The sequence below is a fragment of the Paraburkholderia sp. RL17-347-BIC-D genome, from assembly GCF_046027915.1.
Classification (GTDB): Bacteria; Pseudomonadota; Gammaproteobacteria; order Burkholderiales; family Burkholderiaceae; genus Paraburkholderia.
Genome location: NZ_JARESS010000014.1, coordinates 1 through 115343, shown reverse-complemented (window position 1 = coordinate 115343; position 115343 = coordinate 1). Strand labels below are relative to the sequence as shown.

Below are 115343 nucleotides of genomic sequence, written 5' to 3'. Positions count from 1 at the left end.
TGCGTAGCCCGATGCGACCAGCGACGCGAATGCGAGGTGCTCGCCCATGCCCCAGTCGAGCTTGGCTTCGCCACGGCCCATTGCGCGACGGTCGTTGATGACGCGCTCGACCAGCGGGTGAACCTTGAAGTTTTCCGGGACCGTGGTGATGCGTTCCGCGAGGCGCTTCAGTTCCGCGAGCGGCACGGCCGTGTCGGCTGCGTCGGTCCACTTGCGGTTCAGGAACGGCACCCAATCCACCGCGTACTTGCTCTTGTAGTTCGAGAGCACCGGGTCGACCGTGTGATGGCCTTCGTCCATCGCCTTGCGGTAAGCCTTGACGAATTCGTCGCCTTCTTCCGCGGTGATCACACCTTGCTGCACCAGCTTTTCAGCGTACAGTGCGCGCGTGCCCGGGTGCTTGGCGATCGTCTTGTACATCAGCGGCTGCGTGACGGCCGGCGTGTCCTGCTCGTTGTGGCCCAGCTTGCGGAAGCAGACGATGTCGACGACGACGTCCTTGTGGAACTGCATCCGGAAGTCGATTGCCAACTGCGTAGCCAGCACGACCGCTTCAGGATCGTCACCGTTCACGTGCAGCACCGGCGCTTCGATCATCTTGACGACGTCCGAGCAGTACAACGTGGAGCGCGAGTCGCGCGGGTCCGACGTCGTGAAGCCGATCTGGTTGTTGATGACGATGTGCAGCGTGCCGTGCGTGCCGTAACCGCGCGTTTGCGCGAGGTTCAGCGTTTCCATCACGACGCCCTGGCCCGCGAAGGCCGCGTCGCCGTGGATTTGCACCGGCAGCACTTGCAGGCCGCTGTCGTCGCCGCGACGGTCCATACGGGCCTTCGCCGAACCTTCGACCACCGGGTTGACGATTTCGAGGTGCGACGGGTTGAACGCGAGCGACAGGTGAACCGGGCCGCCTTCGGTCGAGACGTCCGACGAGAAACCCTTGTGGTACTTCACGTCGCCGGCCGGCAGGTCGTCGTGGTGCTTGCCTTCGAATTCGGCGAACAGGTCAGCCGGCATCTTGCCGAGCGTATTGACCAGCACGTTCAGACGGCCACGGTGAGCCATGCCGATGACGATTTCCTGGACGCCATTGGCGCCGCCGTGACGCACGACTTCGTCCATCGACGCGATGAAGCTTTCGCCGCCTTCGAGCGAGAAGCGTTTCTGGCCGACGTACTTGGTGTGCAGGAAGCGCTCGAGGCCTTCAGCGGCCGTCAGGCGATTCAGGATGTGCTTTTTCTTTTCGTTCGAGAAGTTCGGCGTCGAACGGATCGATTCGAGCTTCTCTTTCCACCAGCGCTTCTGTTCCGGATCGCTGATGTACATGTACTCGGCGCCGATCGTGCCGCAGTACGTGTCGCGCAACGCCTTGACGATCTCACGCAGCGACGCGCGCTCGAATCCGAAATACAGATTCGTTGCGCTGAACTCCTGGTCCATGTCGGCTTCGGTGAAGTCGTAGAACGCGGGTTCGAGTTCGGGGATCGCGGGACGTTCGCGGCGCTTCAGGGGATCGAGATTGGCCCATTGCGAGCCGAGGAAGCGATATGCGCCGATGAGGGACTGCACATAGACTTGCTTGCGAGCGGTAGCGAGATCTTCGCCACCAGCTGCCGTGCGTGGGATGAAGGCATTAGCCTTGGCCCGTTGAGCAAACGATTCGACGATCGGGCCATGGGCCACGTCGTTGGCATTGCTGCCATCCGATGCAGGGACGTTCTGCAACGCGTCGAAATAGCTGCGCCAGTTCTCGGGCACTGACGCCGGATTATCGAGATACGCTTCGTACATTTCTTCTACGTACGGAGCATTGCCGCCGAACAGATAAGAGTTCGACTGGAATTGCTTCATCATTTTTACGCTCACCTTTCTTCGAGTTTCTCGAGAAATAGCGGGTTACAGAACCTTCCGCGACACGGCCTGACCGTTTAGCGGATTGCGCGAATCAAGTCTTGCTTGGAAGGACCTAAAACTTTGCACCCGGGGAGCATATCACAGAACGGATAGTGCAGATAGCAGACGGATTGCCGCTTAAGCCCGTCGCGACGGGCTTTCGGGCCACTTTCACGGTCCGCAACAATCTTCTGCAGGAAACAGGGACAAACGAGCGGCGAAGCACGTTCAACGGCGCATAAAGTCGCTGAAGTCCAGAAACGGCAAAAGCCACCCGGAGGTGGCTTTTGCTTGACTGCGATGGCGCCGCACCAGCCGGAGCCGATGCCCGCGCGCTTAGTCCACCGCGCCCTTGCGGCTCGCGCTGCGACGCTCGTGTTCCTTCAGGTAACGCTTGCGCAGACGGATCGATTGCGGCGTGACTTCGACCAGTTCGTCGTCGTCGATGAATTCGACTGCGTATTCCAGCGACATCTGGATCGGCGGCACGAGACGCACCGCTTCGTCCGTACCGGACGAACGCACGTTGGTCAGCTGCTTGCCCTTGATCGGGTTCACGACCAGGTCGTTGTCACGGCTGTGAATGCCGATGATCATGCCTTCGTACAGCGGCTCGCCCGGCGACACGAACATACGGCCGCGATCCTGCAGCTTCCACAGTGCGTATGCGACTGCCGCGCCGTCGTCCTGCGAGATCAGCACGCCGTTGCGACGCTCGCCGACCGCGCCTTCGCGGACCGGTTGATACGAGTCGAACGTGTGGCTCATCAGGCCCGTGCCGCGCGTGAGCGTCAGGAATTCCGACTGGAAGCCAATCAAGCCACGCGCCGAGATACGGTACTCGAGACGCGTACGGCCGCGACCGTCCGACGCCATGTCGAGCATTTCGCCCTTGCGGCGGCCCAGCTCTTCCATCACGCCGCCCTGGTGGCTGTCTTCCATGTCGACGGTCAGGTTTTCGTACGGCTCGTGCTTCACGCCGTCGACTTCCGTCATCACCACGCGCGGACGCGACACGGCCAGCTCATAGCCTTCGCGGCGCATGTTTTCCACGAGAATGGTCAGGTGCAGTTCACCGCGGCCCGCCACTTCGAACGTGGTTTCGTCGCCGGTTTCCTTCACGCGCAGCGCGACGTTGTGATTCAGTTCCTTCATCAGGCGGTCACGGATCTGACGGCTCGTGACGAACTTGCCTTCGCGGCCGGCCAGCGGCGACGAATTGACGAGGAAGTTCATGGTCAGCGTCGGCTCGTCGACGGTGATCATGGGCAGCGCTTCCGGCTGTTCCGGTGCGCAGATGGTCACGCCGATGCCGATTTCTTCGATGCCGTTGATCAGCACGATGTCGCCGGCTTCAGCCGAGTCGACCTGCACGCGCTCCAGGCCCTTGAACGACAGCACCTGATTGATCTTGCGGTTCAGAATCGCGCCATCGGGACCCGAACGCACGGCCACCGACATGCCCGGCTTGATCGTGCCGCGCGTGATGCGGCCCACGCCGATACGGCCAACATACGACGAGTAGTCCAGCGACGTGATCTGCAATTGCAGCGGAGCCGACGGATCCGCCGGGCGAACCGGCACGTGTTCCAGCACGGCTTCGAACAGCGGACGCATGTCGCCTTCGCGCACATCCTGCGTCAGGCCGGCGTAGCCATTCAGACCCGATGCGTACACGATCGGGAAGTCGAGCTGTTCGTCGGTTGCGCCCAGCTTGTCGAACAGGTCGAACGTCTGGTTGATCACCCAGTCGATCCGCGCGCCCGGCCGGTCCACCTTGTTGATCACGACGATCGGCTTCAGACCGAGCGCCAGTGCCTTCTTGGTAACGAAGCGCGTTTGCGGCATCGGGCCTTCGACCGCGTCGACCAGCAGCAGCACCGAGTCGACCATCGACAGCACGCGCTCCACTTCGCCGCCGAAGTCGGCGTGGCCCGGCGTGTCGACGATGTTGATGTGCGTACCTTCGTACTCGACCGCGCAGTTCTTCGAAAGAATCGTGATGCCACGTTCTTTTTCGATGTCGTTCGAGTCCATCACGCGCTCGGCGATCTGCTGATTGTCACGGAACGTGGCGGTCTGGCGGAGGAGCTGGTCGACGAGCGTGGTCTTGCCGTGGTCGACGTGAGCAATGATGGCGATGTTGCGTAGGGCGCGAGTCATAGGAACCTGGAGACAGTTGAGTGCGCCACCAGCAGCATTGTGTACGAAGCCAACAAAGCCCAAAGCGCACTTTTGGGAACCCAATATTGTAGCACGCGCAAATGAAGCTTTCTGGTATTCCCTGATAGGCCCGCTGTCGTCCACGCAGCGGACCGTCAGAAACGAAACGTAAGCACGTGGGCGAAACCCTACGCAAAATCACGCGGATTATGACTTGAGCGGGGAAAGTTCCTTGCCTAAGCTGTAATAACACTTGCCGCGTCAATCAACCGGCCTCTATAATCCTGCCTAGTCAACCATTGCATTCGCACGAGAATCATGACGGAGCCGTCCTCTACCCCTACGCCGGACCTCAGCGAATATCAGCTAGGCGAAAGCGTCGGCTATCTGATCTCGCGAGTGAAATCGACCCTGTCGAACCTGGTCACCCAGCGCAGCATGGCCGAACTGGGCATTACCAGCCAGCAAGGCAGCATCCTGTTCATGGTGGCCAGCGGCAAGTGCCTGCTGGCGGCCGAACTGGCCCGTGAATACGGCATCGACGCGAGCGCCGTCACGCGTCTGATCGACCGGCTGGAAAAACGCGGCCTGCTGACGCGGGTGCGCAGCAACGAGGATCGCCGGGTCGTGCGCCTCGCGCTGACGCCTGAAGGCCATGCCATCGCCGCCAAAATGCCGGCTATTTTCACCGGCGTGCTGGACAGTCTGCTGGGCGGCTTCACCCCGGAAGAAGTGGGTTTTCTGAAGAGCATGCTGCGTCGCGTGCTCATCAATTCCGGCGAACAAACGGGACTAACCCGTGATGCAGCAAGCAATTTTGACAGCAAATCGTAAGAAATTGCTTGCAGTGTCCATCATTACATTCCACTCAAAGAGTCGAGCGATGAAATCCCTTTCCCTGTCCGCGCCCGCACTTTCGAGTCGGGCCGCTGTCGCCGCCGCGGTGACGGCGCTCGCCCTCACGGGGTGCGCGAACTACTTCGGTATGAAAAGCGACAAGCAGATGTCGTCGCCCGCTCAGTACGAGTCCGCCCAGAGCCTCGCCGGCCAGGGCGGCCAGTGGCCCTCGCTCGACTGGGCCAATCAGTTCGGCGACCCGCAACTGCCCAAGCTGATCGCCGAAGCGCTGGAAGGCAGCCCGTCGATCGCGCAGGCGCAGGCGCGTCTCGCCAAGGCCTCGTCGTATATCGAGAGTTCGCGCTCGGCGCTGTACCCGAAGGTCAACGGCAGCTATTCGTGGACCCGCGAAATATTCTCGGAAAACTCGATCTACCCGCCGCCCTTCGGCGGCACCTGGTACAACGAGAACAACGTGCTTGCGAGCGCGTCCTGGGATCTGGACCTATGGGGCAAGAATCGTCAGCGTCTGGGCCAGGCCGTATCGCAGGAAAAGGCCGCTGAGGCCGACATGCAACAGGCACGCGTGACGCTCGCGGCCTCCGTGGCCAGCACGTATAACCAGCTCGCCCAGCTGTACGCGTTCCGTGACATCGCCGCGCGCGAAATCGCCAATCGCCAGGATATCGGCCGCATCACCAACGGCCGCGTGACGGCCGGCCTCGACACCAATGTCGAGCGGCAAACCGCGAACGGCAACATCGCGACCAGCCAGTCCAATTTGACCGACCTCGACGGCCAGATCACCGTCGTGCGCTACCAGCTGGGCGCGCTGCTCGGCAAGGGTCCGGATCGCGGCCTGCAAATCGCCCAGCCCGCGCTGAACAAGGGCGACATCGTGGCGCTGCCGAACAACCTGCCGGCGGACCTCGTCGCGCGCCGCGCGGATATCGTCGCCGCGCGCTGGCAAGTCGAAGCCGCGATGCACGACGTGAAGGAAGCGAAGGCCGAATTCTTCCCGGACGTGAATCTCGCGGCCGGCTTCGGTTTCGACGCGTTCGGCTGGGGCCGCTTCCTCACCGCGGGCAGCCGCCAGATCCAGTTCGGCCCGGCCATCCACCTGCCGATTTTCGACGCCGGCGCGCTGCGCTCGCAACTGAAGGGCCGCTACGCCGACTTCGATCTGGACGTGGCGAACTACAACCAGACACTGATCAGCGCTCTCTCGGACGTCGCGACGCAGGTGTCGTCGATCCGTTCGATCGACCAGCAACAAGGCGACGCACAACGCGCGCTCGACGCATCGACCAAGGCGTATCAGCTGGCTGTGATCCGCTACAAGGCCGGCTTGTCGCCGCAGTTGCAGGTGCTGACCGCCGACCAGAACCGCCTCGCCGCCGAACAGACGGTGACCAGCCTGAAGATGCGCCGCCGCGACATGCAGATCGGCCTCATCAAGGCGCTCGGCGGCGGTTTCGACGCGACGCAAACCGGCCTCGTGGTGCCGACCGATGCTCCGGCATCGGCCACCGCCGCGACCGCCGCTGCGAACTGAGCGCTCAAGCCACAGGCAGATCGAACACACGCACGAACATCCGAATAAACGACGACGTCTGAAAGAACCCGGAGCACATCAATGAGCACCACCCAACAGCCCGCGGCTACTACACAGCCGACTCAGTCGGCCCCGCAGCCGACGCAACCGGCACAACCACCGGCACAACCACCGACGAACAACAGCAGACGCAAGCGCATGATGACGCTGCTCGTCATCGTGATCCTGATCGCCGCGATCGCTTACGGCCTTTACTACTTCCTCGTCGCCCGCTTCCATGAAGACACCGACGACGCGTATGTGAACGGCAACGTCGTGCAGATCACGCCGCAAGTCACCGGCACGGTCGTCGCCGTGAACGCGGACGACACTCAAACGGTGAAGGCCGGCGACCCGCTCGTCGTGCTCGATCCGGCCGACGCCCGTGTCGCGCTCGAACAGGCCGAGGCGAATCTCGCGCAGACGGTGCGCCAGGTGCGCGGCCTGTTCGCCGACGACAACCAATACCAGGCGCAAGTGGCCCAGCGCCAGTCCGATCTGTCGCGCGCCCAGGACGACCTGAAGCGCCGTATGACGGTCGCGCAAACCGGCGCCGTGTCGCAGGAAGAAATCTCGCACGCCCGCGACGCCGTGAAGAGCGCGCAAGCCGCCGTCGACGCCGCCCAGCAGCAACTGGCGTCGAACCGCGCGTTGACCGCCAACACCACGATCGCGAATCACCCGAACGTGCAGGCCGCCGCCGCGAAGGTCCGCGACGCGTACCTGAACAACGCGCGTAACAACCTGCCGGCGCCGGTCACCGGCTACGTCGCGAAGCGCTCGGTGCAGGTCGGCCAGCGCGTCTCGCCGGGCACCCCGTTGATGGCGATCGTGCCGCTCGGCGGCGTGTGGGTCGACGCGAACTTCAAGGAAGTGCAGCTCAAGCACATGCGCATCGGCCAGCCGGTCGAACTGACGGCCGACGTGTACGGCTCGTCGGTGGTGTACCACGGCAAGGTGGTGGGCTTCTCGGCGGGCACGGGTTCGGCGTTCTCGCTGCTGCCCGCGCAGAATGCGACCGGCAACTGGATCAAGGTGGTGCAGCGTCTGCCGGTGCGGATCGCGCTCGATCCGAAGGAACTCGAACAGCATCCGCTGCGTATCGGCCTGTCCATGCAAGCCGACGTCAGCATCAAGGACGACAACGGCGGCCAGCTCGGCCAGGCGCCGAACACGGTCTATCAGACCAATGTGTTCGAGAAGTACGGCGACCAGGCTGACGCGGAAATCGCTCGCATCATTTCGGAAAACGCAGGTCCGAACGGCGGCTCGCAAAAGTCGGCCCAGGCCGGCGGCGCGAAGCCGGTCGCAGCGAAGCTGATGTAAGCCTCGCGACGATTCAGACAAGGCTTCTTTAATGGCTCAGGCTCAGGCGCAAGTCCCTCATCCGCCGCTCGAGGGCGCGCAACTGGTGATCGGCACCATCGCGGTGTCGCTCGCCGTTTTCATGAACGTGCTCGACACGTCGATCGCCAACGTGTCGATTCCGTCGATTTCGGGCGACCTCGGCGTGTCGTCCGACCAGGGCACCTGGGTGATCACCTCGTTCGCGGTCGCCAACGCGATCTCCGTGCCGCTCACCGGCTGGCTGACCGAGCGCGTCGGCCAGGTACGCCTTTTCATGGCGTCGATCATTCTGTTCGTGATCTCGTCGTGGATGTGCGGCCTCGCGCCGACGCTGCCGTTCCTGCTCGCTTCGCGCGTGTTGCAAGGCGCGGTGGCCGGCCCGATGATTCCGCTGTCGCAAACGCTGCTGCTCGCGAGCTATCCCCGCGCCAAGGCGCCCATGGCGCTATCCATGTGGGCGATGACCACGCTGATCGCGCCGGTGGCCGGCCCGATTCTCGGCGGCTGGATCTCGGACAACATCTCGTGGCCGTGGATTTTCTACGTCAACATTCCGGTCGGCGCGATTGCCGCTGTGGCGACGTGGATGATCTTCCGCAATCGCGATTCCGTCATCAGAAAAGCACCGATCGACGGCGTCGGTCTCGGTTTGCTGATCGTCTGGGTCGGCTCGCTGCAAGTCATGCTCGACAAGGGCAAGGATCTCGACTGGTTTTCGTCGACGACCGTCGTCGTGCTGGCGCTCGTCGCGGTGATCGCGCTCGCGTTCTTTATCGTGTGGGAATTGACGGCCGAGCATCCGGTGGTCGATTTGTCGCTGTTCAGCGGGCGTAATTTCACGGGCGGTACGGTCGCGCTGTCGATCGGTTACGGACTCTACTTCGGTAATCTGGTGTTGCTGCCGCTGTGGCTGCAAACCGATATCGGCTACACCGCGACCGAAGCCGGCCTCGTGATGGCGCCGGTCGGCCTGTTCGCCGTGCTGCTGTCGCCGATCACCGGCAAGGTTTTACCGCGCACCGATCCGCGCTATATCGCGACCCTGTCGTTTCTCGTGTTCGCACTGTGCTTCTGGATGCGCTCGCGTTATACGACCGGCGTCGATACCTACTCGCTGCTGGTGCCCACCTTGATTCAAGGGATCGGCATGGCGGGGTTCTTCATCCCGCTGGTGTCGATCACCTTGTCCGGGCTGCCGGGCAACCGGATTCCGGCGGCGTCGGGCCTGTCGAATTTCGTGCGGATCATGTGCGGCGGCATCGGCACGTCGATCTTCCAGACCGCGTGGGATCACCGCACGATCATGCACCACGCGCAACTGGCCGAGCAGGCTAACGCGTACAACCCGGTGTTCGACCAGTCGATCCGGCAGATGGGCGCGGCGGGCTTCAGTCAACCGCAGGCGTATGGTCTGTTCAACACGATGGCGACGCAGCAGGCCGCGCAACTCGGTGTGAATGATCTGTTCTTCGTGTCCGCCGGCATTTTTATCGCGCTGATCGCGCTGATCTGGATCACCAAGCCGGAACGCGCAGGCGGTGATGCGGGTGCGGCGGCGGCGGCGGCGCACTGAGTTTTCGGCGCTGCTCCGATCCGGCAGACGATATGAAAAAAGGCGGGACCGCTTGGTAGCGGTTCCGCCTTTTCTTTGCAGCGCCTTTGTCGCGCTCCGCCGTCTGTGCGGCTTTCAGCTCGCCGTCGTGACAACCAGCCGTTCCGGCGCCAGCACGCCCTCACCTTGCTTCGCGACGCCAAGCAGACGCCCTTCCGGTGCGTACACCCGGACGCGCGGCGCATTCACGGCTTCGTCCGTGATCGTCAACTCGGACAGCTTCAATCGCTGACCATGAAGAAAGCGGCGCGTCGCGTCTTCGTTCAACTGCACGAGCGGGAACGTCGACAGCAATGCGTCCACCGGCTGCAGCCACGCATCGCGTTCGCCTTCAGTCGCGTCGGATAACGCGTCGAGCGTCACCGAATTGTCGAGCGTCAGCGCGCCGACGCCGGTGCGCCGCAGCGCCACCAGATGCGCGCCGCAACCCAACGCTTCGCCGATATCCTCGGCCAGCGTGCGCACATACGTGCCCTTGCTGCACGTCACGCGAAACGTCACGTCCGGCAACGCGCAGGCGAGCATCTCGAGCTTGAGGATCGTCACCTCACGCCCTTCCCGCTCCACCGTCTGACCGGCGCGCGCGTATTCGTACAACGGCTTGCCGTCACGTTTGAGCGCCGAATACATCGGCGGAACCTGCGTGATCTCGCCGAGGAATGCCGGCAGAACCGCCTGGACCGCCGCCTCGTCGCACGTCACTTCGCGCGTGTCGATCGCTTCGCCTTCGGCGTCGCCAGTGGTCGTGCGAATGCCGAGGCGCATGGTGGCCTCGTACGTCTTGTCGGCTTCGAGCAGGTCTTGCGAAAACTTGGTGGCTTCGCCGAAACAGAGCGGCAACAAGCCGGTTGCCAGTGGATCGAGCGTGCCGGTGTGGCCCGCCTTTTTCGCCAGATAGAGACGCTTCGCGCGAATCAGCGCGTCGTTGCTCGACAGGCCGAGCGGCTTGTCGAGCAACAGCACGCCGTCGAGCGCGCGACGCGGCACGCGGGGGCGTTGAGGTGCGGTCATGTCAGAAAGACGAAAGTCTTCGATGGATACGGAAAACAGCACTGAGCGCAGGGCGACTCAGGCATGGCAGCGAGCGCCGCGGCGAACAGCGCGCTCAGTCTTCTTTCGCGCGATTGGCGTTCGCTTCGTCGATCAGACGCGACATCTCGACGGCGCGCTCGATCGTCTTGTCGTAATGGAAATGCAGCGTCGGCACGGTGTGAATGTGCAGGCGCTTGAAAAGCTGATTGTGCAGATGGCCGGCCGCGTGCGTGAGCGCTTCGAGCGTCTGCTGCGGATCGCCGGTGAGCGTCGTGAAATAGACCTTGGCGTGTGCATAGTCCGGCGTCAGCTCGACGCTTTGAACCGTGACGATGCCGATGCGCGGATCCTTGACCTCGCGCAGCAGCTCGGACAAATCACGCTGGATCTGATCGGCGATCTGCACATTGCGATTGGGAGAAGAACGTTTTTTAGGCATGGTGTTATGTGATCCGTTCTAACGGATGCAGAAAAGTGGTTCGCGCCGCCGCGCTGCGGGCTTTTTTGTCGAGGCGGCATTCAGGCGGCCCAGAACAGGAGAAACTCGACCGCGGACGCGGTGCGCGACGGACACGGACAAACGCGTGGCCCCAAAAACAACGGGCGGAGCGGGCGTTAAAGCCCGCTCCGCCCCTTGAGCCGTGTCGCGTGAATTACAGCGAACGCGCGACTTCGGTGACCTCGAAGACTTCGAACTGATCGCCTTCGACGATGTCGTTGAAGTTCTTGATCGACATACCGCACTCGAAGCCCTGACGGACTTCCTTGACGTCGTCCTTAAAGCGCTTGAGCGAATCGAGCTCGCCCGTGAAGATGACGACGTTGTTGCGCAGCACGCGCACCGACGACGAGCGCTTGACGAAACCGTCCGTGACCATACAGCCGGCCACCGCGCCGATCTTCGGTACCTTGAAGACCTGACGCACTTCGACCGTACCCGTCACGACTTCGCGCTTCTCCGGTGCCAGCATGCCCGACATCGCAGCCTTCACGTCATCCACTGCGTCATAGATGATGTTGTAGTAGCGAATATCGACGCCGTTGGTTTCCGCCAGCTTGCGCGCCTGGGCATCCGCACGGGTGTTGAAGCCGATGATAACCGCCTTCGAAGCCGTAGCCAGGTTGACGTCCGACTCGCTGATGCCACCCACGGCGCCGTGCACGATCTGCACGCGGACTTCGTCGGTCGACAGCTTGAGCAGCGACTGCACCAACGCTTCCTGCGAACCTTGCACGTCGGCCTTGACGATGAGCGGCATGTACGCCACTTCGCCTTCGCCCATCTGTTCCAGCATGTTCTCGAGCTTCGCGGCCTGTTGCTTGGCCAGCTTGACATCGCGGAACTTGCCTTGACGGAACAATGCGACTTCACGCGCCTTGCGGTCGTCCGGCATGACGATGACTTCTTCGCCCGCTTGCGGCACTTCCGAGAGACCTTGAATCTCAACCGGGATCGACGGGCCTGCCGACTTGGTCGGCTTACCGGTTTCGTCGAGCATGGCTCGCACGCGACCGTAAGCGCTACCTGCCAGCACCACGTCGCCGCGGTTCAGCGTACCCGATTGGACCAGGATCGTTGCGACCGGACCCTTACCCTTATCGAGCTTCGCTTCAATGACGAGACCCTTGGCCGGCGCTTCGACCGGTGCTTTCAGTTCCAGCACTTCGGCTTGCAGCAACACGTTTTCCAGCAAGTCGTCGATGCCAGCGCCGGTTTTGGCCGACACCGACACGAACGGCGAATCGCCACCGTATTCTTCCGGCACGACGCCTTCCGCGACGAGTTCCTGCTTCACGCGCTCCGGATTCGCATCCGGCTTGTCGATCTTGTTGATCGCAACGACGAGCGGCACGCCGCCGGCCTTCGCGTGGGCGATCGCTTCCTTCGTTTGCGGCATCACGCCGTCGTCGGCTGCGACCACCAGAATCACGATGTCGGTTGCCTTCGCACCGCGGGCACGCATGGCCGTAAAGGCTTCGTGACCCGGCGTGTCGAGGAACGTGATGACGCCACGCGGCGTTTCGACGTGGTAAGCGCCGATGTGCTGCGTAATCCCGCCCGCTTCGCCCGCTGCGACCTTGGCGCGGCGGATGTAGTCGAGCAGCGACGTCTTGCCGTGGTCGACGTGACCCATGACCGTGACGACCGGCGGACGCGGCAGTGCTTCCGCATCGGACACTTCGCCTTCGACCAGCATGGCTTCCGGATCGTCCAGCTTGGCCGCCACCGCGTGGTGGCCCAGTTCCTCGACGATGATCATCGCCGTTTCCTGGTCCAGCATCTGGTTGATCGTGACCATCTGGCCGAGCTTCATCATCGACTTGATGACTTCCGACGCCTTCACCGCCATCTTGTGCGCCAGATCGGCGACCGTGATGGTTTCCGGCACGTGCACTTCGCGCACGATCGGTTCGGTCGGTGCCTGGAACGTGGTGTTCTGATCCTGATGCTTGCCGCGACCCTTCGGGCCACCGCGCCAGCCGCGATCGACACCGCCGCTCGTGTCGCCGCGCGTCTTGATGCCGCGGCGCTTCGCTGCGTCGTCTTGCCAGCCGCCCTTGCCGCCGCCCGGCTTCTTCTTGTCGCCGGCGGAAGGCGTGGTCGTGGCAGCCGGAGCCGCAGCAGCCGGCTTCTTGGCTGCCGGACGCGCCGGTGCTTCACCCGCCGGACGCGCCGGCTTGTGCAGCGTGCCCTTGGCTTCCACGGCCTTGGCCGGCTCAGCCGGCTTCGGTGCCGGTTCCGGCGCCTTGACCTGTGCCTTGCGCGGCGTGTTCATCATTTCGCGAATCGCGCGCGCTTCGGCTTCAGCCGCCGCGCGGCGCTTGGCGATTTCTTCCTGCTCAGCACGCGCTTTCTCGGCAGCCTGACGCGCTGCGTCTTCTGCCTTCTTCGCGGCTTCGCGTTGCGCGGCGCGTTCTGCGGCGGCGCGCTCGTCGTCCTGCTCGCTTTGCTTGGCGACCGCCGGCTCCGCTGCCTTGGCAGCCACCGGTTCAGCCTTCGCGACCGCCGGCTGCGCGGCTTGCGCCGGCTTGGCGGTCTGCGCCTGCTCGCGAGCTGCCGCCTCGGCCGCAGCCGCTGCACGCTTCTTCGCCGCTTCTTCTTCCGCGCGGCGACGCTCGGCTTCAGCAGCCTGCTCGCGCGCCTGACGTTCAGCTTCTTCGCGCTCGAGTTGTTCCTGACGCGCCTTCAACTCCTGAGCCTGCTTTTCGAGCAGCTCGGCTTCGTGACGAGCTTCCTCTTCACGACGCTGGAGTTCGAGATCGTCGACGTCGGCCTCGGCCACATGATTCGATGCATCCCCGTTTTCAGCGGAGGTTTCGTCGCGGCGGACGAAAGTGCGCTTCTTACGCACCTCGACCTGAATGGTGCGAGCTTTGCCCGTCGCATCGGATTGCTTGATTTCCGACGTATGCCGTTTCGTCAGCGTGATCTTGCGCTTGTCAGCATCAGTCGAGCCGTGAGACTTGCGCAAGTGGTCGAGCAGACGCGCCTTGTCCGTTTCGGACAAGCTATCGTCTTCGCTCGCTTTTGTGACGCCCGCCGCCTGCAGCTGCTCAAGCAGCACGCCTGCAGGCATTTTCAGTTCCGCGGCAAATTGGGCTACGTTGTTACTCGCCATTCATTCCTCTTAATGCAAGGACCGATTCCTTGCGGTTAGCATCGGGTCATGCGGCCTGACGGCCGCTTCAATTTAGTGCGCCATGGTCATTTCTCACTGGAACCAGTGTTCACGTGCTTTCATGATCAACGCCTTAGCGGCATCCTCTTCCATTCCGGTCATCTCGACCAGTTCATCCACAGCCAGCTCGGCGAGTTCGTCGCGCGTCTGGATCTGATGTTCGGCCAGCTTGGCGAGCAGGTCGGCGTCCATGCCGTCCAGGCTCTTCAGGTCGAGCGCTACGTTTTCGACCTTTTCTTCATTCGCGATCGCCAGCGTCAACAGCGCGTCGCGCGAGCGATTACGCAGTTCGTGAACGGTGTCTTCGTCGAATGCCTCGATCTCGAGCATTTCGTTGAGCGGCACATAAGCGATCTCTTCGAGGCTGGTAAAGCCTTCGTCGATCAGGATGTCGGCGACTTCTTCGTCGACATCGAGACGCGCCATGAACAGGTCACGCAGTACACCACGTTCCTGATTCTGCTTTTGCGCAGATTCGTCCGGCGTCATGATGTTGATCTGCCAGCCGGTGAGTTCGCTGGCGAGACGCACGTTCTGGCCGCTGCGGCCGATCGCGACCGCCAGTTCGTTTTCGTCGACGACGACGTCCATCGAATGTTTTTCTTCATCGACGACGATCGACTGGACGGCTGCCGGCGCGAGCGCGCCGATCACAAACTGTGCGGGATCTTCCGACCATAGCACGATGTCGACGTTTTCGCCACCGAGCTCGTTACGCACCGCCTGCACGCGCGAACCGCGAATGCCGACGCACGTGCCGATCGGATCGATGCGCTTGTCGTACGCGACCACGCCGATCTTGGCGCGCACGCCTGGATCGCGCGCGGCCGCCTTGATTTCCAGCAGGCCTTGCTCGATTTCCGGCACTTCCATCTCGAACAGTTTCATCAGGAATTCGGGCGCCGTACGCGACAGTTCGATCTGCGGACCGCGCGCGGTGCGATCGACCTTCGCGATGTAGGCGCGCACGCGGTCGCCCACGCGCAGGTTTTCCTTCGGAATCAGCTGGTCGCGGCGCAGCAGCGCTTCGACACGGCCGGTTTCGACGATGAAGTTGCCCTTGTCGAGACGCTTCACCGAGCCGGTCATGATGTGCTCGCCGCGCTCGAGGAAGTCGTTCAGGATCTGTTCGCGTTCAGCGTCGCGCACCTTCTGCAGGATCACCTGCTTGGCGGCCTGCGCGCCGATACGGCCGAATTCGATCGACGGCACCGGTTCTTCGATGAACTCGTCGAGTTGAATCTCGGGCTTCTGCTCGCGTGCTTCGAACAGCAGGATTTCCTGATCCGGTTCCTGCAAACCGGCTTCGTCCGGCACCACTTTCCAGCGGCGAAACGTTTCGTGCTCGCCGCTTTCACGGTCGATATGGACGCGGATATCCGCATCTTCTTCGAAGAGTTTCTTGGAGGCCGAAGCGAGAGCCGCTTCGAGCGCGGCAAATACCACGTCTTTGTCGACATTCTTCTCGCGTGCCAGCGCATCCACCAGCATCAACACTTCGCGACTCATTGTTTGCGGCTCCTAAAGTCAACTTTCGGAACGAGGCGTGCTTTGTCCATGTCCGCGAGCGTGAAATCGAGCATCGCGGCGCCTTCCTTCCCTTCAAATTCCAGACCGATCGTCTCGCCTTGCGGAGCATGCAGGATGCCCCGGTACGATTTCCGTCCGTCCAATGGCTTTTTCAATGTGATTACCACTTCGCTGCCTGCGAAGCGTTCGAAATCCGCCAATTTTTTCAGCGGGCGGTCGAGCCCCGGCGACGATACTTCAAGCCGCTCGTAATCGATGTTTTCGACCGTCAAAACGTGCTGGAGCTGACGCGTGACTTTCTCGCAGTCTTCGATCGCGATGCCGGCCGGCTGGTCGATATAGATACACAACATGCCGCGCCCGGTGCGCTCGAGATCGACGAGCTCGTAGCCGAGTCCCACGACCGTGGTTTCAATCAGTTCCGTCAGTTGCACAGTGCCCTCTTAGATGTTCGCGCAGCGAGCCTGCCGCTTGTTATGCAAACAACCAATGCGGGCCGCGCGCCAAGCCGGCGCACGTTCGTGCTACCCGAGATGCCGAACCACTGAGAACTGATCGGCAAAAAAAAATGGGCTAAACGCCCATCATCTTATTGCCGGTGGTCGCACCTGAGCCGCACATAAAAAGCCGCACGCCCAGCGACTTCGCGATTGTAGCCATTTTTCGGGACAAACGCAAACCGCAGAACGCCGCCCAACGCGCTTTTCCGGTTGATTTCACGGGAATCTTTCAACGATATGACGGCGCTTCGGGCCTTTTGCAAGGCGGCTCATGCCGCCCCGAACCCGAGTTGGACAAGCGGGGCAAATGAAATCCGCCCCCACTTCCATTTACGTCGCGGTTTTATGCGTCACATGAAACCGCGTGACGCCAAACCGATGGCGCTCGTCGATCGATTCTGGCGGCTGCCGGCGAAAGATCGCTGAAGAACGATCCACGGCTGACCGCCATGCATGTCTGGCGTGCTGCTTAACGGCCGCGCGAACGGCCGCGGGGTGCGCCGCCGCCACGATTGGCGCCGCCGGCGTTGGCGTTGCCGCCGCCCGCACGGTTGCCAGCGCCGCCGCGATTGCCACCCGGCCCGCGGTTGCCGCCGCCGCTGCCCGGATTGGGACTGCCGCTGCCACTGGCGCGTTTGCCGCCGCCGGCCGCACGGTTGCCATTGCCCGACGGTGCGCGATTGCCATCGACTTCACGGCCGCCACGCGGGCCGCCCGCCGCGCCCCCCATCGGGCCACTGAAACCACCGGCGCCACGGCCGGCGCCGCGATTGCCGTAACCACCGCCGAAACCGGCGCCCGCGCCGCCACCGAAGCCACCGCCTGCCGCACCGCGCCGGCCCTGGCCGCGCGGCTGCTGCTGGTCGAACCGGCCATGCGACATCAGCACGGGTTCACGGCTGATGAAGCCCATCGACGTCTGCATCGGATCAGGCTGCTTGCGCTCCGGCGCTTCCCTGCGGCCACCCTTTTCTTCCGTCGGCGCCTTCAGGCCGACCGATGCCATCAGCGCGCGCACCTGGTTGTCTTCGAGTTCTTCCCAACGACCGCGCTTGAGCCCCTTCGGCAGCGAAATCGGGCCGTGACGGGTACGAATCAGACGGCTGACCATCAGGCCAGCCGCTTCGAACATACGGCGCACTTCGCGGTTACGCCCTTCGGCGAGCGCGACGTGATACCAGTGATTAGTGCCTTCGCCGCCGCCATCGCGGATACGCAGGAAGTTCGCCGGGCCGTCTTCCAGCTCGACGCCGTGCAGCAGCTTCTGACGCATGCCTTCCGCCAGTTCGCCGACCACGCGCACCGCATATTCACGCTCGACGCTATAACGCGGGTGCATGAAACGGTTCGCCAGGTCGCCCGACGTGGTCAGCATCAGCAGACCTTCCGTATTGAAGTCGAGACGGCCGACCGCGAGCCACTTGGCGGTTTTCATCGGCGGCAGATTGTCGAACACCGAAGGACGGCCTTCCGGATCGGCGTGGCTGACGATTTCGCCGGTCGGTTTGTGATACAGCAGCACGCGCGGCGGCTTGTTGGCCAACTTGCGCTTGACCGGCTTGCCGTTGATGCGGACCTGGTCGGTCGGCATGATGCGTTGGCCGATGTGAGCCGGTTCGCCGTTCACCGACACGCGGCCGGCGACGATCAGCTCTTCCATGTCGCGGCGCGAACCCATGCCGGCTTCGGCCAGCACTTTATGCAACTTCGGCGCGTCGTCGTCGGCTGCGAGCACGCGCTTGGGCGCAGCCGGCTTGCCACGGCGCAGCATCGGCGCGCGCACGCCGCCGGTGGCGCTGTTGTCCGCGTCGAATGCGGGCGATGTGACGTACGAGAACAGGTCGTCCTGACCGGCGGCTGCCGCTGCCACCGGCGCTTCGCCACCGCGGCGGCTGTTCTGACGCTGCCCGCCTTCGCGCGGCTGGCGCTCGCGCTGACCTTCACGAGGTGCGCCTTCACGCGGTGCGCCCTCGCGCTGCCCGCCTTCACGCTTCGCGCCGCCCGCATTGCGGCGCGGCCCTTGACCCTTGGCGCCCGCGTCCTTGCGCGGCATCCGCACTTGCGCGACGACCTCGCCGTCCGGCGGCGCCTCGGTGACGACCGGCGCTCCTTGCGCGGGCGCGCCTTCGGCGCCCTTCGTCTTCGCGCCGGCGCGGCGCCGGGCGATCAGGCTGCGCGGGCCGCGACGCAGGCCGCGGCGCGGACGGTCGTCACCGTCTGCTTCCGTGGTCTGCGCCGGGCGCTCGCCCTCGCCTGCCGACGCTTGCGTGGTGCGCGTTTCGTCAGCGCGCGCCGACGGCACGGCGCGCTCGGATTCGGACGAATCGGTGTCGTGGGTATGTGTCAAAACAACCTCAAAATGTCAGGTCGCGCACGCCCGTTGCGGGCGTGGCAAAAAAAGTTCGGTTACGTCAGGCGCTGCGCGACTCGGGTTCGTCGTCGGTCAGAATGCCTGCGTCCTGCGCCGCATCGCGACGATCCAGAGGATCGCCGTGCGCCGCCTTGGTCGGGTTCGGCTCGGCGGCGTGCTCCGTATTGCGGAGTACGCCCGAGTCGTGCGCGGGTATTGCCGGATCGGCCTGGGAGACCGGATCGTGATTCTGTGCGGACTCGGCGGCGCCTGCCTGCGGTGCAACGTGTGCTGCATTTGCCGTTTCAGCCGGGTCCTGCGCGGCCGGCGCAATAGCGGCGTCCGAGTGCGACCCGGAGAATGCCAATGCGGTTTGTGCCTCGACTTCCGCTGCGCTGTGGGCCGCCTGCGCCGATTCCACCGGCTCGGTGTGCTGCGTCTGATGCTCTTCTTCAGCGAGTTCGTCAGCGATTTCCGTTCCTGACGCCTCGTCTACTGCTTCAAGCTGGCTGTCAACGGCATGGCTGGCTGCGTCAGCGGAGTCGGATTGCGGCGCTTCGCCCGTGGCTTGCGGAATATTCTCCGACTCGCCATCGACAGTTGCGCTCGCAAATGCATCCGCAACAGCTTCGCTTGCAACAGCGCCTGCTTCAACCACCACGCCGGAATCCACCAGCTCTTGTTTCGAAGCCAAAGCCTGCGCGGCATCGGCGTCGGCGAACTCGATCGCGTGCTGGCCGAGCAGATCCGCGTTCAACTGCGCCGACGGATCGGCGAGCGGTGGCAATTCGTCCAACGCTGTCAGCCCGAGGTCGTCGAGGAACTGCCGCGTGGTCGCGTACAGCGCGGGACGGCCCGGCACATCACGATGGCCGATCACTTCGATCCAGCCTCGATCTTCGAGCTGCTTGACGACCTGCGTATTCACCGTGACGCCGCGAATCTCTTCAATATCGCCACGCGTCACCGGTTGCCGGTATGCAATGATCGCGAGCGTTTCGAGCACCGCGCGCGAATATTTCGGCGGTTTCTCAGGATGCAAACGATCCAGATACGAACGCATCGCGGGCTTGCTTTGAAACCGCCACCCCGACGCCAGCCCGACCAACTCCACACCGCGCCCAGACCAGTCCTGCTTGAGGTCTTCGAGCAAAGTCCGAACGGTGTCTGCCGACACGCCGTCGGCAAAGAGCTTGCGCAACTCGCCGAGCTTTAACGGCTCCTGCGCGCAGATCAAGGCAGTCTCGAGGACGATCTTCGCCTCTTGGGTATTCATGCAGCTAGGTCAGACCCTGTGGTCAAAGAACCGGATCAAACAGACGATGTGGAACTGAAGACGCGCTCGCCCGATTCTGATCGGTCATATTGATGGGAGCACGCACCGGGGGGAGGCGAAACAGACAATCGAGCCAAACCCAGCCGGACGGAGCAGCGATATTCCTGAAAGGAACCGCGTGACTGAGCGCCATATTACGCAAAAACAATCAGTGCGTAAAGACGAAATCCCCCGCGCATTGCCCAGCCATGCTTTGGCGGCCGTGCTTTTGCGAAAAAGCGGGCTTAATTTGATAAAAACCCGCTTTCTTCGGTTGTTCTTCGCCTGGTTGGTTCAATAGCTTTACACAGCCACCTTTTCCGCCACTCACTTATTGCGCCGTTGCGTGTTCCGCCAGGAACCGTTTCAGGCGCTCGACGCCCGCGTCCAGCCGCGCCGTGTCGCAGGCGTAGCACCAGCGCACGAAGCCCTCGCCTTGCGGACCGAACGCGCTGCCCGGCGCCACGCCGAGCCCGACGTCGCGCACCATCGCCTTGCAAAGCTCCAGACTGCGCGAGGCGCCCGGCATCGAGAAAAACAGGTACATCGCGCCGGACGGCGTCTTGACGTCGACGCCAGGCACCGTGGCGAGCGCACGCACCAGATGGTCGCGCGACGCCTTCAGGTCGCGCACCAGCTCCTGCGTAAAGCGCTCGCCCTGCTCGATGGCGGCGATGCCCGCTTGCTGAACGAAGGCCGGCGCGCACGAGGTGTTGTACTCGACGAGCTTGCCCAGATCATCCATCAACGCGGCCGGGGCGACGATCCAGCCGAGCCGCCAGCCTGTCATCAACCACGCCTTCGAAAACGAATTGACGCAGATCACGCGTTCGTCGCGGGTGGCCAGATCGAGGAACGATGGCGCGGTTCGCGAAGGCACGCCAGTCGCATCCGCAGAAGCGTCCGCATAGTAAAGGCGCTCGTAGACCTCGTCCGCCACGATCCAGATACCGTGGCGCCGGCAATGCGCCAGCACGGCGCGCTGCTCGTCGCGGCTCATCACCCAGCCGGTCGGATTGTTCGGCGAGTTGATCAGCAGCATTTTCGTGCCGGGCGTCAGCGCCGCCAGCAACTGCTCCAGGTCGAGCTGCCAGCCGCACTCGCCGTAGCCCAGCGCGACGGTTTCGACGTGCGCGCCGAGAATCTTCGGAATCTCGACCAGATTCGGCCAGAGCGGCGTCACCGCGACGACGCGGTCGCCCGCGCCCACCACGAGTTGCGCCGCCAGCATCAGCGCGTTGACGCCCGCGCTCGTCACCGCGATATGCTCCGCCGACGTCGCGCCGTGCAGGTCGCTGACATAGCCGGCAAGTGCGGCGCGCAGCGGCGCGATGCCGAGGTTGTGCGTGTAGAACGTCGCACCGGCCGCCAATGCGGCACTGGCGGCGTCGCGGATAAAGGCCGCCGTGACGCGGTCGGACTCGCCGAACCAGAAGGGCAGCACGTCGTCGACGCCGAAACCGGCGTTGGCGACTTCGCGGATCTGCGAAGGACGCAGTGCGCGCACAGCGTCGCGCGCGTTCGGGATGGATGGCACGGGCAGATCCGATTCGCTCATCGAGGCTTCCAGGCGGGTAAAGGGCATGGGTTGAAATTCAGCAGAGGCGACAGTTTAGCTTGGTGCTTCTTTTTGGGACGGCGAAGTCGGCGGATGAGAAGGCATGGCGAGAGATCGGTCGCGGATGGGTTGTCGCCAGGCGCCGTGCTTCGAGAACGGCAACATTCGTCCCATCGCACCGTCTCCGACCATGCGGCGTCGCGCGCATCACGCGACCGCACCTTTGCTGCCCACGGGAATATCGCATTCCCCCACGCGGCGGTGCCTTTGCCGCCCTAGGGACATCGCGCAAGTCCCACCACCGCCAGCTAGCTCAAATCCTCTGCCCGTCCCGGCAATTGACGAATCAGTCCCCACACCGCCTCCGCCGCCGGCGACAGCGACCGGTCGCGCCGCCGCACCAGTTCGACCGTGCGCTCCGCGCGCGGCACGAGCGGCCGGGCCACCAGCGACGCGCCCTCCGGCAACGGCAACGCCAGCCACGGCAGCACGCTCACGCCGACGCCCGCTTCGACCAGCCCAAAAACGGTCGCGGAATGCCCCAGTTCCTGCACCACCGTGGCGCTCACGCCATATTCCTGCATCGCGGCGTCGATGATCGGCCGGCTGCCCGACGCGTAATCGAGCATCACGAGCTGCTGGCCGTCGAGGTCCGCCCACGCCACGCGTTCCTTCGCCGCCAATGGATGATCGTCGCGCAAGACGACGCAGAACGAATCGGTCATCAGCGATTCGCTGAGCAGGTCGTCGGCGGAAAACGGACCGATGATCACGCCGAAATCGACCTCGCCCGACTTGACCTTGCGCACCACGTCGCTCTGCACGTCGTCGCGCAGGCCCAGCGCGATATACGGGAATTGCTGCACGCACGAGGCCACCACGCGCGGCATGAGCCGGCACGCCACCGTCGGGCTGGCGGCCACCACCACGCGTCCGCGGCGCTGTTCGCCGATTTCGCGGATCTCGCGAAGCGCGTCGTCCAGATCCGTCAGCAGACGTGACACGCTCGACACGAGGTTGCCGCCGACATCCGTGAGCTGCACCTCGCGGGTTGTGCGATCGATCAGCTTGAGGCCGATCTCGCCCTCCAGTTCGCGCACGCAACGGCTGACCGCCGACTGCGTCAGGCCGATTTCATCGCCGGCCCGGCTGAAGCTCTGCAAACGGGCCACCTCGATGAAAACCCTTAGCTGGCGGAGCGTGACATTCATTTACCAACCTCATCAATTGCATCATTTGATGCGTATTGTAAGGCTAAAGATAGCGCCACAGTCGCTTTTCGCAATCTCGCTGCAATGCAGCGATAAGGCGCAAACGCACGCTGGCCGGGCCTGATTGCACAAGATTGGTGATTGTCCCGATTTGCGAGATGGGTTTTTTGGATTCTTATACGCCCCTAGCTAGCGCCCGCGCTGGCCCGCTGTCACAGGGCTTTCAGGCGGTTGGACTCAACTTGGCACACTTCCTGCATTTATCTGCAGACAAGGGTCGGCGCCATGATTCTGACTGCATAGCAGACCGTGGCAAGCCCGACCCTCCTTGGCACTCGCCTATCGAGTGCATGGAGAGTGCGCGGCGCGGGGCAGCGCACCGGAGTTAGCTTCGCTGAGGTGAAACATGATGCTGTTCGACGATTTGAGAGACAACGAGTGGGCGCTGGTCGAGGCGTTGTTCTGTGCGGAGCCAGCACGGAGCGAACGGCGCGGTCGGCCACGCGTGGAAGCGCGCGCGGTTGTCAACGCCGTGCTGTGGGTGCTATCGACAGGCGAAGGCTGGTCCAAACTGCCGGGCCGCTATCCGTCGCCACCGACTTGCCGCCGTCGCTTCGACGAGTGGCAAGCCGATGGTACGCTCGCCGAAATAGTTAAGCGACTCGGCACGAGCGGCCGTGAAATTTCGCTGCGCGGCCGGATTGGCGCGACCGCCGCGAAACCGCCGGCACCGCCGAGCCGTGACCGCCTGCGCGGCGCCTTCTGGACCAATCCGGAATCGTGGCGCGCGCCGGTCAAGATGGCCTGACGCACATTGCTTTTCCTCCGGGCGCCTGCGGGCGCCCGGCGCGTATCAATCCTCAGGTCGACGCGTCTTGACGCACGCCGTACCTGTCATGGGCACCGCTCTTCGGCGCGCCCAACAGAGTCGTCCCTTCCCGTTACACCCAGCCTGCTTGCGCGCTGCTTCAGACGTCTGAAGCAGCGCGATAGTTGCTGGTGAAACATCCATTTACTATTACTTACAGCGTGCTTTCGCGACTGGGCATACCTTATGTGTATGCAAACAGGCCTTGAGTCGATCGGCTTGACGGGAGCTCAGCATGAAACCAATGTCACTGCTTCTGTGCGGCATTGTCGTTTCATCGATGGCCGCACCGGCGCTTGCCCAGCAGCGCCAACAGGCTTGGAACTGGCGGCCGGATCGTCCGGCAACCATCGAAGCCTGGCAGCAAAGCGATTCGCGCGCCCGCGATTTCACACCGCCGGCGCCGCGCGGAGACTTGCGCGGTGATATCGCCAGCAACGTGCGCACACGACCGGAGGCGCCTCGCCAGGATCCGACGCACCGACGTTAGGCGGAGTCGAACGTGAGCAAAACCCACGGGACTCACTCGCGAAACTCCGTAGCGCATATTGAATAATTGGGGGAACCACCGCGCGTTGTGCCAGTCTGATTTAACGCCATTAGCACAGCGTGGCAGTAGTAATTCCGGTACGCCCGTATCCTCGCGATACGGGCTTTTTTTCAGGCTTTCGCTGCGTGATCGATGGCCGCGCGATTACCTGCACGCGCGCAAAGACGCACGGCGCGACGCAAGTGTCATGACGCGGATGGACGCAACAATGGAGACACCGCCAGCCGCACGAAGCGGCCGGAAAACAACGCCTGCCAGCCCGCCGGACCTAAGGCCGGACTTCGAGCGCGGCGGTGGGCCGCGTGTCGGCTGTAGCGACAACGTAGTCGTTCATGCGCTGTGCTGTCCAGGTGAGCAGACGTTCGTCATGGGCGAGCCGCGCGAACTCGGCTCTGCCCCGCTCAGTGAGCACGGCGATATCGACAGGTGCGTGGAAACCCGGAGCCGGCGCGACAGTGCGCTGCCGAACGGTGTCCATCAAGCCTAGTGCGCGAAGATATTGGAAAACACCCGGCCTTCTAGCCCATGGGACCTGGCGATATTGCGCCCGCCGCAGCGCTTCAAGTACCGCTTCGTTGGAATACGTGGTCATCTCACTTCTTTCTTAAAGTGCAGCTATGACACATTTATGCCCAACACGTCACCGCGCCACCAGTGACGCGCGTAGCACCCGCCCTTGGCTGGAAGCTGACCGCAACTCGTGCAGTCGAATTCCGCCAGGTGCTGCCTGGTCTCGTTTTCGGAACCCCCGTCTGAACGGCATGTTAGCGTTCTGTCCACGAACTGGCGATGCAACCGGTGCGGCGCCATAGCAAGCCCGTGGATTTGTCCCGAAAGACATACGTTACCGCATTTAAATTGATTCTATTCACTTTATTAGCGCTTTTTTTTGCAGCAATCGTGCTATGGAAAGGCGCCCGCCGACCTCTAGCCGTCTGCACCGTCGCCGTCTTCTGGCTGCTCGCCGCCGGCTGGCTCACCGCGCCCTTGCTGAAATTGGCGCAGCCGCACTGGCGGACCGAGACGCCCGCCACGTTCGCGCCGCGCACCGCGATCATCATGCTGGGCGGCGGCACGATCTACGACGACGACCACGTCCTCGTGCCCCCGCGCGACGTGCTTGCGCGCATTGCGGCGAGCGCCGAGAACTACGCTGCCTGCAAACGCGCGGCGGATACCTGCCATGTGATCGTGAGCGGCGGCAATCCGCAGCGGCATCGCGCGACTGAAGCCGACACCTATCTGCCTTACCTGCTGCGCCGACAGGTGCCACGCTCGGACATCGTGCTGGAAAACAGCAGCCTCACGACCTACGAAAACGCGCGCAACGTTTCCACCATCTTGCAGGGCTCAGATTACGATTCGCTGATCCTCATCACCTCCGCCTACCAGATGCCGCGCGCCTTGCTCGACTTCCATCGCTTCGGCCTCGCGCCACAACCGCTGATCTCGAACGCGATAGGCGCACGTCTCGGTGTACTGCCGCGATATGACAACCTGGTGTCCGCGGAGACTGCGCTGCACGAATTGATCGGCATCGCGCAATTTCACGTCTATCGCGCGATCGGCTGGTTCTGAAATTCACTACTGAACTCAAACTGCATCACAGGCCGATTTATTTAGACATACGAAGAATGCTCTTGAGCGGCAACGGGTTATCGTGACTTCCCGCTCGACTCACCGCGCATCGCGACCGCCGTTTGAGCGTAACAAGATGTAACGAATTGTCATTGCAGTTACAAAACCGTCTGTTGGAGCGGATATTGCTGGCTAGAATGCATTGTCTTTCCGTTTGGACAGGCAAGTACTCGGGTCCACAACCACTCTGCGGAGGTAGCGATGAAGAAAGTGTCCCTGGCGATCCTGGTTTCCCTCAGTGCCGTAACGGGCGCGGCTTATGCGCAGGACAACGGCGTCATGATGAGCACCGATCCGGCCAAGGCCGCCGACGTCGAGCAGCGCGCGCAAGATTTGCAAAACCGCCAGCAAGCAATGGAAAGCGCACCGGCCAAGCCGATGAAACACCACAAGTCGGCCCCTCACAAGAAGGCCCCCAAGGCCGACGCCGGCTCCTAAGCGCGGTTACCCGACTCACCCGCGGCCGCGCCGCGAAGGTGAAAAGCCGAAGCCGGCACCGTCGGCTTCGGCTTTTTTGTTGTTTAATGGACTGGCGAAAGACTCGCCAGACGCGGAGCAGCGCACCGCGCCGACTTGTCCCGCGCCGGCGGCTCAAGGCCGGCGGCGCCCCGCTGGCGGTGTGCTAAAGTCGCGCACCGACCGGCGCCTGGCCGGACTCCCCTAACCCGTGCGCACCTTGGTGCGGAGGACAGCATGAGCAACATCCAGCTTGATATCGAATGGACTGAAGCGGCATCTCGCAAAATCGAAAAACTGATGCCGCGCGGCGGTCAGGAAGCGTTTCTGGCGCTGCCGCCCGTCGAATGCCTGCCGATGGAAGGCGACGTGCTGTTTCTCGGCCCGGACGGTAAGCAGCAGCCGTTCATCGTCGCGGAACGCCAGTATCACCATGATGGCGACGCCGACTGGACCATCATCCTGATTCTCGACGTCCCGCAAGCCACGCATTAAAAACAAACGGCGAGCGCCGTGCCGGGCTGATCGCGCCCGGCGGTTCGCTCGCCGTTGTGCAACTCGTCTGAAGGTTCAGGCGATCTTCGACACGACGCGAATTTCCGCGTGTTCCACCCAGTCCGCCACCGTTTTTTTGTACGCCTCGATGTGCGCCGATCTGGCATGCACCGCGAGCGCTTCATGACTTTCCCAACGCTCGACAAACACGAACTGGCGCGGCTCCTGCACGTCGCGGTGCAAATCGTACTGAAGCGCTCCCTGCTCCTTGCGCGTCGGCCCGACCAGCCCTTCGAGCGCCTGCCGCAATTGCTCTTCATAGCCCGGCTTCGCCACCGAGATTGCGACCACCGCGATTTCCGACATGCCTGACCTCCCTTTCACGAAAAGCAGCAGCATACCCGCCGCCCGCCGAACCTGCTGGCGGCCTGCGCGCAAGGCAGCGGCGTGCCTGTTCAGGTTTCGGCCGCGCTGACCGGATCGCCCGTTCGAACCTCCAGACGTCCGAGTACCGTCCTTGCCTGGAGTTTGGCGGGTGTCCGCTTGCCGCCCTGTTACCCTCGGTTTCATACAGGCGATTGAGAGCGCCAGGCGCAAGCGGTTTTGCGCGGGGCAAACGGGCGCAAAACTCAAGCCAGACGGCCGATTGGCGTGGAGATCGGCATCACCGCGGATATGACCCCGCGTCTGTGATTACCCGCACATTCACGCGAATTGCAAACTGTTAGACTGGTTTTGACTAGTTCGCCGGAGTCCAGCATGGCTGGCATCGCTCTCCGCGTTTCCGGGCTTTATCCGACCTGCCCAGCGCACGTGTGGGCCGTGCATCCGTTGCGCGCCGAATGGCCTGGCGCGTCCCGTCACCCGCTTGCCGCGATGTCGCCATGTCCGCTCTCCTGCCTGCCTTTATGCCATCCGTCAGCGAATTGACCCTGAGCGGCCTGCTCCCGCATCTGGTCCGGGACGAGTCCGGCTGGACCGCGACGTGGCGCGCGCTGACTTTGCACAGCGTGTTCCAGCCGGTGCTGTCGGTGACACACCAGCGCGTGGTCGGGTATGAAGGGTTGCTGCGCGCGTTCGATCCGGTCGGTCTGCCGGTCTCGCCTGACGTGCTCTTTTCCGGCACCCGCTCGGCGGCCGACGCCCGCGAGCTCGACCGCATCGCACGCTGCCTGCATGTGGCGAATTTCATGGAGCAAGGCATCAGCACCGGCTGGCTGTTTTTGAATACACGCCCGCAGGTGTTCGAAACCGGCTGGCCGCAACGCGCGTTCATCGACGAACTGTCGGCGCACTTCGGTCTGCCGCAGGAGCGCATTGTGATCGAAGTGCTCGAGCAGCCCGCCGACGACGAATCCGCTGTCGCCAGCATGCTCGCCGCGTCACAGCCGCGCGACTTCCTGATCGCGATCGACGACTTCGGCACCGGCTTCTCGAACTTCGATCGCGTGTGGCGCTTCCGCCCTGACATCGTCAAACTCGACCGTTCGCTGGTCGCGCGCGCCGGCAAGCGTGAAGGCGACGACTCGATGATCAGCCACCTGGTCTCGATGCTGCATCAGTCCGGCACGCTGGTGCTGGCTGAAGGCGTCGAAACCGACGAAGAGCTGATGATTCTGATGGAGGCCGACGTCGATTTCGTCCAGGGTTTCTGGCTCGGTCAACCGAAGAGTTCCGTGCAGGCGGCCTGCGCGAAGGTGCCTGCGCTGATCGAATCGATGTGGGGCAAGTTCGCCGACTACGAACGCGAGCATGCGGGCCATCAGCGGCTCGGTTTCGAAGGCTTCGCTGAAGCAGTGCTGGCGGCCGCCGAGACTTACAAGTCCACCGGCGATCTGCGCCAGGCGGCGCAAAAGGTCTGGCATCTGCGCGAAGCACGCCGTGTGTTCATCACCGACGGACAGGGCGAGCAGACCCAGCCCTCGGTCACGGCCGCCTCGGTGCCGCCGCCTCCGCTACGGCTCGCGCCGCTCTACACCGATACCCGCAGCAACTGGTCGCGGCGGGCCTATTTCAAGCATGCGCTCGCCGCACCGGGGCGCGTCGCGATGATGGGTCCGCATTATTCGCTCGCCGACGGTCAGGACTGCTACACCGCGGCCCTCGCCTTCGAGTACGACGACGGCACGCATGTGCTGTGCGTCGACTTCGTGCCGGCTGCCACGACCGCGGATGCGCGCCCGACGGGGCGCGGCAGCAAGCGCTAGTCGTCCACCCGGCCGCGGCCGGATTTGATCTCACTGCGTTTGGCCTTGCCGTCGAGGCGCCGCAGGTTCGACGCGCGCGTCGGCCGGGTTGCGACGCGCGGCTTGCGCGTCACGCTGACGCTTTCGATCAGTTCATCGAGCCGCGCCAGCGCCGCCGCGCGGTTCATCTCCTGAGTCCGATGCTCCTGCGCCTTGATGATCACGACGCCATCACGCGTAAGCCGATGATCTGACAGCGCGAGCAGGCGCATTTTCAACACTTCGGGCAGCGACGAAGCCTGCACATCGAAGCGCAGGTGAATGGCGCTAGAGACCTTGTTGACGTTCTGGCCGCCCGCTCCTTGCGCGCGCACTGCGGTCAGTTCGATTTCGTTCGGCGGGATTGGATAGCGGGATGTCATGACGCGAGCTTGAATCGGGAAACATGAGTGTACACAGCGCGCGACCGATCACCGACTACGGACTATCGAGCGCGTCTGCCGATGCGAAAAACTATTTGCGTCCACGCGGCCAGTTCATCGATACTGCGTTTTTCGCTTACAGCGTAAATTCACATGAAACTCCGTCCAGGTTTTGTGCTGGAACTGGCCGTCAACTTTCTGTTGCCGTGGCTCGCGTACCGGCTTGCGCTGCCGCGCCTGGGCGAGACCGGCGCGTTGGTCGCGTCGGCCGTGCCGCCGATCGTCTGGAGTCTGATCGAACTCGTGCGTTTTCGGCGCGTCGACGCGCTGAGCGTGCTGGTGGTGACCGGCATCGTGCTCTCGGTTGCGGCGATGGCGCTCGGTGGCAGTCCGCGCATGCTGCTGTTGCGCGAGTCGCTGGTGTCCGGCGCGGTCGGCGTGGTGTTTCTGCTCTCGTTGCCGATGCGCCGCCCGCTGATCTTCTATCTCGCGCGCGCCACCGTCGCCCGCGAAATGGAGGGCGGCGCGGCGCGCTTCGAAGCACTGTGGCAGGAGCGGCCTGCTCTCGTCAGCGCGATGCGGCTGATGACGCTGGTGTGGGGCATCGGCCTGACTGGCGAAACGGCGCTGCGTGCGTGGATGGCGCTAACGTGGCCGATCGAGCGCTTCCTGGTGGTCTCGCCGTTTATCGGCTATGGCATTTATGGCGGCCTCACGCTGTGGACGTTCTGGTATCGAAAGAGCATGCGTGGGCGCGTCGAGGCGCGTGTGCAGTCGGGTGGCGCTGCTAGTTGAGCGGGTTCGGCGCGAAATGCGATTGTGCCGTTCTGCCGTTCTGCCGTTCTGCCGTTCTACCGCTCAATTTGCGTGATCGGGCTGCCAAGCAGCCCGCGCTAGCCGCACCTACTATTTACCGCCGCGCCACACCTCCGCTATCCGCGCGGCCAACCCTGAGTCGCGTTGTGTCGGCGTCGCAATTGCCTGCGCCAGCACGGCGCGCCCGCCGATCACTTCCACCCGTTCTCGCGCGCGAGTGATCGCCGTGTACACCAGTTCGCGCGACAACACCCGGCTGAATACCGACGGCAGCATCAGCACCGCGTGCTCGAACTCCGAGCCTTGCGACTTATGAACCGTGAGCGCGAACGCGGTGTCGTGCGGTGGAAGCGCCGCCGGCGACACCGCTCGCAAACCGCCGTCGCCGGTCCGGAAATACACACGCAACGCGCCGCTCGCGCCCGGCAGCGCAATGCCGATATCGCCGTTGAAGAGACCCAGCGCGTAATCGTTGCGCGTCACCATCACCGGACGCCCGGCGAACCACTGCGCGCCCACAGCCAGCGTCACCCCCGCCGCGCGCCGCACCTGCGCCGCCATTACCGCGTTCACCTGATCGACGCCGCGTGGCCCGGAGCGGGTCGCGCACAGAATGCGGAAACGATTCAACGTGTCGAACAGCGGCAATGGGTCAGGCGTTTCGGCTGCTAGCGCTGTGGCAAGCGCCTCGGCGTAGGGCGCGAAACCTGCGGCGAGCCGTGCGACGGTGCGCTCGGCAAGCGTCGCATGCGTATCTTCGTGAAGCGCTGCAGCGCAAGTGTCCGTGGGATCGGTGTGCAGGACATCGAGCGCGGCGCTCGCCGAGCCGTTGCGAATTGCGAGCGACAGTCGGCCGATCGGTGACTCCAGGCCGAACCGATAGTTGCGCTCGAGCCAGACGACGCAATCGGCAAGCGGGCTTTGCGTGGACGAGGCGGACGTCGGCGCTGGTGCTGCGCTTTCGAAAAGGTCGCTCGCCGGTGGTTCATCGAAAGCGTCCGGCGAACCTGTATAGGCGAACAGATCGTCGTCCGGCGCATCGGGTTGCGCGAAAATATCGGCAGGCTCCGCGCCGAAGCCCCGCGATGCACCCGGCAATGCCTGCGCAAGCCCTGTCTCGTCGATGCCGAGCGCCTCGGCGATCCGCCGCAAACCACCTTGCGTAAAAGCCGGACGCGCGCTGAGTTCGGCGAACACCGCGCCGGCCTCGACGGCGGCGAGTTGGTCCTTGTCGCCGAGCATCACGAGACGCGTCTGCGGGGCAATGGCGTCGAGCAGATGCGCGGCCATGGCGACGTCGATCATCGACGCCTCGTCGATCACGACGACGTCGTAAGGCAAGGGATTGTCCCGATGATGCCGGAAGCGTCCTCCCGGCCCGGAGCCGAGCAAACGATGCAGGGTGTACGACGTCTGCGGCAAACGCGCCGCGAGTTCAGGCGGTAAATCGCCGGCGCGCGCGAGCAAGGCCTCCTGCATGCGCTGCGCGGCTTTGCCCGTGGGCGCCGCGAGTGCGATGCGCAAATCCGCACGCGCATCGAGAAGGCAGGCCAGCACGCCGACCACGGTGGTGGTCTTGCCGGTGCCGGGTCCGCCGCTGACGATGGTGAGTTGCCCAGACAGCGCCATGACCGCCGCGACACGTTGCCAGTCGACTTCGTTGTCTTTGGGCGGACCGAAATAGCGTAGGAGACGCTCGTGTAGGGTTTGGGCGTCGGGGCTCGCGCTCGTGTTCACTCTGGTTCCCGCACCCGCGCCAGCGTCGGCGCCGACGTTGGCCGCAGCGCTCGCTCTCGCGCCTGTACGCGCATCGGCGTCAGCGCCGGCAAACAATCCCGCGTGAGAATCGTCGTGCGCAGTGTCAAGCGCACGAGTCCGCGCCTCCGTCCGCTGGCCCGCTTCCGCCCCCGCCTCCGCATGCGCCACCAGCGCGCGTGCAAGCCGCCGCTCGTAGTCGTAATAGCGAGCCAGATACAAGCGCCCTTGCCCATCGACCACCAGCGGCCGCAACGCCGCCGCGCTTTGCGAACCATCGCTCGCCATGCCGCTAGCGAACAAGGCCGCGCGAGCTTCGGCGCTCGACGCCTCGAAGCGTCGCGCCAGCACCGCAAGCGGCACGCACACGTGCCCTTCAGCCGTCGCGCGGCTCGCGGCGAATGCACCCCGCGCCGCCCACTTGACCGCCTCAGCCGACGCGCCGCCACGCCGCGCCAGCGCGCCGATGCGGCGCGCGAAACCTTCGGCGAGCGCGATACTGAAATCCGCCGGCGCGGGCAGATTCACGCCGATGTCGTCGAGCTCTGGCGGCGCCGATGTGCTCTGTTCGAACGCGCTCATGCGACACCCCCGATCATGGCCGCGTCGAGCAGCGCAACCAGCTGGAATGCGGGGCGCCGCATATGCACGCCCGCCGGTCCGTCGGCGTCGCGCCAATGCGGACGCACGCCGCGCACGAACAGATACAGATAGCCGCCGATGTGCGTGTCGTACGAATAATCGCGCACCCGCGTTTTCAGATAACGATGCAGCGCGACCGTATAAAGCAGCGCCTGCAGGTGATACGCGTGGCTCGCCATGGCCGCTTCGAGCGGCGCGGCGGCGTAGTCGGCGGCGGTGTCGCCCAGATGGTTCGATTTCCAGTCGACGATCCAGAACCGTCCGTCGTGCTCGACGATCATGTCGATAAATCCTTTGACGAACCCGCGCAACACGCCGGGTTCCAGTGCGACGTCGGGATAGCCGTGTTCGATCAGAAGTTCACGCAACGCGGGGAAATCGAGCGACGGCGCCGCGAACAGAAACTCGAGTTCGTTCAGCCGCCGGCGCGGGTTCAGTTTGGCGAGTGTCATGCCGGGCTGCAGTTCGGCAGTGACCACGTCCCTGAGCAGGTTGTGCATCATCGCCGGCAAGCGTGCGGCGAGTTCAGGCACAGCCGGAGCCGGACGCTCGCGCAACGCCCCGCGGATGGCGTCGGTCCATGTGTGCGGCTCGGTGAAATCAGCGAGTTCGAACATGCGATGCAGACAATCGCCCGCAGCGGCGCCACGCGGAAACGCGAGGATGTCGTCTTCATCGTAGGCCGGCGCCTGTGGCATGGGTGCCGGCGTGACGACGAGCGCATCGGCAATCTCGTCGTGATCGGGACGCACCTCTTCCGCCGGCGCATGCATTTCTTCGGCTTTACTGCCGGCGGCGATCAGGCCGCTGAAACTCGCCATGCGCCACTGATCGCGCAACGGCCGGCGGTTGGCTCGCGCCTGCATTCGCGCGCCGCGGTCCTGAAGGCTTTCGAGCGGCACGCGGCGCTGCGGCCTGGGCAGCGCCTGCAACGTGATCGGGCCACCCGCCAGCGCCTGCCAGCGTGCCGACAACGCGGCTTCGTCAGGCGGCTCGGCGAGCCAGTCGCCGAAATCATGACCACCGCCGGCCACGAGCCAGTTCAACACGCTGCGGCGTGACTCCTTGCTGGAGCGCGACGACAGATACGTGCCGGCGACCAGATAGCAGCGGTACACCGCACGCGTCAACGCAACGTAGACGAGCCGCGCCCGTTCCGCCGCCTGTTCGCGCACCGCGTAACGCGACGCATGCTCGGCCTCCGCGTCGTCGCAACCGTAGTGCAGCACCGCAGCGCCGGTTTCGTCGTGATACTCGCGCGCATCCGGCAAACCGGACGACGGCGGTTCGCGCAACGCGCCGTCGTTCAGGAACGGACAGAACACCACCGCGTATTCGAGCCCTTTCGATTTGTGGACCGTGACGATCTGCACGAGGTTGCGATCCGACTCGAGACGCAACTGCGCGTCGTCGCCACCGCCCTGGGTGCGTTGCGCGGCGAGCCAGCGCAAGGTCGGCGCGATACCGGGCTGCGTCGCGGCGCGCGCCTGCACGAGTTCGGCCAGGTGGTTCACGTTCGTCAGGCGCCGCTCGCCGTCCGCTGCGGCAACCAGCCGTTGCGCGACGCGTAGCTCACGCATCAGCGCGCGCCACATCACCGCGAAGCCGCGCTCGTGCCACAGCGTGCGGTAGCGCGAAAAACGTTCGACCCAGCCCATCGCGTCGCCGGCGTGCGCGGGATCGTCGGCGACCGATGGCGCGTCGGCGACCTGCTCGAGCCGCCACAGCGCCGCGGCGTCGAGGCCCAGCCAATCGGTCGCCAGCGCGGCGCGCAGACGGCGCAGATCACCAGGCGTATCGACGGCGGCCAGCACGCGTTCGATCTGTTCGGCGTCGAGCGTCGCGAACACCGACGCCTGCGCCAGCTCCACGCTGCCGACACCCCACGCGGCCAGCACTCGTTTGATCAGACTGCCCTGCTTATGCGTTTGCACCAGCACCGCGATGTTGCCCGGCGCGAGCGGCGCATCGCCGATCGTCACCGCGCCTTCGCGCGCACCGCGCAGGAGCCGCACGATCTCGGCGGCACACGCTTCGCTCGCTTCGCGCTGAGCCTCGCGTTTGGTCAGCGCGGCGTCGCCTTGCGGCAAGGTCCAGATACGGAAGTCGCCTGCGCTCGTGTCCGGATCGGAAAACGGCAGCCTGCGCCGTTCGCCCGCACGCACCGGTTGATAGTCGAGGCCATCCAGCACGAACGCTTGCGGATTCGCTTCGAAGAGCCGGTTGCAAGCCTCGACGATGGGCGCGGTCGAGCGCTGATTGACGGCCAGTGTGTAGCACGCGGAGGCTGCCTCACGCGCCGCCAGATAGGTGTGCAGATCCGCCGCGCGAAAACTGTAGATGGCCTGCTTCGGGTCGCCAACCAGAAATAGCGGACCGGCCGGCGCGAAAATGCGGCTGAAGATCGCGAACTGCAGCGGATCGGTGTCCTGAAACTCGTCGATCAGCGCTGCCGGGTAACGCGTGCGCAACGCATCGGCAAGCCACGGATGCGCCGCGAGCGCGCGGTACAAATTGGACAGCAGATCGTCGAACGAGACGACGCGGCGCGTGCGTTTGCGCGCCACGAGTTCAGCGGGCGCGTAGTCGAGCCAGGTTTGCACGAGCGAGAGCCAGCGCGCGCGTTGCGCGGCTTCGGCCGCGATCACGGCTGCCGCCAGCGCTTCAGCGTGCTCGAAGAACGCATGTTCGGGCGGTTCGAACTTGACCTTGGTGGCCTTCTTCAACGCCGAGGCCGTCAGCTTCAACGCGGCCCTCGGCGGCGGCGCATGGCAGTCGCCCTGCGCGAAGTACTCAGTCCATGCAGCGATCGCGGCGCTCACATGATCGGGCTTATGCGAGGTCTTGCTCAGACGGTCTTGCGCCTGAGTCAGCAAACTCACAATCGCATCGCGCTCCGCTTGCCAGAGGTCGCAAGCAGCTTCGAAACCAGCTTGCGGATCGGTGCCATTGCCGCTCGCGTCGACCTTGCCCCAGCGCAACTGCGCCAACGGTTTCTTCAGACGCCGCGCGAGTTGTTCATCGAGTGAAGCGGGACCGGCGCGTTTGGCCACCAGCCACGCGGCGAACGCAGGATGCGCATGCGCTACCGGTTCCACCTGCTCACGCCAGAAGTCAGCCGCCATTTCGAAGCGCAACGCCGCGTCGTCGGCTTCCATTTCGAAGGCGAACGGCATGGCGGCGGCAAACGGCGCCTCCTGCAACGCGCGCTGACAGAATGCGTGGATGGTATGGATCGCCGCCTGGTCGAAGGTGCGCAACGCGCGCCTCACCACCTTCAAGGCGTCCTCGCGCTCGATGCCCCGCTCCGGCCCCAGCGTCGTTTCAAAGAGACGGCGGACGAACGGATCGCCGCCGTCGTCATCCATTTCGATGGCGCGGTGCAGTTCGGCCAGACGCCCGCGAATGCGTTCATGCAATTCCGCGGTCGCCGCCTTCGTGAACGTGACAACGAGAATCTGGTCCGCGTTCAGGTTCTTTTCGAGCAGCAGGCGCACGTACAACGCGCAGATATTCCAGGTCTTGCCTGTACCGGCCGACGCCTCGATCTGATTCACGCCGTCGAGCGAACAGGCGAACACGTCGAGTTCTTCGGCGACCAGCGCGTAATGCTTCGTGGCGCCGCTCATGACGCGCTCCGCAGATGTTGCATGAGTGGTTTGAACACGATCGCGGCGAGGCTGCCGAACGGCTCGTCGAGCGTCAGCGGCGTGCCGCGCAATGCGATCCGCAAGGCGGGATCGTCGGACTCGCCGCGCACGCGGTCGTTAATCCAGATGCCTTGCGCGGCCGAATCGCTTTCGCTGACTTTGGTCCACGCGCTCTTCGGGAAAAAGCGCAGCGGCAGCATGCGGCCTGCCTTGAACAACGCGGCAAGCGGCGCCAGTTCGTCGAGCGGCGCAGCGACCGGCGTGAGTTCGAAACTCTCGCCGCTGCCATGCCATACGGTGCGGCGCGGGCCGTTCGGCTGCGCGGCGCAATAGACCAGATGCGCGAGCCATGCCGACAGATAGTCGCGTGCGGTAGGTTTGGCGTAGCGGAAAATCACTTGTCCTGTTTCGGTGAGCAGGTTCAGACTGCCGTGCAGTTGCAGCGGCGTTTCGGCGCCTTGCCGAAGCAGCGCGTCATGCGGGCCGAACAGCGCACCGGCAAGCTCCTCGCTCGCGGGCCAGCGCGGCGCGATGTCGAGCACAAACGGCAAACGCTCGACACCCGAAGCCACCTCGCGACGCACGCTGTCGGCGAGCTGACGCAACGCACCGAGCTCACGTGCGCGCCACACCGCGCCAGTCGCGCCGCCCGGCAATTCCGGGCTCGCCGCCGCCACACGGCGCACGCGCTCGAACACGACGTCGTCGTCCGTATCCACGTCGAGCAGCACGGGCAAAAGGCGGTCCGCCAATGCATCGCGCCCCGCGTAATCCAGGTCGAACGGCTCGGTATCGAGCAATTCGCCTTGTGCTTCCGACAACACGATGCCCAGGCGGTCGCGCAACAGCGCCCGCGCCGGATGGCGCCAGAAACGCACGAATTCGTCGAAGGCAATCGGCGCCGGCTCTTCCGGCGGCAACGGTCGATCGAAGAACGGAGCCGCAGCGGCATGCGTGGGCGCAGCCAGCAACGTGGCCAGCTCGGCGCGATCCGCGTCGTAGCTGAACAGCTCGGATTGCGACGAGAAATAGTCCGACGCAAACGCCTGCAACGGATGATCGACGATAAACGCATGCCGCGCGCTCTCGACTTCGGCGGGACTCGCGCCCTCGCCCGCCGACACCTGCGCGAGATGGTCGAGCAATTCATCGACCAGCGCGGCGGGCGGCAACGGCGCGTTGTCGCGAATGCTGCGACCCGTATAAGCGATGAAGAGACGATCGCGCGCCGCGAGCAGCAGATCGAGGAACAGATTGCGTTCGTCGTCGCGGCGCTGACGGTCGCCGGCTTTGCCGAACGCGGCCATCAGATCGAACTCGTCGGCGCGCGCGAGACTCGGCAACACGCCGTCGTCCATGCCGAGCAGGCAGACGACGCGATACGGCAAGCCGCGCAAACTGGTCAGCGACGAAAACGTCACGCTGCCCCAGGGCACGCCGCCGCGCGCGGGGTCGTCGAGCGCTTCGGTGAGCGCGCCGCGCACCACCGCGGCGGGCAGCGCGACTTCTTGCGCGCCGGCTTGCATCGCGTCGCCCATCTTGTCGATCGCGTCGCGCACGGCGGCGAGCGAATCGGCGAACTCGACGCCGCCGTCGAAACATTGCGCGAGCGTTTCGAGCAGCAGTTGCGTCCACTCGGCAGGCGCGCGCTCGATTGCGCAATTCGCCGCGAAGCTGTCGATGTCGTCGACGAAACGCGACAGGCGGCCGAGCAATTCCGCATCCGAGCCGCCGGCGCCTTCGATCGGCAGCCAGGCGTCCACGGGTTCGCCGCCTTCCGGCATCGCATAGCCGAGATACAGGCGCGTGAGCGCATCCGCGAACGTATGACGGGCGATCGGCACGTGTTCGCCCGTCGGCTCGACCGGGGTGAGCCCGCGACGCGCACCGGCTGCGGCGAGCCATTCCTGCGCGGCTTCGAGCGAGCTGGCGTCGATCCCATAACGCACGGCAATCGCGTCGACGCGCAACCATTCGATCAGATCCGGCGCGCCCACGCTGCGCTCGGGCAAGGCCAGCCAATCGAGCAGCAAACGCGCAACCGGATTGGCCTGCGACGGCGGCAAGCCGGTGACCCGGTACGGAATGCGGCGCGTGTCGCCAGGCGGCGTGGTGCCGAACACGGCGTCGATCAAGGGGCCCGCCGCCGCGAGATCGGACACGGCGACCAGTACGTCGGACGGCTGCAGATCGTCGAACTCATCGAACCAGCCGAGCAGGCGATCGTGCAGCACTTCGAGTTGCCGCGACAGACTGTGACAGACGTGCACTTCGATGCCGCGTTCGATCGGCAGTTCGTCGGCATCGGTCTCGTCGCGCAGATCGAGAATGCCGTTCTGCACGGCGGCAAGCCAGCTCGGTTGCGGATTCCCGGTGAAATCGCCGGTCTCGCCGGAAGCGGCGCTGTCGGTCAATTCGTGCAGCATGTGCAACTGCGCCTGAGTCTGGCGGCCCCACTCGGCAAGCAACGGATGGCCGACTTCCTGATAGTCGAGCTGGCCGGCGGCGTCGAGCGCTTCGACGCGCCCCGCGCTGACGACGTCGAACCAGAACTCGCGGCACGGATTCATCACGTATAGCCGCACGTCGACCCAGCGCGAGAGCGCGCGCAGCAGCGCCACGTGCAACGGCGGCATGGTCGGCAGCGCGAACACGCTGACCGCCTCGGGCCACTGTGCGTTCGAGATCGCCTCGAGATCGAGCGTGCCGATTTCGTCGAGAAAACGGTAAGCAGGCGGCAAGGCGGCCGCGGGAGTCTGCGCGTCGCCCGACAGTTCAGTGAGCACCGCGCGCCACAACGCCGCTTGCCAGCGCTCGTCCTCGCGCGCCGCTTCACTCGCGCCGACAAGGCGCGGACCGGTATCGTCAGCCGCGCCGCTCGCGAAGATCGAGCCGCCCTTCTGCCATTGCAGCAACCACTCCGGGCGATAGGTCAGATAGTGGTCGAGCACGGTCGCCACGCGCCGCGCGAGTTCGTAGCGCATCGAAGCGTCCGCCGCATCGAGATACGTGCGCAGACGCGGCGACGCATTCCAGGGCAGCGCTTCGTCCACATCGTCCACTTGGCCCAGCAGCCGATAGCAGCGCCACACGAGCCGGTCCGGCGCGAACGGCGAATGCTTCGGCACCGTGATCACGCCGCCGATCTGCGCCCACAGCCATTGCGCGAGATAACCAAAGTCGACATTCGCGCAGATGCCCTGGCGCGCGGCGATATCGAGCTCGAGCCGGCGCCGCACCGCCGCGCTCGGGACGATCACGGGCTGCGCGGTCCAGGGATCGGACGGCGCTTGTGCCAGGTCGTCGAGCAGCGCGCCGACAAGGGTTTCGTAGCGATTCGAGTAGAAGAGCTGGAGCATGGATCCCGGGGCTTGCGGGCGGCGCGGGCGGAACGCCCAGGCCGCGACTGACATTGAAGCGACAGCATAACAAACGCATCCCCAGGGCAGAACCTGGCCGAACGGACGAGGTCAGATCAGCCATAAAATCAGTTAGACTCGACGGCAGTTTGGGTCTGCCCCTTCAACCGCGGTTTTCTCAGTGAATGGAATCCAGGCAGTCGATGCGCTATTCGGTTGAAATAAAAAAATTCCTCTACAGCCAGTACTTTTATGGCGGCCTGCGCATCGCAGTCGGCGTGTCGTTACCGGCGGTACTGTGTCTGATCGTGTTTCACGATCGCGAACTCGGCTTCACGATCGCGACCGGCGCGCTCGGCGCCTGTGTCGTCGATATGCCGGGCCCGCTCAAGTACAAGCACAACGAAATGCTGGCGTGCACGGTGATCGGCTTCCTGTCCGCGCTCGCCACCGGGCTCGCCACGGTGAACGCGGTGGCGTTGTGGTGCACGGTCGTGCCGCTCACCTTTCTGCTGTCTCTGATCGTCGTGTACGGCAACCGCTGGCCGCAAATTAGCTTTGCCACGCTGTTCATGATGATCATGACGCTGGAAGAGCGCTTCACGCCGATGCAGGCGCTCGTCAATGCGTCGTGGATTCTGGTTGGCGGCCTCTGGTACACCTACTGGTCGACCTTCGTGAGCCGCTGGATGATGCATCGCATCGAGCAGCAGGCGCTGGCCGAAAGCGTGTTCGCGTGCGCCGACTATCTGCTGGCGCGCGCCGAGTTCTACGACCTCGATAACGATCTTGACGAGTGTTATCGCAATCTGGTCGACAAGCAGATCACCGCGGTGGATCGCCAGGACGCCGCGCGCGACATCGTGCTGCGCAATCTGCCCAAGTTCAAGAGCGGCAAGCTCGAACCGCGCCGCGCCATGCTGTTCAATCTGTTCATCAATACGGTCGATCTGCACGAACTGTTCGTCGGCGCGCATACGGATTACCCGTTGGTGCGCAATACGTTCGGCGGCTCCGATCTGCTGGTGTTCTACCGTGATCTGATCCGCAAGGCGGCAGCCGATCTCGAGGAGATCGGGCTTGCGGTGCTGCAAAACCATGCGCCGCGTGGGCGCGTGAACGTCAAGGCGGAATTGCGCGCCATCGAATTCGAAATCGACCTGATGCGCAAGCAGGATCTGCCGGCAAAAAACCACGAGGCTTATTCGGCCATCTCATCGACTTTCCGGCGCGTCTGGAGCGCCACGCGTCTGATCGACAAGATGCGCAAGAGTCTCTCGAGCGAACCCAGCACGACCGAGACGGAATTGCGCCTCGACCAGGCGCTCACACGATTCGTGTCGAGCCGGCGCGTACCGTTCGGGCAGATTTTCTCGAACCTGACGATGGCCTCGCCGAGTTTCCGCCATGCGTTGCGCGTGACGATCGCCGTCGCCGTGGGCTTCTGGCTCGGGCGCCTGCTGCCGCTCACCAACGCCTACTGGATCGTGATGACCACCGTTATCATTCTGAAGCCGGGCTATTCGCTGACCAAACAGCGTAACGGGCAGCGGATCGTCGGCACGCTGATCGGCTGCGCGGCGAGCATCGCGCTGATGATCTTCGTCAAGGAACCGCACATCCTGCTGGTCGTGATGTTCGCGTCGATGGTGATGAGCTACAGCCTGCTGCTGTTCAATTACACGGCGAGCGTGGTGTTCACCTCGTCGTATGTGCTGCTCATGTTTCATCTGCTGGCGCCGGGCAGCATGCGCATCATCGGCGAACGCGCGATCGACACCGTGGTGGGTTGCGCGATCGCGATCGCGGCGAGCCACCTGTTCCCGTACTGGGAATATCGTTTGATGGGCAAGCTCGTCAACAACATGATCAACGCGACGCGCCAGTATCTGGAGGCAAGCTGGTGGTGGAGCGGCAAGCCGGCCGCCGCCGTGGTCGCCACCGTGACCGAAGCCGGCGCGCGGGCCCCGGCGGCGGCGATGGCCGATCCGGCGATCGACTTTGCCAAGCCGGTGCTGGCGACGGTTAAGGGAGGTGCAAGCGGAGGTGCAAGCGGTGGCAGAAGCGGTGGTACAAGCAGCGTTGCGAGCGGCAGCGCAAACGCCGCGACCGCCGTGGCTACCGATGCAACAACCAAACCCATTGCCGACGCCGGCGCCAGTGCGGGCACGACCACGGTCAGCAACCCGACCGCGAAGCCGGCCGCCGGCGCCTCCGCTGCCGCCGCAGCCGCGGCGACCGCGCTCGATCGCGATTATCGCTACCGGCTCGCCCGCAAGAATGTTCACGTCGCGTTCGCCAATCTGGGCCAGGCCTTTCAGCGCATGATGCTCGAGCCGAAGTCCGCGCAGAAGTTCGTACCGGAACTGAACGGCCTGCTGGTGCGCAGCCATGTGCTCGCCTCGCAGATCACCGCGGCCGCGCCGCTCTTGCGCACCTCGGCGCAACAGCAGGTCGAAGGCGTCTCGCTACAGCCGCTGCAACGTGCGCTGAGTGTCGTGCGCGACAATCTCACCGAAGCTGAAACCGGCACCGCGCCGGCCGCCGATCAGAACGAGCAGATCAAACTGCTGGGCCGCGAACTCGATGCGATGGTGGTCGAAACGGAGAAGTCGCCGGGCTATTCGGCGGATGCCGTGCATGACATGAAGTTGCTCGCGCATCAATGCAAGCAGATGCTGTCGGCGGCAGCGCAGATTCGCAAGGATGCGAGCGTGATTCGCCTGCCGGACGAGTGAAACTGCGTGGGCCGACATTGCGCCTCGTGCGGTCGGCGTGCCTTTAGCTTTTTAGATGGATTGGCCGTCTGCATGACGGCGAGCGTCTCGCCGGCACATTGAGCGCGACGCTCCAACCGATGTACGCGCTGTCTTACTGAGCCACGCCGCTTGCCGGCTTCGCGGCGTTGGCCGCTGCCGCCGCTTCGGACGAAATCGACGGCGCCGGTGCGTTCTGGCTCTCGAAATCGTGCTTTTCCTTGATGGCGTTATAGAAGAGTGTGGCGATCACCAGCAATACCGCGACCACGATGAAGACGGCAATGCCAAAGGTCGGGTTCTTCTTGCGCGGCGGTTTGTTCATGAGGCGGGCTCGGTTCGCGAGGCAGTCGCGGATGGTGTCTGGGAAGGCGGCATTCTACGCCCACTGAGCTTGCACACGGCTTGCAGTGGGCATGCTCGGTGGCATAGGCGCGCGAGCTTGCCGGAAGCTTCAACGGCTGACCAGGCGTGCCGTACGGTTCGCTGTCTGACGAACGGCAAACGATGCACCCGCCTCCTGTCCCCCTACCTCACCACGGCGGGCCTGACCGGCAGCGCCGTCGAATACTTGATCTGCTCCATCGCAAAACTCGAACTCACGTCGTACAGCGGCACGGCGGCGATCAGCAGCTTGTAGACGCGGTCGTAGTCGTCGATATCGGACACCACCACGCGCAGCAGGTAATCGGTTTCGCCGCTCATCCGGTACACCTCCACCACTTCCGGAATCTCCTGCACGGCATGCGTAAAGGTTCGCGCCCACTCCTCCGTGTGCTGGTTGGTGCGTACCGCGACGAACACCGTCGTGCCCACGCCGAGTTTGCGCGCGTCGCAAAGCGCGACCTGCGCGCGGATCACGCCCGCCTCTTTCAGACGCTGCAGCCGCTTCCAGCAAGGCGTTTGCGACAGGTTCACGCGTTGCGCCAGTTCGGCGATCGGCATGGTCGCGTCCTCCTGCAGCAACTCCAGCAGCTTCCGGTCGATGATATCCATTCCCATCGTGACACCCCCATAGGAAATTATTCTACTTTTCAGATTCCAAGGGGAATTATATGGAAACTCTTTCTCCGGGCAAACCGGTATAAATATCGCTATCCGAAAATAACCGATAAGCAGTCTGCCGCTGCCCAACGATCATGAGTCAAGACCTCCGCTCTGCGTCCCCCGAAGGCCTCCCAGCCCAACGCGTGCAGCCTGTTAAAACGGCTCAGGCGGGTTCGCGTCAGCCGGTGGACATGCTGTTGCGCGCCGGGCGCAACGCGCCGCTCACGCGCCTGTGCGGTGCCCTGGATGCGATATTCGACGCCTGCGCCCATTTCCGCGAACCGTCGGATTCGACGTTCTTCGCCCGCAGCATGCGCACCGCGCTCGCCGACGCCGCGGCAAACCCCGATTTGCTCACGGCGGCGCAACGCGAGGGCTCGGTCGAGAAGTACCGGCGCCATCTGCTGGCTGCCGATCCGCACGGCCGTTATGCGATCGCGGCGCTGGTGTGGCTGCCGCAACAGGCGAGCCCCGTGCACGCGCATCACACGTGGTGCGGTTATGCGGTGGTGGATGGCGCGCTGAGCGAGACGGTATTCGAATGGAACGGCGCGCAGCATTGCGCGAGCGCCACGCGTACGTCAGCGCGCAACGCAGGCGCGGTGTCGTTCGTGCGAGGCGGCCGCGGCGGGATTCATCAGTTGGGTAATCGCAGCGATGCCCCGGCCGTTTCGCTGCATATTTACGGCGTCGCGGGCGCGCAGATCGCGACGCACGTCAACGACATCGTGCGCGCGGCGGATGTGCCGGCGCTGACCTGAAACGATGCGGCGCGGCTGCCCCGCACTCCGTGCCTGACGATCTAGTGACGCAGTGACGCGCGAGGCCGACGCCTCGCGCCCTCCCGCAAAAGCCACGCACCGCGTGCGCCATCAAGTCTTCCCGCTCACCTCGCCTGCCGTCGGAATCTGCGGCGGAATCGGCGCCGTTTGCCCGGTCGGCGGCGGCGCCGGCCGCGGTTCATGCGACACATCGCGCGCCACGGCGAGGGGCGCATGCACGGCCCGCGCCGCCGACGCCGCTGCGGTCTGCACATGCTCATGCGGGTGCGGAGCGAATCCCGACACCTCGTCGTCCTGCAAAGGCTGCCCTTCGCTATCCTTCGACGACGTGTACACACGCATCTGCGGCACCGGAATCTCGATGCCGGCTTCGTCCATCTTGCGCTTCAGACGCAGATTGAAGGCGCGCGCCACGCTCCACTGCTGCAACGGCCGCGTCTTGATCTGCCCTTTCACGACCATCCAGTTCGGATCGAAACGGTCCAGCCCCCACACCTCGATCGGTCCGAGCATCTCACGGCGGTAACGGAAGTCGGCCATCAGATCGGCGCCGACCTCGCGAATCAGTTGCGTGATCTGATCGACGTCGGTGGAGAACGACATGCGCACTTCGAACACCGCATAGGCGAAGTCGCGCGACAGGTTCTTGACGATCTTGATCTGCGAAAACGGAATCGCGTGAATCGCGCCCTGGCCGTCGCGCAACCGCACCGTACGGATCGACAGATGCTCGACCGTGCCCGCATGGCCGCCGTCCACGTCGATCCAGTCGCCCACCGAAATCGTATCCTCGATGATGATGAACAGCCCCGTGATCAGGTCGGTCACGAGCGACTGCGCGCCGAAGCCGATTGCGAGGCCGATCACGCCGGCGCCCGCCAGCAGCGGCGTGACATTGATGCCGAGATTCGCCGCCGTGACGATGCCGGCGATCGTCATGATCGAGACCAGCAGCACGTTGCGCACCAGCGGCAGCATCGTGCGGGCGCGCATGCTCGGCGCGCGCGCCTTGTTGCGCGGCCCGGCCGGATTGAGTGCCTCGGTGATCGCCGTGTCGACCAGAATCCACAGCAGCCAGGCAATGAACACGGTGGCGACGATCGCCGTCACCGCGTGCGCGATACCGCGCGCCGCGACGTTTTCCTCGATCACCGCGGCGAGTGACACACCCCACAAACGCGCCGCGAGTTCGAAGAAAAACAGCCAGATGAAGAGCGTCACCAGCGTGCCGAAAAAGCGCAGCAAGCGCGTGAGATACGGCGAGCGGCGACGCGCGCGCGCACTGCGCGGACGCGTCAGGCGCAACACGATAGCCGACAGGAAGAACGCCAGCACCAGCAGAGCCGCGGTCACCACCGAAATCTGCAGCACGTTTTCGCTCGAACCCGAACCGCCGAGCGTGGCGACCACCGACGCGGTAGCGAGCACCAGCACGGGCACGTGCCACAACGCGGCGAGCACTTCGAAGGCGTCGGTCGCGGCCTTGTGATTGGTGCGCTGTTCGTAAGGCCGGTTGCGAATCAGATGCGCGACCGGCCGGCGAAACGCGAGCGCGAAATAGCCGGTGAGGACGGCGGCCGTCATGTTGGCCGCCGTCGAAATCAACGCGGCGAGGTTCGAGCCGAGCTGATGCGCGACGTCGTAATTGACGGCGGCGTCGCCGAGCGCACCGCACACGCCGACCACGAACAGCACGCGCCGCGCATGATCGATCAGCAGGCGCACCGCGATCCGCCGATGCCCCGAGCCGAACAGCGAAAACATGATCAGACAGATCGCCGAAAACACCGCCCCCGCGACGATCGCATACGCGACCACCATGCCGAGCGTGCGGCCAAGCGCATCGGGCATGGCGCGCACGAACAATAGCGCGGCCAGGAAGGCGATGATCCAGGGTCCGACACGGCGCAGCGCGAAAATCAACAGTTCGCGCGTGGTGGGATTCGGCTGGAGTCCCATGACGATGCCGAAGCGCCGGTACAGCCGGTGCTGCACATAGATCAGCGCGCCGGCGCATGCGCCCCAGCCGGCCAGCATCGCGAACATGGAAAACAGAATGCGGCCGAAGCTCTCGTGCCCCTGCCCCGAGATGATCGTGTAGAGCTCATTGCCGGCCGCGTTGAAGCGGCCGCCCCAATAGCGGACCGGCGTGCGGCCCTGATGCACATCGGATTCGAACGACGCGATGCCGGACGCGATCGCGCCGAGCAAGCCCGGGCTCGGCTGCGCGGGCGCGGGCGGTGCGACGGTTTGCGAGACGTCGCGCAATTTTTTGAGCTGGGCGACGAGCGCGGTGCGCTGGCGGTCGTTGTCGAGCGTGGAGATCACGCTGTCGAGCGAGCGCGCCAGTTCCGCCTGACTCGCCGGCGACGGCGCGGACGCCGCCTCCGCCGCCGAAGCGCCCGAGGCCGAAGACGCGGGCGTCGCCGTCACCGTCGCACTGTTGATCAGGCTCTGCAAGGCCGGAATGACGGGCGTGCCGGTGGCAGCGCCGGCGGCAAGCGCCTTCGCGGGCAGCCAGCCGACACACAGGATCAGCGCGACCAAGACCGCGGCCGCCCATGCACCGAGCCGCGCGCCGAGTTGCGGGCGCGCGCCGCGACGGGCGTCGCCTGCGGCACGGTCGGAAGAAAAATGAAAGACGGCGTGGGTCGCCGGCTGCCCGCCGTTGGACGGCGCAGCCTCGGACTCACGCCGCAACGGGCATGACTGCATGGCAATCCGTAAGAAAACGGGAGACGCCAGTGTATCCGCAGTTTTATCGGGAGCGACCGAACTTGCGTAACCGAATGTTAGGACGCTTGCGCGCGCTCAAACGTTGTGAGGACCGCGCGTGGGTCCTGACGTCGCGCTTGTAACGCCCGCGCGCGGCCGGTTCTGCCTCGTTTCACGCTCAATAAGCGACGGTCGCGATCTGACGGATGAAATGGCCCTGCTCCAGTTCATCGACGAAGGCAATCGCGTAATCTTCGGCGGAAATGCGGCTATTGCCCTCGGCGTCGGCCAGCAGCGTGTTCGCGCCCGTGCGGAATTTGCCCGTGCGCTCGCCCGGCGCGATGATCGCGGCCGGCGCGAAGCAAGTCCAGTCGAGGTCGGTCACGCCGCGGTAGTAGTCGAATACCTTCCGATGCGCGAGCGCGATCGGCTTGTAGGCGTCCGGAAAGCCTTCCGTATCGACCAGTTGCTTGCCCGGCGCCACTTCGAGCGAACCCGCGCCGCCCACCACGACGAGGCGCTTCAGGCCCGCCGCGCGCACGCCTTCGACGAGCGCATGAGTCGCCTTGTCGAGCGCCGCGAGATCGTCTGGCGGCGGCGCATAGGCGCTCGCCACCACGTCGTGGCCGCGCACCGCCGCGCCGACGCTCGCGGCGTCGAGCAGATCGGCTTGCGCCGCTTTCAGGTTCGCCACATCGGTCGGCACGCGCGCCGGATTGCGCGCCAGAGCTGTCACCTGATGCCCGCGGCGGGCGGCTTCGGCGGCGATCCGCGAACCAATCATGCCGGTGGCGCCGAACAACGCGATCTTCAACTGTTTGCTCATTTTCAATGCTCCTGTCGTTAGCATATATGTAACCACATCGATTACATATAACGCGGAAAAAAGAGGGGCTTGAGCCCCCGTTCGTTGCCAGGCGCGTGCTTCGATCGACCACCACGCGCCCTTCCGTACTGCTATTTTGCTACGTCACCCGTGCGAGCGCTTCTTGCGTTCGCGCTGCTTCTCGGCACGCACCACGTCAGCTGTGGCGTCGGCCAGCGTGCGCGCACCGAGCGCGGCCTCCATGGCCTGCTGCGCTTCGTCGATGATGCCGCGCAGTACGCCCTGGATGTTGCGCCCGACCATGCATGCCGGATTCGGCTCCTCGCGATGCAACGCGAATAACTGCGCGTCGTCTACCGCACGGTACACCTCGAGCAGCGTGATCTGGTCAGGGGCTCGGGCCAGCAGCGCGCCGCCGCCCGCGCCGAGCTGCGAGGTAGTGAGCCCCGCCTCTGCCAGCATGCTCAGAAGCCGCCGGATCAGCGCGGGATTCGTATTCACGCTGCCCGCGATCATGTCCGACGAGAGCGGCGCGCCCTCCTGCAACGACAGCAGCGCGAGCACATGCACCGCGAATGCAAACCGGCTACTCGTGTTCACAGCAAACCCGCCCGGCGACGACAATGTGTAACCATAGTAATTACATTTAATCCGACTGTCAAACGACGACGCACTCCGGCCGGCATATCACTTGTCCATCTGCTTCTGTGCATCGCTCGACTCGCCCGATGACGACGAAGCCGCAGCATTCGTCGACGATGCCGAACTCTGCGCCGACCATTCCTGGAGCTTGCGCCCCGCCGATTCGAGGCTTTGCCCGGTCAGCGACGCGGCCTTGCCGAGTTGCGCATTGGTGGCGCTCGCCGCGCTCTGCAGATTGGCCTGCGCGGTCGAAGCCAGTGCGTTGGGGTCGATATTGATCGTGGGCGCCGAGGCGGAATCGAGGTTCTGCTGCGCAGCGGACTTGGTCGCGTCGACCTGCTGGCCGACGTAGCTGGCGGCCTGATCGAGCTTCTGACCGGCGACCTGGGCTGCGTCGTTGAGCTTGCCGGCAACCTGCCCGGCGGACGCGTCATTCTTCTGACAGGCTGCAAGCCCGCCGAACACGATGGCCACGAACGCGGCACGGCGCAGCAAAGATGAACGTATCGATGAAATCATGATTGAGTGTGAGCCGCGTCGAGCGGCTTCCGCATGCGAAAACGCGCCAATGATACGCCGTTGCGCTGCACGCGCTCCTCAATGAGCATCTCGAAGCCCGCTCGCTCGAAGCTGCGGCGCGCGCTGAGGCTTACGTCGACGCTGAGTTTCGTTGCGCCGGACGCGCGCGCCGCGGCTTCGAGACGCATCAGCAAGCCTGCCGCGAGGCCTTGCCGCGCATGAGCCGGCGCCACATACAGCATCTCGACATGGTCGGCTGGATAAAGCTGTGCGAACGCAGCCGGCCTGCCTTCGCGCCAAGCCACCAGCGTCACGCCGCGTGCGAGCCTCGCGGCAAAAGCCGGCACGTCGTCGGCGGCCGACGCCCACGCGTCGCGCGCCGCCGCGTCGTAGTCAGGCGCGGCAAGCGCGCTGATCGCAGCGCGAAACAGCACGGCGAGCGCTGCTGCATCTTCGGCGCGAAACGCGCGCCATTCGAATGTGTCCATTGCGTGAGCCGTCGCGGTTCTGTCAAACGTAGTGGAGTAGACTGCCTGAGCTTATGAACGTCAATGACGTGAGCGTCAAAGAGCATTCGCTGTGTTCCGTTGATCAATTGGAGGCATACGATGGCGGCAAAGAAGATTCTGTTTCTGACCGGCGACTTCGCCGAGGATTACGAAACGATGGTGCCGTTTCAGGCGCTGCAGGCAGTCGGCCACGTGGTCGACGCGGTCTGTCCGAACAAGAAGGCCGGCGACCGGATCAAGACCGCGATTCACGATTTCGAAGGCGATCAGACCTACACTGAAAAGCCCGGTCATCAATTCACGCTCAACGCCACCTTCGACGACGCCGACCCGCGCCAATACGACGCGCTCGCGATCGCCGGCGGCCGCGCGCCGGAGTATCTGCGGCTCAATCACAAGGTAATCGAACTCGTGCGGCAATTCGCCGAAGCGGGCAAGCCGATCGCGGCTATCTGTCACGCCGCGCAACTGCTGGCCGCCGCCGACGTGATCCGCGGCAAGCGCATTTCCGCCTACCCGGCCTGCGCGCCCGAAGTGAAGCTGGCAGGCGGTGAATACGCCGACATTCCCGTCGACGCCGCGATCACCGACGCCAATTTCGTCACCGCGCCGGCGTGGCCCGCGCACCCCGAGTGGCTGCGCCAATTCCTCGTGCTGCTCGGCACGCGCATCGAACTCTGATCCGTCTGCCTGATCCATCGGCGAGCGCCTTCGCGCTCGCCGACGCTCCCCTTATTTGAGACTAGTCCGATAGTACGTAGCGGAAGGCTTTCCTATAGTCGCCGGCTGACTTGGGAGAGTTTTTCAATGCAACTGACCGACTGGATCGTCATTCTCGCCGTCGTGTTGATGGCAATTGCCTTTTTCTGCGGACGTACGCCGGCCAACTGGTCGCGCGAAAACCGCGCGCGTCGTCTGGCAGGCACGCGCATGCTGGCTCAAGCCGCGTGTTCGGTGTGGGCCGCGCTGCTGATCGCCGCGCGCGGCCTCTTTGCGCTGGACGGCCTGCTCGGTCTGCGCCCGGCGCCGCTGGAAGCCCTGACGGGCGTCGCGATCCTGATAGCCTTCGGCTGCTACTGGTCGATTCGCGGCAGCAGAATGCTCAAACCACGCCGTCTCTTTACGGCGTAACGGCTACGGCGCAGTGATGCCGGGCTGGGCATCCGCGGCATGCGCGGCGGCGCCGCCACTGCCACTCTTTCGATCGCGATCTTCCAGGCCCGGGCGGGCATCGCGAATGGCTTGAACACTCGCCACCTCCAGTGGCGCTTGCGTGCCGACAGCCTGTTGCGCGATCCGCGCTTCGGCCTCAGGCAGCGACAGGTAGAACGTCGTGCCCACGCCTTCTCTCGACTCCGCCCACACACGTCCGCCATGCCGCTCCACTACGCGGCGCACGAGCGCGAGGCCGATGCCCTCGCCCGCCGCCACATTGCCGTGCAAGCGCTGAAACGCGTTGAATAGCCGCGGCAAGGCGACCGCCGGAATACCCAGGCCGTTGTCCCTCACGTAGAAAATCCGCAGCGAGTGCACGCCCGGCGGCGCCGGCGTCGTACCGATCTCGATCCTGCCTTCCCGCGACGGGTCCAGATAATTCACCGCGTTGCCGATCAGGTTCGCGAACACCTGTTCCAGCGCGGTGGGGTCGCCCCACACCGCGGGCAATTCATCCACGCTGACATGAGCACGGCGCGCGCGGATCGAGCCTTGCATCGCATCGACTACGCGCGGCACGATATCGCGCACCTCGACCTTCTGCTGCCGATATTCCACGCGGCCCACGCGCGACAGCCGCAACAGCGCGTCGATGATGTGCGAAGCGCGCAGCACCGCCGTCTGCAGATAGTGCAGCGCTTCGCCGATGTCCTCGTCGACCACCCGTTCGATGCGCTGCCGCGTCTCGGCCGCAAGCGACGACTCGCGCACCGCGGCGCGCAGTTCGTCGCACGAGCGAATCAGTTCCTTCGAGAAGCCTTGCAGGTTCACCAGCGGCGCACGCAGATCGTGCGACACGCTGTAAATGAACATTTCGTTTTCCTGGGTCTGCTGACGCAAGGTCTCGTTGATCCGCGCCAGTTCGCCGGTACGGCGCGCAAGGTCGGCCCGGAAGCGCGCCTGGATGCGCTCGGCTTCGAGCAAGCGCCGGCTGGTCTCGTGCAAGGTCAGATCGAGGCGCGCGATTTCGTCGCGTCCGGGGCCGATTGGCGCCAGCGGCTCATTGCCCGCGAGGCGCCCGGCGTTGTCGGCGAGGACCGCGAGCCGCCCGCGCACGCCGCGCGTGAACAACCAGACCGCCAGCGCCACGAACAGCAGGGAGCCGAACACGGCCGCGACCACCAGGGTCTGCTGCCGTTCGCGGGCGGCGTCGGCGGCATTCGAACGTAGTGTGTCGAGACGCCGCTCTTCCGCCTGGAACGCCGCGAGTTGCTGACGAAACCGGTCGAGCACGTCGGACGGCGCGAGGTCGCGGAAGCGCGCGAGCACGTCGCGCCGCCGGCCCGAATGCAGCATGTCCTGAATGCGATCCGACCATTGCCGGTAAGCCTGCACCGCCTGGCGCACCTGAACCACGCGTTCGACTTGGGCCGGATTGTCGGCGACCAGTTCGGCCAGTTGATCGATGCGCCGGTCGACGTCCATCCAAACGGTCACCGGCGTGGAGAAACGGGCGTCGTTAGCGAGCACCGCGCCGCGCAGCGCCACCGACTCGCCCAGCACCGGATCGAGGATCGCGGTGGTCTGGCGCAGCACTTCTTCGCTGTGGATAGCCCAGCGCTCCGCCTGTGTCGCATCCGCTTGCGCCTTGACCAGTCCGGACAATAGCGCCAACTCGAAGAGGGCCGGAATCGCGATCAGCAACAGCCCTTTAGTGGTCAGTCTCATGCGTGCGCATTGGAGGTCGGTGGCCCGGCAGATCATGCGCGGGGACGGGACATTATGTCGGCGATTGTGCAGGAAAACAAAGAGGGCACGCCATCGGCCAGGCATGCGCCGCCAACGTGCACAACGGACGCACGTAAAACGTCAGGCTTTTGAATTAAACGTAAATCAAATCGAATAATTCGCCCCGCTTTGGGTCGCGCAGTTCGCGACGAAAAATTCATGCACATTATTTGTGCGTTCTCGTGCGGTTTCAGGTGCAGACGGGTTAACGGCTCGTTGCTCAAAATACACGCCAAATACCATCCCGGTGCCGACTTGCACCGTGTCGACGCGTTTCGGCACAAGTTTGGCCCACTTCTTGCATTCACTGCCCGCTTTTTTGGCACAAGCAGGACACATCGATGGAAAGTCTGAAAACCGGCACCGATACCCTCTTCCTTCTGCTCGGCGCCGCGATGGTGCTGGCCATGCATGCAGGGTTCGCGTTTCTCGAACTCGGCACGGTACGCAAAAAGAATCAGGTCAATGCGCTGGTCAAGATTCTGGTGGACTTCTCGGTCTCGACGATCGCGTATTTCTTTATCGGCTACACGATTGCGTACGGCGTGCAGTTCTTCGGCAGCGCCGAGTCGCTGGCAGCTCATAACGGGTACGCGCTGGTGCGATTCTTCTTCCTGCTGACGTTCGCCGCCGCGATTCCGGCGATCGTGTCCGGCGGTATCGCCGAGCGCTCGAAGTTCAATCCGCAACTCTTCGCGACGTTCGTGCTGGTCGGCTTCATCTATCCGTTCTTCGAAGGGATCGCGTGGAACGACCGCTTCGGCGTCCAGGACCGGCTCGCCCACGTGTTCGGTGTGCCCTTCCACGACTTTGCCGGCTCGGTCGTCGTGCATGCGTTCGGCGGTTGGGTCGCGTTACCGGCCGTGCTGCTGCTGGGCGCGCGCCATGGCCGTTATCACCGCGACGGCGGCATTGCCGCGCATCCGCCGTCGAATATTCCGTTCCTCGCGCTGGGCGCCTGGGTGCTGGCGGTCGGCTGGTTCGGCTTCAACGTGATGAGCGCGCAGACCATCGACAAGATTAGCGGCCTCGTCGCCGTCAATTCGCTGATGGCGATGGTCGGTGGCACGCTGACCGCGTGGCTCGCAGGCCGCAACGACCCCGGCTTCACGTACAACGGGCCGCTTGCCGGACTGGTGGCGGTTTGCGCCGGCTCCGACGTGATGCATCCGCTCGGCGCGCTGGTGACGGGCGGCATCGCCGGGGTGCTGTTCGTTCATATGTTCACCTGCGTGCAGAACCGCTGGCGCATCGACGACGTACTGGGCGTATGGCCGCTGCACGGTTTATGCGGCGCGTGGGGTGGTATCGCGGCAGGCATCTTCGGCCTGCGCGCGCTCGGCGGCCTGGGCGGCGTTTCGTTCGGCGCGCAACTGGTGGGCACGCTGGGCGGAATCGTCGTGGCGACGCTCGGCGGCACACTCGTGTACGGTGCGATCCGGCTGACGGTCGGGCTGAGGCTCGATCAGGAAGACGAGTACAACGGCGCCGATCTGTCGATTCACAAGATTTCGGCGACGTCGGAGTGAGGTTCGACGGGGAGCGCCGGCGGCGCGCGAGATCCGCCGCACGAATCTCGCCGGCGCCGAACCTGTGGCATCGCTTCGGTCAGCACGTGCCAGCGCCCCGTCCGTGACCGCGCCGACCTGTCCCCACATGCACTGCCAATGTTAGACTTCTGCGCTGGAGATGGCATTCTCCTTTAACCGCCCTCGTGGCTGATGATGCCTGCTTCGTCCGGATGAACGCGGAGGCGGCATCGCGCTCCTCGCTCTGTCCGGTTTGTCGACACGCCGGTTTTGCCAGGCCTCCTCTCATGTATTGGTCCATTCTCGCTGTCGGCATCGGCGGCGCGCTCGGTTCGTTGTTCCGCTGGTTTCTGGGCATCCGCCTGAACGGCATCTTCAGCGGCTTGCCGCTCGGCACATTCGCCGCCAACGTCATTGCCGGCTACGTCATCGGCGTCGCGGTCGCCGGTTTCGCACGGGCGCCGCAGATCGCGCCCGAATGGCGGCTCTTCGTCATCACCGGCCTGATGGGTGGACTGTCGACTTTCTCGACTTTTTCAGCGGAAGTGGTGCAGCGCCTGCAGGACGGCCGGCTCGGCTGGGCGGCGGGCGAGATCGTGATTCACGTAGCCGCCTCGCTTCTGATGACCATTCTCGGCATCGCGACGGTGTCGCTGCTGTCGCGCTGAAATCGCGGCGAGCGGCGGCGCTGGAGGCGCACGCGCGCCTCGCTACGCGTCGCGAAGCTCAGGCATGCCACCTTGGCCGCGCGAGACGACGCGGTTCCTGCCGGCGCGTCTCGCCGTGTACAGCGCGCGATCCGCGTGTTCTAGCGCCGTATTGATGTCGTCGATCAACTCGACGCAGCACACAGTCCACTACTGTGCGTTACCGGCCCTCGGCACAATACGCGGCAACAGTTCCGGCGGTACTCCTCGATACAGCGATGAATTCTCCCGTGCCGTTTCCTGGAGAACGACCATGATATCGGCCGCGTTCAAGCCAACGCGAGTGCGGAGGTTGTGCTGAATTTGTTCGATCATGTCGTGCTTCATCGAGTCAGGACGACCCGTGCTAATCCAGATTTGAACCAGCACGAAGTCGCGAGTCCGGGGTGCCGCTGAGAAGTTCGGGAAAACGGGATCAACAATGAAGTCGTCGTCTTCGTACTCGTGGATTTTCTGAAAGCGATCATTGCTGGGATAGCCAGCGAAAGAAAGCGCGTCCTGAATACAGTCGGCAATAAGCCGCTTTTCCGCTGGAGTACGACCTTTGTATAAAGATATGGTCTGAATGGGCATCGAATTCCTCTACGGCTAGATGAGGCGCAGATCGCGGCCGACGCGCTCGAAAACGCTCAGCACAAAGTCAATATCGTCGTCCGTGTGTGCCGCGGATGTCTGCGCGCGCAGGCGAGCCGTACCCTCGGGCACGACCGGAAAAGCCAAAGCCGGAACGTAGACGCCCCCTTCCTCAAGCAACCGTGAGAACACCTGCGTCCTCTCGGCGTCTCCGATCAGCACCGGAGTGATCGGGCTTTCGCTGTTCACCGTCTTGAATCCGAGTTGCGCTACGCCGCTGCGAAATTTCTCGGCAACGTAGCGCATACGTTCCAGCGACTCCAGATCCGAGCGTGCCAGCGAAACGGCGGCCGCCGCCGCTTCTGCCGCTGCCGGACTTATCGAACTGCTGAAAAGCGCCAAGCGCGCTTTCCCTTTGAGTTCCGCGATGCGTTCATTGCTCGCGCAGATATAGCCTCCCCCAACAGCGCCAAACGCCTTCGAGAGCGTCCCTGTGACATAGTCAATTTTGTCCATGCAGTCATGGAGTTCGGCACTGCCTCGGCCTGTGTTGCCCACCACTCCCGCCGCGTGACTCTCATCGAGGGCGAACATGGTGTTGGAACGGGTCGTCGCTTCAAGAAACTCCGGTAGCGGCGCGGTGTATCCCTCCATGCTAAAAACACCATCGGTAATAAAGAGTTTGCGTTGCTGCGGCTCACCTGAAGACGATTGTTCCAATGCCTGCGAAAAACTCGCCACGCTGCGGTGTTTCACTCTCACGACTCGCGCCCGACTTAATCGACACCCGTCGATGATGCTCGCGTGGTTCAACTCATCACTGAAAATCAGATCACCCGCGGTTGTAACGGTGTCGAGTAGAGCGAGATTCGCTGCTGTACAGGAATTGAAGACCATCGCCGCCTCGGCCTGATGAAATTCGGCCAAAGCCTCTTCGAGTCGCCGATGCGCGCTCGTGGTTGCAAGCGGCGGGTTCATCCCGGTGCCGGCGCCATATTGCCGCAAGCCCTCATGAAACGCGGCCAGCACAACGGGGTGGTTTGCCAAACCCCGGTAGTTGTTGGAGCCGAGCACGATGATCTTCTTACCATCTATCCGAGCACTCCCCGATATGGGACTTTGTATCACTCTCAACGACATGAAAATTTCATCCTCCGGCACTAAACGCTGCGCCTACCTCTTCAGTTAAGCCGCCTGGGTTTGCGACGTCCACACCCGATCATGAGCACCCTCATTTGCGCCGATCACCCGCTCCGCAAGTGGTTTGGGCAAACTGCTAATTTTCATTAGAAAATCTGATCCAACGCCGGCGTAATAGCGCCTACGTCTCACCATGCGTTCGAAGCAGAAATTTTCCCGATTTCGTGGTGAAATTGTACTCGCGGCAGAAACCGTCACGCGTTACCATTTCTGAAGGTTAATGATTAGAAATTCTTATCTATGGAAAAGCGGCTACCGCCATTGAATGGGCTTCGCGCGTTTGAAGCAGCAGCGCGTAATCTGTCACTCAAGCTGGCAGCCGACGAACTGTGCGTGACTCCCGCAGCGGTCAGCCAACTGGTGAAGGGCCTCGAGAGCTATCTTGGAGTCGCGCTGTTCGTCCGTGCCAACCGGGGTATTCGTTTGACCCAAGCGGGCGTCGACTATCTACCGGCAATTCGAAACGCGTTCAAACAGATTGGCGATGCAACTCGCCGCATCGCCAAAATTGCGGAAACGGGGACGCTCACAGTCAGCGTGACGCCGTCGTTCGCCTCCTACTGGCTGATTCCTCGTCTCCAAAGCTTTCACGACAAACATCGCAACATCGACCTCCGGGTGATGACCGGCAAGGAACCCGTCGACTTTGCCCACGACGTGATGGACGTAGCGATCCGTCATGGCACCGCGCAGCACGGGAAGTTCTACCGCGAGCGGCTGTGCGCGGTGGATCTCATTCCGGTCGCCAGTCCGACCTTGATCGCGCAGTTCGGAATGCCCGAAACGGCTTCGGATCTGACGCGCTGGCCGCTCCTACATGAGGTCGAGCGAATGAACTGGCATCTCTGGTTTCAGTCGCAATCCGTGCAAGGTATGAGCCTGCCAAGCGGAACCGCGTTCGATGACTGCGGCATGATGCTAACCGCAATTGTTGCTGGACAAGGGGCTGGTCTCGTCCCCGCAGCGATGGCAGCGCCGGCCCTCGGCGACAACAGGATAGTCAAGGTTTGGGATTTTGATTGGCCCGAGGACTATGCCTATCATCTGGTCTTGCCCGATGGAGACCATGGACCCCTGGTGGCTGCTTTCCGCGAATGGATAATCGGAGAGATTGCCAACTCATAGAGGATATCTGAGCATCGCTAGCTGCGTAAAACGCGCCGAGCCAACTCGAACGTCGAAGCGGCGCCCTGAATCTCTTCAAGTGTGAAATCGCGAGCAATGAAGATCGCCGCCACCGGCGCGGCGTATCAAACCGACATGAACGCCGGTGCATCACGGAGGTCGCTTACTTCTGCAGCAGCGCTTCCTGGTGAGCCTTCACGAGGTCTGCCATGCTGTTGAAGCGGAAGTTCACGGCAGGTTGTTCGCCCGGGTTCATCGTCGCGCCGAAACCGGTCTGCGAATGGCGACGACAGATCCAGCACGATGCCAGCCCGAACGCGTTCGCGGGCTTGTGGTCGTGAAACAGACTTTCCGCGGTATGGAGAATCGTCTCCTTCCCGATACCGCGTGCGCTCAGCTTGTCCAGCATGTACTCGAAGTTACGCGGCGACGGCTTATAGGAGCCGACATCCTCCGCGGTGATGATCGCGTCGAATTCGACCTGAAGCTTCACGTTGCTGTGCGTGAAGCTCTCATTGTCGATGTTCGACAGGATCACCAGCTTGTAGTACTTCTTCAGGTACTGCAGCGCAGCCGCCGAGTCCTCGAATGCCGGCCAGTTACGTATGGACTTGCCGTAGGCGACGCACTCCTCGTGCGTGAAAGGCACCTGCCACTCTTCGGCCAGTCGCTTGTACACGATAGGAAGCAGTTCCTGGTAACGCTTGGCGGGCGTGTAGGCCTGCTGCGACGACTCGTGGCGCGCGTGCGCTTCGAGAACCTGATCCCGCGTCAGCGGCGGACTCACGCGCTCGAGCAGAGGACGCAAGCCTTCGAAGATGCCCGTTTCCCAGTCGATCAGCGTGCCATAGCAGTCGAAAGTCAGCGTATCGAAGTCGGTCAGTTTCATAGTCAATCCTCCTGTTGGTTGGTGAGCTAGACATAGTCTATTGGGCGTGCGCAGCAGCCGTTACTTGTGTTTCTCGCTACCCCCGCGCTTCCTTGATCCACGCTAGTTAGCTTCCATTCGAAGCCTACAATAAGCTTGCGATCCAATCTGGCTGGACGTAAAGTGGGCGCTCGACAAATCAGCAGATGAGGTGATGGATGCTTAAGTTCCTGGCGTTATGTGTCGCATTGGGTGTTTCCGGCACGGCGTTCGCTAAAGCCGATTGCCCGGCCCATCCGAAGAGCGAGTGGATGAAGGAATCGGATGCGCGCGCTCAACTCGAAGCAGAGGGCTATAAGATCAAGAAGTTCAAGGTCGACGGCAACTGCTACGAAATCTACGGCCACAACAAAGAGGGCAAAAAGGTCGAGATCTACTACGACACCAAGACGCTTGCCATCGTGAAGTCCGAGATCGACTAAACTCTGGCGCGCGCGATGCCCGTCAAAACCTGGGACATGGGCGTGCGATTCACGCATTGGACCGTTGCGGGCATCGTCGTGTGGAATCTGTTCGGGCCGACTGATCAGACACATCGGGTACTGGGATATATCGCTGCGGGTCTCGTTACGTGGCGCATCGTGTGGGGGTTTATCGGCACGCCGTACGCGCGATTCTCCGCCTGGTGGCCGACGCCGGCGCATGTGAAAGACTACGTGCGCTCGCTGGGCGCCGGCAAGCCACTGCGTCATCTGTCGCACAATCCGCTCGGCGGCCTGATGGCGATCGCACTCTGGCTGCTGATTCTCGCACTGGCGGCAAGCGGCTGGCTGATGCGCCTCGACGCCTTCTGGGGTGACGACTGGCCGCATGAGCTTCACACGTATTTGTCAATCGCACTGCAAGTCTGCGTGTGCGTCCATATCTTCGCGGCCGTCGTCATGAGCATCTGGACACGTGACAATCTGATCGGCGCGATGCTGTCCGGCTTCAAACGCGATCCCGCCGACAAGCGCTGACGGCTGCGAGCGCGCTCCGCCGCTAACGACCGCTTGCGGGCCCACTACGAACGCCGGACACGGCCATTCACCCCCGGCCCGTTCCGATGGCGCGCTGAAACGCGAATCAGAGGTTCGCAACCTCGCCCCGTATCAACCCCGGCGCAGTTACAGCGTTCGATCACAAAACGGTTTGCTGCGCTGCACGCTCGGGTTTGCCCGGTTGCCGCGGACGGATGCGAAGCATAGGCTTTGTAATACTTTGGTAAGTGTTATTCGCAGGTTGCCGGATAAGCCAGCCGTTCCCGCGATCTGCGCAGGATGCACAGGTGTCACGACGCGCCGCACAGTTCGGCGCCGGGATACTTCCCCGCCGTCATACGGGTCACGCTGGCGTATCAAACAATGCTCTGATTGACGACTGAAGTGATTGTTTTGGAGCTCAAATGGCTTCGCACAAACCGCTTTACCGATCACTTTATTTTCAGGTAATCGTCGCGATCATCGCCGGCGTTGTGTTGGGAATTTTCGCCCCGCACACTGGCGAGGCGATGAAGCCGCTCGGCGACGCCTTCATCAAACTGATCAAGATGATCATCGCCCCCATCATCTTCTGCACGGTGGTCGTCGGCATCGCCGGCATGGAAGACATGAAGAAGGTGGGCAAGACCGGGGGATTGGCGTTGCTCTACTTCGAGATCGTCAGCGCTCTCGCGCTGGTGGTCGGATTGGTGATCGTCAACCTGGTACAGCCCGGCGCCGGCATGAACGTGGACCCGAAGACGCTGGACGCGAAGGCCGTGGCTACGATCACCAGCGGGCGGAAGATGGAGAGCACGACCGACTTCCTGATGAACATCATCCCCTCGACCGTGGTCGACGCGTTCGCCAAGGGCGAGATACTTCAGGTTCTGTTGTTCGCGCTCATGTTCGGCTTCGCGTTGCACTCGTTCGGCGGTAGAGGCACATTGATATTCGACTTCGTCGAGAAGATCTCCCATGTGTTCTTCCGCATCGTCGGCTTCATCATGAAAGCGGCGCCGATCGGCGCCTTTGGCGCGATGGCCTTTACCATCGGCAAATACGGCATCGGCAGCATGGTCTCGCTTGGAATGCTGATGCTCACGTTCTATGCGACCTGCCTGTTCTTCATCTTCGTCGTGCTAGGACTGATTGCCCGGTTCCATGGCTTCAGCGTGTGGAAGTTGATCAAATACCTCAAGGAAGAACTGTTTATCGTTCTTGGAACCTCCTCGTCGGAAGCAGCGTTGCCTCGTGTCATGGTGAAGCTGGAGAATCTCGGCGCGAAGAAGTCCGTGGTCGGACTAGTCATTCCAACCGGGTACTCTTTCAATCTCGATGGCACGTCGATCTACCTCACCCTGGCTGCCGTCTTCATCGCCCAGGCGACGAATACGCCGCTTGACCTCACGCATCAGATCACTTTGCTGGCCGTCTTGCTGCTGACCTCCAAAGGCGCTGCGGGCGTTACGGGCAGCGGGTTCATCGTGCTGGCGGCAACGCTGTCCGCGGTCGGACATGTACCCGTTGCAGGCCTTGCGCTGATCCTCGGCATCGACCGCTTCATGTCCGAAGCGCGCGCGTTGACGAATTTCATCGGCAATGCTGTGGCTACGTTGGTGGTCGCCAAGTGGACCCATGAACTGGACGAACCCAGAATGCGCCGGGTCCTGGATAAAGAGACTCCGGAAGAGGCGGACGAGCCGGAAAAGGTGTTTGACCGTACGGACGAACGGATGCCCATTGCTACAGCAGGACCGGGCTCGCACAACATCTAGAGAGCCCGGCAAGTTGCCGCATCTATCGACCTGACAGGCGGGAGCTCAGCCGGCGCGTCGTCGGACCAACTGCCGCAGCGACAGCGCGTGCAGCAGGATCGAAACTGGGACCACGAAAGCAGGGGTCAGCACATCCGGATAAGTGCCGGCGCCGATGCTCGTCACGCTCGGAACGAGCAACTGGAAGGGCCCAGGCGAAGTGATCATCCCCAAGGTAATCGCGACGGCGAAATCGGCGAGGCCGAAGATGTTCCAGCCGATCGCCGCCTTCCGCCCTTGAGCTGTGCCGCTCGCCACGGCGATTGCCGCCGGCACGGCGAACAGGCCGGTCAAGACATCGCCGACGCCCGCCGGCAACGCGAACACGCCTGGCAGCGCCCCATGCAGCCAGGCGGCGAGAGCCCAACCGCCAAATACCCGATAAAGCTGAAGAGCGACAAGCCAGGTCGCCGGCATTCCATCGAGCACCTGCCCGACCCGCCTCGACAACAGCAGCAGCGGCGCGCCGAGCATAACGGGCAGGAAGATCGCCAACGGCAACAACGGCAACGCCGAGGCGCTCGTGCGAAAGACGCCATTGATCGCCGCGCTCCAGACAACAGCGAACCACAGCGTGTCTGGAATCATGACCGCCAGCCAGGTCGTGCGGCGTTGGCGCGGCGTCAGTTCCGCGTTTTCGAGCCCGAGCCACAAACCGACTGCAATAAGCCCATGGACCATCAACTGATGAGCGGTGATCGCAACGCCGCTGGTTGGGATAATCGGCTTCCAGTAGATCAACGCAATCCACAGCACGGTCAACGGAACCAGCCAAAGCAGGCTGCGCCAGGCGGGACGCGGCAGGACGATGCCGGCGGGAATAGAGGCGGCGGTCATCAGTGGTTCTCCAGGTTGATTCGGGTCGTGGTCAATGCAGCCTCGAACACCGCGGTGAGAATGCCGAGTCGGCCTTCCAGGAGATTTCGCGCCAGGTTGGTGGAAAGCTGCGCGAAGTCCGGCCCCATCACCACGCCGAGATTTGGCGAGGGCGGTGGTCCTGACGCACGCAGTTGGGTGAACCAGGCCTTTGCGGCGTCGGTGTCGTTTTGCGATGCCAGCGTGCGGAAGCCTGCCTGTTCAATCGCCTCGCGCGTTGCATCGGCAGTCAGGAGAAAGCTTGTTGTCGACGTGCGCGCCCAGGGAACCGGGTAGTACGGTTCGCTGCCGTTTGCGACGACATCGAACGTCGCGAACCGGCCGGATGGCTTCAGCACGCGTCGGATCTCCCGATAAAGCCGTGCGCGTTCGGCAATGTTCATCGCGACGTGCTGCAGCAATACGGCGTCGAAGCGGCTGCCGTCCAAGGGAAGGTCCAGCGCGCTGGCGGCATGGAACGACACCTGTTCGCTCTGCCCTGTGCGTCGGGTGAGATAGCGTGCGGCATCCACGAACGGTTCGCTCAGGTCGATACCCGTCACCCGGCAGCCATAGGTTGCAGCCAGAAAACGAGCCGGCCCGCCAACGCCGGAACCGACGTCCAGCACCGCCATGTCGGCGGTGATCCCGGCGAGTTTGGCAAGTTCGGCGGTGGCCGCAAGCCCACGGGTGTGAAACTGGTCAAGGGCGCCTAGTTGCTGCGGCGTGAGTTGCTGATCCTCCGGCCCAAAAACTGCGAGCGCGATCTTCAACCGGTCGGTCAGGCCGGTCGCGTAATAGTGATCTCGTACGCCATCAAGTGCATCAGTCATTGCAAGGTTCCTCCACGATCTCAGCGGATTGTTCAGGGCTCGCGAGCCGACACCGGCCCGAGTCCTCATCTGCAGGCGTAGGTGTACCATGGCCTCTCGCGAGCAACTATTCCTCACAATGTTGACGGGCTATGAAGCAGAACTTCACAGTCAGACAAGGCGCGCTCGATGGCGTGGAGGTGTTTCTGAGCGTTGCCCAGCATCGCAGTTTTCGCCGGGCGGCCGCTGAACTCGGAGTGACGCCGTCGGCCGTCAGCCAGACTGTGCGTGTACTTGAAGCACGCATTGGCGCCGCCCTCTTCATACGCACCACGCGTAGCGTCGGCCTGACCGAAGCGGGCGAACGATTTCTTTCGCACGCACAGCCCGCCTTCGAGGCGCTTGTCGCCGCTAGTGAAGTTGCGCGCGGACTTGGCGAGCGGCCCGCCGGGTTGTTACGCCTTTCCGTGCCGCGCGCGGTGGTGCCAATCCTGCTGGAACCGCTGATTGCCTCCTTCTGCCACGCTTATCCCGAGGTCGAAGTGGAGATCGCCGCAAGCAAGGAGCTGGTCGATCTTGCGGCGGAAGGATTTGACGCCGGTATCCGGCTGGGTCAGTTCGTCGACGCCGACATGATCGCGGTACCGTTGACGCCACCGTTACGCCTCATCGTCGTCGGCAGCCCTGCCTACTTTGCGGCGCGCCGCCGGCCCATGCACACGGACGATCTGCGTCAACACGCATGTTTGCGATGGCGGCGATCCAGCGGCGCGCTCGCGCTATGGTCTTTCAACGGCAACGGCCAGCCGATCGAGATCGCCGTATCCGGCCCGCTCATCGCCCACGATTTTCCCACCTTGCTCGGCGCGGCAGTCGAAGGGGTAGGCCTTGCGCAACTCCCTGAGCCGATGGCGGCTGAAGGGTTGAGAACGGGGAAACTGGTGCACGTGCTGGAACCGTTCGCGCCGATGATACCCGGCGTGTTTCTCTACTATCCAAGCCGCCGGCAGATCATGCCGAAACTGCGCGCCTTCATCGATCATGTGAAGAGCCACCCAGCGGGCGATAGCGAAGGCTCGGGTACATGATGACTATTGGCGTGCCGGGTTGCACATAGGAAGGTCCAGCAGAGCGGTCGCACTCTGACGGGTGACGGCCGCCTCAGGTCGACCCGCTTGCACCGCTCGCGGCTGGTCGACATATGTCCGCTGTGATCCGCTCGGGACGCTAACGCATTTCGGCGCGAAGCTCGCGTACCCCACGGCCGAGCCTACGACGCAGCAAAGTCCGCAATGTCGCCGAGTCGGCGTAGCCAACCTCGCTCGCAATTTTCTCGACGTCGTAGCCAATCGAAACGAGGTTTTGCGCCCGCTCGATTCGCAGGTCCTGGAAGAACGCCAGTGGCGACTTACCCAGCACTGCCTCGGTGCGGCGTTGCAACGTGCGGGGTCCGACGGACAATGCAGCCGCTGCCGCCTGAAGCGAAAACCCCGAGGAAAGATTGTCGCGAGCCCATCGCTCGAATCGCGCGACCAATGGATCGGCGTGGGCGAGGTGATCGGGAATGATGTATTCGGCCTGGGATGAACGCTTGTCAATGAGCATGAAGCGGGCAACGAGCGTCGCGAGTTCGGGACTTGCCTGACGCAACAACCATAGCGCAAGGTCGAGATGGCCCATCGCGGAACCCGCCGTCACCACGCGATCCGAGGCGACGACCATGCGTGAATCATCCAGATTGACGGCCGGATAGCGTTGGCGGAAAAAAGGCGCCAGCGACCATGTGGTCGTCGCTTCGCGATTATGCAGAAGCCCGGCTTCGGCCAGCAGGAAAGTACCGATGCAGGCGGCCGCGACGCCGACGCCGTCAGCATGCCAGGTACGCAGGTACGCCATCGCCTCGCGCACGTCCGGACGCCCCAGCGCCTCGATCAGGCGCTCCGGTTGCCTGACATTCGGCGCAGGCACCACCACCCAATCCGGGCGGGGAACGTTGCTTGCCGGTTCGACTGGAGTCGACAATCCATGCGCGGTACGAATGCGTCTGCGTACGCCAACGAGCCTCACATCGAAGGGCGGTGCGGCGAACCCCTGGGCGGCGGCCAGTTCGTTGGCCGTCGCAAAAGTATCCAGCAGTACCGTGAGCCCGGTGTCGAATAGGCCGTCAAGCGCGAAGATGACGAGTCTCATGTCGCAAATAACTCCATTAATGTCATTTGCGACTATAGCCCCGCTCCGATCGGACGTCTAGACTGCACAGCAATGCGGCCGCGGTAATGCGCTTGCGCCGGTTGAACATTCAAGCAATCCGCTGGCACATAGCTGCGCTTGCAAAAGGAGAAGATATGAGTGGTTCGATACAAGCAGACCTCGACCGTCCGATCTGGACGGCCCTCGCAACGAAGCAGGCGCACCTTGGATACGGAGACACGCTTGCCCGTCGATACCACCCCGATGTGGCGCCCTTCGCTGCCCTGGCATTCGAAACCCCTGCGGCATACCAGGCGCTCCTTCAGCTTCTGTTGCCTCACGAGCAGGTAGCTGTCCTCCAATCCGATGAACCGATCGGTCCAATCGACGGGCTTCAAATGACGCGCGTGGGAGTGATCCATCAAATGATCGCCCGGCACCGCGAAGCAAGCGGCACGGACGACCGCGCGGTAAGCCGGATGGGTGACGCGGATGCGAACGACATGCTCGACCTGGTCCAGAAGACCAAGCCCGGCCCTTTCGGCAAGCGAACTCGCGAGATGGGCAACTACATTGGGATTCGTGAGCGCGGGCGTCTAATTGCGATGGCTGGCGAACGGATGTGCGTCGACGGATACGTCGAGATCAGCGCCGTTTGCGTCGATGAAGACTATCGGGGAAAAGGCCTTGCTGGCCGGCTCGTAAAAATCCTGCGTAGAGAAATCGAGCAACGCGGGGAAACACCGTTTCTCCATGTGTTCAGTGACAACATTTCCGCGATTGGGTTGTATGAGCGGCTTGGCTTCGAATTGCGTCGCACGTTCCACCTTACCCGCGTCGGACATGCAGATTCGCTTTCGACTTCAGTTCCTACGTCCATTTAGCGAAAGGTCGAAATGGGCTAACCATCGGTTATTCGGCCACCACGTTGGTCCACAGAAGCGAAGCTGTCTTCTCTCCAGCTACGCTCGCTCTTCGACGTCAACGTATTCGGCATCCAACGGACCCTGCGGGCAGTCTTGCCGGCTTTCAGGGCACAGGGTGACGGCCTGGTCGTCAATATCGGATCGATCCTCGGCCGGGTGACCTTCCCGTTTTTCGGTGTATATGACGCGTCGAAATTCGCAATCGAAGCATTAACCGACAGCTACCGCTATGAGTTGTCGAAGTTGGGCAGCGACGTGGTTCTCGTCCAACCCAGCAACTATCCGACGAATATTTTCGCCAGCGCCCAGCGGCCAGCCGACGCCACGCGAGGCACCCAGTTGATGAAGGATCTCGGTCTCGGACAGTTCGCGGAACCGCGAACGGGCCCGGCGGCAGCTTGAAAACATGTCTCGGCCCGGCGGCAATGCCGGCCTAACGTGCTTGTCACCGTCCGTTTTGTGGCGGCTAACCGAGGTAGGTGTACCAGCCGGAGGCTATCCGAAAACTCGAGCCCATACCGCCCGAAGGCGACGCGCGCGGTTTTCGAAGAGATATGACGCAATCAGCGCCAGGAGGCCTGAAATAGCACCCGTCACGATGTGCTCGAGATACGGGACGCGGTAGTGACTCGCGTGCGAATAGGCGTCGCCTACCGTCGTCAGGACGCCGACGACAAGCGCATTGCCGTATCGATGCGCGTAGAGTTTCTCCACGGGTGTGAAGGTCAAAAGTACGGCCAGGAGTCCGGTAAGCAGACCGGTATGGAATGCAATCGTCCAGTGGGCAAGGCTCATGACATTGCCCCAACTTCCCGGCATGCAAGTCATGCACGCGCTGGTCGGCTGCCAGAAACGCTGAATAAAGAGCCTGGCGCGGCGTTTCCACTCGGTTGACATGATGTATTCCCAACAATGCCGTTGCCACAGCCGACGCCACCATGCGTTTCGTTGGCGCGGTTTCCAGGCCGTTTGACCGGATTGCCGTCAACGCCATGGATGCGTCGAATCTACACGCCGTCGAGGCCGGGTAAGCACGCGTACATGGTCGAATACTACACCGCGATTGGGCGGCCGCCGTCTTGTCCGGAGCCGGTATTCAGCCCTTGCGTTTATCGCCGCGACTCCATCGACGACAGGCAGCGAACGAGCGCTTCCTCGTGAAGTGAGCGTCCGGACTAACCGGCTCATGCCGTCATTCGGGTCGCCGTTGTACAGTGTCGATTGAATGGAAGGAGACGCGATATGGAGAACCCATCGAACAAGTGGCCGATGCTTTGCGTGTTGGTTTTATCGCTCGCCGGCTGCGCGGCGGGCGGCAGCCCGCAAAGCGCGGCGCACTTGAGCACATCGCAATGCAGCGACCTGGCCGCGCTCAAGAACAACGCCCCTTTAACTCCGGAGCGAAACCGCAGCGAACTGGCGGCTCTAAGGAAAGCTGGCTACGATCCATCCAGGTGGTTCGACCCGTACTACCCGGAGGATCTACAGGCGGCACAGCGCCGGGTCGACAGTTGGTTCCAGGCGGAGTGCCAGCAGGCGCCGCCCGCTTGACGCCAAACTCTAGCGTTGAAGGCCATCGAGAAGGTCGAAAAATTGCAAGGCACCCGTAACCTGATCGTCCATACGGCCGGATGTGGCCCGGTGCTGCTCGATGCAATCTGCATACACCGCGTGAAACTTACGAGTTGACGATAGGCGACTCGCGGTCGACGATTTTTCAAGCACCTTTCCAAGCTGTGCATCGAACCGCCTGACGCGGGTCACTCTGCAACAGGTGATTGCGTTCCCTCAGGCCACCCGAAGAGCCGTCAAGTCCGATCGCCGGATGCCTCCAGCGTCAACGATAGCCGTTATTTCGATAACATATCGAGGCCGACATGCCCGTGCCGTGGGGAAACTCGGTATAGTTCGGAAGCGTGGGCATTTCGGTTGCCCCATTCTGAAGGATGTCGATATGATACCAATCGGTGTAGCAGCCTCAGTACTCAGCGGCGTGAGCAGCGCCATCGGTTCCGGGCTGTCGAAGCTGACAGGCCAGAGCTCCACGAGTGAATCGAGCCAGCCGAGTTTTGCGGCACATCTGAAGGCGGCAACGTCACCGAGCAGTCCAGGCAAAAGCGTCCATCACCTTCACGCGCATGGCGCAGTAAGCGCATTGGCGGATCGGTCGCCATCGTCAGCGCAAGCCACTACCGGTTCCGGTACGACAGCGGTCGGCTCGGTTATCAATATCAGCGCCTAAAATACCACCGCATACGAGTCGACCAGCCGTGTCTGGCCGCATTGTGCCCGGCCAGCGGTCGAATCGATCGTCGTGTGAAGGCGCTACATCGGCTCGGCGCGGCGCCCCTCATTGAGGTCGACGGCATGTTGCTCGCCGAATCGGCCAATCGCTAAAAGAACCCACTCTCAGCAACGGCACAGCCGCATGCCAATGCACGCACTTCTGAAACCGTTCGCCTGCCAAAGACTTTCAGTCGCAGTGCCACCGCATGAACCCATTGGCTTTCCGTCTACGCCAGTGAGCTTGCAGGGTAAGGCTCAATCAATTCAGCGAAACGGTCTGCAAGCGTCTGCCTTGCCCGTGCCGGCCAGATCGCGCTGAGTTCGAAACGCGGCAGCGCGGCGCCGTCGACGATCTCGCACAGCCTTACTCCGCTAAATTGCAGCGCCCGCACCGAACGCGGCAGCAGCGACACACCGCACCCCGCGGCGACGCACGCGAGCACGGTCAGCGACCGGTTCGCGTCCTGCACGATCTCCACCTCGCAATCCGCCTGCCGGAACGCGCTCAGGATGCCCGCGCGAATGTTGGGTAACTGGCCCTGCGGGAACCATACAAGCCCGTGCTGCGCGAGCTCGCGTAACGACACAGTCGCGCCGGCCTGCAACGGAAACGTCGCCGGCAACACCGCGACCAATTGCTCCCGCGCGATTAGCTTCTCCCGCATCTTGCCCGCGACCGCCACCGGCGTATGCAGCAAGCCGATATCGATTTCCCCTTTCTCGAGCGCGCTTGCCTGCTCCGCGTTGCTCATCTCGCGCAGCACCAACTCGACATCCGGCACCGATGCGCGCAACGCCGCAATAGCGCGCGGCAGCACCTCGAACAGCGCCGCCGACGCGAAGCCCACCGTCAGACGCCCTGCCCGTTGCGCGCCGATTTCGCGAGCGCGGTGTGAGGCGGCGTCGATTCTCGCGACGCTCATCCGCACGTCCTCGACGATCGCCAGCCCGGCGGCGGTAAGGTCCGCACCACGCCGCGTCCGGTTGAACAGCTTGACGCCCAGGTCCTTCTCCATGCGAGTGAGCGCCTGACTCAGCGCGGGTTGCGCGATGTTCAGCCGTTCAGCGGCGCGCGTGACGCTGCCTGCATCGGCGACGCAGAGGAAGTACTTCAGGTTGCGCATTTCCATATTAGAACGATATGAAAAATGATCATTTGCATCATATATCTTTATCCACCCGCTCACTAGAATGCCTCCACGTGCGATGAGCAAGCAGACCGTCGTCACGAAAATATCGACAGCCTTGGATGGGACCAGAGTCAGGCGCCAAAGCGCCAACTCGGGTCGACAGGAGACAAAGATGAACTGGTACCGCGAAATATCGACGCTCGAAAAACGCACGCTGTGGAGCTGCTTTGCCGGATGGGCGCTCGACGGCGTGGACACGCAGCTGTTCAGCCTCGTGATCCCGACCTTGCTAGTAACCTGGGGCATCGGCAAAGGCCAGGCGGGCTTGATCGGCGGCGCAACGTTAGTCGCCGGCGCGTTGGGCGGACTGCTTGCGGGCATGCTGTCGGACCGGTACGGCCGCGTGCGCGCGTTGCAGATCACCGTGATCTGGTTCTCGCTCTTCACCTTTCTCAGCGCCTTCGCGCAGAACTTCGAACAGTTGCTTGTTCTCAAGGCTTTGCAAGGCGTGGGCTTTGGCGGCGAATGGACCGCTGGCGCCGTGCTGTTGAGCGAGACCATGCGCGCGGAGCATCGCGGCAAGGCGATGGGCATCGTGCAAAGCGCGTGGGGTTTTGGCTGGGCGGGCGCAGTGCTTCTGTACACGCTGGTTTTCTCGTTCGTGCCGCCGGATTGGGCGTGGCGGTTGCTGTTCGGCATCGGCGTGATTCCGGCCGGCCTCGTGCTTTATCTGCGCCGCAACGTGGTCGAACCGCCACGCGCCGCCGCGCCGGTCGCGTCGCCGAGGCAGGCGCTCCCCGCCGCACGGAATATCTTCGACCGGTCGGTGATTCGCACGACGATCGTGGGCGCGCTGATCGGTGTCGGGGCGCACGGCGGCTATCACGCGATCACGACATGGCTGCCGACTTATCTCAAGACCGAACGGCATCTGTCAGTGCTCGGCACCGGTGGGTATCTTGCCGTCATCATTACGGCGTTCATCTGCGGCTGCTTCGTGAGCGCGTGGCTGCAGGACCGCATCGGCCGCCGGCTCAACGTGATTCTGTTCGCCGTGTGCTGCATCGCGACGGTCAATCTCTACGTCTTCCTGCCGATGGGCGACACCGCCATGCTGTTCCTCAGCTTTCCGTTGGGCCTCTTTGCAGCCGGCATCCCCGCCACGCTCGGCGCACTGTTCAACGAACTCTATCCGCAAGGCATTCGCGGTACCGGCGTGGGCTTTTGCTACAACTTCGGACGGATCGTCTCGGCGGGTTTTCCGGTGCTCGTCGGACACATGGGCAACTCGATGCCGCTCGGCTCGGCGCTCGGCATCGATGCCGGCATTGCCTACGGACTCGTGGTGGTGGCCGCGCTCATGCTGCCGGAAACGAAGAACCGCCGGATCGCGACGGTAACGGCCAACGCCGCGAGCCGCGCATAACGGGGAAACACATGATCGACGAACAGATTCAAACGATGCAGACGCAAGACACTGCGGTGGCGGACCAGTGGTATCACACCAAGGATCAGCGAATCGTCGCAATCGACGCGCATGCCCACGTGTTCGTACGCGGCTTGCCGCTGGCGCGGCAGCGTCGCCATGCGCCGGATTACGACGCAACGGTGGATGCCTACGCCGGTCACTTGCTGTTAAACGGTGTCTCGCACGCCGTGCTCGTGCAACCCAGTTTTCTCGGCACCGACAATTCCTTTTTCCTCGATGTGGCAAAGCGCTATCCGCGACGTTTTCGTGGGGTGGCGGTCGTGGATTGCGCAGTCACCGATCACGAGCTCGCGCTGCTCGATAGCACAGGCGTAGTGGGTATCCGATTGAATCTCGTCGGCCTGAAGCTTCCTCAACTGACCGCACCCGACTGGCGGCGGCTGTTCGCGCGTGTCAACGCACTCGGCTGGCATGTCGAGGTTCACCGTCAAGCCGTGGATTTGCATGCCGTTGTCGGGCCGCTGCTCGAGCAGGGCTGCACGGTGGTCGTGGATCACTTCGGCCGGCCCGATCCGCGCACTGCTGCCGACGATCCAGGCTTCACGTATCTGCTGTCGCTTGCCGCTACCGGACGCGTCTGGGTGAAGCTGTCGGCGGCTTACCGGAGCGCGGTGAACGACGACGGCACAGCATTGGGCACCGCTCTCGCGAGCCAGCTTCTCGACGCTTACACACCCGCGCGACTGGTGTGGGGCAGCGACTGGCCGCATACGCAGCATCAGCAACTCGTCGATTACACCGCGACCCGTCGTGCGCTCGATCTGTGGGTTCCGGACGCGGCGCAGCGCGAGTCTATTTTGACCAGCTCGGCGCGCACGCTTTATCGATTCGAATAAGCGCTCGACCGCGGCGGCCAATCCGCCGGAGCGGCACATCACAACGGCAGCGATTTCAGCCATGTCGCCGATCTTTCGGGATCGGCCGGAAACGCGATTGCAAAAAGGCGCCAGTTCCATCCTGTGACGTTTGCTCACAAAGTCAATATTTTTCGTGCATTGTCCTCCCACCGGTCACGGCGCTTAATCTCCCTTGAGAGCAACCCGCAACGCGTAGATCTGGGGAAAACCATGGACCTTGAGGCGCTCAAACCCGCGATTTCCGATCGGTTGATGAAACGGATCGCCTGGCGGCTCGCGCCGCTGATGATCCTGATGTACATTGCGAACCAGCTTGACCGCGCAAACATCGGCTATGCAGCGCTGACCATGAATGCCGAACTGCATATGACAGCGGCGCAATACGGTTTCGCGGCAAGTCTGTTTTTCCTTGGCTATATTCTCTTCGAAGTACCGAGCAACCTGTGCATGCATCGGTTTGGCGCCCGGCTGTGGATGACGCGCATCCTGCTGAGCTGGGGTCTGCTCTCCTCGCTGACGAGCTTCGTTCCCGACTCCCGTTGGCTCTACATCGCCCGCTTCTTTCTTGGCGCATTCGAGGCGGGTCTGTTTCCGGGCATGGTGTACTACCTCACGCTGTGGATGCCCGCGCGCAATCGCGTCTGGATGATGTCGCTGTTCGTCACCGCTATCCCACTGACCGGTGTGCTCGGCGCGCCCGTGTCCACGTGGCTGATGGCACACGCGACCGTGTTCGGCGTGAGCGGCTGGCGCGCGATGATTCTGCTGGAGGGATTGCCCGCGATCATTCTCGGCGTGGTCGCCTATTTCTGGCTGACGGACGACCCTTCCCGCTCGCGGTGGCTTTCCGCCGCTGAAAAGGGCGAAATCGCCGCCGCGCTGGCTGCCGAACGGGCTCAGGCAGCAACCGCCACGTCGTCGTCCGACGTCTCGCGAGCGCTTCGAAATCCGAAAGTCTGGGCCCTCGGCATCGTCTATTTCGGCACCAACGCCGGCATCATCGGCTTGCTCTATTTCCTGCCGCAAGTCATCAAGACGTTTGAAAGCACATTCGGGGTGAAGTACAGCCTCACGGACGTCGGGCTGATCACGGCGATTCCATTCGGCGTCGCTGTCATCGCGATGCTGATCTGGGGCCGTCTGGTGAGCCGCCACAATGTCGGGGCCTGGCATGTGGCCGGCCCGCTGCTGGTGTGCGCAGCCGCGCTCTCGGTGGCGCTACTGCTGAAGTCTCCCTACCAGTCGATCATTGCGCTTTCGATTGGCGCGTCGGCCTGCTTTTGCAGCATCACGACTTTTTGGCAGTTGCCCAGCCGCATACTCACGGATCGGGCTGCGGCGGCCGGCATCGCGCTGATCACGAGTATTGGCGTATCGTCAGGATTTTTGCTGCCGTATTTTATCGGGTGGGTCAAGGATACGACCGGCACGTTCGTGCTTGCGTTCGTCGGCATTGCAGCGACGATGGTGCTCGCTTCCATCGTGGTCATGCTGCTCGAAACGCGCTGGCGCGAGGTCGGCCTGCGCCGGCTGGCGAGCGAATAGGCGTCGCCTGCGCCTCGCCGCACGAAGGGCTATCATCGGCGTATCCATTGCCCATTCCTTTTCGCCAGCAAGGATTATCGATGCGCCGCGGTGTTCCCAGTCTCAGCGCCCTGCAAGCTTTTGAAGCAGCGGCGCGTCATGAAAGTTTTTCGAAGGCCGCGGCCGAGCTGTCGCAGACGCACGGCGCGGTCTGCAAGAAGGTCAACGAACTCGAGGCGCATCTGGGCATCACGCTCTTCGAGCGAGTCCGTCAGCGGCTGGTATTGTCCGCGGCGGGCGCGGAGTACGCACGGCGGATCCGCGTCCATCTCGACCAGATTCGACGCGATACGCTCGAACTGGTCCGCAAGCAAAGCGAAGTGAAGCTCCAACTGGCCGTCGGCGTCACATTTGCATCTCAATGGCTGATTCCACGTCTGCATGATTTCTACGAGTCCAATCCCGACCTGCAACTCCACATCATGGGTCGCGACCAGCCGACTTTCTTCGACGATTCGAGTTTCGACGCCGCGATCTATTTTGCGCAGAGCTTGTGGCCTGCAATGCCAGGACAGCCGCTCGTCAGCGACGATGAAATTCTTGCTGTCTGTGCGCCCTCGTTGATCGGTACGCGCGGTACGTTGAGCGGCGAAAGGATCAGCGCGCTGCCCTGGATCCACACCCGCGATCTACCGCGCGCATGGCTTGCATGGTCCGAAACGGCGTGCGCCCAGGTCATCGAACCCAGCACGTCGAACCAGCACTACGACATGTTCATCATGGCGATAAACGCCGCGATTTCCGGTCTGGGTGTGGCCTTGCTTCCGCACATCCTGATCGAACGGGAATTGCGCAGCGGTGCACTCGTCCAGATCCACCCTCATTCGATCCCGAATCCGGAGACCGTCTACTACTCGTTTCCAGAGCAGAAACGCGAGTGGGAGCCGCTCAAACGCTTCGATCAATGGCTAGGCGCCGCGGTTCGCGACTATCGTGACGGCTGCCGCGACCGCGCGGCAGCTATCGAAGCGACGCTTGCGTCACACTAGCAATATCCGCGTCAGGCGAGTTCGCGCAGATCGGGATTGTCGCGCAGGAGTTGCTGATAGAGTCCCTGGAATCCAAGCCATGCGACATAGTCGGATCCCAGTTGCGCGCGCGTGGCCTGCGCCTCCTCGTCGGAGAGCGGCTCGATCGGGCCGGCCGCCTCGGCCAGTAACTGCAGCTGGCAGCAACGCTCCATCGCGATGAAACGATACGCTGCGGCATCGACGGATGAGCCGACCGTCAGCAGCCCATGATTGAGCAGAATCGCGGCGCGCTTCGTGCCCATCGTCTGCGCGATCCGGCGACCCTCTTCAGTGGCGAGCACCACTACGTCGCCACGAAATAGCACGTGATCCTCGTGGAAGAGACAGGCTTCCTGATTGAGCGGAGCAAGCAGCCGTGCGCGGGCAGAAAATGCGCGACCGAAAGTCGTGTGTGTATGGGCTGCTGCAACGACATCGGGATTCGCGCCGTGGATGCCGCAGTGAATCGCGGCCGCCGCGGCGTTGACCGGTCCGGTCCCGTGATAAACGTTGGCATCCTCGTCGATGCAAACGAGATCGTCGGGATGAATCGACGAAAAATGCTGTGCGTACGGGTTGACCCAAAACCGATCGTGGAACTCCGGGTCGCGTACCGTGATATGTCCGGCTATACCTTCGGCGAGCCCGAATCGCGCGAAGATGCGAAATGCGGCAGCGAGTTTGAGCTTGCGATGTTGCCGCTCTTCGTCGAGGCTGGCGAATACAGGCGGCTCCGGCAAGCGTCCGCCAATTGGCTTCGGAATCTGCAACTCGCGGACTTCCGCGTGACCCATGACATGCTCCTTCGTGCTGATTGAAGCATTCATTCTCAGGCCGCACGGACCGCACGGTCCATCGACGATTTGTCACAAGTTTGCTTCTTGCGCTCACAAGGCGCGGCCCACTTCCCCATGGCTTGCCGAGATCGGCGCCACTCACGCTTGCGGTGCCCATGGCTCTTCGAACGTCCCGGATGCATGCCCGCGACCGATCGCGCGCCGATCGCGTCCACTGCTTCCGTGCGAGACGGTTAACTCCAATGTGAATGAAGCAATCAGTCGACGTTAACCCGCATGGCATTTTGGCAACCAATACTTTTCACGAGCATGCGAATTCAGATATCGACGCTTGCATGCTCGCGGTCAATCGCCGCGTCGTCGAAAGCAACGCAATGATCCGCCGGCCCCCCCCCACGTGCGATGCCGATCTGGGTGACGCCGGCGCTGAGGAGTGACTGATGAAAAACCCGCGCATTGCCATTCTTGGCTTCGCGATCGAATCGAACCGGTTTGCGCCGGTGTCCACGCGCGCCGATTTCGTATCGCGCGCCTACTTGCAAGCTACCGCGCTCTTGGACGACGCACGCAAGGAAGCGCCGGTGATGACGCCGGAAATTCCCGCATTCGTTCGAACGATGGATGCGACCTCTGAGTGGACACCTGTACCGATCCTCTTTGCCAACGCCGAGTCGGGCGGCCCGGTCGAACACGCATTCTTTGCCGACACGCTGGGCGAATTCGAACAGCGGTTGCGTGCGGCACTGCCGCTCGACGCTGTCTATATCTGTGAGCATGGCGCCGCCATCACGACCGAAGAAGACGATCCCGACGGCGCGGTTTTCACGCTCGTACGCAATATCGTCGGACCTGCGGTGCCGATCGTCGCCACCGTCGACCTGCATGCGAACGTGTCCGACCGGATGGTGAACACCGTCGACGCGTTGGTCTCATACCGCCGCAATCCTCACACCGACATGGCCGAGCGCGGCGCCGAGGCCGCCCGCATCCTGAGCGAATTATTGAATGGCATGCGTACGGCAGTCGCGCACGTGCGCATGCCCGTCTGCGCCCCGCCCACCCAGTTGCTGACCGCCCCGGGAACCGGACCGTATGCGGAAATGATCCGGCGCGCGGAAGCGCTGGACGACCCGCGGATCGTGAACGTCTCGATTGTCGGCGGCTTTGCGTTCGCGGACACGCCGAAGAACGGCTTGACGGTACTCGTGACCACGCGCGGAGATGCACCGCTCGCACATCAAGTGGCCATCGATCTTGTGTCGTATGCGTGGCAAGAGCGTGCCGCATTCACGCCGACGCTGACGCCCCTCGACGACGCGGTGCGCCTCGCCAAAGCGACCAGCGACGATCCTTCGTTAGCGCCCCTGCTACTCGCCGACGTGGCTGACAACCCGGGCGGCGGCGGGCGCGGCAACACGCCGTTCGTGCTCAAGGCGCTGCTCCAGCACGACGTGCAGGATGCGATTCTCGGCGTCGTCACCGATCCGGATCTGGTGGCGGACGCCCACGTGGCGGGCACCGGGCAAACGCTCGTTGCGCGCTTCAATCGTGCTGAAACCACCGTGTATTCGGAGCCGTTCAACGCGCCGGCCCGCGTGTTGAAACTGCACAACGGCAAAGGTGTCGGCCGACGCGGACAACTGGCGGGCTGCAGCTTCGACCTTGGACCGTGCGCGGCGCTGCAGATCGGCGGCGTGACGGTCATCGTCATCAGCAAGCGACATCAGTGTCATGAGCCGATGTTCTTCGAGATGTTCGACATCGACATTGCGCGTGCGCGCGTCGTCGTATTGAAGTCGCGCGGCCATTTCAGGGCGGCATTCGACGAGTTCTTTTCCGACGCACAGATCGTCAGCGTCGATGCGCCAGGTCTGACTTCCCCGATCCTCGCGCGATTCGATTTCAAGAAGCTGCCGCGGCCCGTCATACCGCTGGACGACATTTCCGCGTGGAGTCCGACGGTCCGCACCGTTCTGCCAAGGAGCGACCCGCGATGAACGAATTACCCCGCGAAGACTTGCTGTCTTCACAGCACGCGCAAGGCACGCACCATTGCAACAGAGGATATTCCCAATGAACGATACGCTAGACGTGACGCGAGTCAGACCACAGACCGCCCGGAAGGTCATCTGGCGTCTGGCGCCGCTGCTGATATTGCTCTACATGGTCAACCAGATGGACCGGGCGAACGTCGGCTACGCGGCGTTGACGATGAATCGCGAACTCGGCATGTCGGTCTCCCAGTTCGGGTTGGCCGCCGGCCTCTTCTACGCCGGGTACATTCTCGTTGCGGTGCCCAGCAATCTGCTGCTGGCGCGATTCGGCGCACGGCTGTGGATGACGCGTATTCTCGTCACCTGGGGATTGATCGCTTCGCTGACCGCATTCGTCAACAGCCCTCACATGCTGTACGCGCTGCGCTTTCTCCTCGGCATTGCAGAGTCAGGATTCTTTCCGGGGATGATTCTGTATGTCACGTTCTGGCTGCCGCGGCAGGAGCGGGTGTGGCTGATGTCGCTGCTGTTTCTCGCCATTCCGCTGTCGAACATGCTGGGTGCACCGATCTCAACCTTCGTCATGGAGCATACGCATCTGTTCGGCTGGTCCGGCTGGCGCTCGATGTTTTTCATAGAAGGATTGCCGGCGATCGCGCTCGGTGTCGTCACGTTCATCGTCATGAAAGACCGGCCCGACGACGCCCGGTGGTTGACCGTCGAAGAGCGCGCCGAACTGAGCCATGCGCTCGCGGTGGAGAGGCAGGAAGCCCAACGGTTGTCGCCGAAAAGCGCATGGCTTGCGTTGCTCGACCGGCGAGTTCTCGCATTCGGACTGATCTACTTCGGGATCAATATCGGCGTCGTCGCACTGTCATTCTTCTTGCCGCAGATGGTCGCGGAGTTCTCCCACCTGTACGCTGTCAAATATTCGGTCTTCCAGGTTGGACTGATTACCGCTGTGCCATTCGCGGTGTCGGCGGTGACCATCCTGTTGTGGGGACACTATGCTCGACGTACCGCGCTCAGCGCGTGGCACGTTGCGATTCCAACGGCGATCGGCGGTTTGTCGTTCGCCGCTGCGCTGTTCCTTTCGTCGCCATACGAGGCCATGGCTGCGTTTACGCTCGGCGCGGTCGGCGTCTACACCCCGCATGCCTCGTTCTGGCAGCTGCCTCCGCGCTATCTCAGCAACGCTGCGGCCGCATCGGGCATCGGCCTAATCAATACGATCGGCACGCTGGCCGGGTTCCTCGGCCCCTACGCTACCGGCTGGCTGCACGACGTTACCGGCTCGTATCGCGTGCCGATGCTCGGTGTTGCGGGACTCATGTGCCTGTCCGCGATAATGGTGCTGTTCGTAGAACGCGCAAACCGTGCGGCATTGCAGCCAGCGAGCGCGCCGCAAGGCAGTGCCTCCTGACGTCGGACACACTGCGTTTGCCATTCTCAAGAATCAAGGTGTACCACAATGCGTAATGATGCCAAGCTGATCCTGATCGACAAACACCAGGTCGAGGCCTTGCTGAAGCCTGACGATGTAGTCGAAGCAGTACGGGAAGCATTCGCTCTTCACAGCCGGGGCGAGGGCCGTGTGTTTCCTGTTGTCCGAGAGCCACTCGCGACAGGGGGCGTGTTCGGAATCAAATCGGGCGACGTGCAGTCGCAAGGCCTGCTCGGATTCAAGGCCGCGGGGTTTTGGCCTTCAAACCGCGGCTTGGGCGGCGAACCGCACCAGGCCACCATTCTCCTGATCGATCCGAAAACCGGCCGACCCGTGTGCGTGATCGACGGCAATGCAATCACGACCATGCGCACGGGCGCTGCCGGCGGCTTGGGTTTGACCCTCCTCGCGCGTACGGACAGTGCTCGTCTATGCGTATTTGGCACGGGCGTACAAGCACAAGTGCAGGTCGGATTCGCGATGCGTGTGCTCGAACAGCTTTCCTGCGTTCGCTATATCACCGTGGACGGTGAGCGCGACGTTTCATTCGAAGCGCGGTTCGCCGGACGTTGCGAAGTCCTGCATGCGACCGACCGTAACGCCGCGGTGGCTGACAGCGATGTGGTCGTCACGGCCACGCCGGGCAAAGGGCCACTCTTCGACGCGCATGCAGTGCAACCCGGCACTCATCTCAACTGCGTCGGCGCGGACACCAAAGGCAAACGCGAACTTCCGGAAGATTTGCTGCCGCGCGTCCGCCTTTTTGTCGACGACCGAACCCAGGCGCGCGAAATCGGCGAGACACAATGGGCGCCTGACACGCCATGTATCGAGATCGGCGATCTGATCACCGGCCAGGTTCGGATCGATCGGCATCCTGACGACATCACCCTGTTCGACATGACCGGTATCGCCCTGCAGGATCTGACAGTCGCGCGATTGCTTTACGAGCGTGCCTGCGAAACGGGTCCGGCGACCTCGTTGTCGTGGCCTTGGTAGTATCGCCGCTTCACCGGTCGTCAGACCAGGCCCGCGCCGCTCTGATCGGTGCGGGGTCGCGGCCACATCCGGTCAGCCGGCGCTCGCGCGAGCCGTCGATCCAGCAGCACCAGAGCCCTGTGCACGTTTGCCGCTCCGGGATTGTTCGCTGTCACCCGGCAACCAGGGTTGTTGCAACGTCGACGCATGCAGAAGGTCGAGAAAACGCTGAGCGCGCAGTGAGCGTCCATGCCGCGAGTTGATCAGCGCGACGATATCCGCGTCCGGCTGCGTCCACGCTTCGAGCAGCGGGACGAGCCGCCCCGCGTGCAGATGCTCGGCCACGTCCCATTCTGAGCGCGAAATTATGCCAAGCCCGGCAAGCGCCCAATCACGCACGGTGCCGCCATCATTGCTCGTTAGCATCGGCTCGATTCTGACGTTCGCCGGTGTGCCCTGGTCTCTCGGCGTGAAACGCCACATGGTCACGTCTTCATCGTTCTCGCGCAGCGCGATACAGTCATGCGTGAGCAGTTCTTCTGGATGCTTTGGTTCACCGCGACGCGCCAGATAGCTCGGCGCCGCGCACAGGATGCGGCGATTAGGTGCGAGGCGCCGGCTGACGAGCGACGAATCGCGCAACTCGCCGATATGCACCATCAGGTCCCACATGTCATCCGAGATGCGCGCGGGCCGATCGGACAGCATCAGACTTGCGCTCACTTCCGGGTAGAGGGCACGAAATTGCGCAATGACGGGCGCGACGTAACGCTGCCCGAAACCGAGCGGCGCAATCACGCGCAGATGGCCGGCCACGGTGCCGCGCCGCGATGCCAGCGTGTCTGACAAATTGCCAATGTCATCGCAGATCCGGCGCGCGTGGACCGCAAGCAGCTCGCCTTCGTCGGTGAGCACCATGCGCCGGCCCGATCGATCGATCAACCGCATGCCCAACCGGTTTTCCAGAAGACGCAGCCGCTGCGTAACCGCGGGCGGCGTGACATCGAGCTTGCGTGCGGCATCCGCCAGCGACAAAGCGCTCGCAAGCGTAATGAAAAAATGCAGGTCCTCGGTCGAAATCATTGACTTGGGTGTGAGCGCGGCGATCCGACGATGGTATTCCGTGGCGTTAGTGATCGCCATCATTTTTTTACGCCTGACGTGAGCGATTCCTGCCCATCCGTCTTCGTGTGCGCGCAATGGAGGTGGCAGAACCTACGACGGTGGCGGAGATTAAAAGCCAGCGCGCCCACGCAGGGCTGAATCCAAGGTCCGTCGCCATTTTCAGAGTATTGCGAGCGGTCAGGCGCCAAATCGATGCTCGGAGTAAGGGCGGTTCCCGTCATCATAAATTTGCGCCCCTCGCCTATCGTTGGGGCCGCTCCAGACTTGCGCATTGGTCAATGTTCTTTAATGGTCGTTCGGTCCTCCACCACCCTTCGTTCGGCGCTTGAAGAGTACACCGAATCCAATCGCGACAAGCAAGGCCACCATCAGAACGGCGCTCATGCCCGTCGTGCCGCGCTTGTCAACCGGACCGGACGCAGCGGAAGCCACAGCAGGTGAAGAGCTCTGCGTTTCAACCGGCTTCGGGAGCGCTACGCCAGCGGCACTCCCCTGGCGAACAAGAGAAGCCTCCGACGTTGGGGAGGCCTGAGATGCGATAGAGGGAACTACCTCCGGCACCGGACCGACGGGAGCCATGTCATTGGATGAAGCCATTGCCGGAGCCTGTGCAGCGGCAGGACTGGCTTCGGCAGACCTGGCCAACGCCTTCCACTTGGCGAATACCGTATCAATGCAGTGAACGTCGGTGCAGGCGTTTCGCGATTGCCTCCACTGAGCGAGTCGTTCGGGTGAAAGCTTTCCACTGCTCAGGAGAGCCTGTTGTTGCGCGGAGATATCGTCGTATTCATTGTTCAGGATGGCGTGGTCGCAGATGACGCGTTCAGCCGGTTGTCGCGTGGTGGCGCATTGAATATCGCTTGCCCATGCTCCGGTTGAATCGAAAGCCGCCATTAACAGCAGCACTGGCCAAAATCGCTTTAGATGCACCGGCCCTCCTTGAAGATGGTTGCATTGCTAAGACTGCGGTCGCTCGTGAGCGAAATCCTATGCGCCTACAACGGGATCACGAGACCCCGATCGTGCCGTCGCACGAGGCGTGCCACGCTAACCGCTAAAACGGTATTCGCTGAATCCTTTGAGTGTGCCAGCAGGAGCCGGCACAACAATGGACCCACCGAGTTCATCGCCGTACGCCACGAATCTCTCGTCAAGCAAGCAATGCGCTGTCAAGGCACACAGCGCCGCATCCACTTCGTCGATAGATTTCAGCGACGTCGCGTCAATTCCCGCATTTTGAAGAATTTCTCGGCGCTGAGTTCGTTTCTGCTTCGCGGACGCGACCGCGGTCCCTAGAAAAGCGCTGGTGATAGCGTGGGGGAACGTCTCAAAGCAGACTCGATCACCGAGTTCTCCGCCATTGTTGAAGAGGGGAAAATGCGGTGCGAATGCCTGATAGACAAGCTCGCCGTTGAACATCCACTCGTAGAATCCGCTTTTACTGGCCATGGCTGTTGCGCGAGTCGGTGTGGCGAACGAAAAGATTCGCTGCCGCGCGAGCTCCTTCTCGGCTTGCCTTCCGGCTTCGCCGACTCGCCACAGACAGGGAGCATCGATGCCCACCGCTCCTACCTCGAATTGGAGGCACTTTTCGACCATTTGTTCCGGCGCCTGCGACCGGAGGTTGCACACAATCTGGATGTCACGCAGGATAACCAGATGATTTCCTTTCCGGTCGCCGCCAATATCGATTCCAGCTACAGCTCGTTGTGACCTCATAGTTCCCTACTCTCAACGGAGCACGCTTACCTCGGTAGCAATAGCTGATGCTTAATCCGTCGAAAAACGCAGAAGCGACCTCGCCTGTTCAAGCAGAGCGTGTGACGCGGCAAACTCATTGCGTCCAGCCATAGTCAGTGCGGCTTGGCCTGTGCGCACGAATAGCTCGTCGTCAGATGTCGCGACGACACTCGCGTCGAGACCAGGACGGTCGTATTGGCGAAAAAATGCGAGCATTTGGGACGCATCGGATCGCGAGTCCTTAGCACCGGACCTGGCTAGAATCTCGGCGGCTGCAGCCAGCTGTCGCGTGGCTTGGAGGAATTTAGTGCGGTCCATGACACTTGCCTCATGAGTCAGAGAACCTGATTGAAATCGAAGGCAGCACGATAGCCGCCGACAGATAGTCTATCTCACCGTGCCGCCTCTCGCGCCCAGAGGGTTGCGGCATGTTTGGCCATACCTGGCCGAAAACAATCGTCATCGCGGAATTGCCTGGGTCGGCGCCCACTATATCCGCAGCAAACAGGAGCGTCTCCGTGTGCGTCGAGCAGCTTAAAACCGCCTGCATCCTCACCCGTGACGCTCATTTGCCGACTCTAATGGGCGTCTGACGGTTCGTTCGTCACCGTGTCAACTAACTCCGGCGTTTGCGGCGCGGATTGGGACGCATCGGAAACTGGAACCGGGCCAGTCTCGTGGCGATGGACATCATGCGTAACGAAGCCGAGGTCATGACTTGGAATCTCGAACCAGTCGGGGTTGCCGAACGAGCGGCGGATGTCCTCGAGGCCGCTCGCCCAGTGTTCTCCCATGGTGTCGTTGCTGAATTCGTAGTCCTTGTAGTGACCTTCAAAAAACTTGTTCTTGTAGATGAGGTGCACGACATTGACCGCACCACCGTCGGCCACTTTCTGTGCCTGCTTGACTAGCGGGTGTGTCCGCCGCACTTTCTCCGGAATGTGTTCAAGCAGTTCCTTGATCAGGCGAGCATGCTTCTGGCTCTGCGACACGAAGGCCGTGATGGCGCGGGTACGGCTCGAGTATTGAATGTCCTTGGCCCTCTCGGCGACATCGAGGAAATCGCCAGGCTGCGTTCCACCTGCGCTCCACAGGTCGACCTGGAAAACCAGCGCGTCCTTGTGCTGGCATTCCCGAACGATTTCCGTAAGCGGCGTATTCGAGACCAGACCTCCGTCCCAGTAATATTCTCCGTCGATTTCCACCGCCGGAAAGCCTGGCGGCAACGCGCCAGACGCCATGAAGTGCTCCGGCTCGAGGCGAGTCTGCGTGTTATCGAAGTACACCAGATTGCCCGTGCGAACATTGACCGCTCCGACGGAGACGCGAACGTCACCGTCGTTGATACGGTCGAAATTGGCGTACTTGAGGAGCGTCGCGCGCAAGGCCGTCGTATCGTAAAAGCTCACTTCGGTCGGCGGCTTCTTTGCAATGCCGGCGATGTGTGCGGAAAAACGCGGTGAGAAAAAGCCCTTCTGACCTTCGGTCAAAGCGCGAGCGGCAGCCCACATACTCGACCATTTTCGGGCAACGTCTGGAAACCCGAACGCTGTCGGCACCAAAGCGCCGACATGCCCCAGCAAGTCCGCTGGTTGACAGATGGTGCTCCAGAAGCCGCGCAATGCTTCGACGCGATCCTCCGGTGCATTGCCGGCGATGATGGCGGTGTTCAGGGCGCCAATCGAGATGCCCGAAATCCAGGTGGGTTCGACACCCACTTCAGCAAGCCCCTCATACACGCCGGCCTGATAGGAACCCAACGCGCCACCGCCCTGCAGGACCAAACCGATTTCGTCGTAGGAAGGTAGCTCAAGATGATTCGGTTGCTTTAAAGTATTGCGTTGACTGCGGCGCATCGTCGGCTCCTTATTGCATGAACCAACCGTGGCTGACCACAATCGATTGTCCCGTCAGTGCAGCTGATTCAAATCCCGCCAGGAAGGCGACTGTTTTGGCAACGTCGGCTACGGTGGTGAATTCGCCGTCGACAGTTTCCTTCAGCATCACGTCCTTAACGACCTGGGCTTCCGAAATACCGAGCGCTTTCGCCTGCTCCGGAATCTGCTTGTCGACCAATGGAGTACGAACAAAGCCCGGACATACGACATTCGCTCTCACACCGCGCGAGCCACCTTCTTTCGCGACCACGCGCGCAAGACCCAGCAGGCCGTGCTTGGCGGTGACGTAAGCCGACTTCAGCTTCGAGGCTTCGTGTGAATGGACCGAGCCCATGTAGATGATGGAGCCGCCCTTGCCGGATGCGTACATGTGCCTGATAGCGGCCTTCGTGGTCAGAAATGCGCCATCCAGGTGAATGGCCAGCATCTTCTTCCAGTCGGAGTACTCGTAGTCTTCAATCGGGTTGACGATCTGAATACCGGCGTTCGACACCAGCACGTCGATGCTGCCGAGTTTGCCGACGGCTTCTTCGATACCAGCGTTGACCGCTTCTTCGCTCGTCACGTCCATCGACACGGCCAGTGCTTTCCCACCTGCGGCGACGATACTGTCCGCGACCTGCTGCGCGTTTGCCAGATTCAGGTCCGCAATGACGACGGCCGCGCCGTCCGAAGCCAGCTTGCGCGCGCATTGCTCACCGATACCGCTTGCGGCGCCCGTCACGAGCGCGACTTTTCCTTGCAACGACATAATTTGCTCCTTGTTGAATTATTGGTTCACGGCGAGCTTCAGCGCTTCCGCCGGGGCGAGGTAGTCGTAAGCGACTTCGCCCACATCGAGGGTGAGATTTGCAATGACGTGCCTGGCCGCCACTACCCTTTTGACAGGCAGGTCAGCGACCGGCGCCAACGCATGTGCGTGCAGGTCGAGCGCAGCGGGGCCTTCCCATGCACCGAGCACAGAAACGTCGCGCAAGTAGAAACGTACGAGTTCACAAATCCGCGGGGAGCCATCGACATGGGGGATGACCTTCAACAGATAGTTGGGTGTGTCCGCGAGTTTCTTGCGTTCAGATTCGATATCGAGCGGGCGGTACTTGTAGCCCATCGTGCCGGTAGCGACCCGTTGCGTCCCATAGTCGAGTGTGCCCAGCAACGTATCTTTTCCGTCGACGGATAAACGGGGTGAAGCGAGCTTCTTCGGGAAACCCCAAATCTCCCGGCCGCCGGCGATCGGACCTTCGTCATCGAGGTACATCGCGTGCGTATAGCTGGCTTTCCGGCCGGCTTCATCCAGGACCGAAATGACTTGACCACTCTCTGTGTAGTCGCCAAAGCCGGATGAATCCGGCATCCGGATGAACTCGTAGTGGACCAGACCATTGTCGACCGTCAAAGGCTCCGGCACGACCGCGCGAACCGCATCGATGTCGGTCTCGTACGAAATGATGAAGTATTCGCGGTTGAGGAATCGAAATGGTGGACGCGGATAGGCCGGGTTGTGCACCGGCATTGCGAAGGCATTTGCGCGGATTTCATCGAGTGTCACAGCAATTCTTCCTTTGGATAACGAAGGCAGCATCATAGAGGCAAGTCATAGGGGGTTTCAGCGAAGCGCACATGGCGGACGGCGATTCCATGACTGACGTGTCAGGCGTCGAGTGCCCATCCCGCTTAGGTTTGAGCTGTGTTTATGCTTGCCTCGATGCCACATGTTGCAACTTCGCAATACATTGTTGCAGGATGGATTTCGGCGTCGAAGGGAACCCGCGCATACGACTGGGAGTCGCACGCCGACATCGCGTAGTGGCGATGTGGCGGCTGAGTCGGTGCACAGGTTGTGTCGTGGCCGCTTTTCTATTCGCCGATAAGTTTTCCAAGCAGACCATGCAATTCGACCAGTTCTGCAAGCGAGAGTCTGGCGAATCGTCCGCTCAATAGACTGGGCGTCATCTGCTCGAGGCGGGTGTACATGCTGGCACCCACTTCCGTCAGCGCGACTCTTACTACTCTTCGGTCTTCCACGCCTCGGGAACGCTGCAGCAACAGCCTCTTCTCCAATCGGCCCAACAACCGGCTCATGAATCCCGAGTCGACGCCTAGCACCTCAGACAATCCCGTAGGTGTGTCGGCGACACTTTCACCGATTGCCATCAGGACGGTCGCTTCATTTGCGCTGAGGTCGAGGCTGCTGAAAGCCTGATTCAACTCCCTCAGCAAGGCAGCGCGCGCTCTGACAAGGCGCGATTCTACGTTGCGAACCAAAGAAAAATCGACATCGGCGGAGGCCCCGTGAGGACGCGCCCCGTTCAAGGCAGGGCTCGATTCGGTTGTCGTGACTGGCATTCATGCAGCCCTGATTGCGTTGAACATTGCTCTTCGGAGGAGCGATGGTAGCAAGGCGGGGCCGACGCCGTAATTACATGTTTATGTTGTGACCTCGCGGGGATGTCACTGGGACGCCTTCGCACAACGTCGCCGGTAACTTACCTGGCCGGCGTCGCGAACGGCGCCGTTCCCGATTTGCCCGGGCGCAGCATCGCAGGCGTTTCGACGTGATGCGCGCATCGATCCGGGAAAATCGCGCATTGCAGTCCTCCTTGAACGACTTCGGAACTGTCGACTCTAAAGACAAGGGGCCACCCGGCCTCACGTATGAGCCTCTGCGTGTTGAACTCCATAGAAAGCGGACTCAGCGCTATTTGTCCATGCCTCGTTGCGCCGTCGCTAGTCGTTCGAACGGGCCGCGAGGCGAGGAGAACGCAAATGAACAGGTTCGTTCGTTTTCTGGTCGCTGTCGGGCTAGGCGCGGGTGCGGCCGGCTTCGCGCAGGCGGGCGGTGTGTCTGTGGGCGTCGGCATTGGTGTGGCGGGCCCCGTGTATGCCGGTCCGCCGGTTATCTATGCGCCGCCGCCCGTCATCTACGGTCCGCCGGTGATATTTGGACCGCGCCCCTGGCCCGGATACTATCGTTATCCCTATTGGTACGGCGGATATCGAGGCTATTACGGCCGCGGTTACTACGGCCCTGGTTACTATGGGCGTGGGTACTACGGCCATGGGTACTACGGCCGTGGGTACTATGGACGTGGTTATTATGGACGTGGCTACTACGGGCATCCGGGGTGGCGACGCTAGAGCGCACGAGTGACTGTCTCCGCACAACTCCAGCGCATTCGAAATGCGTGCACAGGTCGCTCGTAGCGAACCTTTCTTCCCTACCCGACCTGCATACGTCCCCGAAATCGTACTTCCGCGCTGCATGAATGGCGATTACTGACCTAACCTAGCCCGCTTCGCGGAAGTGTTGGCTTTGGAGACGGCATATAAGCTGAAATGTTTGTCTGAACCCAACATCGAGTCGTCCGCTCGCACGCTCACGCCGGGCATCAACAAGGCGGGCAGCCCGGCTGGATTGGCAGCCCGAAAACTTCTATCTCCGTCGGCACGGTCGTTGCAACTATGGCTGCCTCAACGGGAGATTGCCATGATGAGCTGCTTGCAGGGTTTCGCTAATTCCATTCCAGCGCGTGCGTCTTCACTTGTCGCCGTCGCTTCTATCGCTGTTGCGGTGGTCTGCGGGACCGGCATCGCAGCATTTGCCGGGTTACTGCCTGCGTCGGATGACGTAGCCGTCGCAGTGACTGTGACACCGTTAATTGACATGCAAATTGACGCTTATGTGAAGCGTGTCGCAGCCATGGATTGAACCGTCAGCCACAAACAAGCGAGAAACCGGCGACATGCACCGCTCAGTCCGTGCGAGCTACCGCGACCTCGATGCCAGACAGCGGTCAGGAGCGCAGCACTAATTTCAAGCGTCCCAGCTCAGCAGGTCTCGTGTATGACCGATACAGTTCGCCCACCGTGCCGAATGCCAAAGCTGGTTTGAGAGTCGCACCCGGAAGTGCGCTTGTAATCCAATCAAAGGCATTCATTTCACGTTGAGCAGCATGCACCGCTGCAGTGAGCACAGTGAGGGCTCGCTCCGCGGAGTGCCCACCAAGGTCGACGAAGCAGCTCTCAAATGGATGTTTCGTTGCGCTCTCGACGTGTAACGCTGACTTTCGGACGTTCAAATCAATCTCCTTCGCGGATCGCCCGTCCTGTATATCAACTGATTGTGACAATGCATCGCGTTGTCCATTCAATGATGCGACTCGGCTCGCGTGGACGCTCCGGGTGCGACGCGCCCCGATTGCAACTGGACGTGATTTGTTGAAGTAACAGCGCCCGACCTCCCGACAGCATCAAGGCTGGGACACATCAGGCTGCGTCGTCGCGAGCATCCCGTTTTCGAATCCAGTCGCGAGTATTCCCCGTATATGCGGTCAGACCCACGCAATTACGCGTGGCGACTCTGGAGGAGTACACCATGAAATACAAGACTATATTCGTCGCTATCGCGCTGTCTGCCGCGGTATCAGGCGCCTTTGCAGCCAGTGACACGGTCATGGTCGGCGGTCAGGCCATGTACCCGAGCAAAGACATCGTAGACAACGCGGTCAACTCGGCCGACCACACCACGCTCGTTGCCGCGGTCAAAGCCGCAGGTCTCGTCGAGACGTTAAAGAGTGCAGGCCCGTTCACGGTGTTTGCACCGACGAACGAGGCCTTTGCTGCGTTGCCCGCCGGTACGGTCGATACGCTCGTCAAGCCTGAAAACAAGACGATGCTGACCAGCATCCTGACGTACCACGTCATTCCGGGGCGCTATGACTTCCGCAAGCTCGATCAGGCCATCAAGGCGGGCGGCGGCAAGGCGGAACTGAAGACAGTCAATGGAGAAGAACTGACATTCACGGAGAACGGTCCGCACAACATCGTAGTAATGGATGCCAGTGGCCACACTGCCGACATTTCCACCTATGACGTCACCCAGAGCAACGGCGTCATCATGGTCGTAGACAAGGTTCTGATGCCGAAGTAATAAGAGAAGCGCTCAGCGTCAGACGCTGGAATTCAGCGTAACGCCGTCATTTTCGGTGCCGGGCTCCGACTCACTCGCATGCCTCGCATCTGGGCGCAGCAAATGTCTGCCCTGTTTGCATTGGAGTGGCTGCTTGCGATATGCCGCTGCGCAACCAGTCAGCGTTTAGCGGCTTACGAGACTTTGGCGTGGCTGACGCACGCGCCTGCATCAAAGGAGAAATACCATGGAAAAGTTGACGACAAAAGTTCTGTTCGCGCGTGTCGCTGTCGCGTCACTCTGCGCGTGCGCCGCGACGCTTGCGCAGGCCGGCGGGAATGGCAATGGTGGAAATGGCAGCGGCGGCGCTCACGGTGCCGCAACCGCAGGGATGACGTATCACAGCGAACCCATCTCGAGCCCCTGGAATCGGGTTCCTGGCGACATGAGCAAGAGCGCGGACACGGCTCATAGAGATATGCCCGGCATGACGCCCGACGACAGCAGTATGTCTAAAAAAACTGGGCAGTAACTGCTTGAAAGTTTGCCGGCGCCAGAAGACTCATGGTCTGCGCGCCCGGCAACAGGTTCGCAAGCGCTCGCTACGTCAGGTACGGAAGTCTGCGGCCCGTCTGCTCATAGAGCTGACCGCCCTGGTAACCGCATGAAGTTCTCGATGAGCCGCAGCAAGTCCGTCTCGTCCGGCCGCGTGCCCCAACGGCTATATCCCGCAACAGATGCAATGGCGAACCAGGAATGCGGCGGAAACCATTCTGCCCGCACTGTTACGCCGCCGATAATTCGCAGTCGTCCCGTATCGCAGAGGAATTCAGCGTGAATCTTTTCGCCGCCGACAGTTTTGCTGGCAACTACTGGCGTGGATCGAAACATAAAGCCCTCCTGCGGTTTCCGATTGCCTAAAGTGGATGCTCGTGTGCTAGCTCTCCCGAAGAAAACGAACATGGCCCGGACGTTTGCATCAACCCGTCGAGCCGGCGGCGAAAACTAGGGTTACTGACGACACCGCATATTGAGAGGCAAGTTGCATGCCGGATGAGCAAACGACCGGCAATCGGTCTTTTGCTCATTTTTGCATTTGCTATTGGTTCTGGTCGGGGCAGTTGCGCGGGTCGGATGCACGAAAATGAACAACGCGGCACCCGTTCTGTGCTGCGCAGCGTGCCAGCGTCTGCCGCTTCTGTAATTTCTCTACCAGCGCTTCGGCTGGCTCCATAAACGCTAGGTTTGATATCGATGACTTTGATGGCAACGATTAACGCGTACATCGCGCAGTACCTCCGTCAACGTTCGAAATAGACGGCGCGAGGCGTGTACCCTTACGATTGAGCCACAAATTCATTCCCAAAGCCGGCTCCCCGCCGGCGATGAATCTCCTTCACACTACCCAACGCATAGAACCCGTAGTCGAGTTGCAGCAGGTCCGAATAACTACATAGCGCCGGAGCCCGGCTCCACGGTGCGGTTTGGAGACATCATGAGCGCAGGCTTTCAACACCCGTTTCTCGCCACTGCGAACAGCGTCGAGCGAGGCAAAATCGTCAGTGCCCAGCAGGCCGTCAGGCTGATTCGTCCGGGCAACACGGTGGCAACGGGCGGCTTCGTCGGCATTGGCTTTGCGGAAGAAATCGCCGTCGCACTTGAACAGTTGTTCCTCGACTCAACCGCTGAGGATAGCGACGCGCCCCGAAATCTGACGCTAGTCTACGCGGGCGGTCAGGGCGACGGCGCCCGCAAGGGCCTGAATCACCTTGCTCACGAAGGTCTGGTTCGGCGGGTCATTGGTGGTCACTGGGGACTCGTTCCGGGCCTTCAACGTCTGGCCGTTGAGGGTCTCATCGAAGCCTATAACCTCCCGCAAGGCGTTATCTCCCAGCTGTTTCGGGACATCGCCGCGCATCGGCCAGGTCACTTGTCCACAGTCGGACTCGATACGTTCGTCGACCCGCGCAACGGCGGCGGCAAGCTCAACGCCCGCACGACCGAGGACCTGGTTAGCCTGATATCGGTCAACGGCGCTGACTGCCTTCTGTACAAGACATTTCCGGTCGACGTAGCCATCGTGCGTGGTACCACTGCCGATGCAAACGGCAATGTGACGATGGAAAAGGAAGCGCTGACCCTTGAGTCGCTTGCCATTGCAATGGCCGCACGCAACTCCGGTGGCATCGTGATCGTTCAGGTCGAGCGCATTGCCGAGTCAGGGACCTTGAATCCACGACAGGTCAAGATACCTGGGATTCTGGTCGATTGCGTCGTGGTCGCAAAACAGGAAAACCACTGGCAAACCTTCGCCGAGTCGTACAGCCCCGGCTTTGCGAGCGAGCTTCGCATTGCGACAAGTTCGATTCCGACCATGGCATTGACTGAGCGGAAAGTCATTGCACGGCGCGCTTCGTTCGAGCTGATGGCCAATAGCGTCGTCAACCTTGGGATTGGCATGCCGGAAGGGATTGCCAGCGTCGCGAACGAAGAAAATGTCTGCGACCTCTTCACGATGACAACCGAGCCGGGCGTCATCGGGGGTATCCCTGCCGGGGGCTTGAATTTCGGCGCCGCGACCAATACCGACGCCATCATCGACCAGCCCTACCAGTTCGACTTTTACGACGGCGGTGGCCTGGACATTGCATTTCTCGGGCTCGCGCAAGTCGACCGGGAAGGCAACCTCAACGTGAGCAAGTTCGGGCCAAAACTGGCGGGCGCGGGTGGGTTTATCAACATCTCGCAGGCGGCGAAGAGGGTTGTGTTTGTCGGAACGTTCAACGCCGGCAAGCTGGAAGTGAATATCAAAGATGGGCGCCTGCAAATTCTTCAGGATGGCGTCAGTCAAAAATTCGTGGACGCAGTGGAACATCGCACCTTCGGCGGTCGCTACGCCAACGAACGGCAGCAACCCGTGCTCTACATTACGGAGCGCTGCGTCTTTACCCTGACGCCTGACGGACTCGAACTCGTCGAGATTGCACCGGGGGTCGACCTCCAGCGAGACATCGTTTCCCAGATGGGCTTCGCTCCTGTCATCAAATCGCCGCCGCGCCTGATGGACGCCCGCATTTTCGACAATAAACCGATGGGTTTGCGAGCAATGCTGCTGAGGCTGACACTCAGTGAGCGGTTCAGCTACGACGCCGATAAAAACATGTTGTTTATCAATTTCGAAGGCCACAAGGTCACGACTGTTGACGACGTTGAAGCAGTCAGAGCTGAGGTCGAACGGGCGGTGTCCGGCCTCAAGGTCCGGCCTCACGCAATCGTCAACTACGACAATTTCTCGATAGCGCCCGAAGTCATCGATGCCTATTCCGAAATGGTGACTGGCCTGGTCGCCCGATATTACTCGGACGTGACTCGATACACGACAAGCAGCTTCCTTCGAATGAAACTGGGGGACGCGCTGCAGCGGCGCAGTGTCGCCACGTACATTTATGAGAGCCCCGAGGAGGCGTCGTCTCACGAGTCACATTAGCCCGACGGATGCGCTTATGACGATGGAACCAAGACGCGGGCTACGACGAATACTCTGGCCGCGTCTTGCCATCAGACGATGAGAGGAAAGCTTTCCTGAATCGCGGACTGGACCTTGACCACCGCGGAATCGCGCATCGAGCTGGTCCGCCATGCAAGTACGATGGGGTAAATCGGGAGTTTTACAGGGCACTCGATAAGCATCAGCCCGGTCAGTCTGGAAATCGCCAGCGCTGCATGCCTCGGAATGGTCGCGACTGCACGCGAGCCCTTCAACAGATGCGGCAAGGAAGCAAAATGTGTTGTTGAGGCTATGACGTTACGCCGTCGACCGAGTGCCGACAGCCCCTCATCCACTATCCCCACGACCCCGCCCGAAGAGACCAGAATGTGTCCGCGAGACACGTATTCATCAAGCGTCAGAGTAGACGCCGCGCGGCGCTTCTCATCCAGCAGACATGCGTAATCGCCTTCACCCACAACCCGATGGTTGAGCCCTCGGCCGGACGACGCACCCGCAAACAATGCGAGGTCCATTTCGCGATTTGCCAGCGCGTCGCCGGCAATCTGACTATGGGTTTGCCGGAATATGAGCCTTAGTCCCGGCGCGCTCTGCGCGAGGCGTTCAATCAACTCTCGTCCCACGGCAATCTCAAAGTCATCGGACAGCCCAACCGACACCGAGCGGCCGTGAAACGAGGTTGCATCGGGCCAGGCGATAGCGACGGTCTGACGGCATTTGCCGAGCGCTTCGCTCACCAGTGGTTTCAACTCTTTTGCACGCGATGTCGGCGCAAGACCTCGTCCGGTGCGTACGAACAGGGTGTCGGAAAACACTTCGCGCAGCCGTCCGAGCGCCGCGCTCACCGCGGATTGGGTCAGATTGAGCCGAATGGCAGCTCGGCTTGCTCCGCCTTCCTCGAACAAAGCTTCAAAGACCTTGAAGAGATTCAGGTCGACGGCATCGATATCAATCTTGTTCATATCAAATAGTGGCGATATGCATTCACACGATTTTACATCCGGGTAAAGATGCAGGCTCAAACGTTCCTCGAGGAAAACGCCATGTCCAAGTCAACAGTCGCCGCGCTGCAAATCGGTTCCTCTGCAGCAGGGAAAACCCAGACCCTGCAGCACATCCTCTCTTTCGAAGAGCAGATTCGCGCCTCCGGCGCCAAGCTCGTGGTCATGCCTGAGGCGTTGCTGGGCGGCTACCCTAAGGGCGAAATTTTCGGCACCCGTCTTGGCTACCGGTTGCCGGAAGGTCGCGAGGCTTTCGCGCGGTACTACGACAACGCCATTGACGTGCCGGGCGAGGAAACCCAAGCGCTCGCTGACCTCTCGGCTAGGTGCGGCGCTTCAATCGTCATCGGTGTTATCGAACGAGCGGGCAATACCCTCTACTGCACGGCGTTGTTCTTCAACCCAGACGACGGGCTGGTGGCAAAACACCGCAAGCTGATGCCGACGGGCACGGAGCGACTCATCTGGGGGCAAGGCGACGGCTCGACCTTGCCTGCCGTGAAGACCGAAGCCGGCGTGGCGGGCACGGCAATCTGCTGGGAAAATCACATGCCGCTCCTGCGCACGGCCATGTATGCAAAGGGTGTGCAGGTTTGGTGTGCGCCAACGGTGGACGAGCGGGACATCTGGCAGTGCTCGATGCGGCATATCGCTCACGAAGGTAGGTGCTTCGTTATCAGCGCATGTCAGGTACAACCTTCGCCAGCACAACTCGGCATAGAAGTGCCGGGGTGGGATGAAAACCGGCCGCTCATCAACGGTGGCAGCCTCATCGTGGGCCCTTTGGGCGAAGTTCTGGCAGGTCCGCTCCGCGGCGAGACCGGATTGGTGGTCGCTGAAATCGACACCGATGAGCTCGTCCGCGCACGATATGACTTCGACGTGGTGGGCCATTACTCGCGGCCCGACGTGTTCTCGCTGTCCGTCGACGAGCGCGCCAAGCGAACTGTCGAGTTCAAGTCGTAGTCGAAATGTCCCCAGGCGATCGGGGGCCTAATCGCGTCATTCAGATATTCGGTGGAGGTAGCGGTCCGAACGGCTCAGCAATGGTTCTGCGACACGATGACACGAACGCTGAGCGAAGTGTGACATTCGACAGTCGCCGGGCCGCGCCGAGCATCCATCCGCCGTCAGCGTTAGTCGGTTTTTCAAAAGTTAATCAGGCAATACAGCGACCGCCTTGATCTCAACAATGTAACCCGCCGCACCGCCAAGCATGTGCGCGCCGACCGCCGTCCAGGCCGGCAATGGATGCGTAGTCAGGTATTGGTCGCGCACCTTCATGAACAATGGTAGGTCGCGCATGTCAGTGTGGTACGTGGTCACGTCAACCACATCGCTCAATGATGCACCCGCAGCCGCCAGAACCAGCTTGAGGTTTTCGAATGCCCGGACTATCTGCGCTTCGCGGCCTTCGACCAGTTGCATGGCCGTATCTCGACCAATCTGGCCGGACACGTAAATCGTGTTGCCGACCTTCACCGCAGGAGCGTAATGAATCTTCTCGTACACCGCTTCCATCCCCGCAGGGATGATGGCTTCGCGTTTGCTCATGCATACGTCTCCTACGAAAGAGGAAAGCTCAATAGGTTGCCCACGCCGGTGCATAGCGTGGAGAGTTTCTTCGTGCCACCGGTCTTCCAGCGTTACGAATCAGCCCGTGTCACCGCCGGCTACCGGCAATACAGTGCCAGTGATATAACCTGCCTCGTCCGAAGCGAGGAACAGAATCGGCGCCGCCTGCTCGTCGATGCTGCTGTACCGTTTGAAGAAAGTCGATTCAGTGACCTGCTTCACCGCTTCACCCATCCAGACTTTTTCCTGCTCGCTATCACCGACAGAGTTACGCGGCACGCGTCGCGGCGGCGCATCGGTCCCACCCGGCGCGGTGGCGACCACGCGGATGTTGTGCTCTGCGTATTCCATCGCCAGCGACTGCGTAATCGCGTTGACACCGCCCTTCGCCGCCGAATATGGAACGCGGCGAATGCCGCGAGTGGCATTCGAGGACACGTTCACGATAGTCCCGCCTCCGCGCTTGAGCAGGTACGGCAAGACTGCATGGCAGGCGTACAGCGTCGGCATGAGAGAGCGACGGATTTCCGCATCGATCTGTGCAGGCTCGAACTCGGCGAAGGGACGCATGCGAATCGCGCCACCCACCCCATTGACCAGAATGTCGATGCCGCCAAAAGTGCGCGCGGCGAAGGCCATCGCCGACGCAGCGCCATCGTACGTCTCGAGGTCGGCGACAAACCCCGCTGTGTCCGCACCGTGCGCTTCGGCGGCGACTTCCGACACGAAGTCGGCGCGGTCTACGAACAGCACCCTGCCGCCTTCGGCGGCTGCGCGAAGCGCTACCGCGCGCCCGATGCCCTGCGCGGCGCCGGTGACCACCATGACCTTGCCAGCGAATCGTTGCGTGCTCATGCCGTCCTCGGCGCTGCGTTAGGTGTGAACTTCTCGTAGTGGAAGCTGTTGGGCTTCACACCGTTGTCGTCGAAATGCTTACGCACCGCATCGACCATCGGCGGCGGCCCGCACAGGTACACGTCCACGTCACCATCGTTGACGGCCTCCGCCGGCATGTGCTGCGTTACCCACCCCTTGCGAGGATGAGTCGAATCCGTGTCGGCCACGACGGTGCTGTAAGTGAAATTCGGCAACTTCGCCACATAGGCTTCGATTGCATCGACCTGCACGAGGTCGAGGTCGCGCGTTACGCCGTAAATCAGATGAACTTTTTGCTGCGAATTCGCACGAGCCAGCACTTCAAGCATCGACAGGAACGGCGCCAGGCCCGTACCGCCGGCGAGGAACAGCAACGGCCGCTCAACAGCGCGCAGATAGAAGCTGCCGAGTGGTCCGGTCAATTCCACCTTGTTGCCTGCCTGTGCGGATTCGAGCCACGTGCTCATCACGCCGCCGGAAATCTTCTTGATCAGAAAACTGATTTTCGATTCGCCCGGTGCGGACGAAAAAGAATATGAACGGTGCTGACCGCTGCCAGGAACGTCAATGTTGACGTACTGGCCCGGCAGGAATACCGGCACGCTCGCCGACACATCCAGTTCGAGCACGATGGCCGCATCGTTGTGCGCTTCGACCTTCGATACGGTCGCGGCGAACTTGCTTTGCTCAGTCTTGCATGCAGTGGAAGATGCCGGCACCGCAATGACACAATCGCTTTCCGGCACCATCTGGCAGGTGAGTACGAGACCGCCGTCCTTCTCATCCTCGGTCAGCGCATCCTCGATGTAATCGTCGCCCAGGTCGTAGCTGCCGCTCTCGGCTCGGCACTTGCAGGTACCGCACACGCCGTCGGAGCAATCCATCGGCAGGTTGATTTTTGCGCGAAAGGCGGCATCGAGTACCTTCTCGCCCGCCTTGCATGTCACGAAGCGGGTCACGCCGTCTTCAAAATTCAGTGCAATGTTGTAGCTGGACATCTTGCCTCCTGTACTTCTCATTTCCGCGGATGTTTGCACTCAAACGTGATAGACGTCGAGCACCTGGCGGATGTAGTCGTCCTTCAACACGATGCGCTTATAGCAAATCAACAGTTCATCGTTGACTTTGCGCAGAGTGACGAACATCGTGCCGAAAAACTGGTCGGTGGTTTTGTAACGGTGGCTGAGCGTGTTGAAGTTGTAGCGCACGTCCACTTCGCTCTCGCGCTCGGCCAGCACTTCCACATTGGTGACGTTGTGACTGGTTCGCGGTTCAGGCATCGACGCACTACTGCGTTCGGTCTTGATGCGGAACACACGGTCTTCGAGGCCGCCACGGTCCGGGTAGTACATCAGCGAGATCTGACTCTCGTGGTCGTCGGTGAGCCGATCGTCGTCGTCCCACGCCGGCATCCAGTAAGTAACGTCCTCGGTATAGCAGGCAAGCCACCCGTCCCATGTTCGGTCGTCGAGCAGGCGCGCTTCGCGGAACAGCGCGGCGCAAATTTTCTGGTAATCGAAGCTCATACCAGGGCCTCCCCTTGTTCCTTTTTGAGTGCGTCGCGCATCTGGTGCACCCAGTACTCGTGCTGACACACAAACAGGCCTTCGTCTTCGCTGCGCTCGCCTGAGATGCGCGGCTTCAGGCCCATACTTTTCGCATTTGCGTCGGGACCTTCGACCCACAACGGCGCTCCGCGCGAAAGGTCGTTCCACAACGCAGTGGTGCCGGCATAGCCAGCCTGGCAGGCGCGAAACTCTTCGAGGTCATCCGCGGTGCCCATACCCGAGACGTTAAAGAAGTCTTCGTACTGGCGGATGCGGGTAGCCCGGTCGGCGGCGCTCTCGCCCTTCGGAGCGAAACAGAAGATGCTGACTTCGGTCTTGTCCACGCTGATTGGACGCACGACGCGAATCTGCGTGCTGAACTGGTCCATCAGGAACACGTTCGGATACAGACAAAGATTGCGGGTCTGGTTGACGATGAAGTCCGCCTTCACCTCGCCAACGCGTGCCTTGATTTCGTCGCGGTATTGATAGACCGGTCGCACTTCCGGGTTCATCGTCTTGGTCCACAGCAGGATGTGGCCGTGATCGAAGCCGTACACGCCGGCCACCGACTTGCTCCAGCTGTTCGCATCCACGGCCTTGGTGCCCTCGACCTTGCGCCGGTCCATCGTCGCGGCGTAGTTCCAGTGCACGGTGCTGACGTGATAGCCGTCACAGCCGTTCTCCATCTGCATCTTCCAGTTGCCGTCGTAGATGTACGATGAATTGCCGCGCAACACTTCCAGCCCGTCCGGGGCCTGGTCCACGATCTGGTCGATGATGACCTTGGTCTCGCCGAGGTAGTCCTCCAGTGCGATCGCGTCCGCGTTGAGGCTGCCGAACAGGAAGCCGCGATAGCTCTGGAAGCGTGCGACCTTCTTCAGGTCATGCGAGCCGTTGGTATTGAATTGCACCGGGTATTCGGTGGTCTTCACATCTTTTACTTTCAGCAGCTTGCCGGTGTTGGCGAAGCTCCAGCCGTGGAAAGGACACGTGAAAGTGCCTTTGTTGCCGTGCTTTTTACGGCACAGCATCGCGCCCTTGTGCGCGCAGGCATTGATGACCGCATGCAGTTCACCGCTTTTGTCGCGAGTGATCACGATAGGCTGGCGGCCAATCCAGGTGGTGTAGTAGTCGTTGTTGTCGGGAATCTGGCTTTCATGCGCGAGGTAGACCCAGTTGCTCTCGAAAATGTGCTTCATTTCGAGCTCGAACAGATCCGTGTTCGTGAAGATGTCGCGGCGGCAACGGAATACACCGTTTTGCTTGTCGTCCTGAACGGCCGTGTGCAGCAGTTCATCAAGTTGCGAGGCTTTGTCGATAATTGCAGACATGAGTGCTCTCCTACGCGTGCTCCAGGTTATGGGGCACGCGCATCGGTGTCGAAAGATTCTTGCGAAGGATTGAGCGGCAGCAGGGGTATGACGCAGCGGCCGCGTTTAGCGGTCAGGCGGTAGCAGATGCACGCAGGCGATGGACGACCTGGTTATCCTTGCCCTGAATCAGCGGAGTCAACTCGATGTCGAACTCGATTTCCCTATACGCGTCGGCCTTCATTCCCAGCGCAGTGCCGCCGGTCTTTTCGACCACACGGGGAATCAGATCCTCGCGGGTGGCGTAGGCAAAGTCGTCCCAAATCAACGGGTCGCCCTCGATGTTGATTTGCGTCGTCAGCTTGCGGTACTTGTCGGTGGTGACGAAGAAGTGCACGTGTGCCGGACGGTTGCCATGGCGGGCAAGCACATTCAACAACTGTTGAGTCGCACCATGCGGCGGACAGCCATAGCCGACCGGCATGAGCGTACGGAACTCGTACTTGCCATCGACATCGGTGCTGACCGCGCCGCGAAGATTGAACTCGCTCTGCGCGCCAGTCGGGTCGAAGTGCGAATAGAAGCCCTTCGAGTTGGCGTGCCAGCATTCGACCAGCGCCCCTGCAACCGGCTTGCCATCTGGACCGGATACCGTGCCGCGGATGACCAACGGGCCGGCATCCTCGTCCGCGTTGATATCGATCTTCGAAACGCCATCGCGCACGGGCACGCCCGCGACATAGAGCGGACCTTCGATGGTGCGCGGCGTGCCGCCGGTGATTTCAGCCGCCTTGTCTTCGGCATCCATGCGAATGTCGAGGTATTTCTCCAGACCGAGACCAGCAGCAAGCAGCGCAGCTTCGCCGTCCTGGCCGAGCTTGTTGAAGTAGTGGACGCCAGCCCAGATTTCATCGGGCGTCATGTCGAGGTCGTCGATCGCCTTGAACAAGTCGCCCAAAAGGCGATTGACGATCTGCTTTGCGCGAGCATTGCCGTCCTGGCTACCCACGTTAGCCGCAGCCTTCAGCAGGTCTTGCACTTCCTTCGTATCGAACACTTTGACGCTCATGTCTGCTCCTGAATCTCTATTTTCTGATGGGGTAAACCCTTAGTTTAGCGCCCGTTCGAGTATGCCTGAGAGGTATAATGGGTGCTGAAACAGAGTGTGAATGCAGAATAATGGACGTCAGAAGGCCTCGTCCAACACTGATTTAGTATCGGTCTATATCCGCGAGGTATTGAAATGGAACTGCGGCATCTTCGCTATTTCGTCGCCGTAGCCGAGGAGCGCAATTTCACGCGCGCGGCTCAGCGGCTGAACATGGCTCAGCCGCCTTTGAGCCGTCAGATACAGCAGCTTGAAGAGATTCTTGAGGTGCAGCTATTCCAGCGCGACTCGCGCCCGTTGAAGCTCACCGAGACGGGTAAGTTCTTCTACGCTCATGCCGTCCAGTTGCTGGCTCAAACGTCGGAACTCGAATCCATGACGCGGCGCGTAGGCAACATCGAGCGCAGTCTCTCTGTCGGTTTCGTGGGCTCGACGTTGTACGGCATGCTGCCCAAAATCATCCGGCGCTTCCGCGATGAGAACACGACAGTCGAACTCAGCCTCCACGAGATGTCGACGATGGACCAGATTCGAGCGCTGAAGGACGGTCAGATCGATGTCGGGTTCGGTCGCATTCGGCATGAGGACGCGAACATCCGTCGGGTGATTCTTCGCGAGGAGAAGATGATCGTTGCATTCCCAGAGGGCCATCCGCTCTCGCTGGCCAAGCCCGTCCTCGCTCTCAGCGACCTGGTCAACGAGACCCTGATTATTTTTCCTAAGACGCCGCGCCCTAGTTATGCAGACCAGGTGCTGTCGGCATTCGAAGACCGCGGTCTCAAGCCTCGCCGGATATATGAAGTACGAGAGTTGCAGATCGCGCTGGGCCTCGTAGCAGCGGGGGAAGGAATTTCTGTCGTCCCGAGTAGTGTGTACGGCCTGAAGCGAGACGATGTGAGTTACAAGGAACTGGACGACCCTACTCTGGTTTCGCCAATCATCATGAGCATGCGCGCACTAGACGAGTCGCGGGACATTCGGGAAATGCTCGAACTCATCTATCGGCTGTACGAGGAGGAAAAGATACCCCATGCACCTCCCAACGATTTTGGGCGGTGATATTCGCTATACCCATGAGGTATGGGGCTAGACGTCGACGGTGTTGGACAGGGGCTTATTGGGCACGCAATACTTCATCAACCCCTTAACTCCAACATTCCAGGTATGAACGCCCAAATCATCTCCGTCGAAGCGATTCTGGTTGACCTCCCAACCATTCGCGCGCATCAACTAGCCATGGCGACGATGCAGCAGCAAACCTTAGTGATCGTCCGTCTGCGCTCGAGCGATGGCATCGAGGGCCTTGGCGAAGCGACTACGATTGGCGGTCTGTCGTACGGCGACGAAAGCCCCGAAGGCATCAAGCTGACCATCGACACTTATCTTGCACCTGCGATCGTTGGGCAAGACGCGACCAACATCAACGACGCAATGCTCAAGCTGAACAAGGTTGCTCGCGGGAACCGGTTTGCCAAGTGCGCAATTGAGACAGCTTTGCTGGACGCTCAGGGCAAGCGCCTGGGCGTTCCGGTTTCAACGCTTCTTGGCGGCGCTGTCCGCAAGACGCTTCCGGTCCTGTGGACGCTCGCAAGTGGCGACACCCAACGCGACATCGATGAAGCGGAAACACTGCTCGCCGAACGTCGCCACAATACTTTCAAGCTGAAGATTGGCCGGCGTAGCGTTCGCGATGACGTAGCGCATGTATCGAAAATCAAAGCTGCGCTCGGCGACCGCGCCAAAGTCACCGTCGACGTAAATCAGGCCTGGAACGAGGCTGACGCCGCATTGGGAATCGAAGCGCTTGAAGCTGCTGGCATTGACCTCATCGAGCAACCGACTCCGCGAGAGCAGCGCGGAGCACTCGCCAGGCTTGCATCGCGTTTCATCGTGCCCATCATGGCCGACGAGGCAGTGACAGGCCCGGAAGATGCCCTCGAACTTGTGCGCGGCGCATGTGCGGACGTCTTTGCGCTGAAGATCGCGAAGTCCGGCGGAATCTACGGAATGATGCGTACGGCCGCCATTGCGGATGCAGCCGGCGTGTCCCTCTATGGCGGCACGATGCTTGAAGGCAGCATCGGGTCGATTGCATCGGCACACGGATTCGCCGCGCTCCCGCAACTTGCCTGGGGTACGGAGTTGTTCGGACCACTCCTGTTGAAAGACGACATCGTCACTGCTCGCCCCCATTATCAGGACTTCGACCTTCACCTGCCGGAAGGGCCGGGCCTGGGCCTGCATATCGATGAGGACAAGCTCGCTTTCTATCGTCGCGACAAAAATAGCTGAGCGCAGTCAATCCGGCACCGGGCATATCGACCCACTCCAACTATTGTGCTGGCGAACCTGAGAGACCCCTACTTTTTCGAATGAGAAACACATGCTATATCTCGTAAGAATGGATGTACACCTGCCACACGACATGCCCGTGGCTCAGGCTGACGAAATCAAGGCACGAGAAAAGGCGTACTCACAAGAGCTTCAGCGCCAAGGCAAGTGGCAGCAACTACATCGCGTTGTGGGCGAGTATGCGAACTACAGCGTCTTCGACGTCGACTCGCACGACGAACTGAACACCATCCTCTCAGGTCTGCCGCTGTTTCCGTATATGACGATGAAGGTGGAAGCGCTCGCGCGCCACCCGTCGTCCATCCGCTGAAGCCTGAGACAGGCGTTCGCGTGTGAGCCCTAGCGGGCGCCTGCCTCTGAAATCAGCCATTCTTTGAAAGCGACTACTGGCGCAGAGTTCTCGCCTTCTTTTTTGTGGACGAGGTAGTACGCTAGTTCGCAGCTTTGTGACTCCTGGAATGGACGCACAAGCCGCCCCTCTTCGAGGTCATGTTCGACCAGCGTGGTCCTGCCCAGCGCAATACCATGCCCTGAAATGGCTGTTTGGAGTGCTGCCGCGGAGTCGTCAATCTGGATGCCGCGATTGCAATCGACTTCGTTGCGACAGCCGGCTTTTTGCAACCAGGAGCGCCATGTCGGGAAGACACCGGATGTTTGCATCGACACATCGTGAATGAGCAGATGATGCTCCAGGTCGGCAGGCGTCCTGAGCGGATGTTTGCCCATTAGAAGCGCGGGACTGCATACCGGGAAGAACTCGTCTCGCATGAGAAAGGTCGATACCAGGCCTGGCCATACGCCCGAGCCATAGCGAATGCCGACATCGATCCTGTCAGCGGTGAAGTCGAGAAGCCGGTTGCTGGTGTCTATGCGAAGGTCGTAATACGGATGCCTCTGTTGAAACCGCTCGACGCGTCTCAACAACCACTTGTCAGCGAATGCGCCGGGTATCGTCACGGTGAAAGCGATGCGCGATTTGCTCGCTTTCAATTGCTCAACGGCTTCGGACAACAGGTCAAATCCCGCCTGCAATGCAGGCAGGACTGACCGTGCAGCGTCGGTCAGGGTCAGCCGGGTTGGCCCCGACGTCGCGCGATGAAACAGCTCGACGTCGAGGGTATCTTCGAGCCCGCGTATCAGATGGCCAACGGCAGCAGGCGTAACGTTGAGCTCCTCGGCGGCCGACGGATAGCTCAGATGACGCGATACCGCTTCAAAGGCACGGAGTGCATTCAGGTTGTTCGGTGCACGCATGTTGCTTGATGGGCCCAAGTCTGGTTGGCCCATCTTCCCAGCGCTGCAATTTATCGTCAACACTGCGGCGGCTTGGACTAAAGTTGCGCGATATCACCGCTCGAACGTGGGCGTATCAACATGCGCTCCTGAACGCAAACAGTCCAAGCTTCGTCGTTTCTGGAAGTGTGCGTTAGCGCCAGTTCGTAACCACCGTTTTCAGCTTCGAGGGCTCGCACAGTCTGGCGCTTTGATGACATCAGAATTGCGTTAAGCCTCCATCGACCACGATTTCTGCGCCCGTCGTGAAGGACGAATCGTCGCTCGCGAGGAACAATGCCGTCCTGGCGATTTCGACGGCTTCGCCGAATCGTTGCAGCGGCACCCGAGCCTGAATGGCTGTCGCCGTTTCCGTCAATTGCGCGTCGGTCAGCCCGAGTTTGGTGTGGAACGCAGTCGCAATCGGGCCCGGGCTAACAGCGTTCACCCGAATGCCGCGCGGCGCTAGTTCAGCGCCGAGGGAACGCACGAGGGAGCGAATCGCTGCCTTTGTCGCTGACAGAATCGACAGCCCCGGTGTGCCGACAGCATTCAGAAACGACGTTGTCACCACGATGCTGCCTCCTTTCGGAATGAGAGGCGCGGCCTTCTGAATCGTGAAAAAGAGCCCACTGACATTCAGGGAAAACTGCTCGTCAATCTGTTCCGGCGTGACGGATTCCAGCGGCGCGGCTGTGCCAGCACCGGCGTTCGCGAAGACGACATCGATGCGACCGTATCTGGCACGCACCTCTTCGACCGCACGCTCGATTTCAGCGGGCTTGCGCAGGTCGACCGAGAGCACGAGCGCATTGTCGCCCAAAGCCTTTCCTGCAGCTTCAAGGCGTCCCGGATTGGTGCCCGTGACAATGACTTTCGCGCCTTCAGCCTGGAAAAGCTTCGCGGTTTCCAGGCCAATGCCCGAGGTGCCACCGGTGATAAAAGCAACCTTGTTTTGCAGCTTCATGTCGTTCTCCTTCGAGGGTTAGGTGACGAGAACCGTTGTGCGTCCTCGATGGATGCAATATGGCTTTTGGAACGAAGTCGGACAAATGAGAAGAACTCGCGCAGCGGAGTAGAAAAACTAGCGCGGGGCCAGGAAAATCGTCGCCAGGTCTGGATTGCGGTAGCTTGATGCACAGTTGACCGTGCTCGTGGCGGCGTCTGTGGAGAGCCAGGACTGAGGGAAAGTAGCGGGCGGAAATCCCGGCATTTCCGTATGGAGCAAACTTTGTTGTGCTTGATTAGCCGAAAAAAAAGGCGTCACGTTGCCGTGACGCCTTAAAAAGTTCTAGCCATTCCGAGGGCCGTGCTAGAACCTGAGAGACGGTATTCGAAAGTTTGGCCTGCGATGCGGCGCCTGTACGGTGCGCGACATGGACTGTTACGGTGGACTATGAGAAGACACTCGACACAGACATTGTGCGGGCCACGGCAGGTTCGAAAACTTCAAAATGCAGAACCTGAAACCGTCTTTCGAAATGAGATTCCATTTTTTATGGTTATGCTGACTAAGTCAAGCAAAATCTAAAGAGGCTCCATTCGTTGCGGCAAAATATTCCGATACAATGAATGTTCTGATGAAAAATGACTTTGATGCCCCATTTTGGGGCCGCCGCTGGCGCTTTGAGAGACGGTGCCAGCAAGGCTGCGAAGAAAAATATTGAAATAAAGTTCCAGAAAAACACATGAACCGACCCACGCCCCCCCGAACCGCCGCAGACCCGGTCAAAGACAAAGACGGCTCCGGCGACGAGGTGACCGCCCTCGCGCGCGGCCTGACCGTGCTGCGCTCAATCGCCGCCGCCGACGCGCCGCTCAGCAACCGCGAACTGACCGAGCTCACCGGCATTCCCAAGCCCACCGTGTCGCGGATCACCGCCACGCTGGTCAGCGCGGGTTTCCTGTTCCGCCTCCCCGACAGCGAGCGTTTTGTACTGACCTCGTCAGTGCTGGAGCTGAGCAACGGCTTTCTGCGCAACTTCGACATCCGCGCTCGCGCGCGGCCGTTCCTGATCGAACTCGCCGAACGCACGGCGCTGTCCGTGCATCTGGCCGTGCGCGACCGGCTCGATATGGTGGTGATCGACGCGATCCGGCCGCGTTCGGCGGTGCTGGTGTCGCGTCTCGAGATCGGCTCGCGCATGAATCTGAGCCGCACCGCCATCGGCCGCGCCTATCTGGCCGCGCTCGAAGCGCCGGAGCGGGAAAAATTGCTGATCGGCTTGCAAGCGGCTGAAGGCGACGACTGGGGCCACGTCAGCAGCCGGCTCGAGAGCGCGTTACAGGAAACCATCGAGCGCGGCTTCGCGATTGCCACGGGCGAATGGTACGACGGACTCAACGCGATCGCGCTGGGTTTCACAGGCCCGTCGGGCGAACGCTATGCGGTCAATTGCGGCGGCTCCGCCGACCAGTGCCCGCGCGACTGGCTGATCTCGCGCGCGGCGCCGGCGCTGCTCGAGTGCGTCGCCAAAATCGTGCTGGAAATCGGCGGCACACCGGGGCGCCGCCTGGATACCTGAACCGGCGGCGGTTTCGCCGGTCGGCGGCCAAGGTTATTGCAAGGCATCCTGTAACCTTCGTAATCAAAAGAAAAATACGCGGGTGGACTGTTACAGAGCCCGCGACGTAGGATCATGCCTTCCTGTCGCGGGACGCACGCCCGGCCTGCCGTTTTCCCCTTTGATAACGTTCCGGCCGCCTGTTTCGATGCCGCATTGCGTTAACATCTCTGTCCCGCGCCTCGGGTAGCATCGCGCTGAACGAGCGCGGGGCACCCGTTGTCGAAACCGCCTGTCATGCCATTCGCGTGCCGGTCCGCCGAACTGTCGAAACGGCACGAACGCGCGAGCGGCTCACATCCAAGCCAGTCACCTGACCGAACCGATGGACGAACAACAAAAGTATTCGGAAACCACACGCCCTGTTCCTCCGGCTTCCCAACCGTCCTCCAGCGGCGGCCCCGCGGGCACACCGAACCAGCCGCCAGCCATGGTGAAGCGGCACCGCGGCCGCAATATCGCGTTGATCATCGCGGCGCTGGTCATCCTCGGGGTGGTGCTGTGGCGCTGGCATCCGTGGGGCGGTCCCGGCGGCGGCGCGAGCGGCGCGGCCGGCGCCAGCGACGCGAGCGGCGCGCGGGCCGGGCGCGCGGGCCGCGGCGGCGCCATGGCCAATATGTCGCAGCCGGTTCACGTGGCGGCCGCGACGCAGGGCGAAATGCCGGTGGTGATCACCGCGCTCGGCACGGTCACGCCGCTTGCCAACGTCACCGTGCTGCCGCAGTTGAGCGGCGTGTTGCAGGACGTGTATTTCAAGGAGGGCCAGATGGTCAAGAAGGGCGACGTGCTGGCCCAGATCGACCCGCGTCCCTATCAGATCTCGCTCGACAACGCGCAAGGCACGCTCGCGCGCGACGAGGCCCTGCTGCAAACCGCCCGCCTCGACCTGAAGCGCTATCAGACGCTGCTCTCGCAAGACTCCATCGCCAGCCAGCAAGTGGATACGCAAGCCTCGCTGGTGCGGCAATACGAAGGCACGGTGAAGTCCGACAAGGCCAATATCGACACCTTCAAGCTCGACCTCGTGTATGCGCGCATCACCGCGCCGGTGTCGGGACGCGTCGGTCTGCGCCAGGTCGATCCGGGCAACTACGTGACACCGAGCTTGACCAACGGCCTCGTCGTGATTACGCAGCTGCAGCCGATCAGCGTGATCTTCACCACCTCCGAAGACAATCTGCAGCAGATCATCCAGCAGACCCAGTCGGGCGCCAAGCTCTCGGTCACCGCGTATGACCGCAGCAACACCACGTCGCTCGAAGGCGGCATGCTCGAAACACTGGACAACCAGATCGACACCACCACCGGCACGGTCAAGCTGCGCGCGATCTTCCAGAACAGCAAGAGTCTGCTGTTCCCGAATCAGTTCGTGAACACGCGCCTGCTGGTCGATACGATCAAGGACGCCGTGATCGTGCCGACACCGGCCGTGCTCAACGGCTCGATGGGCCCGTTCGTGTACGTCGTGAAGGCGGACAACACCGTGACCGTGCGGCCGGTCAAGGTCGGCCCCGTGGATGGCGAGCGCACCAGCATCCAGTCCGGCCTGACCGTGGGCGAGCGCGTCGTGATCGACGGTTCGGACCGGCTCAAGGAAGGCGCGAAAATCACGATTCCGGCCGACAAGCCGCGCGGCGCCTCGGGTGCCCGCGGCGCGGCCGCCGCGTCGGGCGCCTCCGGCGCTCACGCGCATCATGGCAAACACGCGGCGCAAGCCTCGCAATAAAGGCACGGCACTTACCGCATGAATCCATCCCGCGCCTTTATTCTGCGTCCCGTCGGCACCGCGCTGCTGATGGCGGCGATCATGCTGGTCGGTCTCGTCGCGCTGCGCTTTTTGCCGCTCTCCGCGCTGCCCGAAGTCGACTATCCGACCATCCAGGTGCAGACCTTCTATCCGGGCGCGAGCCCGGACGTGATGACGTCGTCGGTTACCGCGCCGCTCGAGCGCCAGTTCGGGCAGATGCCGTCGCTCAATCAGATGTCGTCGCAAAGTTCGGCCGGCTCGTCGATCATCACGCTGCAGTTCAGCCTCGACCTGCCGCTCGACATCGCCGAGCAGGAAGTCCAGGCCGCCATCAACGCGGCCGGCAACCTGCTGCCGTCGGACCTGCCCGCGCCGCCGATCTACGCCAAGGTCAATCCGGCCGACGCGCCGATCATCACGCTCGCGATCACCTCGAAGACGCTGCCGCTCACCCAGGTGCAGGATCTGGCCGACACGCGTCTCGCGCAGAAAATCTCGCAGGTGGCGGGCGTGGGTCTGGTGAGCCTGTCAGGCGGCCAGCGTCCGGCCGTGCGGATTCAGGCGAACCCGCGCGCGCTCGCCGCGTACGGCCTGAATCTGGACGACTTGCGCACCACCATCTCGAACCTGAACGTCAACACGCCGAAGGGCAACTTCGACGGTCCCACGCGCAACTACACGATCAACGCGAATGACCAGTTGACCGACGCCGACGCGTACAAGACCGCGGTGGTCGCGTACAAGAACGGCCGCGCGGTGATGTTGACCGACGTCGCCACCATCGTGCAGGGTGCGGAGAACACCAAGCTCGGCGCGTGGGTCGACGGCACGCCCGCGATCATTCTGAACGTGCAGCGCCAGCCGGGCGCGAACGTGATCCAGGTGGTGGACAGCATCAAGAAGCTGCTGCCGCAATTGCAGCAGGCGCTGCCCGCCGCGCTCGAGGTGCAGATCGTCACCGACCGCACCACCACGATCCGCGCTTCCGTGCGCGACGTGCAGTTCGAACTGGCCATGTCGGTCGTGCTGGTGGTGCTGGTCATGTACCTGTTCCTCGCCAACGTCTACGCGACCATCATTCCGAGTCTCTCGGTGCCGCTGTCGCTGATCGGCACGCTCGCCGTGATGTACCTGTGCGGCTTTTCGCTCGACAACTTATCGTTGATGGCGCTGACCATCGCAACCGGCTTCGTGGTGGACGACGCGATCGTGATGATCGAGAACATCGCGCGTTACGTGGAGGAAGGCGAAGCGCCGCTCGAAGCCGCGTTGAAGGGCTCGAAACAGATCGGCTTCACGATCATTTCGCTGACGGTGTCGCTGATCGCCGTGCTGATTCCGCTGCTCTTCATGGGCGACGTGGTCGGCCGCCTGTTCCACGAATTCGCCATTACGCTTGCCGTGACGATCGTGATTTCGGCGGTCGTGTCGCTCACGCTCGTGCCGATGATGTGCGCCAAACTGCTGCGCCACACGCCGCCGCACGAGAGCCATCGTTTCGAAGCCAAGGCGCACCGCGCGATCGACTGGGTGATCGCGCGTTACGCGGTCGCGCTTACGTGGGTGCTGAACCGGCAACGCTCCACGCTGGTCGTTGCGGTGCTCACGCTGGTGTTGACCGGCGTGCTGTACGTGTTCATTCCGAAGGGCTTCTTTCCGGTGCAGGACACCGGCGTGATCCAGGCGATCACACAGGCGCCGCAGTCCGTGTCGTATGCGTCGATGGCCGAGCGCCAGCAGGAACTCGCCGCGCAGATCCTGAAGAACCCGGATGTGGAGAGCCTGACCTCGTTCATCGGCGTGGACGGCAGCAATATCACGTTGAACAGCGGCCGCATGCTGATCAACCTGAAGCCGCGCGACGACCGCAGCAACACCGCGAGCGAAGTGATCCGCCAGTTGCAGCGGGACGTGGCGCACATTCCCGGCGCGTCGCTGTACATGCAGCCGGTGCAGGATCTGACGATCGACTCGACCGTGAGTCCGACGCAGTATCAGTTCATGCTGACCGATCCGAACATCAGCGAATTCACCACGTGGGTGCCGAAGCTGATCGACCGATTGAGGCAGTCGCCCGAACTCGCCGACGTCGCCACCGATCTGCAGGACAACGGCCAGTCGGTCTACATCGAAATCGACCGCGCCACCGCGTCGCGTTACGGCATCACGCCGGCCACCGTGGACAGCGCGCTGTACGACGCGTTCGGCCAGCGCATCATCTCGACCATCTTCACGCAGTCGAACCAGTATCGCGTGATCCTGGAAGCGCAGCCGGAGATGCAGCACTACACCGAGTCGCTGAAGTCGATCTATCTGCCCTCTTCCACGTCCACGGGCGGGCAGGTGCCGCTGTCGTCGATCGCGCGCTTCATCGAGAAGCCCGCGCCGCTGCTGGTCACGCACCTGAGCCAGTTCCCGGCCACCACCGTGTCGTTCAACCTCGCGCCGGGCTCGTCGCTCGGCGCGGCGGTCAAGGCGATCGACCAGGCGGAGAAGGACGTCGGCTTGCCCGCGTCGTTCCAGACCCGCTATCAGGGCGCGGCGCTGGCGTTCCAGGCGTCACTGTCGAACGAGCTGTTCCTGATTCTCGCGGCGATCGTCACGATGTACATCGTGCTGGGCGTGCTGTACGAGAGCTTCATCCACCCGATCACGATTCTCTCGACGCTGCCCTCGGCCGGTGTCGGCGCGTTGTTGGCGCTGCTGATCACCGGGCATGATCTCGACATCATCGGCATCATCGGTATCGTGCTGCTGATCGGTATCGTGAAGAAGAACGCGATCATGATGATCGACTTCGCGCTCTATGCCGAGCGCGAGGAAGGCAAGCCGCCGCGCGAAGCGATTTACCAGGCGTGCCTGTTGCGCTTCCGGCCGATTCTGATGACCACGCTCGCCGCCCTGCTCGGCGCGCTGCCGCTGATGCTCGGCACCGGCGCCGGTTCGGAATTGCGCCGTCCGCTCGGTATCGCGATTGCGGGCGGATTGATCGTCAGCCAGTTGCTGACGCTGTTCACCACGCCGGTGATCTACCTCGCGTTCGACTCGCTCGGCCGTCGCGCGCGTGAGCGATTCAATCGGGGCAAGCCTACGCCGCCCGTCACCGATGCAGGGAACTGAGCGATGAATCTGTCGCGTCCGTTTATCTCCCGCCCGGTCGCCACCACGCTGCTGGCGATCGGCATCGCGCTGGCCGGTATTTTCGCGTTCACGAAGTTGCCGGTGGCGCCGTTGCCACAGGTCGATTTCCCGACCATTTCGGTGCAGGCCACGCTGCCGGGCGCGAGTCCGGATACCGTGGCGACCAGCGTCGCCAGTCCACTTGAACGGCATCTCGGCTCGATCGCCGACGTCACCGAAATGACCTCGTCGAGCTCGGTCGGCTCGACGCGCATCACCATGCAGTTCGGCCTGAACCGCGACATCGACGGCGCCGCGCGCGACGTGCAGGCCGCCATCAATGCGGCGCGCGCCGATTTGCCGGCAAGCTTGCGCAGCAATCCGACGTACCACAAGGTCAATCCGGCCGATGCGCCGATCCTGATTCTGGCGCTCACGTCGAAAACGCTCACGGCCGGCCAGTTGTACGACTCCGCAGCCACCGTGCTGCAACAGTCTCTGTCGCAGGTGGACGGCGTCGGCGAAGTGGATGTGAGCGGCTCCGCCAACCCGGCGGTGCGTGTCGAACTCGAGCCAAATGCGCTCTCGCACTACGGCATCGGTCTCGAAGACGTGCGCGCGGCGCTCGCCGCGGCCAACGCGAACAGCCCGAAAGGCTCGATCGAATTCGGCCCGAACCGCGTGCAGATCTATACCAACGACCAGGCCAGCAAGGCGTCGCAATACAGGGACCTGGTCATTGCCTATCGCAACGGCGCGGCGGTGAAGCTCTCCGACGTCGCCGAGGTGGTCGATTCGGTCGAAGATCTGCGCAACCTCGGCCTCTTCAATGGCAAGCGTTCGGTGCTGGTGATTCTGTATCGCCAGCCGGGCGCGAACATCATCGACACCATCGACCGTGTGACGGCGATGCTGCCGCAACTGCACGCGTCGCTGCCCGCGGACGTCGACATCGCGCCGGCCGCCGACCGCTCCACCACGATCCGCGCGTCGCTGAAAGACACCGAGCGCACGCTGGTGGTCGCGGTCGCGCTGGTGGTGATGGTGGTGTTTCTGTTCCTGCGCAACTGGCGCGCCACGCTGATTCCGAGCGTGGCCGTGCCGATCTCGATCATCGGCACGTTCGGCGCGATGTATCTGCTCGGTTTCTCGATCGACAACCTCTCGCTGATGGCCTTGACCATCGCGACCGGCTTCGTGGTCGACGACGCGATCGTGGTGCTGGAGAACATCTCGAGACATATCGAGAACGGCGTGCCGCGCATGAAGGCGGCCTTTCTCGGCGCGCGCGAAGTCGGCTTTACCGTGCTGTCCATCAGTATTTCGCTGGTCGCCGTGTTCCTGCCGATTCTGCTGATGGGCGGCATTGTCGGGCGCCTGTTCCGCGAATTCGCGCTGACGCTTTCGCTCGCGATCGGCGTGTCGCTGATCGTCTCCCTCACGCTCACGCCGATGATGTGCTCGCGCCTTCTGCGCGAGCCGCACGAGCAAAAAGAAGAAGGACGTTTCGGCCGCTGGCTGGAACGCGGCTTCGCTTCGATGCAGCGTGGTTATGAGCGCACGCTCGGCTGGGCGCTGCTGCATCCGCGCCTGATCGTGACGATTCTGCTGCTGACCATCGGCCTGAACGTGTGGCTGTACATCATCGTGCCGAAGGGCTTCTTTCCGCAGCAGGACACGGGGCGGCTGATCGGCGGCATTCAGGCCGATCAGGCTACCTCGTTCCAGTCCATGAAAGGCAAATTCGCGCAGATGATGGAGATCGTCGGCAAGAATCCGGCGGTGGAGAGTGTGGCCGGTTTCACCGGCGGGCGGCAGACCAATTCCGGCTTCATGTTCGTGACATTGAAATCGAAGTCCGAGCGCAAGGCATCCGCAGATCAGGTGATCCAGCAACTGCGCGCGCCGCTCGGCGACGTCGCCGGCGCGCGGACTTTTCTACAGGCAGTGCAAGACATTCGCGTCGGCGGACGGCAATCGAATGCGCAGTACCAGTTCACGCTGCTGGCCGATTCGACGCCCGACCTGTACCTGTGGGGACCCAAACTCACCGAGGCGCTGCAGGCGCGCCCCGAACTCGCGGACGTGAATTCCGACCAGCAGCAAGGCGGCCTCGAAGCGATGGTGACGATCGACCGCGCCACCGCCGCGCGCCTCGGCATCAAGCCGGCGCAGATCGACAACACCTTGTACGACGCGTTCGGTCAACGCCAGGTGTCGACGATCTATAACCCGTTGAATCAGTATCACGTTGTGATGGAAGTCGCGCCGAAGTACTGGCAGAGTCCGGACATGCTGAAGCAGATTTACATCAGCACGTCGGGCGGCAGCGCGAGCGGCGCGCAGACCACCAACGCGCCGGCGGGCACGGTGACAGCGGCGACCGCCGCCGCGACGACCTCGTCCACGAGCGCAACGACAGGCGGCACGGCGGGCACGACCGCATCGAGCGCGGCGAGCATTGCCGCCGACTCCGCGCGCAACCAGGCGATCAATTCGATCGCGGCGAGCGGCAAGTCGAGCGCTTCGTCGGGCGCGGCGGTGTCGACGGCGAAGGAAACCATGGTGCCGCTGTCGGCGATCGCGAGCTTCGGACCGGGCAGTACCCCGCTCTCCGTGAATCACCAGAGCCAGTTCGTGGCCTCGACGATTTCGTTCAATCTGCCGCCGGGCGTTTCGCTGTCGACGGCGACTCAGGCGATTTACGACACGATGGCGCAGATCGGCATGCCGGGGACTATCCACGGCAGTTTCCAAGGGACGGCGCAGGCGTTCCAGCAGTCGATGTCAGATCAACCGATTTTGATTCTGGCCGCTCTGGCCGCCGTGTATATCGTGCTGGGGATGCTGTACGAAAGCTATATCCATCCGCTGACGATTCTGTCGACGCTGCCTTCGGCGGGTGTGGGCGCGTTGCTGGCGTTGCTGCTGTTCAAGACGGAGTTCAGCATCATCGCGTTGATCGGCGTGATTTTGCTGATCGGTATCGTGAAGAAGAACGCGATCATGATGGTGGATTTCGCAATTGAAGCGTCACGGCATGGTTTGTCGTCGCGGGATGCGATTCATCAGGCCTGTTTACTGCGATTCCGGCCAATCATGATGACGACTTTTGCCGCGTTGCTGGGGGCGCTGCCGCTTGCCTTTGGACGCGGTGAAGGCGCTGAGCTTCGCGCGCCGCTCGGGATTGCGATTGTTGGTGGGTTGATTGTCAGTCAGATGCTTACCCTTTATACGACGCCGGTTGTGTATCTTTATATGGATCGGATTCGGGTGAGGTGGGAGTCGAGGAAGGCGCGGCGTGCAGGTCCGGCTGCTACTTGATGGTTTTTTTACGCGGCTGGTTTTTTGGGTGTGAGGTTGGCCTTTCCTTGAGATCATAGTGGTCTATTAGCGTCGCCCCTGTGTGGGGCGGCGCCAATGGATTCAACCGGTTGATGCAACACCCAAAGTTTCCGCCAGTTTTTCGGCGGGTTCGTAAATTGCAAGGTCTGACGCGAGCGGCCATTCAGGCGTGCGGCAACCTTGTTCAACTCTGTCTGAGAATAGCCGTCCACGGGTACGCCTTTCGGGGAGTACTGTCGCAAAAGGCCATTCGTGTTCTTATTGCTGACTCGCTGCCGTGGGCTGTGCGGATCACAGAAATACACCTGCACGTCCGTGGCAATCGAGAAGTTCCTGTGGCTCGCCATCTCGGTGCCGCGGCCCCATGTCACGACCGAAGTAGTTTTGCCGGCAGTTTGTTGACCTGCTTTATCAGCGCGGACACCACGCTTGCCATGTCCTTGCGCGCCACCTTGACCAGCATCGCACAGCGCGAGTGCTGCTCCACCAGCGTGGCAATGTAGGTGTTGCCCGAGCCCGTCAGCAGATCGTGCGGGTAGCCGGGCAATGCCACCACTCTTATTCGCAACACGATAAACCGAACCCGGCTGGCGCTCGAGCATGCGTGCAATGGCACTCAGCGTCTCACCCTCGCGCCACATCTTCCAGATTTCGTTTTTCTGTTCTGCGCTCATTCAATGCTTTCTTGAATCCGCCGCGCCAGCCGGTCAGTATGCGCCACGTCATACATTAAATAGTTCTCCATACTCGTGCTGTCCGTCAACCAGTCACCTGATTATGCGAAGTACCTATCTATTTTTTTGTTTTGACCAGATTTTACAGTCGTCTTATATACGCCTCATAAAAGTCACTTTGATAATGGAGAAAGTGAATTTTTGAACGGGGGCGGCGTATGAAGTCATGCGGAAGCCGGTTGTATCAGGTCAGTCCAGGGAGGGGCCATGTATAGCCCCAG

95 protein-coding genes, 3 pseudogenes and 1 riboswitch (1 of these 99 running past the window's edge) are annotated in these 115343 nt (G+C 62.2%); of the genes and pseudogenes, 46 read left to right on the top strand and 52 right to left on the bottom strand.

The window, feature by feature from the left end; genetic code table 11:
• Both P0D96_RS20590 and typA read right to left on the bottom strand, forming a co-directional pair.
• Positions 1-1854, bottom strand: the 5' portion of a protein-coding gene (locus P0D96_RS20590) for a 2-oxoglutarate dehydrogenase E1 component (RefSeq protein ID WP_132374945.1). Its footprint begins 1008 nt before the window's first position; only the first 1854 of its 2862 coding nucleotides appear in the window; the start codon lies at positions 1852-1854; the stop codon falls past the left edge of the window.
• Positions 1855-2229: 375 nt separating this feature from the next.
• On the bottom strand, positions 2230-4056 hold the full coding sequence (typA, locus tag P0D96_RS20585) for a translational GTPase TypA (RefSeq protein ID WP_408175761.1): 1827 nt from the start codon (positions 4054-4056) through the stop codon (positions 2230-2232).
• Between the two features lie 318 nt (positions 4057-4374).
• Between typA and P0D96_RS20580 the strand changes: the two genes are divergently transcribed.
• The 4 genes and pseudogenes from P0D96_RS20580 to P0D96_RS20565 all read left to right on the top strand — a co-directional run.
• Positions 4375-4890 (top strand): MarR family winged helix-turn-helix transcriptional regulator, encoded by a 516-nt coding sequence (locus tag P0D96_RS20580; RefSeq protein WP_408175763.1) that lies wholly within the window; start codon positions 4375-4377, stop codon positions 4888-4890.
• A 49-nt stretch (positions 4891-4939) separates the two neighbouring features.
• Entirely contained in the window at positions 4940-6448 is a 1509-nt protein-coding gene (locus tag P0D96_RS20575; protein ID WP_132374948.1) for an efflux transporter outer membrane subunit, read from the top strand.
• Positions 6449-6529: 81 nt separating this feature from the next.
• The gene (locus tag P0D96_RS20570; RefSeq protein ID WP_408315045.1) at positions 6530-7813 is read left to right on the top strand and encodes an EmrA/EmrK family multidrug efflux transporter periplasmic adaptor subunit; all 1284 of its coding nucleotides are present in this window, start codon (positions 6530-6532) and stop codon (positions 7811-7813) included.
• A gap of 1 nt (position 7814) precedes the next feature.
• Positions 7815-9407: pseudogene (locus P0D96_RS20565) on the top strand (DHA2 family efflux MFS transporter permease subunit); the annotation flags it as partial.
• A 114-nt stretch (positions 9408-9521) separates the two neighbouring features.
• Here the strand turns inward: P0D96_RS20565 and truB are convergent.
• The 9 genes from truB to P0D96_RS20520 form a co-directional block, all read right to left on the bottom strand.
• Positions 9522-10457 carry a tRNA pseudouridine(55) synthase TruB gene (gene truB / locus P0D96_RS20560; protein WP_408315043.1) on the bottom strand — a complete coding sequence of 312 codons (936 nt, stop codon included), beginning with the start codon at positions 10455-10457 and terminating at the stop codon, positions 9522-9524.
• 94 nt (positions 10458-10551) lie between these two features.
• The gene (gene rbfA / locus P0D96_RS20555; protein WP_408280466.1) at positions 10552-10917 is read right to left on the bottom strand and encodes a 30S ribosome-binding factor RbfA; all 366 of its coding nucleotides are present in this window, start codon (positions 10915-10917) and stop codon (positions 10552-10554) included.
• A gap of 214 nt (positions 10918-11131) precedes the next feature.
• A complete protein-coding gene (infB, locus tag P0D96_RS20550) occupies positions 11132-14098 on the bottom strand; it encodes a translation initiation factor IF-2 (RefSeq protein WP_132374952.1) in 2967 nt (988 codons plus the stop codon).
• A 93-nt stretch (positions 14099-14191) separates the two neighbouring features.
• Positions 14192-15667 carry a transcription termination factor NusA gene (gene nusA / locus P0D96_RS20545; RefSeq protein ID WP_091794906.1) on the bottom strand — a complete coding sequence of 492 codons (1476 nt, stop codon included), beginning with the start codon at positions 15665-15667 and terminating at the stop codon, positions 14192-14194.
• Positions 15664-16122 (bottom strand): ribosome maturation factor RimP, encoded by a 459-nt coding sequence (gene rimP, locus P0D96_RS20540; RefSeq protein ID WP_007182297.1) that lies wholly within the window; start codon positions 16120-16122, stop codon positions 15664-15666. Before rimP ends, nusA begins: the two co-directional genes overlap by 4 nt.
• A 535-nt stretch (positions 16123-16657) precedes the next feature.
• Positions 16658-18535, bottom strand: a complete 1878-nt coding sequence (gene rluB / locus P0D96_RS20535; RefSeq protein ID WP_408315041.1) for a 23S rRNA pseudouridine(2605) synthase RluB — start codon at positions 18533-18535, stop codon at positions 16658-16660.
• 64 nt (positions 18536-18599) lie between these two features.
• A complete protein-coding gene (scpB, locus tag P0D96_RS20530; protein ID WP_408315039.1) occupies positions 18600-19814 on the bottom strand; it encodes an SMC-Scp complex subunit ScpB in 1215 nt (404 codons plus the stop codon).
• 370 nt (positions 19815-20184) lie between these two features.
• Entirely contained in the window at positions 20185-21411 is a 1227-nt protein-coding gene (locus P0D96_RS20525) for a pyridoxal phosphate-dependent aminotransferase (RefSeq protein ID WP_408315037.1), read from the bottom strand.
• A gap of 308 nt (positions 21412-21719) precedes the next feature.
• Positions 21720-22622: a LysR family transcriptional regulator gene (locus tag P0D96_RS20520; protein ID WP_408280453.1), complete on the bottom strand. Its 903-nt coding sequence runs from the start codon at positions 22620-22622 to the stop codon at positions 21720-21722.
• Positions 22623-23031: 409 nt separating this feature from the next.
• Between P0D96_RS20520 and P0D96_RS20515 the strand changes: the two are divergent.
• Positions 23032-23427: pseudogene (locus P0D96_RS20515) on the top strand (transposase); the annotation flags it as partial.
• Positions 23428-23725: 298 nt separating this feature from the next.
• Positions 23726-23980, top strand: coding sequence for a hypothetical protein (locus tag P0D96_RS20510; protein WP_132374956.1), 255 nt, complete (start codon positions 23726-23728; stop codon positions 23978-23980).
• Between the two features lie 328 nt (positions 23981-24308).
• On the opposite strand, the gene P0D96_RS20505 is transcribed toward P0D96_RS20510, so the two are convergent.
• Positions 24309-24632 carry a hypothetical protein gene (locus P0D96_RS20505; protein ID WP_132374957.1) on the bottom strand — a complete coding sequence of 108 codons (324 nt, stop codon included), beginning with the start codon at positions 24630-24632 and terminating at the stop codon, positions 24309-24311.
• Between the two features lie 266 nt (positions 24633-24898).
• On the opposite strand from P0D96_RS20505, the gene P0D96_RS20500 reads away from it, so the two are divergent.
• The 3 genes from P0D96_RS20500 to P0D96_RS20490 all read left to right on the top strand — a co-directional run bounded on the left by P0D96_RS20500 (position 24899) and on the right by P0D96_RS20490 (position 26629).
• Positions 24899-25618 (top strand): YdcF family protein, encoded by a 720-nt coding sequence (locus P0D96_RS20500; RefSeq protein ID WP_408280450.1) that lies wholly within the window; start codon positions 24899-24901, stop codon positions 25616-25618.
• A gap of 261 nt (positions 25619-25879) precedes the next feature.
• Complete coding sequence (locus P0D96_RS20495; protein ID WP_132374959.1) at positions 25880-26116, top strand: hypothetical protein; 237 nt, start codon at positions 25880-25882, stop codon at positions 26114-26116.
• 255 nt (positions 26117-26371) lie between these two features.
• Positions 26372-26629, top strand: a complete 258-nt coding sequence (locus tag P0D96_RS20490; protein WP_007182306.1) for a hypothetical protein — start codon at positions 26372-26374, stop codon at positions 26627-26629.
• Between the two features lie 75 nt (positions 26630-26704).
• Here P0D96_RS20490 and P0D96_RS20485 read toward each other — a convergent pair whose 3' ends face one another.
• A complete protein-coding gene (locus P0D96_RS20485; protein ID WP_408280447.1) occupies positions 26705-26995 on the bottom strand; it encodes a putative quinol monooxygenase in 291 nt (96 codons plus the stop codon).
• Between the two features lie 518 nt (positions 26996-27513).
• On the opposite strand from P0D96_RS20485, the gene P0D96_RS20480 reads away from it, so the two are divergent.
• A complete protein-coding gene (locus P0D96_RS20480; RefSeq protein WP_243658166.1) occupies positions 27514-28836 on the top strand; it encodes an EAL domain-containing protein in 1323 nt (440 codons plus the stop codon).
• Here the strand turns inward: P0D96_RS20480 and arfB are convergent.
• Positions 28833-29237, bottom strand: coding sequence for an alternative ribosome rescue aminoacyl-tRNA hydrolase ArfB (gene arfB / locus P0D96_RS20475; protein WP_012432640.1), 405 nt, complete (start codon positions 29235-29237; stop codon positions 28833-28835). The two genes, P0D96_RS20480 and arfB, sit on opposite strands and share 4 nt — an antisense overlap.
• A gap of 153 nt (positions 29238-29390) precedes the next feature.
• Between arfB and P0D96_RS20470 the strand changes: the two genes are divergently transcribed.
• A complete protein-coding gene (locus P0D96_RS20470) occupies positions 29391-30032 on the top strand; it encodes a VC0807 family protein (protein ID WP_408175775.1) in 642 nt (213 codons plus the stop codon).
• Between the two features lie 111 nt (positions 30033-30143).
• Here the strand turns inward: P0D96_RS20470 and P0D96_RS20465 are convergent, their stop codons facing one another.
• From P0D96_RS20465 to recC, 3 genes are read right to left on the bottom strand one after another with little or no spacing between them, the layout of a single operon-like run.
• Positions 30144-32390, bottom strand: coding sequence for an AAA family ATPase (locus tag P0D96_RS20465; RefSeq protein ID WP_408175776.1), 2247 nt, complete (start codon positions 32388-32390; stop codon positions 30144-30146).
• On the bottom strand, positions 32387-36079 hold the full coding sequence (gene recB, locus P0D96_RS20460) for an exodeoxyribonuclease V subunit beta (protein ID WP_408315034.1): 3693 nt from the start codon (positions 36077-36079) through the stop codon (positions 32387-32389). The genes P0D96_RS20465 and recB overlap by 4 nt, the downstream gene beginning before the upstream one ends.
• On the bottom strand, positions 36076-39459 hold the full coding sequence (recC, locus tag P0D96_RS20455) for an exodeoxyribonuclease V subunit gamma (protein WP_408315033.1): 3384 nt from the start codon (positions 39457-39459) through the stop codon (positions 36076-36078). The genes recB and recC overlap by 4 nt, the downstream gene beginning before the upstream one ends.
• Positions 39460-39662: 203 nt before the next feature.
• Between recC and P0D96_RS20450 the strand changes: the two genes are divergently transcribed.
• Complete coding sequence (locus P0D96_RS20450; RefSeq protein ID WP_408315031.1) at positions 39663-42197, top strand: FUSC family protein; 2535 nt, start codon at positions 39663-39665, stop codon at positions 42195-42197.
• A 133-nt stretch (positions 42198-42330) separates the two neighbouring features.
• On the opposite strand, the gene P0D96_RS20445 is transcribed toward P0D96_RS20450, so the two are convergent.
• Together P0D96_RS20445 and P0D96_RS20440 are read right to left on the bottom strand one after the other, a co-directional pair.
• Positions 42331-42540 (bottom strand): hypothetical protein, encoded by a 210-nt coding sequence (locus P0D96_RS20445; protein ID WP_408175779.1) that lies wholly within the window; start codon positions 42538-42540, stop codon positions 42331-42333.
• Between the two features lie 203 nt (positions 42541-42743).
• The gene (locus tag P0D96_RS20440; RefSeq protein ID WP_132376926.1) at positions 42744-43217 is read right to left on the bottom strand and encodes an Lrp/AsnC family transcriptional regulator; all 474 of its coding nucleotides are present in this window, start codon (positions 43215-43217) and stop codon (positions 42744-42746) included.
• Positions 43218-43453: 236 nt separating this feature from the next.
• Between P0D96_RS20440 and P0D96_RS20435 the strand changes: the two genes are divergently transcribed.
• Positions 43454-44023 carry a cysteine dioxygenase family protein gene (locus tag P0D96_RS20435; RefSeq protein ID WP_408315107.1) on the top strand — a complete coding sequence of 190 codons (570 nt, stop codon included), beginning with the start codon at positions 43454-43456 and terminating at the stop codon, positions 44021-44023.
• A 111-nt stretch (positions 44024-44134) separates the two neighbouring features.
• On the opposite strand, the gene P0D96_RS20430 is transcribed toward P0D96_RS20435, so the two are convergent.
• From P0D96_RS20430 to P0D96_RS20410, 5 genes are all read right to left on the bottom strand, one after another.
• Positions 44135-46759, bottom strand: a complete 2625-nt coding sequence (locus P0D96_RS20430) for a mechanosensitive ion channel domain-containing protein (RefSeq protein ID WP_408315029.1) — start codon at positions 46757-46759, stop codon at positions 44135-44137.
• 178 nt (positions 46760-46937) lie between these two features.
• Positions 46938-47585 carry an NAD(P)-dependent oxidoreductase gene (locus tag P0D96_RS20425; protein ID WP_408280425.1) on the bottom strand — a complete coding sequence of 216 codons (648 nt, stop codon included), beginning with the start codon at positions 47583-47585 and terminating at the stop codon, positions 46938-46940.
• Between the two features lie 144 nt (positions 47586-47729).
• Positions 47730-48185, bottom strand: coding sequence for an Rrf2 family transcriptional regulator (locus P0D96_RS20420; protein WP_408280423.1), 456 nt, complete (start codon positions 48183-48185; stop codon positions 47730-47732).
• Positions 48186-48272: 87 nt separating this feature from the next.
• On the bottom strand, positions 48273-48746 hold the full coding sequence (locus tag P0D96_RS20415) for a BCAL1086 family glycoprotein (RefSeq protein ID WP_132374969.1): 474 nt from the start codon (positions 48744-48746) through the stop codon (positions 48273-48275).
• Positions 48743-49234: a GNAT family N-acetyltransferase gene (locus tag P0D96_RS20410; protein ID WP_408280419.1), complete on the bottom strand. Its 492-nt coding sequence runs from the start codon at positions 49232-49234 to the stop codon at positions 48743-48745. The genes P0D96_RS20415 and P0D96_RS20410 overlap by 4 nt, the downstream gene beginning before the upstream one ends.
• 120 nt (positions 49235-49354) lie before the next feature.
• Between P0D96_RS20410 and P0D96_RS20405 the strand changes: the two genes are divergently transcribed.
• Both P0D96_RS20405 and P0D96_RS20400 read left to right on the top strand, forming a co-directional pair.
• Positions 49355-49936 carry a DJ-1/PfpI family protein gene (locus P0D96_RS20405; protein ID WP_132374971.1) on the top strand — a complete coding sequence of 194 codons (582 nt, stop codon included), beginning with the start codon at positions 49355-49357 and terminating at the stop codon, positions 49934-49936.
• Positions 49937-50062: 126 nt separating this feature from the next.
• Entirely contained in the window at positions 50063-50386 is a 324-nt protein-coding gene (locus P0D96_RS20400; RefSeq protein ID WP_408179221.1) for a hypothetical protein, read from the top strand.
• 3 nt (positions 50387-50389) lie between these two features.
• Here the strand turns inward: P0D96_RS20400 and P0D96_RS20395 are convergent, their stop codons facing one another.
• Positions 50390-52138 (bottom strand): sensor histidine kinase, encoded by a 1749-nt coding sequence (locus tag P0D96_RS20395; protein ID WP_132374973.1) that lies wholly within the window; start codon positions 52136-52138, stop codon positions 50390-50392.
• Between the two features lie 401 nt (positions 52139-52539).
• Here P0D96_RS20395 and P0D96_RS20390 point away from each other — a divergent pair, with 401 nt between their 5' ends.
• The gene (locus tag P0D96_RS20390) at positions 52540-53727 is read left to right on the top strand and encodes an ammonium transporter (RefSeq protein ID WP_408179223.1); all 1188 of its coding nucleotides are present in this window, start codon (positions 52540-52542) and stop codon (positions 53725-53727) included.
• A gap of 147 nt (positions 53728-53874) precedes the next feature.
• A riboswitch (Fluoride riboswitch) is annotated at positions 53875-53936 on the top strand.
• Positions 53937-54014: 78 nt separating this feature from the next.
• Complete coding sequence (gene crcB / locus P0D96_RS20385) at positions 54015-54395, top strand: fluoride efflux transporter CrcB (RefSeq protein WP_132374975.1); 381 nt, start codon at positions 54015-54017, stop codon at positions 54393-54395.
• A gap of 189 nt (positions 54396-54584) precedes the next feature.
• Here crcB and P0D96_RS20380 read toward each other — a convergent pair whose 3' ends face one another.
• Complete coding sequence (locus P0D96_RS20380; protein WP_408179224.1) at positions 54585-55007, bottom strand: tautomerase family protein; 423 nt, start codon at positions 55005-55007, stop codon at positions 54585-54587.
• Between the two features lie 15 nt (positions 55008-55022).
• A complete protein-coding gene (locus P0D96_RS20375; RefSeq protein ID WP_408315026.1) occupies positions 55023-56081 on the bottom strand; it encodes an aminotransferase class I/II-fold pyridoxal phosphate-dependent enzyme in 1059 nt (352 codons plus the stop codon).
• Positions 56082-56447: 366 nt separating this feature from the next.
• Between P0D96_RS20375 and gcvA (P0D96_RS20370) the strand changes: the two genes are divergently transcribed.
• Positions 56448-57332 (top strand): transcriptional regulator GcvA, encoded by an 885-nt coding sequence (gcvA, locus tag P0D96_RS20370; protein ID WP_408315024.1) that lies wholly within the window; start codon positions 56448-56450, stop codon positions 57330-57332.
• A gap of 163 nt (positions 57333-57495) precedes the next feature.
• Here gcvA (P0D96_RS20370) and P0D96_RS20365 read toward each other — a convergent pair whose 3' ends face one another.
• The gene (locus P0D96_RS20365) at positions 57496-58221 is read right to left on the bottom strand and encodes a haloacid dehalogenase type II (protein WP_408179227.1); all 726 of its coding nucleotides are present in this window, start codon (positions 58219-58221) and stop codon (positions 57496-57498) included.
• A gap of 197 nt (positions 58222-58418) precedes the next feature.
• On the opposite strand from P0D96_RS20365, the gene P0D96_RS20360 reads away from it, so the two are divergent.
• From P0D96_RS20360 to P0D96_RS20350, 3 genes are all read left to right on the top strand, one after another.
• Complete coding sequence (locus tag P0D96_RS20360; protein ID WP_408179228.1) at positions 58419-58682, top strand: PepSY domain-containing protein; 264 nt, start codon at positions 58419-58421, stop codon at positions 58680-58682.
• Positions 58683-58697: 15 nt separating this feature from the next.
• Complete coding sequence (locus P0D96_RS20355; RefSeq protein ID WP_408179229.1) at positions 58698-59219, top strand: cytochrome b/b6 domain-containing protein; 522 nt, start codon at positions 58698-58700, stop codon at positions 59217-59219.
• 425 nt (positions 59220-59644) lie between these two features.
• On the top strand, positions 59645-60997 hold the full coding sequence (locus tag P0D96_RS20350) for a dicarboxylate/amino acid:cation symporter (protein ID WP_132374982.1): 1353 nt from the start codon (positions 59645-59647) through the stop codon (positions 60995-60997).
• A gap of 45 nt (positions 60998-61042) precedes the next feature.
• Here P0D96_RS20350 and P0D96_RS20345 read toward each other — a convergent pair whose 3' ends face one another.
• Both P0D96_RS20345 and P0D96_RS20340 read right to left on the bottom strand, forming a co-directional pair.
• Positions 61043-61873: a DUF8737 domain-containing protein gene (locus tag P0D96_RS20345; RefSeq protein WP_408179230.1), complete on the bottom strand. Its 831-nt coding sequence runs from the start codon at positions 61871-61873 to the stop codon at positions 61043-61045.
• Entirely contained in the window at positions 61873-62724 is an 852-nt protein-coding gene (locus P0D96_RS20340) for an SAM-dependent methyltransferase (protein ID WP_408179231.1), read from the bottom strand. Before P0D96_RS20340 ends, P0D96_RS20345 begins: the two co-directional genes overlap by 1 nt.
• A gap of 131 nt (positions 62725-62855) precedes the next feature.
• On the opposite strand from P0D96_RS20340, the gene P0D96_RS20335 reads away from it, so the two are divergent.
• Positions 62856-63791, top strand: a complete 936-nt coding sequence (locus P0D96_RS20335) for a LysR family transcriptional regulator (RefSeq protein WP_408179232.1) — start codon at positions 62856-62858, stop codon at positions 63789-63791.
• A 139-nt stretch (positions 63792-63930) separates the two neighbouring features.
• Here the strand turns inward: P0D96_RS20335 and P0D96_RS20330 are convergent, their stop codons facing one another.
• Positions 63931-64893: a GlxA family transcriptional regulator gene (locus P0D96_RS20330; protein WP_408280397.1), complete on the bottom strand. Its 963-nt coding sequence runs from the start codon at positions 64891-64893 to the stop codon at positions 63931-63933.
• A 155-nt stretch (positions 64894-65048) separates the two neighbouring features.
• On the opposite strand from P0D96_RS20330, the gene P0D96_RS20325 reads away from it, so the two are divergent.
• Both P0D96_RS20325 and P0D96_RS20320 read left to right on the top strand, forming a co-directional pair.
• Positions 65049-65777 (top strand): GNAT family N-acetyltransferase, encoded by a 729-nt coding sequence (locus tag P0D96_RS20325; RefSeq protein WP_408280395.1) that lies wholly within the window; start codon positions 65049-65051, stop codon positions 65775-65777.
• 30 nt (positions 65778-65807) lie between these two features.
• Positions 65808-66221 carry an SDR family NAD(P)-dependent oxidoreductase gene (locus tag P0D96_RS20320; protein ID WP_408280662.1) on the top strand — a complete coding sequence of 138 codons (414 nt, stop codon included), beginning with the start codon at positions 65808-65810 and terminating at the stop codon, positions 66219-66221.
• Between the two features lie 93 nt (positions 66222-66314).
• Here P0D96_RS20320 and P0D96_RS20315 read toward each other — a convergent pair whose 3' ends face one another.
• Positions 66315-66716, bottom strand: coding sequence for a hypothetical protein (locus P0D96_RS20315; protein WP_408315021.1), 402 nt, complete (start codon positions 66714-66716; stop codon positions 66315-66317).
• A 345-nt stretch (positions 66717-67061) separates the two neighbouring features.
• On the opposite strand from P0D96_RS20315, the gene P0D96_RS20310 reads away from it, so the two are divergent.
• Positions 67062-67370 (top strand): DUF4148 domain-containing protein, encoded by a 309-nt coding sequence (locus P0D96_RS20310; RefSeq protein ID WP_408179236.1) that lies wholly within the window; start codon positions 67062-67064, stop codon positions 67368-67370.
• Between the two features lie 962 nt (positions 67371-68332).
• On the opposite strand, the gene P0D96_RS20305 is transcribed toward P0D96_RS20310, so the two are convergent.
• Positions 68333-69235, bottom strand: a complete 903-nt coding sequence (locus tag P0D96_RS20305) for a LysR family transcriptional regulator (protein ID WP_408315020.1) — start codon at positions 69233-69235, stop codon at positions 68333-68335.
• A gap of 172 nt (positions 69236-69407) precedes the next feature.
• Between P0D96_RS20305 and P0D96_RS20300 the strand changes: the two genes are divergently transcribed.
• From P0D96_RS20300 to P0D96_RS20285, 4 genes are all read left to right on the top strand, one after another.
• A complete protein-coding gene (locus tag P0D96_RS20300; RefSeq protein WP_132374991.1) occupies positions 69408-70661 on the top strand; it encodes an MFS transporter in 1254 nt (417 codons plus the stop codon).
• Between the two features lie 11 nt (positions 70662-70672).
• The gene (locus tag P0D96_RS20295; protein ID WP_408280387.1) at positions 70673-71560 is read left to right on the top strand and encodes an amidohydrolase family protein; all 888 of its coding nucleotides are present in this window, start codon (positions 70673-70675) and stop codon (positions 71558-71560) included.
• A gap of 273 nt (positions 71561-71833) precedes the next feature.
• On the top strand, positions 71834-73126 hold the full coding sequence (locus P0D96_RS20290) for an MFS transporter (RefSeq protein WP_408315018.1): 1293 nt from the start codon (positions 71834-71836) through the stop codon (positions 73124-73126).
• Between the two features lie 80 nt (positions 73127-73206).
• Positions 73207-74154 (top strand): LysR substrate-binding domain-containing protein, encoded by a 948-nt coding sequence (locus tag P0D96_RS20285; RefSeq protein WP_408179239.1) that lies wholly within the window; start codon positions 73207-73209, stop codon positions 74152-74154.
• Between the two features lie 11 nt (positions 74155-74165).
• Here P0D96_RS20285 and P0D96_RS20280 read toward each other — a convergent pair whose 3' ends face one another.
• Entirely contained in the window at positions 74166-74969 is an 804-nt protein-coding gene (locus P0D96_RS20280; RefSeq protein ID WP_408179240.1) for a class II aldolase/adducin family protein, read from the bottom strand.
• Positions 74970-75220: 251 nt separating this feature from the next.
• Between P0D96_RS20280 and P0D96_RS20275 the strand changes: the two genes are divergently transcribed.
• The 4 genes from P0D96_RS20275 to P0D96_RS20260 all read left to right on the top strand — a co-directional run bounded on the left by P0D96_RS20275 (position 75221) and on the right by P0D96_RS20260 (position 79409).
• Entirely contained in the window at positions 75221-75409 is a 189-nt protein-coding gene (locus tag P0D96_RS20275; protein WP_408179241.1) for a hypothetical protein, read from the top strand.
• Between the two features lie 3 nt (positions 75410-75412).
• On the top strand, positions 75413-76969 hold the full coding sequence (locus tag P0D96_RS20270; protein ID WP_408179242.1) for a M81 family metallopeptidase: 1557 nt from the start codon (positions 75413-75415) through the stop codon (positions 76967-76969).
• Positions 76970-77045: 76 nt separating this feature from the next.
• Positions 77046-78389, top strand: coding sequence for an MFS transporter (locus P0D96_RS20265; RefSeq protein WP_408315016.1), 1344 nt, complete (start codon positions 77046-77048; stop codon positions 78387-78389).
• Positions 78390-78437: 48 nt separating this feature from the next.
• Complete coding sequence (locus P0D96_RS20260; protein ID WP_408315014.1) at positions 78438-79409, top strand: ornithine cyclodeaminase family protein; 972 nt, start codon at positions 78438-78440, stop codon at positions 79407-79409.
• A gap of 72 nt (positions 79410-79481) precedes the next feature.
• Here the strand turns inward: P0D96_RS20260 and P0D96_RS20255 are convergent, their stop codons facing one another.
• From P0D96_RS20255 to P0D96_RS20225, 7 genes are all read right to left on the bottom strand, one after another.
• Complete coding sequence (locus P0D96_RS20255; RefSeq protein ID WP_408315012.1) at positions 79482-80534, bottom strand: LysR family transcriptional regulator; 1053 nt, start codon at positions 80532-80534, stop codon at positions 79482-79484.
• A 264-nt stretch (positions 80535-80798) separates the two neighbouring features.
• Positions 80799-81443: a lysozyme inhibitor LprI family protein gene (locus P0D96_RS20250; RefSeq protein WP_408315011.1), complete on the bottom strand. Its 645-nt coding sequence runs from the start codon at positions 81441-81443 to the stop codon at positions 80799-80801.
• Between the two features lie 117 nt (positions 81444-81560).
• Complete coding sequence (locus P0D96_RS20245; protein ID WP_408315009.1) at positions 81561-82232, bottom strand: DUF429 domain-containing protein; 672 nt, start codon at positions 82230-82232, stop codon at positions 81561-81563.
• A 599-nt stretch (positions 82233-82831) separates the two neighbouring features.
• The gene (locus P0D96_RS20240; protein ID WP_408179248.1) at positions 82832-84109 is read right to left on the bottom strand and encodes a DUF3734 domain-containing protein; all 1278 of its coding nucleotides are present in this window, start codon (positions 84107-84109) and stop codon (positions 82832-82834) included.
• A gap of 10 nt (positions 84110-84119) precedes the next feature.
• Positions 84120-84902: a 3-hydroxybutyrate dehydrogenase gene (locus tag P0D96_RS20235; RefSeq protein WP_408280364.1), complete on the bottom strand. Its 783-nt coding sequence runs from the start codon at positions 84900-84902 to the stop codon at positions 84120-84122.
• An 18-nt stretch (positions 84903-84920) separates the two neighbouring features.
• Entirely contained in the window at positions 84921-85700 is a 780-nt protein-coding gene (locus P0D96_RS20230; RefSeq protein WP_408179251.1) for an acetoacetate decarboxylase, read from the bottom strand.
• Positions 85701-86008: 308 nt separating this feature from the next.
• Positions 86009-86464 (bottom strand): MarR family winged helix-turn-helix transcriptional regulator, encoded by a 456-nt coding sequence (locus P0D96_RS20225; protein WP_408179252.1) that lies wholly within the window; start codon positions 86462-86464, stop codon positions 86009-86011.
• 453 nt (positions 86465-86917) lie between these two features.
• On the opposite strand from P0D96_RS20225, the gene P0D96_RS20220 reads away from it, so the two are divergent.
• The 4 genes from P0D96_RS20220 (at position 86918) to P0D96_RS20205 (ending at position 89592) form a co-directional block, all read left to right on the top strand.
• Complete coding sequence (locus P0D96_RS20220; RefSeq protein WP_408179253.1) at positions 86918-87289, top strand: hypothetical protein; 372 nt, start codon at positions 86918-86920, stop codon at positions 87287-87289.
• 202 nt (positions 87290-87491) lie between these two features.
• A complete protein-coding gene (locus P0D96_RS20215) occupies positions 87492-87860 on the top strand; it encodes a hypothetical protein (protein WP_408179254.1) in 369 nt (122 codons plus the stop codon).
• A 666-nt stretch (positions 87861-88526) separates the two neighbouring features.
• Complete coding sequence (locus tag P0D96_RS20210) at positions 88527-89081, top strand: fasciclin domain-containing protein (protein WP_408179327.1); 555 nt, start codon at positions 88527-88529, stop codon at positions 89079-89081.
• 226 nt (positions 89082-89307) lie between these two features.
• Positions 89308-89592, top strand: coding sequence for a hypothetical protein (locus tag P0D96_RS20205; protein WP_408179255.1), 285 nt, complete (start codon positions 89308-89310; stop codon positions 89590-89592).
• 104 nt (positions 89593-89696) lie between these two features.
• On the opposite strand, the gene P0D96_RS20200 is transcribed toward P0D96_RS20205, so the two are convergent.
• A complete protein-coding gene (locus P0D96_RS20200; protein WP_132375010.1) occupies positions 89697-89951 on the bottom strand; it encodes a hypothetical protein in 255 nt (84 codons plus the stop codon).
• 604 nt (positions 89952-90555) lie between these two features.
• On the opposite strand from P0D96_RS20200, the gene P0D96_RS20195 reads away from it, so the two are divergent.
• Complete coding sequence (locus tag P0D96_RS20195; RefSeq protein WP_408315006.1) at positions 90556-92547, top strand: acyl CoA:acetate/3-ketoacid CoA transferase; 1992 nt, start codon at positions 90556-90558, stop codon at positions 92545-92547.
• A gap of 71 nt (positions 92548-92618) precedes the next feature.
• Here the strand turns inward: P0D96_RS20195 and P0D96_RS20190 are convergent, their stop codons facing one another.
• Positions 92619-93530, bottom strand: coding sequence for a LysR family transcriptional regulator (locus tag P0D96_RS20190; RefSeq protein ID WP_408315004.1), 912 nt, complete (start codon positions 93528-93530; stop codon positions 92619-92621).
• An 81-nt stretch (positions 93531-93611) separates the two neighbouring features.
• On the opposite strand from P0D96_RS20190, the gene P0D96_RS20185 reads away from it, so the two are divergent.
• A complete protein-coding gene (locus tag P0D96_RS20185) occupies positions 93612-94535 on the top strand; it encodes a carbon-nitrogen hydrolase family protein (protein ID WP_408280658.1) in 924 nt (307 codons plus the stop codon).
• Positions 94536-94724: 189 nt separating this feature from the next.
• Here P0D96_RS20185 and P0D96_RS20180 read toward each other — a convergent pair whose 3' ends face one another.
• The 6 genes from P0D96_RS20180 to catA form a co-directional block, all read right to left on the bottom strand.
• A complete protein-coding gene (locus tag P0D96_RS20180; RefSeq protein WP_408315002.1) occupies positions 94725-95123 on the bottom strand; it encodes a RidA family protein in 399 nt (132 codons plus the stop codon).
• 99 nt (positions 95124-95222) lie between these two features.
• Positions 95223-95999 carry a benzoate diol dehydrogenase BenD gene (gene benD, locus P0D96_RS20175; protein ID WP_408315000.1) on the bottom strand — a complete coding sequence of 259 codons (777 nt, stop codon included), beginning with the start codon at positions 95997-95999 and terminating at the stop codon, positions 95223-95225.
• Positions 95996-97018, bottom strand: coding sequence for a benzoate 1,2-dioxygenase electron transfer component BenC (gene benC / locus P0D96_RS20170; protein ID WP_408179259.1), 1023 nt, complete (start codon positions 97016-97018; stop codon positions 95996-95998). The genes benD and benC overlap by 4 nt, the downstream gene beginning before the upstream one ends.
• Positions 97019-97057: 39 nt before the next feature.
• A complete protein-coding gene (benB, locus tag P0D96_RS20165) occupies positions 97058-97546 on the bottom strand; it encodes a benzoate 1,2-dioxygenase small subunit (protein WP_408314998.1) in 489 nt (162 codons plus the stop codon).
• The gene (locus tag P0D96_RS20160) at positions 97543-98901 is read right to left on the bottom strand and encodes a Rieske 2Fe-2S domain-containing protein (protein ID WP_408314997.1); all 1359 of its coding nucleotides are present in this window, start codon (positions 98899-98901) and stop codon (positions 97543-97545) included. Before P0D96_RS20160 ends, benB begins: the two co-directional genes overlap by 4 nt.
• Before the next feature lie 112 nt (positions 98902-99013).
• Entirely contained in the window at positions 99014-99949 is a 936-nt protein-coding gene (gene catA, locus P0D96_RS20155) for a catechol 1,2-dioxygenase (protein WP_408314996.1), read from the bottom strand.
• Positions 99950-100123: 174 nt separating this feature from the next.
• Here catA and P0D96_RS20150 point away from each other — a divergent pair, with 174 nt between their 5' ends.
• The 3 genes from P0D96_RS20150 (at position 100124) to catC (ending at position 102650) form a co-directional block, all read left to right on the top strand.
• Positions 100124-101047: a LysR family transcriptional regulator gene (locus P0D96_RS20150; protein ID WP_408179263.1), complete on the top strand. Its 924-nt coding sequence runs from the start codon at positions 100124-100126 to the stop codon at positions 101045-101047.
• Positions 101048-101152: 105 nt separating this feature from the next.
• On the top strand, positions 101153-102280 hold the full coding sequence (locus P0D96_RS20145) for a muconate/chloromuconate family cycloisomerase (RefSeq protein WP_408314995.1): 1128 nt from the start codon (positions 101153-101155) through the stop codon (positions 102278-102280).
• Between the two features lie 91 nt (positions 102281-102371).
• Complete coding sequence (catC, locus tag P0D96_RS20140) at positions 102372-102650, top strand: muconolactone Delta-isomerase (protein ID WP_408314993.1); 279 nt, start codon at positions 102372-102374, stop codon at positions 102648-102650.
• Positions 102651-102679: 29 nt separating this feature from the next.
• On the opposite strand, the gene gcvA (P0D96_RS20135) is transcribed toward catC, so the two are convergent.
• Both gcvA (P0D96_RS20135) and P0D96_RS20130 read right to left on the bottom strand, forming a co-directional pair.
• The gene (gene gcvA, locus P0D96_RS20135; RefSeq protein WP_408314992.1) at positions 102680-103594 is read right to left on the bottom strand and encodes a transcriptional regulator GcvA; all 915 of its coding nucleotides are present in this window, start codon (positions 103592-103594) and stop codon (positions 102680-102682) included.
• Between the two features lie 238 nt (positions 103595-103832).
• A complete protein-coding gene (locus P0D96_RS20130; RefSeq protein ID WP_408314990.1) occupies positions 103833-104579 on the bottom strand; it encodes an SDR family oxidoreductase in 747 nt (248 codons plus the stop codon).
• A gap of 721 nt (positions 104580-105300) precedes the next feature.
• Here P0D96_RS20130 and P0D96_RS20125 point away from each other — a divergent pair.
• The 4 genes from P0D96_RS20125 (at position 105301) to P0D96_RS20110 (ending at position 114367) form a co-directional block, all read left to right on the top strand.
• On the top strand, positions 105301-106137 hold the full coding sequence (locus P0D96_RS20125) for an IclR family transcriptional regulator (protein ID WP_408179268.1): 837 nt from the start codon (positions 105301-105303) through the stop codon (positions 106135-106137).
• A 364-nt stretch (positions 106138-106501) separates the two neighbouring features.
• Entirely contained in the window at positions 106502-107902 is a 1401-nt protein-coding gene (locus tag P0D96_RS20120) for an MdtA/MuxA family multidrug efflux RND transporter periplasmic adaptor subunit (RefSeq protein WP_408314988.1), read from the top strand.
• Between the two features lie 18 nt (positions 107903-107920).
• Positions 107921-111043, top strand: a complete 3123-nt coding sequence (locus P0D96_RS20115) for an MdtB/MuxB family multidrug efflux RND transporter permease subunit (protein ID WP_408179270.1) — start codon at positions 107921-107923, stop codon at positions 111041-111043.
• 3 nt (positions 111044-111046) lie between these two features.
• Positions 111047-114367: an efflux RND transporter permease subunit gene (locus P0D96_RS20110; protein ID WP_132375025.1), complete on the top strand. Its 3321-nt coding sequence runs from the start codon at positions 111047-111049 to the stop codon at positions 114365-114367.
• Between the two features lie 102 nt (positions 114368-114469).
• Here the strand turns inward: P0D96_RS20110 and P0D96_RS20105 are convergent.
• Positions 114470-114938 (bottom strand): annotated as a pseudogene (locus tag P0D96_RS20105) (IS30 family transposase); the annotation flags it as partial.
• Positions 114939-115343: the final 405 nt, after the last annotated feature.

Excerpts from the sequence above, each read along its gene's own strand:
- typA (WP_408175761.1), bottom strand. The coding sequence starts at position 4,056 with ATGACTCGCGCCCTACGCAACATCGCCATCATTGCTCACGTCGACCAC.
- P0D96_RS20580 (WP_408175763.1), top strand. The coding sequence starts at position 4,375 with ATGACGGAGCCGTCCTCTACCCCTACGCCGGACCTCAGCGAATATCAG.
- P0D96_RS20575 (WP_132374948.1), top strand. The coding sequence starts at position 4,940 with ATGAAATCCCTTTCCCTGTCCGCGCCCGCACTTTCGAGTCGGGCCGCT.
- P0D96_RS20570 (WP_408315045.1), top strand. The coding sequence starts at position 6,530 with ATGAGCACCACCCAACAGCCCGCGGCTACTACACAGCCGACTCAGTCG.
- truB (WP_408315043.1), bottom strand. The coding sequence starts at position 10,457 with ATGACCGCACCTCAACGCCCCCGCGTGCCGCGTCGCGCGCTCGACGGC.
- rbfA (WP_408280466.1), bottom strand. The coding sequence starts at position 10,917 with ATGCCTAAAAAACGTTCTTCTCCCAATCGCAATGTGCAGATCGCCGAT.
- infB (WP_132374952.1), bottom strand. The coding sequence starts at position 14,098 with ATGGCGAGTAACAACGTAGCCCAATTTGCCGCGGAACTGAAAATGCCT.
- nusA (WP_091794906.1), bottom strand. The coding sequence starts at position 15,667 with ATGAGTCGCGAAGTGTTGATGCTGGTGGATGCGCTGGCACGCGAGAAG.
- scpB (WP_408315039.1), bottom strand. The coding sequence starts at position 19,814 with ATGAATACCCAAGAGGCGAAGATCGTCCTCGAGACTGCCTTGATCTGC.
- P0D96_RS20525 (WP_408315037.1), bottom strand. The coding sequence starts at position 21,411 with ATGAGCGAATCGGATCTGCCCGTGCCATCCATCCCGAACGCGCGCGAC.
- P0D96_RS20520 (WP_408280453.1), bottom strand. The coding sequence starts at position 22,622 with ATGAATGTCACGCTCCGCCAGCTAAGGGTTTTCATCGAGGTGGCCCGT.
- P0D96_RS20510 (WP_132374956.1), top strand. The coding sequence starts at position 23,726 with ATGAAACCAATGTCACTGCTTCTGTGCGGCATTGTCGTTTCATCGATG.
- P0D96_RS20505 (WP_132374957.1), bottom strand. The coding sequence starts at position 24,632 with ATGACCACGTATTCCAACGAAGCGGTACTTGAAGCGCTGCGGCGGGCG.
- P0D96_RS20495 (WP_132374959.1), top strand. The coding sequence starts at position 25,880 with ATGAAGAAAGTGTCCCTGGCGATCCTGGTTTCCCTCAGTGCCGTAACG.
- P0D96_RS20490 (WP_007182306.1), top strand. The coding sequence starts at position 26,372 with ATGAGCAACATCCAGCTTGATATCGAATGGACTGAAGCGGCATCTCGC.
- P0D96_RS20485 (WP_408280447.1), bottom strand. The coding sequence starts at position 26,995 with ATGTCGGAAATCGCGGTGGTCGCAATCTCGGTGGCGAAGCCGGGCTAT.
- P0D96_RS20480 (WP_243658166.1), top strand. The coding sequence starts at position 27,514 with ATGTCCGCTCTCCTGCCTGCCTTTATGCCATCCGTCAGCGAATTGACC.
- arfB (WP_012432640.1), bottom strand. The coding sequence starts at position 29,237 with ATGACATCCCGCTATCCAATCCCGCCGAACGAAATCGAACTGACCGCA.
- P0D96_RS20470 (WP_408175775.1), top strand. The coding sequence starts at position 29,391 with ATGAAACTCCGTCCAGGTTTTGTGCTGGAACTGGCCGTCAACTTTCTG.
- P0D96_RS20465 (WP_408175776.1), bottom strand. The coding sequence starts at position 32,390 with ATGAGCGCGTTCGAACAGAGCACATCGGCGCCGCCAGAGCTCGACGAC.
- recB (WP_408315034.1), bottom strand. The coding sequence starts at position 36,079 with ATGAGCGGCGCCACGAAGCATTACGCGCTGGTCGCCGAAGAACTCGAC.
- recC (WP_408315033.1), bottom strand. The coding sequence starts at position 39,459 with ATGCTCCAGCTCTTCTACTCGAATCGCTACGAAACCCTTGTCGGCGCG.
- P0D96_RS20450 (WP_408315031.1), top strand. The coding sequence starts at position 39,663 with ATGCGCTATTCGGTTGAAATAAAAAAATTCCTCTACAGCCAGTACTTT.
- P0D96_RS20445 (WP_408175779.1), bottom strand. The coding sequence starts at position 42,540 with ATGAACAAACCGCCGCGCAAGAAGAACCCGACCTTTGGCATTGCCGTC.
- P0D96_RS20440 (WP_132376926.1), bottom strand. The coding sequence starts at position 43,217 with ATGGGAATGGATATCATCGACCGGAAGCTGCTGGAGTTGCTGCAGGAG.
- P0D96_RS20435 (WP_408315107.1), top strand. The coding sequence starts at position 43,454 with ATGCTGTTGCGCGCCGGGCGCAACGCGCCGCTCACGCGCCTGTGCGGT.
- P0D96_RS20430 (WP_408315029.1), bottom strand. The coding sequence starts at position 46,759 with ATGCAGTCATGCCCGTTGCGGCGTGAGTCCGAGGCTGCGCCGTCCAAC.
- P0D96_RS20425 (WP_408280425.1), bottom strand. The coding sequence starts at position 47,585 with ATGAGCAAACAGTTGAAGATCGCGTTGTTCGGCGCCACCGGCATGATT.
- P0D96_RS20415 (WP_132374969.1), bottom strand. The coding sequence starts at position 48,746 with ATGATTTCATCGATACGTTCATCTTTGCTGCGCCGTGCCGCGTTCGTG.
- P0D96_RS20410 (WP_408280419.1), bottom strand. The coding sequence starts at position 49,234 with ATGGACACATTCGAATGGCGCGCGTTTCGCGCCGAAGATGCAGCAGCG.
- P0D96_RS20405 (WP_132374971.1), top strand. The coding sequence starts at position 49,355 with ATGGCGGCAAAGAAGATTCTGTTTCTGACCGGCGACTTCGCCGAGGAT.
- P0D96_RS20400 (WP_408179221.1), top strand. The coding sequence starts at position 50,063 with ATGCAACTGACCGACTGGATCGTCATTCTCGCCGTCGTGTTGATGGCA.
- P0D96_RS20395 (WP_132374973.1), bottom strand. The coding sequence starts at position 52,138 with ATGAGACTGACCACTAAAGGGCTGTTGCTGATCGCGATTCCGGCCCTC.
- P0D96_RS20390 (WP_408179223.1), top strand. The coding sequence starts at position 52,540 with ATGGAAAGTCTGAAAACCGGCACCGATACCCTCTTCCTTCTGCTCGGC.
- crcB (WP_132374975.1), top strand. The coding sequence starts at position 54,015 with ATGTATTGGTCCATTCTCGCTGTCGGCATCGGCGGCGCGCTCGGTTCG.
- P0D96_RS20380 (WP_408179224.1), bottom strand. The coding sequence starts at position 55,007 with ATGCCCATTCAGACCATATCTTTATACAAAGGTCGTACTCCAGCGGAA.
- gcvA (WP_408315024.1), top strand. The coding sequence starts at position 56,448 with ATGGAAAAGCGGCTACCGCCATTGAATGGGCTTCGCGCGTTTGAAGCA.
- P0D96_RS20365 (WP_408179227.1), bottom strand. The coding sequence starts at position 58,221 with ATGAAACTGACCGACTTCGATACGCTGACTTTCGACTGCTATGGCACG.
- P0D96_RS20360 (WP_408179228.1), top strand. The coding sequence starts at position 58,419 with ATGCTTAAGTTCCTGGCGTTATGTGTCGCATTGGGTGTTTCCGGCACG.
- P0D96_RS20355 (WP_408179229.1), top strand. The coding sequence starts at position 58,698 with ATGCCCGTCAAAACCTGGGACATGGGCGTGCGATTCACGCATTGGACC.
- P0D96_RS20350 (WP_132374982.1), top strand. The coding sequence starts at position 59,645 with ATGGCTTCGCACAAACCGCTTTACCGATCACTTTATTTTCAGGTAATC.
- P0D96_RS20345 (WP_408179230.1), bottom strand. The coding sequence starts at position 61,873 with ATGACCGCCGCCTCTATTCCCGCCGGCATCGTCCTGCCGCGTCCCGCC.
- P0D96_RS20340 (WP_408179231.1), bottom strand. The coding sequence starts at position 62,724 with ATGACTGATGCACTTGATGGCGTACGAGATCACTATTACGCGACCGGC.
- P0D96_RS20335 (WP_408179232.1), top strand. The coding sequence starts at position 62,856 with ATGAAGCAGAACTTCACAGTCAGACAAGGCGCGCTCGATGGCGTGGAG.
- P0D96_RS20330 (WP_408280397.1), bottom strand. The coding sequence starts at position 64,893 with ATGAGACTCGTCATCTTCGCGCTTGACGGCCTATTCGACACCGGGCTC.
- P0D96_RS20325 (WP_408280395.1), top strand. The coding sequence starts at position 65,049 with ATGAGTGGTTCGATACAAGCAGACCTCGACCGTCCGATCTGGACGGCC.
- P0D96_RS20315 (WP_408315021.1), bottom strand. The coding sequence starts at position 66,716 with ATGTCAACCGAGTGGAAACGCCGCGCCAGGCTCTTTATTCAGCGTTTC.
- P0D96_RS20310 (WP_408179236.1), top strand. The coding sequence starts at position 67,062 with ATGGAGAACCCATCGAACAAGTGGCCGATGCTTTGCGTGTTGGTTTTA.
- P0D96_RS20305 (WP_408315020.1), bottom strand. The coding sequence starts at position 69,235 with ATGGAAATGCGCAACCTGAAGTACTTCCTCTGCGTCGCCGATGCAGGC.
- P0D96_RS20300 (WP_132374991.1), top strand. The coding sequence starts at position 69,408 with ATGAACTGGTACCGCGAAATATCGACGCTCGAAAAACGCACGCTGTGG.
- P0D96_RS20295 (WP_408280387.1), top strand. The coding sequence starts at position 70,673 with ATGATCGACGAACAGATTCAAACGATGCAGACGCAAGACACTGCGGTG.
- P0D96_RS20290 (WP_408315018.1), top strand. The coding sequence starts at position 71,834 with ATGAAACGGATCGCCTGGCGGCTCGCGCCGCTGATGATCCTGATGTAC.
- P0D96_RS20285 (WP_408179239.1), top strand. The coding sequence starts at position 73,207 with ATGCGCCGCGGTGTTCCCAGTCTCAGCGCCCTGCAAGCTTTTGAAGCA.
- P0D96_RS20280 (WP_408179240.1), bottom strand. The coding sequence starts at position 74,969 with ATGGGTCACGCGGAAGTCCGCGAGTTGCAGATTCCGAAGCCAATTGGC.
- P0D96_RS20275 (WP_408179241.1), top strand. The coding sequence starts at position 75,221 with ATGAAGCAATCAGTCGACGTTAACCCGCATGGCATTTTGGCAACCAAT.
- P0D96_RS20270 (WP_408179242.1), top strand. The coding sequence starts at position 75,413 with ATGAAAAACCCGCGCATTGCCATTCTTGGCTTCGCGATCGAATCGAAC.
- P0D96_RS20265 (WP_408315016.1), top strand. The coding sequence starts at position 77,046 with ATGAACGATACGCTAGACGTGACGCGAGTCAGACCACAGACCGCCCGG.
- P0D96_RS20260 (WP_408315014.1), top strand. The coding sequence starts at position 78,438 with ATGCGTAATGATGCCAAGCTGATCCTGATCGACAAACACCAGGTCGAG.
- P0D96_RS20255 (WP_408315012.1), bottom strand. The coding sequence starts at position 80,534 with ATGATGGCGATCACTAACGCCACGGAATACCATCGTCGGATCGCCGCG.
- P0D96_RS20245 (WP_408315009.1), bottom strand. The coding sequence starts at position 82,232 with ATGAGGTCACAACGAGCTGTAGCTGGAATCGATATTGGCGGCGACCGG.
- P0D96_RS20240 (WP_408179248.1), bottom strand. The coding sequence starts at position 84,109 with ATGCGCCGCAGTCAACGCAATACTTTAAAGCAACCGAATCATCTTGAG.
- P0D96_RS20235 (WP_408280364.1), bottom strand. The coding sequence starts at position 84,902 with ATGTCGTTGCAAGGAAAAGTCGCGCTCGTGACGGGCGCCGCAAGCGGT.
- P0D96_RS20220 (WP_408179253.1), top strand. The coding sequence starts at position 86,918 with ATGAACAGGTTCGTTCGTTTTCTGGTCGCTGTCGGGCTAGGCGCGGGT.
- P0D96_RS20210 (WP_408179327.1), top strand. The coding sequence starts at position 88,527 with ATGAAATACAAGACTATATTCGTCGCTATCGCGCTGTCTGCCGCGGTA.
- P0D96_RS20205 (WP_408179255.1), top strand. The coding sequence starts at position 89,308 with ATGGAAAAGTTGACGACAAAAGTTCTGTTCGCGCGTGTCGCTGTCGCG.
- P0D96_RS20200 (WP_132375010.1), bottom strand. The coding sequence starts at position 89,951 with ATGTTTCGATCCACGCCAGTAGTTGCCAGCAAAACTGTCGGCGGCGAA.
- P0D96_RS20195 (WP_408315006.1), top strand. The coding sequence starts at position 90,556 with ATGAGCGCAGGCTTTCAACACCCGTTTCTCGCCACTGCGAACAGCGTC.
- P0D96_RS20190 (WP_408315004.1), bottom strand. The coding sequence starts at position 93,530 with ATGAACAAGATTGATATCGATGCCGTCGACCTGAATCTCTTCAAGGTC.
- P0D96_RS20185 (WP_408280658.1), top strand. The coding sequence starts at position 93,612 with ATGTCCAAGTCAACAGTCGCCGCGCTGCAAATCGGTTCCTCTGCAGCA.
- P0D96_RS20180 (WP_408315002.1), bottom strand. The coding sequence starts at position 95,123 with ATGAGCAAACGCGAAGCCATCATCCCTGCGGGGATGGAAGCGGTGTAC.
- benD (WP_408315000.1), bottom strand. The coding sequence starts at position 95,999 with ATGAGCACGCAACGATTCGCTGGCAAGGTCATGGTGGTCACCGGCGCC.
- benC (WP_408179259.1), bottom strand. The coding sequence starts at position 97,018 with ATGTCCAGCTACAACATTGCACTGAATTTTGAAGACGGCGTGACCCGC.
- benB (WP_408314998.1), bottom strand. The coding sequence starts at position 97,546 with ATGAGCTTCGATTACCAGAAAATTTGCGCCGCGCTGTTCCGCGAAGCG.
- P0D96_RS20160 (WP_408314997.1), bottom strand. The coding sequence starts at position 98,901 with ATGTCTGCAATTATCGACAAAGCCTCGCAACTTGATGAACTGCTGCAC.
- catA (WP_408314996.1), bottom strand. The coding sequence starts at position 99,949 with ATGAGCGTCAAAGTGTTCGATACGAAGGAAGTGCAAGACCTGCTGAAG.
- P0D96_RS20150 (WP_408179263.1), top strand. The coding sequence starts at position 100,124 with ATGGAACTGCGGCATCTTCGCTATTTCGTCGCCGTAGCCGAGGAGCGC.
- P0D96_RS20145 (WP_408314995.1), top strand. The coding sequence starts at position 101,153 with ATGAACGCCCAAATCATCTCCGTCGAAGCGATTCTGGTTGACCTCCCA.
- catC (WP_408314993.1), top strand. The coding sequence starts at position 102,372 with ATGCTATATCTCGTAAGAATGGATGTACACCTGCCACACGACATGCCC.
- gcvA (WP_408314992.1), bottom strand. The coding sequence starts at position 103,594 with ATGCGTGCACCGAACAACCTGAATGCACTCCGTGCCTTTGAAGCGGTA.
- P0D96_RS20130 (WP_408314990.1), bottom strand. The coding sequence starts at position 104,579 with ATGAAGCTGCAAAACAAGGTTGCTTTTATCACCGGTGGCACCTCGGGC.
- P0D96_RS20125 (WP_408179268.1), top strand. The coding sequence starts at position 105,301 with ATGAACCGACCCACGCCCCCCCGAACCGCCGCAGACCCGGTCAAAGAC.
- P0D96_RS20120 (WP_408314988.1), top strand. The coding sequence starts at position 106,502 with ATGGACGAACAACAAAAGTATTCGGAAACCACACGCCCTGTTCCTCCG.
- P0D96_RS20115 (WP_408179270.1), top strand. The coding sequence starts at position 107,921 with ATGAATCCATCCCGCGCCTTTATTCTGCGTCCCGTCGGCACCGCGCTG.
- P0D96_RS20110 (WP_132375025.1), top strand. The coding sequence starts at position 111,047 with ATGAATCTGTCGCGTCCGTTTATCTCCCGCCCGGTCGCCACCACGCTG.